The sequence below is a fragment of the Myxococcus sp. AS-1-15 genome (genome assembly GCF_020037055.1).
GTDB lineage: Bacteria > Myxococcota > Myxococcia > Myxococcales > Myxococcaceae > Myxococcus > Myxococcus fulvus.
The window spans coordinates 738121-852030 of record NZ_JAIQDF010000003.1 but is presented as its reverse complement, the minus strand read 5'-3'; the positions used below and the strand labels follow the sequence as shown (position 1 = coordinate 852030).

98 protein-coding genes and 1 pseudogene (1 of these 99 only partly in view) are annotated in these 113910 nt (G+C 71.0%); 56 read left to right on the top strand and 43 right to left on the bottom strand.

Annotation, left to right across the window (positions count from 1 at the left end; all coding sequences use genetic code 11):
- Positions 1-27 precede the first annotated feature (27 nt).
- Positions 28-882, top strand: a complete 855-nt coding sequence (locus tag K8625_RS13020) for a hypothetical protein (RefSeq protein ID WP_223749544.1) — start codon at positions 28-30, stop codon at positions 880-882.
- On the opposite strand, the gene K8625_RS13015 is transcribed toward K8625_RS13020, so the two are convergent.
- On the bottom strand, positions 873-2648 hold the full coding sequence (locus tag K8625_RS13015; protein WP_223749545.1) for a methyl-accepting chemotaxis protein: 1776 nt from the start codon (positions 2646-2648) through the stop codon (positions 873-875). The two genes, K8625_RS13020 and K8625_RS13015, sit on opposite strands and share 10 nt — an antisense overlap.
- A gap of 336 nt (positions 2649-2984) precedes the next feature.
- On the opposite strand from K8625_RS13015, the gene K8625_RS13010 reads away from it, so the two are divergent.
- Positions 2985-3176 (top strand): CsbD family protein, encoded by a 192-nt coding sequence (locus K8625_RS13010; RefSeq protein ID WP_223749546.1) that lies wholly within the window; start codon positions 2985-2987, stop codon positions 3174-3176.
- Between the two features lie 70 nt (positions 3177-3246).
- Here the strand turns inward: K8625_RS13010 and K8625_RS13005 are convergent, their stop codons facing one another.
- Positions 3247-3405, bottom strand: a complete 159-nt coding sequence (locus K8625_RS13005; protein ID WP_015353070.1) for a hypothetical protein — start codon at positions 3403-3405, stop codon at positions 3247-3249.
- Between the two features lie 592 nt (positions 3406-3997).
- Between K8625_RS13005 and K8625_RS13000 the strand changes: the two genes are divergently transcribed.
- Both K8625_RS13000 and K8625_RS12995 read left to right on the top strand, forming a co-directional pair.
- Positions 3998-4930 carry a universal stress protein gene (locus K8625_RS13000; RefSeq protein ID WP_223782887.1) on the top strand — a complete coding sequence of 311 codons (933 nt, stop codon included), beginning with the start codon at positions 3998-4000 and terminating at the stop codon, positions 4928-4930.
- 51 nt (positions 4931-4981) lie between these two features.
- Positions 4982-6844 carry an ABC transporter ATP-binding protein gene (locus tag K8625_RS12995; protein WP_223749548.1) on the top strand — a complete coding sequence of 621 codons (1863 nt, stop codon included), beginning with the start codon at positions 4982-4984 and terminating at the stop codon, positions 6842-6844.
- A 20-nt stretch (positions 6845-6864) separates the two neighbouring features.
- Here the strand turns inward: K8625_RS12995 and K8625_RS12990 are convergent, their stop codons facing one another.
- From K8625_RS12990 to K8625_RS12965, 6 genes are all read right to left on the bottom strand, one after another.
- Entirely contained in the window at positions 6865-7824 is a 960-nt protein-coding gene (locus tag K8625_RS12990; protein ID WP_223782886.1) for a Uma2 family endonuclease, read from the bottom strand.
- A 111-nt stretch (positions 7825-7935) separates the two neighbouring features.
- Entirely contained in the window at positions 7936-8175 is a 240-nt protein-coding gene (locus K8625_RS12985) for a hypothetical protein (protein ID WP_223782885.1), read from the bottom strand.
- Between the two features lie 13 nt (positions 8176-8188).
- Positions 8189-8767 carry a type 1 glutamine amidotransferase family protein gene (locus K8625_RS12980; RefSeq protein ID WP_223782884.1) on the bottom strand — a complete coding sequence of 193 codons (579 nt, stop codon included), beginning with the start codon at positions 8765-8767 and terminating at the stop codon, positions 8189-8191.
- Positions 8768-8888: 121 nt separating this feature from the next.
- The gene (locus K8625_RS12975) at positions 8889-10424 is read right to left on the bottom strand and encodes a right-handed parallel beta-helix repeat-containing protein (protein WP_223782883.1); all 1536 of its coding nucleotides are present in this window, start codon (positions 10422-10424) and stop codon (positions 8889-8891) included.
- Between the two features lie 243 nt (positions 10425-10667).
- Entirely contained in the window at positions 10668-11297 is a 630-nt protein-coding gene (locus tag K8625_RS12970; protein WP_223782882.1) for a HEAT repeat domain-containing protein, read from the bottom strand.
- Positions 11298-11351: 54 nt separating this feature from the next.
- Positions 11352-11696, bottom strand: a complete 345-nt coding sequence (locus K8625_RS12965; RefSeq protein WP_223782881.1) for a co-chaperone YbbN — start codon at positions 11694-11696, stop codon at positions 11352-11354.
- A gap of 328 nt (positions 11697-12024) precedes the next feature.
- On the opposite strand from K8625_RS12965, the gene K8625_RS12960 reads away from it, so the two are divergent.
- Complete coding sequence (locus K8625_RS12960; protein ID WP_223782880.1) at positions 12025-13626, top strand: SMI1/KNR4 family protein; 1602 nt, start codon at positions 12025-12027, stop codon at positions 13624-13626.
- A 202-nt stretch (positions 13627-13828) separates the two neighbouring features.
- On the opposite strand, the gene K8625_RS12955 is transcribed toward K8625_RS12960, so the two are convergent.
- The 3 genes from K8625_RS12955 to K8625_RS12945 form a co-directional block, all read right to left on the bottom strand.
- A complete protein-coding gene (locus K8625_RS12955) occupies positions 13829-14101 on the bottom strand; it encodes a hypothetical protein (protein ID WP_141330335.1) in 273 nt (90 codons plus the stop codon).
- A 108-nt stretch (positions 14102-14209) separates the two neighbouring features.
- The gene (locus K8625_RS12950; RefSeq protein ID WP_046716711.1) at positions 14210-14857 is read right to left on the bottom strand and encodes a vancomycin high temperature exclusion protein; all 648 of its coding nucleotides are present in this window, start codon (positions 14855-14857) and stop codon (positions 14210-14212) included.
- Positions 14858-14937: 80 nt separating this feature from the next.
- On the bottom strand, positions 14938-15363 hold the full coding sequence (locus K8625_RS12945; RefSeq protein ID WP_141330333.1) for a response regulator: 426 nt from the start codon (positions 15361-15363) through the stop codon (positions 14938-14940).
- Positions 15364-15593: 230 nt separating this feature from the next.
- Here K8625_RS12945 and atpG point away from each other — a divergent pair, with 230 nt between their 5' ends.
- The 5 genes from atpG to K8625_RS12920 all read left to right on the top strand — a co-directional run bounded on the left by atpG (position 15594) and on the right by K8625_RS12920 (position 20020).
- Complete coding sequence (gene atpG, locus K8625_RS12940) at positions 15594-16475, top strand: ATP synthase F1 subunit gamma (RefSeq protein ID WP_141330331.1); 882 nt, start codon at positions 15594-15596, stop codon at positions 16473-16475.
- A gap of 111 nt (positions 16476-16586) precedes the next feature.
- The gene (locus K8625_RS12935; RefSeq protein ID WP_223782879.1) at positions 16587-17381 is read left to right on the top strand and encodes a prohibitin family protein; all 795 of its coding nucleotides are present in this window, start codon (positions 16587-16589) and stop codon (positions 17379-17381) included.
- Between the two features lie 171 nt (positions 17382-17552).
- Positions 17553-18995, top strand: a complete 1443-nt coding sequence (gene atpD, locus K8625_RS12930; RefSeq protein WP_046716707.1) for a F0F1 ATP synthase subunit beta — start codon at positions 17553-17555, stop codon at positions 18993-18995.
- A gap of 31 nt (positions 18996-19026) precedes the next feature.
- Positions 19027-19590, top strand: a complete 564-nt coding sequence (locus K8625_RS12925) for a hypothetical protein (protein WP_141330325.1) — start codon at positions 19027-19029, stop codon at positions 19588-19590.
- A 22-nt stretch (positions 19591-19612) separates the two neighbouring features.
- Entirely contained in the window at positions 19613-20020 is a 408-nt protein-coding gene (locus K8625_RS12920) for a F0F1 ATP synthase subunit epsilon (RefSeq protein ID WP_141330323.1), read from the top strand.
- Between the two features lie 18 nt (positions 20021-20038).
- On the opposite strand, the gene K8625_RS12915 is transcribed toward K8625_RS12920, so the two are convergent.
- The gene (locus tag K8625_RS12915) at positions 20039-20716 is read right to left on the bottom strand and encodes a helix-turn-helix transcriptional regulator (RefSeq protein ID WP_223749556.1); all 678 of its coding nucleotides are present in this window, start codon (positions 20714-20716) and stop codon (positions 20039-20041) included.
- Between the two features lie 251 nt (positions 20717-20967).
- Here K8625_RS12915 and K8625_RS12910 point away from each other — a divergent pair, with 251 nt between their 5' ends.
- From K8625_RS12910 to K8625_RS12855, 12 genes are all read left to right on the top strand, one after another.
- Complete coding sequence (locus K8625_RS12910) at positions 20968-21570, top strand: flavin reductase (protein WP_223782878.1); 603 nt, start codon at positions 20968-20970, stop codon at positions 21568-21570.
- 138 nt (positions 21571-21708) lie between these two features.
- The gene (locus K8625_RS12905) at positions 21709-22092 is read left to right on the top strand and encodes a group 1 truncated hemoglobin (protein ID WP_223749558.1); all 384 of its coding nucleotides are present in this window, start codon (positions 21709-21711) and stop codon (positions 22090-22092) included.
- 19 nt (positions 22093-22111) lie between these two features.
- The gene (locus K8625_RS12900; RefSeq protein ID WP_223749559.1) at positions 22112-23083 is read left to right on the top strand and encodes a 2Fe-2S iron-sulfur cluster-binding protein; all 972 of its coding nucleotides are present in this window, start codon (positions 22112-22114) and stop codon (positions 23081-23083) included.
- A gap of 21 nt (positions 23084-23104) precedes the next feature.
- Complete coding sequence (locus K8625_RS12895) at positions 23105-23551, top strand: Rrf2 family transcriptional regulator (protein ID WP_223749560.1); 447 nt, start codon at positions 23105-23107, stop codon at positions 23549-23551.
- Positions 23548-23808 carry a hypothetical protein gene (locus tag K8625_RS12890; protein WP_046716700.1) on the top strand — a complete coding sequence of 87 codons (261 nt, stop codon included), beginning with the start codon at positions 23548-23550 and terminating at the stop codon, positions 23806-23808. The genes K8625_RS12895 and K8625_RS12890 overlap by 4 nt, the downstream gene beginning before the upstream one ends.
- Before the next feature lie 404 nt (positions 23809-24212).
- On the top strand, positions 24213-25241 hold the full coding sequence (locus K8625_RS12885; RefSeq protein WP_223749561.1) for an ADP-ribosylglycohydrolase family protein: 1029 nt from the start codon (positions 24213-24215) through the stop codon (positions 25239-25241).
- A 169-nt stretch (positions 25242-25410) separates the two neighbouring features.
- A complete protein-coding gene (locus K8625_RS12880; RefSeq protein WP_141330309.1) occupies positions 25411-25815 on the top strand; it encodes a phage holin family protein in 405 nt (134 codons plus the stop codon).
- Positions 25812-26321 carry a hypothetical protein gene (locus K8625_RS12875; RefSeq protein ID WP_223782877.1) on the top strand — a complete coding sequence of 170 codons (510 nt, stop codon included), beginning with the start codon at positions 25812-25814 and terminating at the stop codon, positions 26319-26321. The genes K8625_RS12880 and K8625_RS12875 overlap by 4 nt, the downstream gene beginning before the upstream one ends.
- A gap of 45 nt (positions 26322-26366) precedes the next feature.
- Positions 26367-27671 carry a cytochrome ubiquinol oxidase subunit I gene (locus K8625_RS12870; protein ID WP_223749564.1) on the top strand — a complete coding sequence of 435 codons (1305 nt, stop codon included), beginning with the start codon at positions 26367-26369 and terminating at the stop codon, positions 27669-27671.
- Positions 27661-28686 carry a cytochrome d ubiquinol oxidase subunit II gene (locus K8625_RS12865; RefSeq protein WP_223782876.1) on the top strand — a complete coding sequence of 342 codons (1026 nt, stop codon included), beginning with the start codon at positions 27661-27663 and terminating at the stop codon, positions 28684-28686. The genes K8625_RS12870 and K8625_RS12865 overlap by 11 nt, the downstream gene beginning before the upstream one ends.
- Positions 28687-28933: 247 nt before the next feature.
- Positions 28934-31726: a hypothetical protein gene (locus tag K8625_RS12860; protein ID WP_223782875.1), complete on the top strand. Its 2793-nt coding sequence runs from the start codon at positions 28934-28936 to the stop codon at positions 31724-31726.
- Positions 31727-31786: 60 nt separating this feature from the next.
- Positions 31787-32191 carry a DoxX family protein gene (locus K8625_RS12855; RefSeq protein ID WP_223749567.1) on the top strand — a complete coding sequence of 135 codons (405 nt, stop codon included), beginning with the start codon at positions 31787-31789 and terminating at the stop codon, positions 32189-32191.
- A 6-nt stretch (positions 32192-32197) separates the two neighbouring features.
- Here K8625_RS12855 and K8625_RS12850 read toward each other — a convergent pair whose 3' ends face one another.
- The 3 genes from K8625_RS12850 to K8625_RS12840 form a co-directional block, all read right to left on the bottom strand.
- Entirely contained in the window at positions 32198-32710 is a 513-nt protein-coding gene (locus K8625_RS12850) for a hypothetical protein (RefSeq protein ID WP_223749568.1), read from the bottom strand.
- 54 nt (positions 32711-32764) lie between these two features.
- Positions 32765-33535 (bottom strand): SDR family NAD(P)-dependent oxidoreductase, encoded by a 771-nt coding sequence (locus K8625_RS12845; protein ID WP_223782874.1) that lies wholly within the window; start codon positions 33533-33535, stop codon positions 32765-32767.
- Between the two features lie 81 nt (positions 33536-33616).
- Positions 33617-34591, bottom strand: a complete 975-nt coding sequence (locus K8625_RS12840; protein WP_223782873.1) for an alpha/beta fold hydrolase — start codon at positions 34589-34591, stop codon at positions 33617-33619.
- 112 nt (positions 34592-34703) lie between these two features.
- On the opposite strand from K8625_RS12840, the gene K8625_RS12835 reads away from it, so the two are divergent.
- Entirely contained in the window at positions 34704-35606 is a 903-nt protein-coding gene (locus tag K8625_RS12835) for a LysR family transcriptional regulator (RefSeq protein WP_223782872.1), read from the top strand.
- Positions 35607-35938: 332 nt separating this feature from the next.
- Here the strand turns inward: K8625_RS12835 and K8625_RS12830 are convergent, their stop codons facing one another.
- The 4 genes from K8625_RS12830 to K8625_RS12815 all read right to left on the bottom strand — a co-directional run bounded on the left by K8625_RS12830 (position 35939) and on the right by K8625_RS12815 (position 39771).
- Positions 35939-36406, bottom strand: a complete 468-nt coding sequence (locus tag K8625_RS12830) for a hypothetical protein (RefSeq protein ID WP_223782871.1) — start codon at positions 36404-36406, stop codon at positions 35939-35941.
- 85 nt (positions 36407-36491) lie between these two features.
- Positions 36492-38081: a glucose-6-phosphate isomerase gene (locus K8625_RS12825; RefSeq protein ID WP_223782870.1), complete on the bottom strand. Its 1590-nt coding sequence runs from the start codon at positions 38079-38081 to the stop codon at positions 36492-36494.
- Between the two features lie 87 nt (positions 38082-38168).
- A complete protein-coding gene (locus K8625_RS12820; RefSeq protein WP_141325707.1) occupies positions 38169-39074 on the bottom strand; it encodes a sterol desaturase family protein in 906 nt (301 codons plus the stop codon).
- 22 nt (positions 39075-39096) lie between these two features.
- Positions 39097-39771 (bottom strand): TetR/AcrR family transcriptional regulator, encoded by a 675-nt coding sequence (locus K8625_RS12815; protein ID WP_223782869.1) that lies wholly within the window; start codon positions 39769-39771, stop codon positions 39097-39099.
- A 354-nt stretch (positions 39772-40125) separates the two neighbouring features.
- Here K8625_RS12815 and K8625_RS44440 point away from each other — a divergent pair.
- A pseudogene (locus K8625_RS44440) lies at positions 40126-40578 on the top strand (M23 family metallopeptidase); the annotation flags it as partial.
- 183 nt (positions 40579-40761) lie between these two features.
- On the opposite strand, the gene K8625_RS12805 reads toward K8625_RS44440, so the two are convergent.
- On the bottom strand, positions 40762-42459 hold the full coding sequence (locus tag K8625_RS12805) for a GTPase (protein WP_223782868.1): 1698 nt from the start codon (positions 42457-42459) through the stop codon (positions 40762-40764).
- Between the two features lie 258 nt (positions 42460-42717).
- On the opposite strand from K8625_RS12805, the gene K8625_RS12800 reads away from it, so the two are divergent.
- Complete coding sequence (locus K8625_RS12800; protein WP_223749576.1) at positions 42718-43614, top strand: dimethylarginine dimethylaminohydrolase family protein; 897 nt, start codon at positions 42718-42720, stop codon at positions 43612-43614.
- Positions 43607-44404 carry a hypothetical protein gene (locus K8625_RS12795; protein ID WP_223782867.1) on the top strand — a complete coding sequence of 266 codons (798 nt, stop codon included), beginning with the start codon at positions 43607-43609 and terminating at the stop codon, positions 44402-44404. Before K8625_RS12800 ends, K8625_RS12795 begins: the two co-directional genes overlap by 8 nt.
- A 15-nt stretch (positions 44405-44419) precedes the next feature.
- Here the strand turns inward: K8625_RS12795 and K8625_RS12790 are convergent, their stop codons facing one another.
- Entirely contained in the window at positions 44420-45073 is a 654-nt protein-coding gene (locus tag K8625_RS12790; RefSeq protein ID WP_141325702.1) for an MBL fold metallo-hydrolase, read from the bottom strand.
- Positions 45074-45215: 142 nt separating this feature from the next.
- On the opposite strand from K8625_RS12790, the gene K8625_RS12785 reads away from it, so the two are divergent.
- The 5 genes from K8625_RS12785 to K8625_RS12755 all read left to right on the top strand — a co-directional run bounded on the left by K8625_RS12785 (position 45216) and on the right by K8625_RS12755 (position 55360).
- Positions 45216-47126, top strand: a complete 1911-nt coding sequence (locus K8625_RS12785; protein WP_223782866.1) for a lipase maturation factor family protein — start codon at positions 45216-45218, stop codon at positions 47124-47126.
- Positions 47127-47208: 82 nt separating this feature from the next.
- Positions 47209-51180 carry a serine/threonine-protein kinase gene (locus K8625_RS44170; protein WP_305070886.1) on the top strand — a complete coding sequence of 1324 codons (3972 nt, stop codon included), beginning with the start codon at positions 47209-47211 and terminating at the stop codon, positions 51178-51180.
- Between the two features lie 100 nt (positions 51181-51280).
- Positions 51281-52990, top strand: coding sequence for a HEAT repeat domain-containing protein (locus tag K8625_RS12765; RefSeq protein WP_223782865.1), 1710 nt, complete (start codon positions 51281-51283; stop codon positions 52988-52990).
- 27 nt (positions 52991-53017) lie between these two features.
- Positions 53018-54367 carry an HD-GYP domain-containing protein gene (locus tag K8625_RS12760; protein ID WP_223782864.1) on the top strand — a complete coding sequence of 450 codons (1350 nt, stop codon included), beginning with the start codon at positions 53018-53020 and terminating at the stop codon, positions 54365-54367.
- A 156-nt stretch (positions 54368-54523) separates the two neighbouring features.
- Positions 54524-55360 carry an Ig-like domain-containing protein gene (locus tag K8625_RS12755; protein ID WP_141325697.1) on the top strand — a complete coding sequence of 279 codons (837 nt, stop codon included), beginning with the start codon at positions 54524-54526 and terminating at the stop codon, positions 55358-55360.
- 63 nt (positions 55361-55423) lie between these two features.
- Here the strand turns inward: K8625_RS12755 and traB are convergent, their stop codons facing one another.
- The 4 genes from traB to K8625_RS12735 form a co-directional block, all read right to left on the bottom strand.
- Positions 55424-57043 (bottom strand): outer membrane exchange protein TraB, encoded by a 1620-nt coding sequence (traB, locus tag K8625_RS12750; RefSeq protein ID WP_223782863.1) that lies wholly within the window; start codon positions 57041-57043, stop codon positions 55424-55426.
- Positions 57040-59238, bottom strand: coding sequence for an outer membrane exchange protein TraA family protein (traA, locus tag K8625_RS12745; protein ID WP_223782862.1), 2199 nt, complete (start codon positions 59236-59238; stop codon positions 57040-57042). The genes traB and traA overlap by 4 nt, the downstream gene beginning before the upstream one ends.
- A 208-nt stretch (positions 59239-59446) precedes the next feature.
- Entirely contained in the window at positions 59447-60517 is a 1071-nt protein-coding gene (locus K8625_RS12740; RefSeq protein ID WP_223749584.1) for a hypothetical protein, read from the bottom strand.
- A gap of 126 nt (positions 60518-60643) precedes the next feature.
- A complete protein-coding gene (locus K8625_RS12735; protein ID WP_223782861.1) occupies positions 60644-62389 on the bottom strand; it encodes a GTPase in 1746 nt (581 codons plus the stop codon).
- Positions 62390-62504: 115 nt separating this feature from the next.
- On the opposite strand from K8625_RS12735, the gene K8625_RS12730 reads away from it, so the two are divergent.
- The gene (locus K8625_RS12730) at positions 62505-63875 is read left to right on the top strand and encodes a thioredoxin family protein (RefSeq protein WP_223782860.1); all 1371 of its coding nucleotides are present in this window, start codon (positions 62505-62507) and stop codon (positions 63873-63875) included.
- A gap of 10 nt (positions 63876-63885) precedes the next feature.
- Here K8625_RS12730 and K8625_RS12725 read toward each other — a convergent pair whose 3' ends face one another.
- The 3 genes from K8625_RS12725 to K8625_RS12715 form a co-directional block, all read right to left on the bottom strand.
- Positions 63886-65064, bottom strand: coding sequence for a metallophosphoesterase (locus K8625_RS12725; RefSeq protein WP_370641909.1), 1179 nt, complete (start codon positions 65062-65064; stop codon positions 63886-63888).
- A 34-nt stretch (positions 65065-65098) separates the two neighbouring features.
- Positions 65099-66223, bottom strand: coding sequence for a helix-turn-helix transcriptional regulator (locus K8625_RS12720; RefSeq protein ID WP_046716674.1), 1125 nt, complete (start codon positions 66221-66223; stop codon positions 65099-65101).
- Between the two features lie 469 nt (positions 66224-66692).
- Complete coding sequence (locus K8625_RS12715; RefSeq protein WP_223782858.1) at positions 66693-67097, bottom strand: hypothetical protein; 405 nt, start codon at positions 67095-67097, stop codon at positions 66693-66695.
- Between the two features lie 10 nt (positions 67098-67107).
- On the opposite strand from K8625_RS12715, the gene K8625_RS12710 reads away from it, so the two are divergent.
- The 3 genes from K8625_RS12710 (at position 67108) to K8625_RS12700 (ending at position 71566) form a co-directional block, all read left to right on the top strand.
- On the top strand, positions 67108-67539 hold the full coding sequence (locus tag K8625_RS12710) for a hypothetical protein (RefSeq protein ID WP_223749589.1): 432 nt from the start codon (positions 67108-67110) through the stop codon (positions 67537-67539).
- Positions 67536-70379 carry a DUF4105 domain-containing protein gene (locus tag K8625_RS12705; RefSeq protein WP_223782857.1) on the top strand — a complete coding sequence of 948 codons (2844 nt, stop codon included), beginning with the start codon at positions 67536-67538 and terminating at the stop codon, positions 70377-70379. The genes K8625_RS12710 and K8625_RS12705 overlap by 4 nt, the downstream gene beginning before the upstream one ends.
- Before the next feature lie 698 nt (positions 70380-71077).
- Positions 71078-71566 (top strand): hypothetical protein, encoded by a 489-nt coding sequence (locus tag K8625_RS12700; RefSeq protein WP_223749591.1) that lies wholly within the window; start codon positions 71078-71080, stop codon positions 71564-71566.
- Positions 71567-71598: 32 nt separating this feature from the next.
- Here the strand turns inward: K8625_RS12700 and K8625_RS12695 are convergent, their stop codons facing one another.
- Positions 71599-72267: a dienelactone hydrolase family protein gene (locus K8625_RS12695; protein ID WP_223782856.1), complete on the bottom strand. Its 669-nt coding sequence runs from the start codon at positions 72265-72267 to the stop codon at positions 71599-71601.
- A 93-nt stretch (positions 72268-72360) separates the two neighbouring features.
- Between K8625_RS12695 and K8625_RS12690 the strand changes: the two genes are divergently transcribed.
- Positions 72361-72867, top strand: coding sequence for a GreA/GreB family elongation factor (locus tag K8625_RS12690; protein WP_223782855.1), 507 nt, complete (start codon positions 72361-72363; stop codon positions 72865-72867).
- A gap of 9 nt (positions 72868-72876) precedes the next feature.
- On the opposite strand, the gene K8625_RS12685 is transcribed toward K8625_RS12690, so the two are convergent.
- Positions 72877-73593 carry a class I SAM-dependent methyltransferase gene (locus K8625_RS12685; protein ID WP_223782854.1) on the bottom strand — a complete coding sequence of 239 codons (717 nt, stop codon included), beginning with the start codon at positions 73591-73593 and terminating at the stop codon, positions 72877-72879.
- A gap of 90 nt (positions 73594-73683) precedes the next feature.
- On the opposite strand from K8625_RS12685, the gene K8625_RS12680 reads away from it, so the two are divergent.
- The 9 genes from K8625_RS12680 to K8625_RS12640 all read left to right on the top strand — a co-directional run bounded on the left by K8625_RS12680 (position 73684) and on the right by K8625_RS12640 (position 84819).
- Positions 73684-74790 carry a vWA domain-containing protein gene (locus K8625_RS12680; protein WP_223782853.1) on the top strand — a complete coding sequence of 369 codons (1107 nt, stop codon included), beginning with the start codon at positions 73684-73686 and terminating at the stop codon, positions 74788-74790.
- Positions 74787-76217 carry a choice-of-anchor D domain-containing protein gene (locus K8625_RS12675; RefSeq protein WP_223782852.1) on the top strand — a complete coding sequence of 477 codons (1431 nt, stop codon included), beginning with the start codon at positions 74787-74789 and terminating at the stop codon, positions 76215-76217. The genes K8625_RS12680 and K8625_RS12675 overlap by 4 nt, the downstream gene beginning before the upstream one ends.
- On the top strand, positions 76214-77674 hold the full coding sequence (locus K8625_RS12670; protein ID WP_223782851.1) for a hypothetical protein: 1461 nt from the start codon (positions 76214-76216) through the stop codon (positions 77672-77674). Before K8625_RS12675 ends, K8625_RS12670 begins: the two co-directional genes overlap by 4 nt.
- 161 nt (positions 77675-77835) lie before the next feature.
- A complete protein-coding gene (locus tag K8625_RS12665) occupies positions 77836-80751 on the top strand; it encodes an IPT/TIG domain-containing protein (protein ID WP_370641908.1) in 2916 nt (971 codons plus the stop codon).
- On the top strand, positions 80748-81800 hold the full coding sequence (locus tag K8625_RS12660; RefSeq protein ID WP_223782849.1) for a hypothetical protein: 1053 nt from the start codon (positions 80748-80750) through the stop codon (positions 81798-81800). The genes K8625_RS12665 and K8625_RS12660 overlap by 4 nt, the downstream gene beginning before the upstream one ends.
- 122 nt (positions 81801-81922) lie before the next feature.
- Entirely contained in the window at positions 81923-82411 is a 489-nt protein-coding gene (locus K8625_RS12655) for a hypothetical protein (protein ID WP_223782848.1), read from the top strand.
- A 105-nt stretch (positions 82412-82516) separates the two neighbouring features.
- A complete protein-coding gene (locus K8625_RS12650; RefSeq protein ID WP_223749600.1) occupies positions 82517-83242 on the top strand; it encodes an SDR family NAD(P)-dependent oxidoreductase in 726 nt (241 codons plus the stop codon).
- A complete protein-coding gene (locus K8625_RS12645) occupies positions 83239-84060 on the top strand; it encodes a dihydroneopterin aldolase (RefSeq protein ID WP_223782847.1) in 822 nt (273 codons plus the stop codon). The genes K8625_RS12650 and K8625_RS12645 overlap by 4 nt, the downstream gene beginning before the upstream one ends.
- A 15-nt stretch (positions 84061-84075) precedes the next feature.
- The gene (locus K8625_RS12640; RefSeq protein WP_223749602.1) at positions 84076-84819 is read left to right on the top strand and encodes a queuosine precursor transporter; all 744 of its coding nucleotides are present in this window, start codon (positions 84076-84078) and stop codon (positions 84817-84819) included.
- A 9-nt stretch (positions 84820-84828) separates the two neighbouring features.
- Here K8625_RS12640 and K8625_RS12635 read toward each other — a convergent pair whose 3' ends face one another.
- The 7 genes from K8625_RS12635 to K8625_RS12605 form a co-directional block, all read right to left on the bottom strand.
- Entirely contained in the window at positions 84829-86142 is a 1314-nt protein-coding gene (locus tag K8625_RS12635) for a PQQ-binding-like beta-propeller repeat protein (RefSeq protein WP_223782846.1), read from the bottom strand.
- 89 nt (positions 86143-86231) lie between these two features.
- Positions 86232-86999 carry an ATP-grasp domain-containing protein gene (locus K8625_RS12630; protein ID WP_223782845.1) on the bottom strand — a complete coding sequence of 256 codons (768 nt, stop codon included), beginning with the start codon at positions 86997-86999 and terminating at the stop codon, positions 86232-86234.
- Positions 87000-87007: 8 nt separating this feature from the next.
- A complete protein-coding gene (locus K8625_RS12625) occupies positions 87008-87916 on the bottom strand; it encodes an alpha/beta fold hydrolase (RefSeq protein ID WP_223749605.1) in 909 nt (302 codons plus the stop codon).
- Positions 87913-89037, bottom strand: coding sequence for an alpha/beta fold hydrolase (locus K8625_RS12620; protein ID WP_223782844.1), 1125 nt, complete (start codon positions 89035-89037; stop codon positions 87913-87915). Before K8625_RS12620 ends, K8625_RS12625 begins: the two co-directional genes overlap by 4 nt.
- Positions 89034-89447 (bottom strand): hypothetical protein, encoded by a 414-nt coding sequence (locus K8625_RS12615; protein WP_223782843.1) that lies wholly within the window; start codon positions 89445-89447, stop codon positions 89034-89036. Before K8625_RS12615 ends, K8625_RS12620 begins: the two co-directional genes overlap by 4 nt.
- Positions 89448-89487: 40 nt before the next feature.
- Positions 89488-90147 carry a Uma2 family endonuclease gene (locus K8625_RS12610; protein ID WP_370641906.1) on the bottom strand — a complete coding sequence of 220 codons (660 nt, stop codon included), beginning with the start codon at positions 90145-90147 and terminating at the stop codon, positions 89488-89490.
- 84 nt (positions 90148-90231) lie between these two features.
- The gene (locus K8625_RS12605) at positions 90232-90981 is read right to left on the bottom strand and encodes an SDR family oxidoreductase (protein WP_223749609.1); all 750 of its coding nucleotides are present in this window, start codon (positions 90979-90981) and stop codon (positions 90232-90234) included.
- 420 nt (positions 90982-91401) lie between these two features.
- On the opposite strand from K8625_RS12605, the gene K8625_RS12600 reads away from it, so the two are divergent.
- The 3 genes from K8625_RS12600 (at position 91402) to K8625_RS12590 (ending at position 97003) form a co-directional block, all read left to right on the top strand.
- A complete protein-coding gene (locus K8625_RS12600) occupies positions 91402-93060 on the top strand; it encodes a nitrous oxide reductase family maturation protein NosD (RefSeq protein ID WP_223749610.1) in 1659 nt (552 codons plus the stop codon).
- A gap of 168 nt (positions 93061-93228) precedes the next feature.
- The gene (locus tag K8625_RS12595) at positions 93229-95094 is read left to right on the top strand and encodes a PAS domain S-box protein (RefSeq protein WP_255653490.1); all 1866 of its coding nucleotides are present in this window, start codon (positions 93229-93231) and stop codon (positions 95092-95094) included.
- Between the two features lie 10 nt (positions 95095-95104).
- Entirely contained in the window at positions 95105-97003 is a 1899-nt protein-coding gene (locus K8625_RS12590; RefSeq protein WP_223749710.1) for an ATP-binding protein, read from the top strand.
- A 16-nt stretch (positions 97004-97019) separates the two neighbouring features.
- On the opposite strand, the gene K8625_RS12585 is transcribed toward K8625_RS12590, so the two are convergent.
- The 3 genes from K8625_RS12585 to K8625_RS12575 form a co-directional block, all read right to left on the bottom strand.
- Positions 97020-101912, bottom strand: coding sequence for a hypothetical protein (locus K8625_RS12585; protein WP_223782842.1), 4893 nt, complete (start codon positions 101910-101912; stop codon positions 97020-97022).
- Between the two features lie 214 nt (positions 101913-102126).
- The gene (locus tag K8625_RS12580; RefSeq protein WP_141331883.1) at positions 102127-103215 is read right to left on the bottom strand and encodes a bifunctional methionine sulfoxide reductase B/A protein; all 1089 of its coding nucleotides are present in this window, start codon (positions 103213-103215) and stop codon (positions 102127-102129) included.
- A 440-nt stretch (positions 103216-103655) separates the two neighbouring features.
- Entirely contained in the window at positions 103656-104534 is an 879-nt protein-coding gene (locus K8625_RS12575; protein WP_223749613.1) for a general secretion pathway protein GspE, read from the bottom strand.
- 323 nt (positions 104535-104857) lie between these two features.
- Between K8625_RS12575 and K8625_RS12570 the strand changes: the two genes are divergently transcribed.
- The 4 genes from K8625_RS12570 (at position 104858) to K8625_RS12555 (ending at position 107564) form a co-directional block, all read left to right on the top strand.
- Positions 104858-105598 (top strand): MotA/TolQ/ExbB proton channel family protein, encoded by a 741-nt coding sequence (locus K8625_RS12570; RefSeq protein ID WP_046716649.1) that lies wholly within the window; start codon positions 104858-104860, stop codon positions 105596-105598.
- 130 nt (positions 105599-105728) lie between these two features.
- Positions 105729-106217, top strand: coding sequence for a biopolymer transporter ExbD (locus tag K8625_RS12565; protein ID WP_046716648.1), 489 nt, complete (start codon positions 105729-105731; stop codon positions 106215-106217).
- A 24-nt stretch (positions 106218-106241) separates the two neighbouring features.
- Positions 106242-106820 carry a biopolymer transporter ExbD gene (locus tag K8625_RS12560; RefSeq protein WP_141327011.1) on the top strand — a complete coding sequence of 193 codons (579 nt, stop codon included), beginning with the start codon at positions 106242-106244 and terminating at the stop codon, positions 106818-106820.
- Between the two features lie 84 nt (positions 106821-106904).
- The gene (locus K8625_RS12555; protein WP_223782841.1) at positions 106905-107564 is read left to right on the top strand and encodes an HAD family hydrolase; all 660 of its coding nucleotides are present in this window, start codon (positions 106905-106907) and stop codon (positions 107562-107564) included.
- 10 nt (positions 107565-107574) lie between these two features.
- Here the strand turns inward: K8625_RS12555 and K8625_RS12550 are convergent, their stop codons facing one another.
- Positions 107575-108336 (bottom strand): helix-turn-helix transcriptional regulator, encoded by a 762-nt coding sequence (locus tag K8625_RS12550; RefSeq protein ID WP_223782840.1) that lies wholly within the window; start codon positions 108334-108336, stop codon positions 107575-107577.
- 145 nt (positions 108337-108481) lie between these two features.
- Here K8625_RS12550 and K8625_RS12545 point away from each other — a divergent pair, with 145 nt between their 5' ends.
- From K8625_RS12545 to K8625_RS12535, 3 genes are all read left to right on the top strand, one after another.
- Positions 108482-109084 carry a putative glycolipid-binding domain-containing protein gene (locus tag K8625_RS12545; protein ID WP_223782839.1) on the top strand — a complete coding sequence of 201 codons (603 nt, stop codon included), beginning with the start codon at positions 108482-108484 and terminating at the stop codon, positions 109082-109084.
- A 73-nt stretch (positions 109085-109157) separates the two neighbouring features.
- Positions 109158-109712 (top strand): hypothetical protein, encoded by a 555-nt coding sequence (locus tag K8625_RS12540; RefSeq protein ID WP_223782838.1) that lies wholly within the window; start codon positions 109158-109160, stop codon positions 109710-109712.
- A gap of 233 nt (positions 109713-109945) precedes the next feature.
- Positions 109946-110818 carry a hypothetical protein gene (locus K8625_RS12535; protein WP_223782837.1) on the top strand — a complete coding sequence of 291 codons (873 nt, stop codon included), beginning with the start codon at positions 109946-109948 and terminating at the stop codon, positions 110816-110818.
- Between the two features lie 64 nt (positions 110819-110882).
- Here the strand turns inward: K8625_RS12535 and K8625_RS12530 are convergent, their stop codons facing one another.
- The gene (locus K8625_RS12530; protein WP_046716643.1) at positions 110883-111104 is read right to left on the bottom strand and encodes a DUF5683 domain-containing protein; all 222 of its coding nucleotides are present in this window, start codon (positions 111102-111104) and stop codon (positions 110883-110885) included.
- A 193-nt stretch (positions 111105-111297) separates the two neighbouring features.
- On the opposite strand from K8625_RS12530, the gene K8625_RS12525 reads away from it, so the two are divergent.
- The gene (locus K8625_RS12525; protein WP_223782836.1) at positions 111298-113772 is read left to right on the top strand and encodes an MASE1 domain-containing protein; all 2475 of its coding nucleotides are present in this window, start codon (positions 111298-111300) and stop codon (positions 113770-113772) included.
- A 25-nt stretch (positions 113773-113797) separates the two neighbouring features.
- Here K8625_RS12525 and K8625_RS12520 read toward each other — a convergent pair whose 3' ends face one another.
- Positions 113798-113910, bottom strand: partial view of a discoidin domain-containing protein gene (locus K8625_RS12520; RefSeq protein WP_223782835.1) — the 3' portion only. It continues 2497 nt past the right edge of the window; the window shows 113 of its 2610 coding nt (coding positions 2498-2610); the start codon falls outside the window, past its right edge; the stop codon is at positions 113798-113800.

The following is a 113910-nucleotide window of genomic DNA, read 5'->3' as shown; positions in this document are numbered from 1 at the left end:
GGCCCCACGGATGCGAAGCTGTCTCCCATGCCGTTCTTCATCCCATTCGCGGTGGGAGGCCTGGTGCTGACGGCGCTGGGGCTCGGTGCGAAGAAGGTCTGGGACCAGGGCCGCGTCGTCGAGTCCCCCGCGCTCGCCCAGGCCCGTGAGCGACACGCCGCCGCGCTCGGCGCGCTCAAGTCCGCCCGGCTGCGCGTGCGCACGGGCCTCGCCTCCTACGGTGAGCGTCAGGCCCGTGCCCGAGCGGAGGTCGTCGAGCCCCTGCGAGGACTGCTCGCGCGACTGGAGCGCTGGGAGCACGCGAAGCGGGAGGACGTGCTCCCGCCCGAGGCCCTCGCGGCCCTGGAGGCGCTGCCCTCCGAGCCCGTCTCCCGCGCCGCGCGCCGGGCATGGCCCCTCTTGGGCGCGGGCGCGCCCGTGCCCCCCGGCTGGGAGCCCGTGCTCACGTGGATGGAGCGAGGCTGGCTGCAGGAGGACGCGGCCCCGGTGGTCGTCGATGGGGTCTCCCTGTTCGAGGCCGCGGCGCCATGGGCCTCGGCGAGCACCGTGGAGGACACCGACGAGGCCCGCGTGCGTCAGCTGGACGCCTGCGCGGCGACGCTCCGACAGGCCACGGAGTTCCTCGACGCCCTGCTCGGAAGGCTCACCTCGCTGGAGACCCGCGTGGGCGCGCTCCAGTCGAGGGCCGAGGTCCAGCTTGCGTACCTGGACGCGGCGAGCTTCGAGCAGGACGGCCCCGAGCCCCGCGAGCGCCTCGGCCGCCTGGGCCTGCTCGTGGGCCGGCTGGTGGTGCTGCTCCGCGCCCCGGTGCTGGGGCCCGACGGGCGACTCGAACCCGAGCCGCCCGTGTCCCCCGAGGAGGCCGCGCTCGCTCAGACGTAGCGCTGGGCCAGCTGCGACACCTGTCCGGTGGCGTGGGTGACGGCGACGGCCGCCTGCTGCGTGGTGTCCAGGTGGCGCAGCGTGTCCGTGGTCAGCTCATCCAGCTCGCGCACCGCGGCGAACAGCTGGTCCACGCCCTGGTGCTGCTGGGCCACGGCCTCGGCGATCTGCCGCACCGCGGACGCGGACTCGCGCGACAGCGTGGCCAATTCGCGCAGCCGCTCGCCGCTGGTGCGAAGCGGCGCCAGCGCCGTCTCCACCCCCGCCGCGCTCCGGTCCGTCATCTCCGTGGCCTGGGTGGCCGCCGAGGCCATCGTCTCCAACAGCCCGCGCACCTGGTTGGTCGCCTGGACGGACTGGTCCGCCAGCTCGCGCATCTGCCGCGCCACCACGCCGAAGCCCTTGCCGTGCTCACCCGCGCGCGTGGCCTCGATGGCCGCGTTGATGGCCAGCATGTGCGACTGGTCCGCCAGCGCCTTCACCACCTCCGACACGCGGCCGACCTCCCGCGCGCGCTGCTCCAGGTCCTGCATCTGCCCGTGCAGCCCGTCGGCGATGTCGCGGATGGACGCGAGGCCCTTCTCGGTGCCCTGCAGCGACTCCTCGCCCAGCCGGCCCACCGCGGCGGCGCGCTCGGCCACCTGGAGGATGCTGGTGGCGCGAGAGGCCGCCACGTGCGACGCCTGCTGGATCTCCTGCGCCGTGGCGCGCGCCTGGTGCAGCGCCGCCGCCTGCCGCGACAGCGTCTGGTTCTGCTGGTTGCTCGCCTCCGACAGCCGCGTGCCCGCCTGCGCCAGGTCCCCCGCAGACGTGCGCAGCGAGCGCGGCAGCTCCTGCAGCCGCTGGTACAGCTGCCATGTGGTCGCGGCCAGGTCGCCCAGCTCGTCCGTGGACACCCACCGCGGCGGCGCCGCGCGGCCCTCCACCAGCGCCTCCAGCGACGCGCCCACCGCGCGCGAGCCCTTGGCCAGCCGCCGCGCCGCCCACGCCGCCGTGAGGATGGAGCCCAGCGCCGCGTAGCCGCCGAACATGACGACCGGCAGCACCAGGTCCTTCTGCAGCGGCGCCACCGTGGCGCGCACCTGCGCCGCCGACGCGGCCTGGCCCTTCGACTCGATGTCCTTCGCCAGCGCCCCCAGCTCCCGCTCGATGCGCAGGTTCAGCGTCACGACGCTCGTCAGACACGTGACCAGCAGCGCGGAGACGACGGTGGCGGGCAGCAGCCACAGCTGTCGGGGCGCGAAGCCCTCTCCGGCGGGCCGCGCGCTGGGCGCCTTCTGGTAGGCGTCCAGCACCGTGGGCATCAGCACCTGCTCATAGAGCATGTACAGCAGCGGGCTGCTGAACAGCCCCGCGCTCATCGACACCGCCACGCCCACCGGCACCACCGACATCGGCCGGTCCAACAGGAACGCCACGCCCCCGTTGAACAGCACCCCGCCGATGAACCACGACACCATCGACTCGCCGAACGCCAGCTGCGACGGGATGCGGATCAACCGCTCCACCCGCAGCCGCCCTTGCGTCGCCATGGCCCGCTTCAGGAGCCACGGCAACACCACCATCGGCTGCGCCACCGCGCACAGCCCCAGCACCAGCGGCGTGATGACTCCCAGCAGGATGCGCGTCGCCTTCGGCCCCTCCAGTGACAGCAATTGCATGTCCACGTACAGGGCCGGGCAGAAGGCCACCGTCGTGATGAGGGAGCGCAACAGGTACATCCGCCGGAACAGCGCGCCAGGGGTCGGAAGCGGAGGAGTGGACATCGGGAAGCAGTGACTCCGGGGTGGCAGTGACTTCAGCGTGCGGGGCAGCGCGCCTTGCGTCAATGTCCCGTTTCAGCAGGGGGGAAGGATTCCAACCAGGGAGCGTCTCGGGCTCCCCCCATTCCACTGGGGCCACCGGACCTCCGCAAGTCCGTGGCCGCGCTTCGCTCGCCTGAATGTCTGGGTATTTTCCTTGAATTGCGGGACTGCTTCTGGAAGGGGCCGGCCCCCGCCACCCGAGCAGGCGAGCGGCCTGGCCCTCCTGCACGACTCCAGGGCCATGCCCACACTCACTCCACAACGGCTCTCACGAGCTCACAGCCACAGGAGAGTGACATGGGTGAGTTGATCGACAAGGCCAAGGGCAAGATCAAGGAGACCGTGGGCGCGGCCACCGGCGACCGTTCGCTGGAAGCGGAGGGCAAGGTCGACACGGCCAAGGGCCACGCCAAGGAGAAGCTGGAGGACGCCAAGCGCGCCGTCCGGGACGCGGTGGACGACGACAAGCCGCGCCGCGACGAGTTCTGATTCTCGGCGACGAGCAAACCAGCACACGGCCGGGTCGCGGGGAGGCTCTCCTCGCGGCCCGTCGCCGTGGCTAGCGCTTCACCTCGGGCGGACACGCCACCTCGAGGAACGTCGTGGTCTTCCCGCTGAGCATCACCCACAAGCAGCGCAGCACACAGCCCGCGCCGAACTCTCGGTAGATGAGACCCAGATTGGTGACCACCTCTCTTCCGGTGATGACGCCGCGCATTGGTCCTCCCCCTTCTTCAGCTTCCCGTCCGTCCCGCCACCACCCACCGCGCTGTCGTCGGAGCCCTTCTGCAAAGCTCCGGCCGCTTCCCGCGCGGCCCGCTGAAGACGCTCTGTTGCTCCGCGAACGTGCCAAGCGCGCCAATCTCCAGGCAGGAATGCGCGCGTGGAACTCCCGTGAGGGATACGGATGCGGCGCGCCTGGAGTTTTTTCAGGGGGACACCCCACGGTGTGAGGCGGCCGTCCGCCCCCACTCCGCACGGCCCCGCGGGACGGGAGTCGTGCTCCACCCTCACTCGAGGACGAGTCGTGTGACGCTGGCCGCCAGTCGTGTGACGTGGGCCGCCACACGCGAGGACCGAAGGGCTCCTCCGCCCGCTCGTGCACACGGCGTCCCCGGGGCGAGGGTGGCATCCCGGCGCGGCCGCCTGAATCTTCGAGGTGAGGGCCTCACGGGGCCTGGGCCGCGAGGCGCGGCGGACCGGCGGGCAACGGCTCGCGGACAGGTCCCTGTCGGGCGCATGGGATGGCGAATCACGCCCCCACGGCGCCGACGCTGGAGCAGCAAGGCCATTGAAAGGAGGGTCTCGTGATGAGGCAGCATGTGCTGACCCGTTTGGATATCCCGTTGCTGCAGCCGGGGACCTTCCGGGGTCCCAGGGGGCTGACACGCCTGGTGGTGGCGACGGACTTCTCGCTGCGCTCCGAGCTCGCCCTGGCCCGGGCGCTGCGGTTGCCCCTGGGCCTGGGCGCCACCTTCACGCTGCTGCACGCGGGGCCGGTGTTGGAGGGCTCGCCCGGAGGCGTGGTGCTGGGAGGCGGCTGTCTGCGCAAGGCCGTGCACGCGGCGTGTCGGAGGCTGCGCCACCGGTCGGACGTGACGGTGCGCGAGGAGCTGCGCCAGGGCGACACGCTGGACGCGGTCGCGGCGGTGGCGCGCGAGCAGGGCGCCCAGCTGGTGGTGCTGGGCGGCGAGCGGGTGCTGACGCCGGGCAGGTCGCTGGGAGAGGGCTCGATGGTGCGGCGCGCGCTGCGCCAGCTGGACACGTCGATGCTGGCGGTGCTGCCCCATCCGGCGAGGCCGTACGAGACTCCCCTGGTCGCGGTGGACTTCACGCGTGAGTCCCGGCGGGCGCTGGAGCTGACGATGCGGCTGTGTCCCCTGACGCCGGTGGCGGTGCTGCACGTGGTGGACACGCGCGAGGAGGAGGCGGCGCTGCGGGCCCGGGGCGCGCCGCCGGAGCGCTTCGTGATGCTGCGCCATGAGCGCGAGCTCGACGCGCGCCTGGAGCTCGCCCGCTTCCTGGCGCCGTACCGGGAGACGGGGTGCGAGCTGGAGGCCCGGCTGCGCTCCGGGGAGCCGGGCGAGGCGCTCCTGGCGCACGCGCTCGAGCTGGGCTCGGACCTGCTGGTGGTGGCGGGCCCGCGAGGGGCCGGGGACGAGGCGTCGCTGGTGGAGCGGGTGCTGGCGCAATCCTCGTGCGACGTGCTGGTGTCCCGGCACGAGCAGCCCGCGGTGGGGTGAGGGGCGGCTCTTTCGAGCGGATGTCGGGCGAGCACGTTATGAACGGGGGACGTGTCTCCCCGTCCACTCGAGTCCACCCTCCCCGCGAAGAGCTCCCTCAAGGAGCGGCTGAAGAGCGCCGGAAGCCTGTTCCGTCAGCTCCCCGGGACGTTCCGCATCTTCTGGCAGGCCAGCCCCCGGGGCGCCGTCGTGCTCGGGCTGTTGACGCTGGTGGCGGCGGTGTTGCCGGCGGCCATCGCCTGGGTGGGCAAGCTGATTGTGGACGCGGTGGTGGCGGCGGCGCAGGGCTCGGCCGAGGCGCACTCGCGCGTCTACGGGCTGGTGGGGTTGGAGTTCGCGCTGATGCTGGGCTCCGGGGTGGTGGAGCGCGGGCTGACGCTGACGCGGGAGCTCCTGCGCGCCAACCTGGGCAACCTGCTCAACGAGCGCATCCTCCAGAAGGCGCTGGAGCTGGAGCTGCGGCACTTCGAGGACTCGGAGACGTACGACAAGATGCAGAACGCCCGGCGCGAGGCGAGCAGCCGTCCGCTGTCGCTGGTGATGCAGGCGTTCTCCATCGTCCGCAACGCGATAACGCTCTCCACGTTCGCGGCGCTGTTGATTGCGCTGTCGCCGTGGAGCGTGGTGGTGCTGGTGGCGGCGTCGATTCCGGCGTTCATCGCGGAGGCGCGGCTGGCGATGGCGGGCTTCCGGCTGTACTCGTGGCGCGCGCCGGAGGGGCGCAAGCTCAACTACCTGGAGTGGATCCTCACGCGGGACAGCCACGTGAAGGAGGTGAAGCTCTTCGGGTTGGGGGACCTGGTGTTGGGGCGCTACCGGGACTTGTTCCGCAAGTTCTTCGCGGAGGACCGGGCGCTGGCCTTCAAGCGGATGGGGTGGGGGTTGGGGTTGGGGTTGTTGTCGCTGGCGGCGTTCTACGGCTGCTACCTGTTCGTCGCGGGGCGGGCGGCGGACGGGGCCATCAGCGTGGGTGACATGGTGTTGTACCTGGGGGTGTTCCGTCAGGGGCAGGCGGCGTTCCAGGGCATCCTGACGAGCGTGGGCTCCATGTACGAGGACGCGCTCTTCATGAGCAACCTCTTCATGTACCTGGAGATACCGACGGGCAGCGAGGTGGCGCGGGTGTCGCCGCCCAGGTCACCGCCCCGGGGGCGCACCAACGACATCGAGCTGCGCGACGTGTCCTTCCGCTATCCGGGGAAGGAGGCGTGGGCGTTGAGGCACGTGTCGTTGACGTTGCGGCCGGGGCAGAAGCTGGCGCTGGTGGGGGAGAACGGGGCGGGGAAGAGCACGTTGGTGAAGCTGCTGCTCCGGCTGTACGAGCCGACGGAGGGGGCCATTCTGTATGGGGGCGTGGACCTCCGGGACATGGACGTGGGGGATTTGCGCTCGCGCTTCGGGGCGGTGTTCCAGGACTTCGTGCGCTACCAGTTCAACGTGGCGGAGAACATCGGGTTGGGGCACGTGCCGGCGTTGGAGGACCGGGAGCGCATCGTGAAGGCGGCGCAACTGGGTGGGGCGAGCGGGGTCATCGAGGCGTTGCCGGGGCAGTACGACACGATGCTGGGCGGGTGGTTCGAGAAGGGGCAGGAGCTGTCGGCGGGGCAGTGGCAGAAGCTGGCGGTGGCGCGGGCGTTCATGCGGGACGACGCGGAGGTGCTGATTCTGGACGAGCCGACGGCGAGCATCGACGCGGAGGCGGAGCACGCGTTGTTCGAGCGGTTCCAGGCGTTGGCGGCGGACCGCATCGCCATCGTGATTTCGCACCGGTTCTCCACGGTGCGGATGGCGGACCAGATCGCGGTGCTGCACAACGGCGGCGTGGACGAGCTGGGCAGCCACGACGAGCTGATGGCGAAGGACGGCCGCTACGCGCACCTGTTCCGCCTGCAGGCGCGGGGCTATCAGGACTGAGACGCGCGGGCTCGCGAGGACTACTTGCGAGTCCCGCGGAGCTGTTCCAGCTCCGCGAGCGCCTCGGCCAGCCGCCGTTCGGCGTCCTCGCGCCGCTGGGTCTCCTCCTGTTGCAGGCGAGTGGCCTCCTCGCGTCGGCGGGTCTCCTCCTGTTGCAGGCGAGTGGCCTCCTCGCGCCGCTGGGTCTCCTCCTGTTGCAGGCGAGTGGCCTCCTCGCGCCGCCGGGTCTCCTCCTTGCGCCGCCGGGTCTCCTCCTCACGCCGCCGCATCTCCTCGGCGAGCTGATGCTCCAACTCGAGCCGGCTGGCCTCCACGCGCTCGACCATGTGCTCGAGGCGGGAAATCATCTCATGGGCTTCAGGCAGAGGCGCGCCGCCGAAGTAGAAGCGCAGTCTCTCGTCGTCTATCTGGAGGTCCAGACCGAGCACCTCGGAGCGATAGACCCCGTGCTGCGGAAGGATGGGCGTGTAGCTGCGACGCCCTGCCTCGAGCCGCCAGCCGTTGAGTCGCAGGCGGCCCCGGTCGAAGACGAAGTACTCGCGGATGCCCAGGCGCGCATATCGCTCCACGTTGCGTTCGAGGTCCTTGCGTCGCTCGCCCGCGACCATGACCTCCAGCGCCAGGTCCACGCCCTTCTTCTCCGTGCTCACCATCCAGCGCATGCGCGCGCGGTGCTCCACGTCCAGGACGGCGATGACGTCCGGGGCGAACATGTTCTCCCCGGGGTAGTACACGGGCAGCTCGCAGGCCAGGTACACCTTGCGGCCGACGCGCGAGAAGAAGCCGCCGAGCACCTCGCGAGCCCGGACCTTGGCCTCGTAGTGCGGGTCTCCTTCCGGAGGATGGGCCTCGGAGACGGGGAACTCGGACGGGAGGCTGTCGACGATTCGCGCCTGCTCCTCGGGCGTCAGCTGGTCCCAGACCTCCTGTGGTGGAGCACGTGGGTCATCCGGGTCGACGTGGTAGGGGGTGTGGGCCATGGCGCTGTCCGGAGAGTAGGTCGCCAGGAGGCACGGGCCAAGGGCCGTCGGGGCGCTTCGTCGACTGCGTGGAAGACGGGCTCCACGCACCTTCCCTCCCCGATGTGCCGTCTAGCGTTCGGGCTTTCCCCGCGAATCGTGGCGCGTCAGCAGCAGGCCCAGCACGTAGAGAATCCCACACGAGACGAGGGGCATCGCGAGCGCGCCGCCCACGAAGCCGCCGAAGCCCCGCATGACGCCGCCGAGGACTCCGTCGACGCCCCACCAGGGCTCGGCGCGCACGCCCAGGATGGCGCCCGTGAGGCCGCCCAGGGCGCCGGTGGCGAGCAGCAAGGGCTCGATGATGGTCATGGCGGAGTGCTCCTCAAGGGGTCTGGTGCTCGCGAGCGAAGAACGCGCGGAAGTCCACCATCGCCTGGCCCGCGTCGGGGTGCAGCGCGCCGAGCACCTCGGTGGCGAACGTGGTGGGCGCCGCTCCGGACGCCGTGATGATGCGCCCGTCCCTCACCGCCTGCGGCACGTCGCGATAGTGCGCGGCGCCCTGGTAGCCCGGGGCATGCTTCTGGAGGAACTCCAGGTCGTTGCTCGTGTGCGCGCGCCCCTCGAGCAGCCCCGCGCGAGCCAGCGCCAGCGTTGCGCCGCAGATGCCCGCGACGACGAGCCCCGCCTCCACCGCGCGGCGCAGCAGGGGCGTCAGGTCCGGACTCTGAGGCGTCATCCAGGTGCTGGAGCCAATCAGCACCAGCGCGTCCGCCTTCTCCGGGGAGAAGTCCTCGACCGCGCCATCCACCTGGATGGTCATGCCCCCGATGGACGGCACGGGACGGCCTCCCGGTGACCACCAGGAGACCTGGTCACGGAAGTCATCCCGCGCTCCCGCGGCCAGCAGCGCCGGCTCCCAGTCCGCGAAAGGGGGAATCACCACGAATGCGATGCGCGCCACCAGCGTGCTCCGGGTTGGAGGAGCACCCGAGATTAGGCAAAGCGGACGGGAAGCTGAAGCCTCCCGCCACGCAAGGCCTGCGGCGGGCGTGGGCCCTCTCCATCAGCGCGGCCTGGGCTGACTACTCACCCGAGGTCGACGTGACGCCCTCGTCGTCCGTCATCCCCTTGGGACGGGAGCCGGGGATGATGCGCTCCGAAAACTGGTCCAGGTAGAGCGGCGCGAGCACCGCGCGCCAGCGGGCGTGGCTTCCTTCCCAGAGCTCGTCGGTGATGGTGAAGACGCCCGAGGCGCCCTCGTAGCGATTGAGGTCCATGCCCAGGCCGGGCCGGTACGCCCTGGCGCCCAGACGCACGAACAGCCGCATGTCCCGCAGGGTGTTCTTGTAGACCAGCAGCCCCGGCACGGCGTTGGGCGGGTCGGCGGCCAGGCGCAGCCCGGCGTCGAACGTCCGCTCGACGATGTTCCCCAGCAGCGTCACGCCCCTCGCCTTGACGATGCGGATGCCCTGGCCGTTGTTGCGCTTCGCATAGTCATAGATGTCGTGCACGTGGTTGCCTTCAATCTGCACGTTCACGGGCATGTCGATGACGTTGTTGCCGCCGATGGAGATGCCCCGGCCCGCGTTCCAGATTTCGTTGTAGAGGATTTGGACGTTCGTCGCGTCCTCGTGCACCAACACACCCTCCGCGGCGGAGGTGTTCGCCTGCCAGGGGTACTTCGCGAGGTTGGGGAAGTTGTAGATCTTGTTCTCGTGCAGGAGCAGGTCGTCGCACGCCTTGACGTCGACCCCGTTCTCTCCGGTGTCATGCAAGCGATTGCGCTCGACGAGGATGACGGCGGGCCTGCCGCCGTTGGGCTGACACTGCACCGCGTCCCCGGAGACGTCGTGGATGTCGTTCTCCACGATGAACACGTTCCGCGTCACGCCGCGAATCGCCACGCCGTGCGAGTCGGTGTTCTGCTTGGAGAAGTCGTAGATTTCATTGTCGTCGATGAGCACGAAGTCCGCGTAGCTGGTGATGACACCGCCGCCGGCGCGGCCCCCGTGCAGCTTGGAGTCGAGGACCTGTGAGCACCGGGTGTTGTTCTCGAAGAGCACGGCGAACGAGGGGCGCTCCTGCACGTCCACCTCGAAGAACTGGACGACCCAGTAGGGCTGACTGACCTGGACCAGGCTGCCCACGTTCGTGGCGGCCGGGAGGATGCGGGGCTGGCCCGACTGCTCCCCGCGCAGGACGATGGGCGCGGTGGCGGTGCCGGGGCGCGCTCCCTTCGCCGCGGTGATGGCGACCTGTTCGTTGTAGTCGCCCTGTCGCACCAGGATGATGTTGCCCGGGCGGGCCGCCTTCACCGCGGCCATGATGGTGCTGTAGGGGTTCAGGTCGGAGCCGAGCGGCTTGGACGGGTCCCTCGGGCCGCTCTTCGACACATAGAGCGTTGGGCCCTGCGCGACCGACGCGGCCGGGCAGTTGTCGTAGAAGAGGGCCTCCGTGAACGCCGGGGACTGCCTCGCGGTCCGGGTCTCCAGCCCGTCCACCGGCGCGGCTGCTTCCGGCGCCTCCTGGTGTCCCTCTCCGCAGGCCATGGCCCCCGCCCACAGCGACAGCAGACAAGCGATATGCGTGAGCCTTCGCCCCAGTCGATGCTTCGTCATTGCGCACTGCCCCCCTGATTGGACCGCCAACCGCGAGGTTCCATGTTCGTAACGGGCGCGCGTCGCATCAACCACGCTGCCCCGAAGGGTGGGAACCTCCCGTGCTCCATGTTCCCTGGCACGGGTCCACTCGGTGGAGGACGTGGGCCGGAGGCTGCGAGAGGCGCGGCGAGGCGTCAGGCCGTCCCGCTGTCGGTGGAGGCGTTCGGGAGGTGGCGACGCCTCGTACGGGGAGACGGTGCGTCAGGGGGCGGCGCGGCCACGTTGGTGCACGGGGATACGGTCTGGGTACTCCCGTGACTCGATCTGGGCAATCGCGTCGAGCGCTTCCTCGCTGACGTACCACCAGCCGGGATTCACCCGCTCATCCTCCTGGGCCACCCTGCGCAGCGCGGGGAGGGCGGGGCGGTGGCGGAAGGCACCGAGCGCGAAGCAGGCCCAGAAGCGCAGCTCCGCGGAGGGGTGCTCCAGCAGCTCGACGAGGATGCCCAGCACGCGCTCACGCAGGGCCGGCGCCATCGTGCGCTGGGAGCCGAGGGCCTCGATGGCCTGGCCTCGCACGTCCATGCTCTCGGAGGTGTCCTCGACGGACTGGAGCAGCGCGTCGATGATGGAGGGCTTGCCATCGCCGAGGCTGCACAACAGCCACGCGGAGACCTCGCGCGCCCGGACGTCGTCGGCGGTCCGCAGCAGCCGGGCCACATGCTCGGCCGCGACGTCGTCGCCGACCTTCATGAGCGCCATGGAGGCCTCCCAGCGCGCATCGGCGTCACCTGTCGCGAGTCGTCCGAGCAGCTCCGCCAGCTCCACGGAGGGAGGCGGGAGCGGGTGGACCTGGGGCGCGTGACGAGGCTTCCTGGGCGTCTTCTTCATGGCGCCACCCTATGCGATTCCCCCGGGTGGCACCGTGAAAGGGTGGGGGCCTCGTCACGCGGCGGGCAGGTTCTCGCGGACGACGCCGAGCCAGTACTCCTTCCCGTAGTACTGGCTCATCTTCCCGATGAGCTTCCCGTCGCGGAACAGCAGGAAGGTGGGGATGCCGTAGAGCCCGAAGCGGTGGGCCAGGGACTCGTGCTGATAGGCGTTCACCTTCACCACGCGCATCCTCGCGCCCTCCAGTTCGGAGAGGAGCTCAGGCTCGGCGGCCGCGTAGATTTCACAGTTCGGGCAGCCGTCGCCCCAGAAGTCCACGACGACGAGCTCGCCCTGGGGTTGCATGACGAGCTGGTCGAAGTTCTCCGCCGTTCCCTCGTAGCTGACCGGATGTGCCATGCCCCATGGGTAACGGTCCGCCCGTCGGCCTTCAAGCCGGGTGGGGCCCCGAGGGGATGGCTTCCCGGGGGAGGGAGGGCGTCCCAGGGGCCGCGGAAGCACTGGGGGAGGCGAGGGTCCCGGGCTGGTGGAGGGGCCGGCTTGCGAGGGAGTGGAAGGAGGCAGCCCGGGTTGGCGGTTGTCGTGATAGGTCCCGGGATGGGCCTGCCGGGCGTCAGCCGGGGGGCTGGAGCATTCGTGTGCGGGGCGTCAAAAGCTTCAGGTGCGCACTGCGCTGAGGGGCACAGCCGCCGTAAGGTGGCGGCATCGGACGTGTCGTGGAGGGGTCATGCACGAGTGGTTGGAGGCACTGCGGAAGTCAGCGAAGGCCGCGTCATCGGGTGTGTCCGCGGATGAGGTCCGGCGGGCGGAGACGGAGTGTGGCGTCCCCTTTCCCGAGGACCTCGGCCATCTGTACCTGACCTTCGACGGAGGCGAGCTCCACGGCGACGTGAGTCTCTTCCCGCTGCATGGGCCCGAGGGCTCCGTGAGCGTGTTGGAGAAGACGCGGCTGAAGCTGGTGGGCTTGCCGGCCGCGGGCGTGTGGCGCATCGGGATGAAGGGGCCGCACCGGCACCTGTTCTCCGCGCGCAAGTCGGCGATGGTGGAGCAGGGGGACGGGGGCGGGCCGCTGCCGGGCTGGGTGGACGCGCTGGGTGCGGAGGATTGGCTCTACGGCACCTGGGACAGCGAGAAGCGGGAGATGCGGCTGTACCGCTCGCTCAAGGACATGCTCGACGTGCTGGTGCCTCCCGCGGAGGTCGAGAGCTTCGGTGAGCGCACCTTCGCGCGGGCGATGAACGCCGTGCTGCAGGAGGCGCTCTCGGGCATGTCTGGCGAGGAGGAGTCCGAGGAGGAGCAGGCCGAGGAATCGTCCACCGAGGAGGAAGAGGACACGGGCGCGCAGCGCGAGCTCGCGTACGAGTACGACGAGGATGTGTCGCGGGGCCGCAGGGGTGGGGCGCAGGACGAGTCCGGAGGCTTCGGCCGTTTCGGGGCGAAGTCCGGGGGCGGGAAGAAGCCGGCCTTGAGGTCCTCGGTGACGCAGGCCGAGCTGTTCGTGCGACCGACGATGCAGGAGGCGCTGCGCAAGGAACTGGGGCCCGAGACGGCCAAGAAGCCCGCGGTGAAGTCCAAGGCCAGCAAGCCCGTGGCGACGATTGCCGAGACGGTGAAGGACGCGGTCGCGAAGCCCGTGGCGCAGGTCGCGGAGGCGGTGAAGGACGCGGTCTCGAAGCCCGCGAAGGCGACGAAGACCGCTGTCACGAAGCTTGTCGACGCGGCCGCCACGGCGACGACGAAGACCGTCGCGAAGGCTGTGGAGGTGACGCAGCCCAAGGCGAAGCCCGCCGCCCAGCCCGTGACGGAGACGCCCGCGGTGCTTCCCGCGACGAAGAGTCCCACCGCGAAGTCCGCGACGAAGAGTCTCGCGACGGCGAAGCCTGGGGCGGTGAAGTCCGCGACTCAGCCGTCCGTAGCGAAGACACCCGCGCCGGCGAAGTCTGCCGCAACGAAGCCCGCGGTGGCCAAGTCCACCACGAAGCAGGCTGCGGCGAAGAAGTCCGCTACGACGGCGAAGTCCACCACGATGCAGGCTGCGGCGAAGAAGTCCGCAGGGGCGAAGCCCACCACGAAGCAGGTCGCGGCGAAGAAGTCCGCGGGGGCGAAGCCCGTCGGGAAACAGCCCGCGGCCAAGAAGTCCGCTGGGAAGCTCGCGAGCAAGAAGGTCGCGGCTTCCAAGCCCGCGAAGGCGAAGCCCGCTGCCTCGAAGTCGTCCGCCGCGAAGAAGTCCACGGGCACGAAGCCCGCCAGGAAGTCGGCACCCTCGAAGGCAGCCGCCAGGAAGTCCTCGGCGAAGGGAGCCGTGAAGAAGCCGAAGTCGAAGCGCTGACCCCGTTCGCATCAGCGCGGTCCCATCCCCCGAGATGGGACCGCGTTCGAGCACGGACGTATTCGCGTATCCATCGTCCGTCGGGACCACGCCTCGCGCAGCCGCGAGCCCCACCTCCGAGAAGCGGGCCCCGCGCGCAGGGACCGCGTCAGCGCACGGATGCATCCGCGCATCCGACGTCGGCAACCGCGCGGGCGCGAACCTAGCCCTCCGGGAGCTGGTCCCTGCGCGCCGGGCGCAGACGCTCCTCGGGCTGCGCCGTCAGCTCCACCTCCTCCGGCTCCTCGTCACCGCGCCGGAACTCGTGAATCTGGTCCGGCAGGATGTCGCGGAAGTCAGGCTCCTCCTCCAGCGGAGGGGTCGCCGCCAGGTCCTGGTCGGAGATGTTGATCTCCTCCTCGCCGGTGTCCTGGTTCACATGACGTCGCGAGGTGGCCTCGCCCACGTCCTCCGAGCCGAGCTTCTTGAATCGCATGGTGTCTCCTCGCGAAAGCGGGGTGGGCCGGCCGCCGTGTCTCAACAATGAGAACCCACGCGCCCCACCGCAATTCGCGCCGGCCGGCCGCCTGCCGGGCTCGTCCGCCTAGCCCTTGGGGACCGCCGCGCGGCCCGAGGGGTAGACGGGCTCTACCTCGAGCAGCACCATCCCCAGCGCCAGCACCCGCGACAGCGTCTCGCGCACCGTGTAGCGCCAGGGCGTCGAGCGCCCCTCGTCCGCGGGCACACCCCACGCATCGATGCCCACCGAGTTCGCGATGAACAGCGCCCGGGGCAGATGGAAGCGCTGCGTGACGAGCAGCGCCTGCTTCGCGCCGAACACGCCCCGCGCCCGCAGGCAGCTGTCGTACGTGGACAACCCCGCCTCGTCCCCCAGCACCAGCTCCGCCGGCATGCCGCGCTCCAGCAGGTAGCGGCGCATGGCCCGCGTCTCATGATGGAACGGCTTCACCTCATCGCCGCTCACCAGCACCGAGCCCACCTTGCCCTCGCGCCACAGCGCCATCGCCATGTCCAGCCGCTGCGCGAGCACCGGCGACGGCACCGCCCCCGGCGCCAGCCCCGCGCCGAACACCAGCGCCACGGGCGCGTCGGGCGCGTCCGCCAGGCTCACGATGCGCTCCTCGTAGCTCACCCGCACCCAGTGCGAGAGGACGAGCAGGCTCACCGCGCCCACGAGCAGGAGGAAGAGGGCCCTGCGCGCCCAGACACCGCTCGCTCGGGTTGGCTTCATGGACCCAGGGGTGACACCGCACCCGGCGCCATTGTGTTACGGCCCGCCGCCCTCGAAAAGCCCTGTGTGGGCCCGGCGCGTCACGCGGGCGCGTCCGCCTGGGGAGCAGCCTGCCCCGGCAACAACCGCTGGAGCGTCTCCAGCAACTGCCGCGGGTCCACCGGCTTCGACAGGATGGCGGAAACCCCCTGGCTGGCCGCGTACACCGCCCTGTCCCGGGGACTCATCTCCGCCGTCTCCGCCGACAGGATGACCACGGGCACCTTCGCGAGCGCCGCGTCGCTCCTGCGCGCCGTCAGCACCCGGTGCCCGTCCATCACCGGCAACCCCATGTCCAACAGGATGAGCGAGGGCCGGGGCGTGCCCGACAGGAGCGCGAGCGCCTCCCTCCCGTGGTCCGCCACCAGCACCCGGTACCCCTGGAGCTCCAGGTACCCCTGGAGCGCCTCACGGATGTCCAGGTCATCCTCCACGATGAGCAGCGGTCCGGTGTCGGCAGGCCCCATGACAGGAAGGTAGGGCCTGGGGGCACACCCGCGAGTCCTCGGGGGCGCAGGTCGCCCGGTCGCCCCTCGTGGGAGGCCCCTGGGAGGCCCTGGCTCCCGTGTCCGGAAAGCCCCGGGAGGACTGCCGTTGACCGGCTCCCGCCCCGCTTATATAGGGGGCCCCGCCGTCAGACTGCCCTGCTCCCACCCCGGCGCACCCGGCAGAACGTCCCACAGGAGTTCCCCGTCCCATGGCGTCCCTTCGCGACATCCGCAAGCGCATCCGCTCGGTGAAGAACACGCGGCAGATCACCAAGGCCATGAAGATGGTCTCCGCCGCGAAGCTGCGCAAGGCACAGGACGCCATCCTCGCCGCGCGTCCGTACGCGTCGATGCTGGACCAGATCATCTCCGACCTGGCCGCGCGCTCCGGGGACAACGACCTCAGCCACCCGCTGCTGGCCGCCCGGCCCGTCAAGCGCGTGGAGCTGGTGACGCTCACGTCGGACCGCGGCCTCGCCGGCGGCTTCAACTCCAACGTCACCCGCCGCGCCAACCGGTTCCTCTACGAGAACGCGGGCCTGGAGCGCATCCAGCTCTCCACGGTGGGCCGCAAGGGCAACGACTTCTTCCGCAATCGCAACCAGAACATCCGCAAGGACTTCGGTGGCCTGTACCAGCGGCTGAACTACCGCGCCGCCGCGGACGTGGCCGAGGAGCTGGTCGCCAGCTTCCTCAACGGCGAAGTGGACGCGGTGCACATCGTCTACAACGAGTTCATCAGCGCCATTAACCAGAAGGTCGTCGTCACCCAGCTCTTGCCCCTGCAGACGCTCGGCGCCGGCGCCGCGCCCTCCGAGGGCGCCGCGGCCATGGTGGACTTCAAGTACGAGCCGGACCGTCAGGCCGTGCTGGACCGCCTGGTGCCCCAGGCCGTCAACATCAAGCTCTACCGCGCGCTCCTGGAGAGCGTGGCCAGCGAGCACGGCGCCCGCATGAGCGCCATGGAGAACGCCACCTCCAACGCCTCCGACATGATTTCCAGCCTGACGCTCACCTACAACCGCACCCGTCAGGCGGTCATCACCAAGGAGCTCATGGAGATCGTCTCCGGCGCCGAGGCGCTCAAGTAGTCCCGAGCGCCACCCCGTCGCACCCCGGGCCCGCCCCCACTTTTGGGAGCGGGCCCTTCGTGTTTAAGGGCCGCTTCGGGCCCGTCCAGGGCCCTCGGGAGGGGTCCCTGCGTGAAGCGACTGTGGGTGGTGCTGGGAGCGCTGTTCTTGGGTGGCTGTGGCTTCGACACGGTGGCCAGCGGCCACGGGGGCATCGGCTTCGACTCGTTCGGCAGCGGCACCCAGCGCGAGCCTTACGGTGAAGGCCTGCACGTGATGCGGCCGGGCAAGTCGCTCATCACGTATGACCTGCGCGTCCAGGAGATGAAGGACGAGCTCAACGTGCTGTCCAACAACGGCCTGGACCTGAAGGTGGACTCCAGCGTGCGCTACCGCGTGGACCCGCTGAAGCTGTTCGAGCTGCACACGCAGACGGGCCCCCGCTACGCGGACATCCTCATCGCCCCCATCGTCCGCTCGGAGGCGCGCAAGGTGTTCGGCCGCTACGCGCCCGAGGAGATCTACTCGACCAGGCGCGAGCAGATCGAAAAGGAGATCTACGACGAGGTGACGCGCGCCCTCGCGGGCAAGCACGTCGTCGTGGAGGCCATCCTGGTGCGCGACGTGTCCCTGCCCGCGTCCATCCGCGAGGCCATCGCCGACAAGCTGGCCGAGGAGCAGCGCAGCCAGAAGATGCGCTTCACCCTGGACAAGGAGCGCCAGGAGGCCGAGCGCCGGCAGATCGAAGCCGAGGGCATCGCCAAGTACCAGACCATCGTCCGCCAGGGCCTCACCGAGGAGTACCTGCGCTTCAAGGGCATCGAGGCCACCGAGAAGCTGGCCCAGAGCCCCAACGCCAAGGTGGTGGTCGTGGGCGGCGGCTCGAGGGGCAACCTGCCGCTGGTCTACCAGGTGGACGGGAAATAGCCCGGTTGGCGTCCGGGGCGTGGATCCGCTAAGCGGGACTTACCGGTCAGGACCCCGGGAGGCTTGATTCTGCGGGAGGCCCCCGGTAAAGGGGCACCGCCCTCATATCCGGGCGGAATTTTGATGACGGGCACGGCGCCGGTCGCCCCCCGCACGAGGCAGACGACACCCATGAGCGCTCAAGTTCCTACGGCAGGCAAAATCATCCAGGTTCTCGGCCCCGTGGTCGACGTCGAGTTCCCGCCCGGCGGCCTCCCGGAAGTCTACGTCGCCCTGAAGGTGACGAACGCGAACCTCAGCAACGAGGCGGACAACCTGGTCCTCGAGGTCGCCCAGCACCTCGGTGAGAACACCGTCCGCACCATCGCCATGGACTCCACCGAGGGTCTGGCCCGCGGCACCCCCGTGAAGAACACGGGCGCCCCCATCCAGGTGCCGGTCGGCAAGGCCACCCTGGGCCGCATCCTGAACGTCACCGGCGACCCGGTGGACGAGATGGGCCCCGTGAAGTCGCAGGAGTACTGGCCCATCCACCGCGCGCCCCCTCCGTTCACGGAGCAGGACGTGCGCGTGCAGATGTTCGAGACGGGCATCAAGGTCATCGACCTGCTCGCCCCCTACACCCGCGGCGGCAAGATCGGCCTGTTCGGCGGCGCCGGCGTCGGCAAGACGGTGCTCCTGCAGGAGCTCATCCGCAACGTGGCCATCGAGCGCGGCGGCTTCTCCGTGTTCGCCGGCGTCGGTGAGCGCACCCGCGAGGGCAACGACCTGTACCACGAGATGCAGGACACGGGCGTCATCAAGACCGACAACCTGGAGGCCAGCCAGGCCGTCCTCGTGTACGGCCAGATGAACGAGCCGCCTGGTGCCCGCGCCCGCGTCGCGCTCTCCGCGCTGACCATGGCCGAGTACTTCCGCGACGTGGAGGGCCGTGACGTGCTCCTCTTCGTGGACAACATCTTCCGCTTCACCCAGGCCGGCTCGGAAGTGTCCGCCCTCCTGGGCCGCATCCCCAGCGCCGTGGGTTACCAGCCCACGCTCGCCACGGAGATGGGCGGCCTGCAGGAGCGCATCACCTCCACCACCAAGGGCTCGATCACCTCCGTGCAGGCCATCTACGTGCCCGCCGACGACCTCACGGACCCGGCCCCCGCCACCGCGTTCGCCCACCTGGACGCGACCACGGTGCTCAACCGCTCCATCGCCGAGCTCGCCATCTTCCCCGCCGTGGACCCGCTCGACTCCACCAGCCGCATCCTGGACCCGGGCATCATCGGCCAGGAGCACTACGCGGTGGCCCGCAAGGTCCAGGGCATCCTGCAGCGTTACAAGGAGCTCCAGGACATCATCGCCATCCTCGGCATGGACGAGCTCTCCGAGGACGACAAGCTGGTCGTGGCGCGCGCCCGCAAGATTCAGCGCTTCCTGTCGCAGCCCTTCTTCGTGGCCCAGGTCTTCACCGGCAAGGAAGGCCGCTACGTGAAGCTCCAGGACACCATCCAGGGCTTCAAGGAGATTGCCGAGGGCAAGCACGACGACATCCCCGAGAGCGCCTTCTACATGGCGGGCGCCATCAACGAGGTCGTCGAGAACGCGCGCAAGCTGGCGGCGTAGACTCGCTGTCCCACCCTCCACCGAGGTGACCATGCGTCACGCGGCGCTCGCCCTGTTCCTCTGTGTCCTGTCGCTCCCCGCCCTGGCGGAGGAGCGCAAGGGACGCGCCCGGGTGAGCGCCAACGGGCTGTACAGCGTGCGCATGGTGGACGTGGGGCCTGGCAGGTGCCGGCTGGAGGTGACGAAGGAGAGCGGACCCGTCTGGCAGCTGGAGCAGTGCCTGGGGACGGTGGACGACTTCTACTTCGTCTCCAACGACGGTGAGCGGGTCTGGGTGTTGTGGCCCCTGGTGGAGAAGGGGAAGGCCCGGCCCGCGCCGAAGACGAAGAAGGGCAAGAAGCCCAAGGGGCCGCCGGACTGGGCCACGGAGGTGCTGGTGGCGGGGCAGTACGGCCGCGACGGACAGCGCATCCTGGAGCGGCGACTGACGGACCTGGTCCCCGCGAAGCAGCTCTCCGAGGTGCGGCACATGACGCACCACCTGAAGTGGCTGGAGGGCACGCTCGGCATCCCTGGCAAGGGGCCTCGGCTGACGGACGCCGGGGTGGTCGAGTTCGAGCCGGTGGGTGGGACCACCCGGCAGCTCAATTTCTGAAGTGGGTAGTGCGAGGAGCGTCATGGCCAAGCTGACTGTGGAGATTGTCACCCCCGAGAAGCGCATCCTGTCGGTGCAGGCCGACGAGGCCATCGTGCCCGGAGGCAAGGGCCTGTTTGGCGTGCGGCCGGGGCACACCCCCTTCCTGTCGCTGATGGAGCCGGGCGCGCTGACGCTGGTGGATGGCGGCAAGCGCGACGCGTACTTCGTCGCGGGCGGCTTCGTGGAGGTCGCCAACGACAAGGTGCTCGTGCTGGCCGACGCCGCCGAGCACGTGTCCGGCATCGACGTGGAGGGCGCGCGCAAGCGCCTGGGTGAGGCGCAGGACCGGCTGAAGGGCCTGTCCTCCGAGGACGCCCGCTACGAGCTGGAGCAGGCCACGGTGCGCCGCGAGGCGGCCCGCATCGGCGCCGCGGGCGCTCGCGCCTGAGTCGGTGTCCTGGCCGCTTCAGGGCCAGGACAACCCCAGCTCCCGGTCGAATCCCCGCCGGCCCTCGACGGTGAGCCGCACTCCGCGGCCCTCGGGCCGGCGCGCAATCCAGCGCCGCGCGAACAGGCGCTCCGCCAGCGCGGCGCCCAGCGCTCCGCCGATGTGAGCGCGTCGCTCGCTCCAGTCCAGACAGCGCCGCGCGAAGGCGCGCCTGCCTTGTGACAGCGCGTCCACGTCCACGCCCCACCTGGTGATGAAGCGCGCGCCCTCGGGTGTCAGCGCGTAGCTGTCGTCGCCTGTCTCCAGGAGGCCGCGGCGCTCCAGTCCGTCCGCCAGCGCGACGCCGAGCGTGCCCGCCAGGTGGTCGTAGCAGGTCCGCGCGAAGCGCAGGGGCTCGGGGACTCGCACGGTGCCCTGGCGCGTGGGGACGAGCAGGCTGAGTGCTTCGAGGGCGCGGGCGACGTCGGGCGTGGCGAGCCGGTAGTAGCGGTGGCGGCCTTGAACCTCGACGCGGACGAGGCCGCCCTCGAGCAGCTTCGCGAGGTGGCCGCTCGCGGTTTGCGGCGAGACGCGGGCCTCCTGCGCGAGCTCTCCGGCGGTGCGCGCGGGCCCTTCGAGCAGGCGCGACAGCATGCCCGCGCGGGCCGGGTCTCCGATGAGCGAGGCGGTGAGGGCGAGGTCGAGCGGGTGGGGCATGGCGGGAGTCTGTGCTGTGCGGACGCGAGGACGTTTCGGCGTGCACCGAAGTATCTCGGTTGGCGGATGAATGCAGAAGCGAAGCAACCCGTTCGGTATGCGTTTGTCGAGCTGGCGAGCCACCTCGGGGCATCGACTGGGCTTGAGAGAGCTGCTGCATCCCACGTTGCACACGGTTCGGCGCGCACCGAAGCATCGGCACGTCCGCGCGCACTACTCACGCGGGCATGACCGACACGCCGCGACACCGTGTGATTGCGCCTCGCATCCTCTACTTCGGCACCCCCGTGGCCCTCTTGAGCACGCTCCAGGAGGACGGCTCGCCCAACCTCACGCCGCTGTCCTCCGCATGGGCCCTCGACGACAGGCTGGTGCTCGGCCTGGGGATGCTGGGCCAGGGGCTGGAGAACCTGCGCCGCACGCGTGAGGCGGTGGTGAACCTGCCCTCGGCCTCACTGTGGCCCCAGGTCGAGCGCCTCGCGCCCACCACGGGCCGCTTCCCCGTGCCCGACACCAAGCGCGCGATGGGCTACCGACACGAGCCTCGCAAGTTCGAGCACGCGGGCCTCACGCCGCTCCCCTCGGACACCGTCTCACCCCCACGCGTGGCCGAGTGTCCGCTGCAACTGGAGGCCGTCTTGTTGGCAGCGCACATGGCCACCCCCACGCCGGAGTCCTCCTCCGACTTCGTCATCGCCGAGCTGCGCGTCACCCGCGTCCACGCGCACGAGCACGTCACCGTGCCCGACACCCACCACGTCGATGTCACGCAGTGGCAACCGCTGCTCTATGTCTTCCGTCACTACGTGGGCACCGGGCCCGGCCTCGGGCGCAATTTTCGCGCGGAGACGTGACGCGCGCGCAATCGTTGCGCCGCGGCGTCGGCGGATTCCCTCGATTCGCTTGTCTTGTCTTTCCAAATTGACGCCTGACTTGAATCGATGCATTTGAAATGCATCTTTAAGCCCGGTCGGGCGGAAGGAGCAGACGCGATGAGCACGGCGGCGCAGGAGAAGAGCGTTTACGAGCAGATTGGCGGAGAGCCGGCGATGGCGGCGGCGGTGGACGTGTTCTACCGGAAGGTGCTGGCGGACGACCGCATCAGCCACTTCTTCGAGGACGTGGACATGGAGCGCCAGTCGGCCAGGCAGAAGGCCTTCCTGACGATGGTGACGGGAGGCCCGTCGACCTACTCGGGCAAGGACATGCGCGCGGGCCACGCGCACCTGGTGAAGCGCGGGCTGAACGACGTGCACTTCGACGCGGTGGTGGAGCACCTGAGCGCGACGCTCCGGGAGCTGGGCGTGCCCGAGCCGCTGGTGGCGCGCGTGCTGGCCATCGCGGGCGGCGCTCGCGCCGACGTGCTCAACCGCTGACGGGAATGAGAGGCTCGCCATGGCCACGGTGAAGCACGAGTCGCGGTGGTATCCGCTGGAGCCCGAGGAGAGCGTGCTGGACGGGCTCCTGCGACAGGGCGTCGCCGTGCCCCATGCGTGTCGGGCCGGCGCCTGTCAGTCCTGCCTCATGCGCGCGACGGCGGGCGACGTCCCGGAGGCCGCGCGCGTGGGCCTGAAGGACACGCTGCGCGCGCAGGGCTACTTCCTCGCCTGCATGTGCCGCCCCTCGGCGGACACCGCGCTGGAGGTCTCCGGCGCGGACGCGCTGCGAGTCCCCGCGCGCATCGCCTCATTGGACCTGTTGTCCCAAAGCGTCCTGCGCGTACGGCTGTCCACGGACGCTCCGCTGGACTACCGCGCGGGCCAGTACGTGTCGCTGCTGCGGGCGGACGGCCTGGCCCGCAGCTACTCGCTGGCGAGCCTCCCTCGCGAGGGCCTGCTGGAATTGCACGTCCGCCTGGTGGCGGGCGGCGAGATGAGCGGCTGGCTCGCTCGCGAGGCGCGCGTCGGTGACGCCGTGGCCGTGCAGGGCCCCGCGGGCAGCTGCTTCTACGTCGACGGCCGCCCCGAGCAGTCGCTGATTCTCGCGGGCGCGGGGACGGGGCTCGCGCCGCTGTACGGCATCGCGCGCGACGCGCTGGAGGCGGGACACCAGGGCCCCATCTGGCTGTTCCACGGCGCGCGCACCCCCGAGGGCCTCTACCTGACGCGCGAGCTGCGCGAGCTGGCCGAGCAACACGCGGGTTTCCACTATCGACCGAGCGTGCTGACGGGCGGCTCCCGGGACGTGGCCGAGGGAGCGCTCGACGCCGTCATCCGCGCCGAGTGCCCCAAGCCGGTGGGCTTCCGCGCGTGGCTCTGCGGCGACGCCGATTTGGTGTTATCCCTGCGCAAGAAGCTCTTCCTCTCCGGGCTTGCGCTCAAGGACCTCCACGCGGACGTCTTCCTGCCGAGCACACCCAGGGCGTAAGGCCGTCGGAGCCCGCTGACCGTGCACCTCACCCTCCACGCCGACTACTCGCTGCGCGTCCTGCTCTACCTCGCCGCCCGCCCCGGAAGGCTCGCCTCCACGCAGGAGCTGGCGGACGCGTACGGCATCTCCAAGCACCACCTGGTGCGCGTGGTGCAGACGCTCGCGGGCGAGGGCTTTGTGGAGGTCAAGGCGGGGCGCTCGGGCGGCGTGACGCTGGCGAAGGCGACGAAGGACATCCGCGTGGGCCGCGTGCTGCGCGCGGCCGAGCCGGACTTCGAGCTGGTGGAGTGCTTCAACCGCGAGCGCAACACCTGCCCCATCGCACCCGCCTGTGGGCTGAAGGGCGTGCTCGCGGAGGCACGTGAGGCCTTCCTCGCGGTGCTGGACCGGTACACACTGGCGGACCTGGTGGGCCGCTCCCGCAAGGACCTGGCCGACCTGTTCCTCCCGGTGATGGCGCCATGACCTCCGCTCCCCTCGAGTTGTTCCACCGCATCGCCGACCCGCCCTCCGCCGTGGCGCGCCGCTACATCGTCGACCACGCGCTGGAGGACCGCGTCATCTTCCGCAACCTCGTGTACGCCGAGGCGGAGCTGGACTGGACGCTGCACGGCGGCCACGCCACGCCCGCGCTCTGGGACGGCAAGCAGCTGCACCAGGGCGCCGAGGCCGTGGTGGCCCGGCTCCAGGCCGTCGTCAACCTGGGCCGCGACGACGCGTGACGCGTGACGGCGCGTGTGCCGACTTGCGCGCGCCGCTGCCACCTCCCCACTCCTCGTGCGCCATGCGCTCCGTGCGAGTCGCCGCGCTCAAGCTTCGGGAGTTGGACACGTGTACAGGTGTGCCTGGGCGCCCGGGTGCTCGGACTTGCCGCGCGCGTGCTGGTTGCGGTAGTCAGCCCACCCCGCGCACGCGTCGGCGGATGGGCTCGAACCAGGAAGGGTGGACGGTGATGATGGCGTGCGGCCTGGAGTGTGACGTCGGAATCGCTCGTGTGGCGAACGCGAGTGTGCTCCTCCCGCGCGAGTCAAGCCCCCACGCACGTCAATCCACCACGAGCTTCGCGCGTTTCGCGCGCTTCTCGCTGTCCGTCCAGCCCTGAGCCTCGGTTAATCTCCTCGACTCCATGCCGCTGACTCCCTCCGAGCGCCAGGACAGGTTCCATGCGGCGTTCGTGGGGCTCGCCATCGGAGATGCGCTCGGCTTCCCGCTGCGCGGCATCCCGCCCGCGAGCCTCGCGCGGCTGCCCGGGCTGGCGGAGGACTTCGCGCCCAGGCCTCGCGGCAAGTTCGCCAAGGGCCAGTTCAGCGACGACACGCAGCTCTTGCTCGCCTCCGCGGAGAGCGTCATCCGCGAGGGCCGCGTGGACGGCCGCAGCGCGGCGGCGCACCTGGCGTGGCTGTGGCAGGAGGGCATCATCCTCCAGCCGCCGCGCAGCCTGGCCGAGTCGCTCCAGCGGCTCTCCAGCGGCGTGCCGTGGATGAGCGCGGGCGCGCCCCTGGGCACGCTGTGCCCGTCGGTGCTCAGCCGCGCGCTGGTGGTGGGGCTCTTCGAGAGCGGCCAGCGCGCGAAGCTGCCGCATGACGCGGGCGTGCTCACCGTCATCACCCACAAGGACCCCGTCTGTGCCGCCGCCGCCGCCGCCTTCGCGCAGGCCGCCGCGCTGGGCATGGAGGAGGAGCCGCTGACGCCCACCGCCTTCTGCGAGCAGCTGTCGCTGGCGGCGGCCGTGCACGACAAGGGCCTGGCCGAGGAGGTGCGCCACCTGCCCCGCCTGCTCACGTGGGACACCACGCGCGCCCTGTCGCAGCTTCGCAAGGTGGGCGTGCCCCCCAGCGAGCTCAAGGGCGTGGACGGGCTGCCCGCGCACGTGGTGCCGGTGCTCTTGACGGCGCTGTACGCCACCCTGCGCGTGCCCCACGACTTCCGCGAGGCGGTGGCGCTGGTGCTGCGTTGTGGCGGCGAGGCGGACGTGGCGGCGGCGCTGACGGGCGCGCTGGTGGGCGCCCACCTGGGCACCCGCGCCATCCCCGCGCGCCTGCGCAAGGCCGTGCTGTACGTGGACAACCTGGTGGACACCGCGGACCGACTGTTCCGTGCCCATCAGGTGCGCGAGACGCTGGCCACGGCGCTGGCCCACCAGCGTCGGCGCTGAGGGGGGCCCCCAAGGCGAGCGGGCAGGCGGGCTCCACGCCCCACTCCCGGACGGGCTTCTCGCGCTCGTCCGCCCTGCCCACCTTGTCCGGAGGAGTGGGGTCAGGTGCGGCCGAGCGAACGAGCGAGCACCCGGGAGTCCCCCTCCGCGAGCGCGGGAGAAGGACGTCGTGGACCTCGAATCCGAACGCCTGGAGCGCAGCCAGCTGGAGTCACTCTCCACGGCCGAGCTCATCCGGCACGCTCTGGCGGAGACGCGCCTGCTGGTGCGCGCCGAGGTGCTGCACGCCAAGAAGGAGCTGCGCGACGAGCTGAAGGCCGCGCGCACCGCGGGCATCTTGATGGGCGCGGGCGCCGTGCTGGCGCTCACGTCGCTGGCGGTGCTCTTCGTGGCGCTGGGGCTGGCGCTGCCCCTGGGCGCGGCGCTGGGCGTGCTGCTGGTGGGCGTGGTGCTGCTCGCCGTCGCCGGCGGGATGCTCTTCATGGGCACCAGGCGCCTGCCGAAGAAGCCGCTGGCGCACACCCAGGAGCGCCTGAAGCTCGACTACCAGCTCACGCGGGAGACGCTGCAATGAACGACAACGGCCGGAGCGGCAACGAGCTGGCGGAGCGTCAGCAGCACGTCGACCATCGCATCACCCGTGGCATGGATGACCGCAAGCAGGTGGAGCAGACCGCGGACCGCATCCGCGACGAGCTCCTGCTGACGCTCGAGGAGCTGGACCGGCGCCGAGGGCGGATGCTCGACGTGCGCTACCAGGTGCAGCAGCACTCCAGCGCGCTCGTCGCCGCGGGCGCCGTGGCCATGGTGCTGGTGGGCTCGGGCGTGGGCCTGGCCCTCTACCGCGCGCGCCGCCGCGACGAAATCCTGCGCAAGAAGCGCCGCAAGGCCCTGCAGCGCGCCTGGGAGAACCCGGACCAGGTCGCCTCCAGCGCGAAGGAGCGCCCCATCGGCGTGGAGCTGGGACGCAAGCTGGTCCTCATCTTCGCCACCGCGCTGGCCACCGCCGTCGCCAAGAACTCCGTGCAGACGCTCGTGCCTGCTCGCCAGCCTCCGAGCCCCGCTTCGTTGCCTGAGTAGAATCTCTAAATGCGCCGGAAATACATATAACGCATTCTGATGTGCATGACGGACCTGCTCTATGCGCGGGCGCAGATGGGGCTGTCGCTCGGCTTTCACATCGTCTTCGCGGCGGCGGGCGTGGCGTTGCCGGTGCTCATGGTGTTGAGCGACTGGAAGGCGCGGCGCACCGGTGACGCGGACTACGTGAAGCTGAGCCAGAAGCTGGCGAAGGGGACGGCCATCCTCTTCGCGGTGGGCGCGGTGAGCGGGACGATGTTGTCCTTCGAATTGGGCCTGCTGTGGCCGGAGTTCATGGGCCGCTACGGCGAGGTGATTGGCCTGCCCTTCAGCCTGGAGGGCGTGGCCTTCTTCACCGAGGCCATCTTCCTGGGCATCTACCTGTACGGCCGCCAGCGGGTGTCGCCGAACCTCCACCTGTTCTCCGGCGTCATGGTGGCCTTGAGCGGCGCGGCGAGCGCGTTCTTCGTCACGCTGGTCAACGTCTTCATGAACGACCCGTCGGGCTTCGTGGCCACGCCCGACGGTCCCACGAACATCCAGCCGCTGGTGGCGATGTTCAGTCCGGGCTGGCCGTACCAGACGGCGCACGTGCTGCTGTCCTGCTATCAGGCGAGCGCGTTCGCCATGGCGGGCATCCACGCGTTCGTGCTGCTGCGCCATCCAGGCGCGGCGTTCCATCGCAAGGCGCTGTCGGTGGCGCTGCCGCTCGCGTGTGTCACCGCGCTGCTCCAGCCGCTGGTGGGGGACCTGTCCGCCAAGCACGTCGCGAAGGCGCAGCCGGTGAAGCTCGCGGCGATGGAGGGGCACTTCGAGACGGAGCGCGGCGCGCCGCTGCGCCTGGGCGGCGTGGAGGTCCCCAAGGCCCTGTCCATCCTGGCCTTTGGAGATCCACACGCGGAGGTGAAGGGGCTCAACGAGTTCCCGAAGGACACGTGGCCCCCGGTGGCCAAGGTGCACGGGGCCTTCCAGGTGATGGTGGGCACGGGCTCGCTGATGGCGCTGCTCGCGCTGGTGACGCTCGTGCACCGGTGGCGAAAGAAGGCGTGGCCCTCGGGGCGGAAGATGATGCGGGCGTGGCTCGTGTCGGGGCCGCTGGGGTTGGTGGCGCTGGAGGCGGGGTGGCTCGTCACCGAGTGGGGACGGCAGCCCTGGATTGTCCGCGGGGTCATGCGCACCGCGGAGGCGGTGACCCCCGTGCCGCATCTGGCCGCGCCGTTCTGGACCTTCACCGCCGTGTATCTGTTCCTCGGCGTGGTGGTGGTGTCGCTGCTCCTGAGCCAGGTGGCGGGCACGCTGCCGGGGCGCGAGGAGAAGCACGACGAGGGAGGCGAGGCCCATGTCCACTGACGTCCTGCTCGGCTTCCTGATGGCGGGGACCTTCGTCCTCTACGCGCTCTTCGGCGGCGCGGACTTCGGCGGCGGTGTGTGGGACTTGCTGGCCTTCGGGCCGCGCAAGGCGGAGCAGCGCGCGCTCATTGCCCGGGCGATGGGCCCGGTGTGGGAGGTGAACCACGTCTGGCTCATCGTCGGGCTGGTGCTGCTGTTCGCGGGCTTCCCGCGCGCCTTCGCCGCGCTGAGCGTGGCGCTGCATGTCCCGCTGACGCTGCTGTTGCTCGGCATCGTGTTCCGGGGCGCGGCGTTCACCTTCCGCACCTATGACACGCGAGGGGACGCGGCCCAGCGCAGGTGGGGGCTCGTCTTCAGCGGGGCGAGCGTCGTGGCGCCGCTGCTGCTCGGCATGTGCGTGGGCGCGGTGGTGAGCGGCTCCATCCGCGTGGAGGGGCGCGTGGTGGTGAGCGGCTTCTTCGCCTCGTGGCTGTCGCCCTTCGCGTGGGCGGTGGGCGTGCTCGCCCTGTCCCTCTTCGCCTTCCTGGCGGCGGTGTACCTGACGCACGAGTCCTCCACGCCAGGGCTGCGCGAGGACTTCCGTGCGCGCGCGCTCGGCGCGGGCGTGGCCGTCTTCGTGGCGGCGGTGCTCGTGCTGGTGCTGGCGCGCGACGGTGCGCCCCGGGTCTGGGAGGGGCTGTCCCGCTCACCCTTCGCGCTGGCGCTGCACGCGGCCACGGGCGTGTCGGCGGCGGCCGCCTTCGCGCTCCTGTGGACGCGGCGCTTCGCGTGGGCACGGCTGGCGGCGGCGCTCCAGGCGGGGCTCATCGTCCTGGGCTGGGCCGCGTCCCAGTATCCCTACCTGGTGGTGCCGGACATCACCCTGCGGGCCGCGGCGGCGAGCCCTGGCACCTTGAAGCTGCTGCTCGTCGCCATCGGCGTGGGCGCGCTCATCGTCATCCCCTCCGTCGTCCTCCTCTTCCGGGTCTTCCGCCCCCGACCCGAGGGCATGTCCGCTCCACACCTCCAGGGGTGAGACAGAAAAATCCCGTCTCGTTGGAGTGTCCGAGTGGGAGGTCCGCGCCGGGTGTCTGTCTTTGCTCGGCGTGAATGACGCCCCGCATCCTTTTCCAGGCCGCTCGAATCTTTGGCTCCCGAGGTGAAACATCTCGTGAGGGCGGATGTGGTTTTTGTGTTTTCTCACGCAAGGAGTTGCAACCGCGGCGTTGATGAATGCATGACAGAAAGAAGCACCGCTTCTTCCTGACGTGGAGGTCGCCGATATGGGTGTCGTCCGTCGCGCGGTCGTGTCGCTGTGCTTCGTCGCGCTCCTGCTCCCGGGGATGTCTCACGCGAGTGAGTCCTTCGTGAATTGGGAGACCCCCCATGTGCACCCGCTGGATTTGACTCCTGACGGTAGATTGCTGTTGGCGGTGAACACGGCGGACAACCGGCTGCTGGTGTTCGACACGACGTCGCGCAAGGGATTGGCGCTGTTGGCGTCCATCCCCGTGGGATTGGACCCGGTGTCGGTGCGGGCCAGGAGCAACACCGAGGCCTGGGTGGTGAACCACGTCTCGGACAGCGTCAGCATCGTCGACCTGCGACGCGCCACCGTGACGGCCACCGTGCACACCGATGACGAGCCCGCGGACGTCGTCTTCGCCGGCCGCCCCGAGCGCGCCTTCATCACCTGCTCCCAGGTGAACCGGGTGCTGGTGGTGGACCCGCGCCGCCCCGACGCGACGCCCCACCGCCTCACCCTGAAGGGCGAGGACCCGCGCGCGCTCGCGGTGAGCCCCGACGGCCGCTTCGTCTACGCCGCCATCTTCGAGTCCGGCAACGGCACCACCATCCTCGGCGGCGGCTCGCTGATTCCGGACGCGTACCCGCCCAACGCGGTGAGCGACGCGCGCGGCCCCTACGGTGGCGTGAATCCTCCGCCCAACGCGGGCACCTCGTTCGTCCCCGCGCGAAACCCCTCCAACCCGCCGCCTCCGCCCGTGGGCCTCATCGTGCGCAAGAACGGGCGCGGCCAGTGGTTCGACGACAACCGGGGTGACTGGACGGACCTGGTGAGCGGCGTGAATGCCTCCGCGTCCGGCCGCCTCCAGGGCTGGGACCTGCCGGACCGCGACCTGGCCATCATCGACACGGCGTCGCTCGACGTCACCTACGCCACGCGGCTGATGAACCTGAACATGGCGCTGGCGGTGCACCCGTCCGGCACCGTCACCGTGGTGGGCACGGACGCGCGCAACGAGGTGCGCTTCGAGCCGAACGTCAACGGCCGCTTCCTGCGCGTGCTGATGGCGACGGTGGACCCGCGCCGGCCGTCCTCCTCCACGGTGAAGGACCTCAACCCGCACCTCGACTACGCCACGCCCACGGTGCCTCAGTCGGTGCGCGACCTCTCCATCGGAGACCCGCGCGGCGTGGTGTGGAACGCGCGCGGCACGCGGGCCTTCGTGACGGGGCTGGGCTCCAACAACGTGGTGGCGGTGGGGCAGGGCGGCTCTCGGCTGGGACAGGTGGAGGTGGGCGAGGGCCCCACGGGCATCGTCCTCGACGCGGGGCGCGAGCGGCTCTACGTGCTCAACCACTTCGGCGCGAGCATCTCCGTGCTCAACGCGGACCGGCTGGAGGAGCTGTCGCGCGTGGCCTTCTTCGACCCGTCGCCGAAGGCCATCAAGGTGGGCCGCAAGCACCTCTACGACACGCACAAGACGTCGGGCCTGGGGCACGTGTCCTGCGCGTCGTGCCACGTGGACGGGCGCATGGACCGGCTCGCGTGGGATTTGGGCGACCCGAGCGGGACGGTGAAGGCGCTGGACGGCCAGAACCTGGGCATGGGCCTGCCGCTGCCGCCCTTCGAGGCGTGGCACCCGATGAAGGGCCCCATGACGACGCAGACGCTCCAGGACATCATCGGCAAGGAGCCGCTGCACTGGCGCGGAGACCGCGCGAGCCTGGAGGAGTTCAACCCCGCCTTCGAGGGCCTGCAGGGCGACGACACCCAGCTCACCCCGCGCGAGATGAGCGAGCTGCGCTCCTTCCTCGCCACGCTCACCTTCCCGCCCAACCCGTTCCGCAACCTGGACAACTCGCTGCCGCGTGACTTGCCGCTGCCGGGCCACTACACGACGGGCCGCTTCGCGCCCGTGGGCACGCCGCTGCCCAACGGAGACGCGACGCGGGGGCTGGCGCTGTTCCGTCCGCCGCGCCTCCTGGCCCAGGGGCTCTTCGCGTGCAACACCTGCCACACCTTCCCGTCGGGGCTCGCGGTGAGCATGCAGTGGAACGGCGCCATGTGGATGCCGCTGCCGAAGGGCGCGATGGGCGAGTCCCACCACGCGCTCGTGTCCACCGACGGCAGCACCAACGTCACGCTCAAGGTGCCGCAGCTGCGCAACCTCTATGAGAAGGTCGGCATGGAGCTGACGCAGAAGGAGAGCCTGGCCGGCTTCGCCTTCATCCACGACGGCAGCGTGGACTCGCTGTCGCGCTTCATCACCGAGCCGACCTTCAACCCGGAGAGCGACCAGGAGGTGGCGGACCTCACCGCGCTCCTGTTGTCCTTCGCGGGCTCGGAGCTGCCGCGCGGCTCGGCCACGGACATGTTCCTGCCGCCGGGGCCCGACTCCAAGGACTCCCACGCGGCGGTGGGGCAGCAGGTGACGCTGTCCTCGGCGACGCCCGCCCAGTTCGTGCGCGTGCTCCAGTTCATGTCCCTGGCCGAGCAGGGCAAGGTGGGGCTGGTGGCCAAGGGCGTGCGCCAGGGTGAGCCGCGCGGCTTCACCTACGAGGGCAACGGCGTCTTCCAGTCGGACCGCGCCTCCGAGAAGGTGGGCGCGTATCTGCTGCTGGCGGGAATCCGCCCCGGCGCGGAGCTGACCTACACCGTGGTGCCCGCGGGCTCCGAGCGGCGCATCGGCGTGGACCAGGACGAGGATGGGATGCTCGACCGGGACGAGCTGGACCGGGGGCGCAGGCCGGACCGGCCGTACGACGGCCGGCACCTCGTGGAGGCCGAGGGGGCGGGTCAGGTTGGCCCGGTTGCGACCGCGGATTTGTAACCCGTATCGTCGCGCGCGGGGGGCTGCGAGTCAGCCCATGTGCTCCTTGGAGGCGTGTGCATGAAGCTGAAAGTCGCGTACTGGGTCGTCACCGCGCTGGTCTCGCTGTCCGCCGCGGGCTCCGCCTTCATGTACCTCACCGACGCGCCGCCGATGGTGGCCGCCTTCGAGCACCTGGGCTACCCGGCCTACTTCCGGACCATGCTCGGCATCGCCAAGGTGCTGGGCGTGCTGGCGCTGTGGGCTCCGCTGCCGCGCACGCTGCGGGAGTGGGCCTACGCCGGCTTCGCCATCGACTTCGTGGCGGCGGCGGTGTCTCACACGGCCATGGGGGACCCGGCGGGCAAGTCCGCCGTTCCCGTCGCCATGTTCGTGCTGCTCATCACCTCGCACCAGCTCTGGCACCGCGTGTCGTCGGGTGCCGGCGTGGAGTCGGTGGCGCAGGTGCGGGCTGCCGGGGCCTGACGTCGCTCAGGGCGTCTGGGGCCAGGCGACGCGGGGCTCCTCGTCGCCCTTGGCCACCAGCACGCTCACGTCGTCCGCGAGGTCCTCCGAGTCGAGGGCCTCCAGCACGGTGTACACGCCGGCCTTCTCGTCCATCACCAGGCAGTACACGCGCAGGTGGCCTTCGCGCAGCTCGCCGCCCTCCACCTCGCCGTTGCCCGTCCAGCCGAGCGCGTCGGTGAGCAGCTCCTCCACCGCGACGCGCTTCTCCACGTCGTGGCCGGTGCCCTTGCCCTCGATGGGGTACTGGACGATGAGCGTGGACAGGCTGTCGGGCTCCACCTCGTCGTAGCCCTCCTCGATGAGCGGGCCGGCCACGTCGGCGATGGCGAAGTCGGGGTCCTCTTCCGGAGGCAGCGGCGCGTCCTTCTGCTCGCCCACCTCGCCGACGAAGCCCCAGTGCGTGGTGAGCACGCCCTCATGGACCCACGCCTCCCAGTAACGGAGGCGGTCGCCTTCCTTCTTGTAAAGCTTCAGCAATGTAAGACCCCAGGGGAGGGCCCTGCATAGCATGACGCTGGGGGTCCGCCGCGTTCAGAAGGCGCGGCCCTGTCCGCCGTCCACCGGAAGCGTGGCGCCCGTCACCCACCGGGCGCGCTCCGAGCAGAGGAAGACGACCACGTCCGCCACCTCCTCGGGGGTGCCGAAGCGGCCCCAGGGCAGCTCGTTGCGCACCATCCGTGCGACCTTCTCCGGGTCCGCCTTCTGGCGTTTGTCCCAGCTTCCGCCCGGGAAGAGGATGGAGCCGGGGGCCACGCCGTTGACGCGGATGTGGTGGCGCGCCAGGTCCACGGCCATCTCCTTGGTGAGCGCCGTCAGGCCCGCCTTGGCCGTGGTGTAGGGGGCGCTGGTGGCGTACTCGCGGCCGTAGATGGAGTTGATGTGGATGATGCAGCCGCCGCTGTTGGCGCGCATGACCTCCACGGCGGCCTGGCTGCACCACACCGCGGACAGGAGGTTGCCGTGGAGCACGGTGGACCACTGCTCGGCGGTGGCCATGTCGAACGCGCCCGCGCCGCCGCTGCCGCCCACGTTGTTGACCAGGATGTCCAGCGAGCCGAACGCCTCCACCGCCGCGTCCACCGCCGCCTTCGCGCCCTCCTTCGTGGACACGTCCGCGACGACGGTGGTGATGCTCGCGCCCGAGGAGCGCAGCTCCTTCGCGGTGGCCTCCAGGGCGTCCGCGCCGCGAGCGCTCAGGCACACCCGAGCGCCCTCCTTGGCGAGCGTCGCCGCGATGGCTCGACCGATTCCCCGGCTGCTCCCCGTCACGAGGGCCGCCTTGCCTTTGAGCTCCAGGTTCATGGGCCCGCGTTCTACTTCAGGGCACATGGGGGGAATGGGACGGAGTGTGGGGGTTGCACGACATTCGACGGCCGGGTCCGGTTACCGGGGGTTCACCGGCCGGGGCGTGAGGGCCTGGATGGCGAGCCACTCCACGGCCTCCTCCCAGAGAGAGGCGCGGGAGCCCTCGCGGAAGAAGCCGAAGTGGCCGATGGGGTGGCCCGCCTGCTTGGGCGTCACCCGGCGGTGGTCGACGAGTGCGTCCGCGTAGAAGCCCAGCAGGTGCTCCACGGCATCCTTCGAGGCGATGGGGTCGTCGGAGAAGCTGTAGGCCCGCACGGGCAGGTAGAGCGACGCGTAGGACTCGCGGCGGGGCTCGCCGCCCTCGCTGAGGAGGTAGTTGGGGTCCAGGCACCAGCGGGCCCACTGGCGGGCCACGCCCGCGGGCAGGTCCTCCACGGTGCCGGCCCAGCCGGGCAGCCTGCCGAAGGCGCGGGTGAGGGCGGGCGTCAGCACGCGCCAGTTGAGGGCCATGCGCAGCCGCTGGGGGAAGAGCTTGTAGTAGCCGGAGCCGGCGGCGATGGTGAGCAGCGCGGAGACCTCGCTTGCGTTCTCGGCGAGGCCGAGCAGCTGGCCTCCCACGCTGTGGCCCACGAGCAGGAGCCGGCGGCCGGGGAAGCGCTCGCGCACGGCGGCGATGGCGCCCGCGAGGTCCTGGCGTCCCCAGTCCTCCAGGGTGGCCTCGAAGCCCTCGAGCTTCTCGGGGCGGGAGCCGCCGATGCCGCGGTAGTCGAAGGTGATGGTGGGGAAGCCGCGCCGGGCGAGGAAGGCGGCGAAGCGCGCGTAGTAGCGCTGGCGGGCGCCGGTCGCGCTGCTGATGAGCACCACCGCGCCCACCTCCGCGCCCTCGTGGGGGAAGAGGGTGGCGGACAGCGGGTAGCCGTCCAGGGCCTGGAGGCGGAAGGGGACTCCGGTGCCCGGGCCGGTGTCCGCCACCGTCAGTCGCTCCTCCTGGGGGAGGCCGCGCACCGCGGGGCCCGCGTCCTGTTCCAGCATCGGCGCATGAGCCATGGACATGGTGTTCTCCTGTGTTTCAGGCGGGGCCTGCTTGGGTGCCGCCGCTTCGTCCTGCCCGAGATAGCGCTGGAAGTGCTGCGGGAATGCAGGGCTTTGCTGCACCATTGCAGGCATGGATATGCGATGGGACGACCTGCGCTACCTGCTCTCCGTGGCGCGCCAGGGCTCGCTCGCCGGGGCGGCGCGGGAGCTGCGCGTCGATGCGACCACGGTGGGGCGCAGGCTGACGGCGCTGGAGAAGGCGCTCGGGACGCGGCTGGTGCTGCGGGGCTCGCGCACGCTGGGGCTCACCGAGGACGCAGAGGCGGTGGTGGCGCGTGCGAGGGAGATGGAGGACTCGCTGCGCTCGCTGCATGACGCCGTGTCGGCGGAGGCGAGGGTGGAGGGGTCGGTGCGCATCGCGGCGACGGAGCACCTGGCGCAGGCGTTGTTCGCCGCGCACCTGGGCGTGCTGCATGCGCGCCATCCGGGGTTGAACGTCGAGCTGTTGGTGGGGACGGAGCTGGTGGACCTCCAGCGGGGGGACGCGGACATGGCGCTGCGGTTGGTGCCGCCGCGAGGGGACGCGCTGGTGGTGCGCAAGGTGGGCGAGATGGCGTTCTCGATGTACGCGTCTCGAGGCTACCTGCGGCGACACGGCGCGCCCCGGCCCGGGGACTTCAAGGGACACACGGTGCTCGTGTACCGGACGGGGCTGACCTCGGGCGAGGAGTCCGAGGAGCTCAAGCGGGTGACGGCGGGAGGGCGTCGGTTGCTGCAGAGCAACAGCACGTCGGCGCTGCGCGAGGCCGCGGCGGCGGGGCTGGGCGTGGCGTTGCTGCCGTGCCTCACGGGTGGGCGCGATGTGCGGCTGACGCGCGTGGGCGCGGAGGTGCTGGCCAAGCGGCCGTTGTGGCTGACGTTCCACAAGGATTTGCAGCGGAGCCTGCGCGTGCGGGCCACGGCGGACTGGGTGGCGGAGGTGTGCCGGCGCGAGAAGGCGGGCCTGTCCGGCACGGAGTCGCGCGGGCGCTGAGCGACGAGGTCAGGAGCGTGGCTTGTTCGGAGCATCATCGTGCGGACGCGCCGAGTCATGAGACGCGGAGCGCACGCTGCCAGGGCATGTAGCGGAGCTCCACTCGCGAGGGACAGTGATGTGCGGAGGCTCAGTGCGCGAGCGAGCGGCCCCGTCCCGAGGGCGCGGTATCGAGTCCTCGTTCGCGCCACTTGTGGGCACGGCGAATGGCAGGGTGCCCCCATGCATCCGCTGGGAGCAGGTGACACCCTCTGCTCGCGGTCGAGCGCTGACTCACCGGACCTCTTCGTCGAGGAGGCTCGACGACTGTGGGGGTCGGCTGACGAGCCTGCCTAGACCGCGAGGAGCCGTGAGACCTTCAGCAGCATGGCGGGGATGAGGTCAGTCCACATGCATGCCGCGAGATAGCTCCCCGCGGCGCCCAGGTAGCAGAGGCTCTGCGAGGTCGCGTTGTCCTTGTCGCGCTGAACGGCGCTGAGCCCGGCCGGGAGCGCTGCGCCGAAGCCGACGACGTACCACAACAGCCACCACGCCTCGGGGCGAGACTCCAGCGATGCCTTGACGGCTCCCGCGAGAATCAACCCTTGGACCGAGCAGAGGATGAACAACACGCTGGTGATGACGACATTCTCCGTCCGCCTCGCGGCCTCGGAGGTGGCGGCGTCACCGTCATGCCCGCGCGCGGCCTTCCGCGAACGAGCCGAGGCCGCCAGCGCGAAGGCGACGAAGCACAGCCCCACCGCATAGGAGTAGAGGACGTCGAACAGGTACGCCTTGAGGGTGAACCAGAGAAACGACATGGGTCTCCGCCAAGGGTTTCGTGAGGAGACGTCAGAGTCTCTGGGCCCGGTGCTCGAGGTCACCGGGCCTGCTCCACCACGAGGCTCACTTCACGTGGAAGCGGGCCTCCGAGGGGCTCGCGCCGCCCGAGCGCTGCACGCCGCGCCCGGGGTTCGCGGCCAGGTGCTGGAGCACCTTGAACACCGTCTCCACCTCATCCGGCTGGCCGATGTCCGCCGCGAGCTGCTCCGCCGAGCGCGCCTCCGCCTTGGCCTCCTTCAGCCGCGCCGTGAGCTTCTTCTGGATGTCCAGCACGCTGGTCGCGGCCTTCTTGCCCGCCTCGACGCCCGGCTGGTGGTACGCGTTGATGTGCACCAGGCTCGCGTACAGGCCCACCGCGCGCTCGTAGAGCGCGATGAGCGCCCCCACCGTGCGCGCGCTCACGTCCGGCACCGTCAGGGTGATGGACTCGCGGCCCTTCTCGTACAGCGCGCGGCGCGTGCCCAGGAAGAAGCCCAGCAGGTAGTCGCCGCTGGTGATGCCGCCCTCCACCTCCATCGACTCACCGTCCCGGTCCTTGAGGACCTCGATGAACGTGGCGAAGAAGTTCGGCACCCCCTCGCGCAGCTGCTGCACGTACGCATGCTGGTCCGTGGACCCCTTGTTCCCGTAGACGGCGATGCCCTGGTTCACCACCTTGCCGTCCAGGTCCTTCTCCTTGCCCAGCGACTCCATCACCAGCTGCTGGAGGTAGCGCGACATCAGGAGCAGGCGGTCCTTGTACGGCAGGATGACCATGTCCTTCACGCCGCGCCCGTCGCCCGCGTGGAACCACATCAGCGCGAGCAGCGCCGCCGGGTTCTTCAGCGCGTCGCGCTGCCGCGTCGCCACGTCCATCTCCCGCGCGCCCGCGAGCATCCCGTCGATGTCCAACCCCTGCAGCCGCGCCGGCAACAGGCCCACCGCCGACATCACCGACGTGCGCCCGCCAACCCAGTCCCACATCGGGAACATGCGCAACCAGCCCTGCTTCCTCGCGTGCTGGTCCAGCTCACTGCCCGCGCCCGTGACGGCCACCGCGTGCTTGCTGAAGTCGAGCCCCTGCGCCTGATAGCCACGCTCGGCCTCCAGCATGCCGTTGCGCGTCTCCTTGGTGCCGCCCGACTTGCTGATGACCACCGTCAGCGTCTCGGCGAGCTTGCTGCCCAGCTGCCCCAGCACCCGGTCCATCCCGTCCGGGTCCGTGTTGTCGAAGAACGACACCTGCATCTGGTCGTCCCGCGACGTCAGCGCGTCCGCCACCAGCTGCGGCCCGAGCGCCGAGCCGCCGATGCCCACCAGCAGCAGGTGCGTGAAGCGCGCCGCCTTCTGCGGCTTGAGCTTCCCCTCGTGCACGTCCCGCGAGAAGGCGTGCACCGCGGCCACCGTGTCGGTGATGTCCTTCGACAGCGCGGGCTCCGGGGCCAGCTCCGGCGCGCGCAGCCAGTAGTGCCCCACGCGGCGGTTCTCGTCCGGGTTCGCGATGGCGCCCTTCTCCAGCGCCTCCATCTGGCTGAAGGCCTCCTCCAGCCGAGGCCGCATCCGCTCCAGGAAGTCCGCCGCGAACCCCATGCGCGAGACGTCGAGGGAGAACCCCAGCGACGGGACGACGCTCAGATAACGCTGGTACCGCTCCCACAGCTCACGCTCGGTCATGGCTCCTCCTGGGGGCTCGCGCGAAGAAAAAGTGCCAGGTGGCTTAGCGCCTCCGAGCGGCCGTGGGAAGCCGAATGGGCCCCGGCCTCAGGCCGAGGGGCTCACTGTCTCCGGTTCCGAACTCGGCGGACCTTGTCGCGGCGTGGAGGAGTCCGCTGGCTTCCATGCGGGGTTGCGGAAGATGTAGCTCAGCCGCTGCCGCAGCGAGCCTCGCTTTGCCGCGTCCTTCGCGATGGAGGCGAACTCGTGGAACGCGATGCGCACCGGGTTGAACGTCTTCAGGTTCTTGGTGAGGCCGTAGACGGGCTTCTCACCCTCCGGCTCGAAGGTGCCGAACAGCCGGTCCCAGATGATGAGGATGCCCGCGTAGTTCTTGTCGAGGTAGCGCGGGTTGGCCGCGTGGTGCACGCGGTGGTGCGACGGCGTGTTGAGCACCCACTCGAGCGGCCGCGGCAGCCGGCCGATGGCCTCCGTGTGAATCCAGTACTGGTACAAGAGGCTCACTGACTGCTGGACGACAATCATCACCGGCGAGAAGCCCAGCAGCGCCAGCGGCGCCCAGAACACCCAGCTCGTCGGAGGCGTCCACGTCTGCCGCAGCGCCGTCGTCAGGTTGTAGTGCTGGCTGGAGTGGTGCACCACGTGTGATGCCCAGAAGAAGCGGCTCTCGTGGTGGACGCGGTGGAACCAGTAGTAGCAGAGGTCGTCCGCGAAGAAGAGGAGCACCCACGCGAGCACGCCCGTGCCCATGCGCAGCGGCGTCAGCTGGTACAGCGCCAGGTAGCCCGCGAAGGCCACGCCCTTCCACACCACGTTGATGAACACGTTGCCCAGCCCCATGGAGAGGCTTGCGAGCGAGTCCTTCCACGTGTGCCCCACCATGGCGGCGTTCTCCTCGCGCAGCTTCTTCACCCAGAAGAACTCGGCCACCACCGTCAGGATGAACACGGGAATGGCGGGTGCGATGAGGTCGGGGATGTGCGTGGCGTCCATGGGACACCTCCTTCAATGAAGCTCAGGACCTGGGGCGTGGGCGCGCTCGTTGCGGTGTCGGAGGAGAGAAGGCGCTGCGCATGAAGCGGGTGAGGGCATCCAGCATGCCGCGGTGGGCCGGGTCGTTCGGACGGGCACTGCCGCCCACGGCCGCGCCCTGCACGGCGTCCAGCGCCAGCTCCACCACCGCGTGGAACTCCGGAGACGAGGACGCCACGTCGGGGAACAGCTCGCGCGCCACCCGGTGCATGTTCTCGCGGTGGGGACCGTCCACGGCGGCGAGCGCCACGCGCAGCTCCGCGTCCGTGCGCGCCGCCACGTACAGCTCGATGGCCGCCTGCAGCTCCGGTCGCTGGTACGCCGCCCACAACATGTCCACCGCCGAGGCGATGCGGTCCTTGCCCGAGGGCCGCGCGCCCACGCCGGCGAGGTAGTCCTGGATGAGTCGGGGGAAGAGGTGCTCCACCGCCGCGGCGAGCAGTTCCTCCTTCGTGTCGAAGTGCGTGAAGAGGGCGCCCTGGGAGACGCCCGCTCGCTTCGCCACCTCCACCGTCGTCAGCCGGGCGTGCCCCAGCTCCACCAACGTCTCGATGGTCGCGTCCAGCAGCTTGCGCCGCGTCGTCTCGCGCCGCTCCTGCTGCGTGCGCCGCACGGGGCGCGCCGCCTTGCGATCCGGGGTGGGGGTCTTGGGGGCCATCGTCACGCCAAGCATAACGCCGGACTTAATGAGTGACCAGTCACTAAGTTCGTGAGCCCTGGGCGGGCGCGTGCGAGAGGGTGATCCACGCGGCCACTCCCGCCGAGACGGTGAGACATGCGCCGACCTTTGTCGCAAGCGTGCCCTGCTCGAGGCTTTTCGCGGCGGGACCTCGGGCGGGCGAGCAGACAGGTGCACGTCCGCCATGGCGCGATTCGTCCTCGGAGGAAGTGGGTCATGGCCCAGCGGCCGGGCAGGCGAGCCCGAGAGGCCCTGGTGATAGTCCTCGCGGGTTCGAGATAATTCGTCTGGGAAATACCCCAGGCACTTGTCTCCGTTGTCCGCCGGCCCGATATGAACCTTTCCTCCGCTCTCCTTGTCGGCTCCCTCCTGGCGTCCGCGCCAGCGGCTTCCAACTCGATGGCCTCTCCGGCGGCAGACCTGCCGGAAGTGGGCGTCCCGTTTGCCTGTGGCCGCATCCACACGGTGAGCCAGGGACACGACACGGGCAGTCACCAGCACAACGACACGTTCGCCTGGGACTTCCGCATGCCGGACGGCACGCCCATCGTCGCGGCGCGTGACGGGGTCGTGCGGCTGGCCCGCGGTGACAGCACGAAGGGTGGCTGCGACGAGAAGTTCGCGCCCTACGCCAACTACGTCGTCATCTCGCACGGTGACGGGCTGGAGACGCAGTACCTCCACTTCAGCGCGGTGGTGGTGAAGCCCGGCGAGAGCGTGAAGGAGGGGCAGCTCATCGGCTTCTCCGGCTCCACCGGCTGGGCGTGCGGCGCGCACCTGCACTTCAAGGTGGCGCGCGAGGTGGGCAAGGGTTGGAACAACCCGTCCGTGCCCGCGCGCATCGCTGGCTACGGGGACCCGGTGCGCGACACGCGCGTGGCCGCGCCCATCTGCCGCGAGTCCGGTCGCGACACGCTCATGGCCACGACGGACGGCACGCACACGCCGGGCCAGCCCGTGGTGTCCATGTCACCGGAGCGCGAGGATTCGCCGCGCGGCCTCCCGCCCGGGGCGAAGGCCATCATCGACGGCCTCTCCCAGCCGCCGGCCCAGGGTGGCCAGGGTCTCGACGAAGCGCGCGCGCCCGCCCGAGCCCGCACGGCGAGCGGCCCCAGCGAGACTCGCTGAGGCCAGCAGCGCGCCCGCTCCGGCGAGCAGCGCGAAGAGGGCTCCCGCGTTGACGAAGTAGTCCAACGGCAACAGGGGGCCCTCCACGTAGGCCCGCACCACGCGGTAGCCCACGTGTCCGAGCAGCACCAGCAAGGGCAGGTTGATGAGTGGCAGCACCAGCCATCGCGCGGTGCGCCACCATCCCGCCACCGCCTCCCCCACGCCCGTGGTGACGGTGTAGCGCCACGCGGACGCCCGCGCCGCGCGCACCTCGTCGAGCAGCACGTCCAGCTCCGGCACGCCGAGCACCGAGGGCTCCAGGCCTCCGGCCCGCGCGATGCTGCGCGCCTCCGCCAGCGCGGTGCGCGCCGCGGACTCCACGCCAAAGTCATCCTCGAAGGGCTCCACCACGGTGCTCTCCGCGGCGCGTGCGCGCGTGTGGCCTCGCACCACGTCCACCACGGTGGAGGCCGCCGCCACCGCGAGCCCCGCGGGCAGGCTCGCGCGTCCCACCAGCGCCGCCGCGCCCAGTCCGCTCGCGCCCCACAGGGACAGTCGGAGGCCCCACGCCGCGGGCCCCCAGAAGCGTCCACCGGCCTGTCGTCGCACCTCCGCGGCCAGGTGGCCATGCGCGAGCTTGAGGCGTGAGTCGAAGTCCTCGCGCAGGCCCTCGGAGGCCTTCTCCATCCCGGAGCCCAGGGCCGTGCGCGTGCGTCCGAGCAGGGTTTCCGTCTCCTCGAGCGCGGCCTTCACGCGCGAGGACACCTCCTCCAGCGCGCCCATCGCGTTGCCGCGTCGCACGCGCGCGGCGATGGCCTGGGTGGCGAGGCCCCGGAGGTGGAAGAGGAGCGGGCCGAACTCGCCGGACACGTCGCGGCCGTCCTTCGCCGCCTGCGCGCTGATGGCGAACACGGGGACGTCCTGGGGCGAAAGGCCGTACTGCTCCGAGGCGACGCGGCGCACCTGGGCCTTGAGCGTCTCGCGCGACTCGGCGGACAGCTCGTCGGCGAAGTTGAGGATGAACACGAGCGCGCGGCGGCGGGCGAACTCGGTGAGGAACTGGACCTGGGTGGCCTCCGCCACGCTGCCCCGGTGCATCACCACCAGCGCCACGTCCGCGCGCTCCAGCGCCGCGCGCGCGACGTCGCGATGCGTGGTGGCCACGCTGTTGAGGTCGGGTGTGTCGATGAACACCTGTCCGCCCCAGAGCGCCTGGGGGCCGGGCAGGTAGCGGGTGACGCGGGCGCCGGACTGGGCCAGCGAGTCGGCCGCGGCGCCCTCGGGGGCGAACACGGTGGCGACGGTGCTGGTGGGGCGGTCCACGCCCTCGCGCGAGAGGGGCTGGCCCGCGAGCGCGTTGAGGAGGGTGGACTTGCCGGCGCCGGTGGCGCCCACGAGCGCCACGGCGAGCGGGGCGTCCCGGTTCGCCACGCCGCGCGCGTAGTCGTCCACGAGCCGCTCCAAGCGCGCCGCATGCGGCTGGAGGGCTGGCAGTTCCAGGGCGGTCCGCAAGAGGGACCGGAGGGCTTCGGGCTCGGGCAGGCTCGTCTCGTCCACGGGGAGGGACAGCCTGTCCTGCCCGTGTCCCGGGGGCCAGCGCGAATGTCGTCGGACGTGCGCCAGCGTTCAGTGCGCGCCGGTGGCCTTGTGCACGGCGGTGCCGGAGCGGGGCGCTCTCTCGGAGGGAGGGTCCGCCCTGGCCGCTTCCCGAGACCAGCACGAATGTCGCCGGGCCTGCGCCTGCGTTCGGTGTGCGCCGGTGGCCTTGTGCGTGGCGGTGCAGGAGCCGGGCGCTCTCGGGTAGAACCAGGGGGCATGGAACTCTTCCTCATGTCGCCGCCGGGACGTGGCTGGGCACTGCGAGGACGCAACAACTTCCGCAGCCGCGAGGCGCCGCAGGTGGACGCGCGCAAGGCCCGCCGCGAGTGGCTGGCCCTGGCGCGAGCCATCGAGGCCCGCGGCGGCACGGTGGTGGCGCTGACCTCGCCGTCGGAGCTGCTCACGGGCATGCCCTACGCGGCGGAGTGTGGACAGGTGGTGGCGCGCGAGGGACGTGCACCCTGGTTCGTGTTGCCCCGGATGATGAGCGAGCACCGGCGCGCGGAGCGTGAGCACTGGGCCTCGCTGGCCAGGCGCATGGGCTTCGAGGTGGTGGACCCGGGCGTGGGCATCTGGGAGGCGCACGGAGATGTGGCGCACTTCGACGGTGTCACGCTCCTGTTCTGGGGCGGACGCACGACGCTCGAAGGGCTGGAGGCCGCGGCGCGCTGGTTCCCAGGGGAGGTGGTGCGCGTGCAGGTCCGCGAGCCCGCGTTCCACGGCAACATGGCGTTGCTGCCGCTGCCCGCGGTGGACCGGATGCTGGTGTGCCCGGAGGTCATCGCGCCCGAGTCATTCGCCCGATTGCGTGAGCGCTTCGGTGACGCGCGGCTGCTCGTGGTGACGGAGGACGAGATTCGTCGCTACGCCACGAATGGACTGCCGCTGGGGCGGGAGCTGCTCGCGCCCTCGGTGGTGCCCGGGTCGGTGCGTGCCCGACTGGAGGCGCTGGGGATGCGGGTGGTGTCGCTCGACATGGGGGAGCTCTGCGAGAAGGGCGGTGGCTCCTCGCGCTGTCTCGTGTCGCGAGCGGTGGTGGAGGATGGGGCGGTGAGCATTCCGGACGAGGCCCGCCTGGCGGCCGTGGCGAGGGACATCGAAGCCGATGCGTGACACCGAGGCCTTGACGCGACAGGCGGAGGCCTTCTTCTCCGCGCACCCGGGCGTATCGCTCCTGGCGCTGGGCGCGGGTGAGCACGCCGAGTCGATGGACCTGTCTCCGTTGGGATTGCCGGCGACGTACCTGCCAGCGGAGCGCAACCTGTCGCTGGCGGCGCAGTACCTCGCGCTGAATCAGTTCGCGTTCGGGGGCATCGGCGTGCCGCGCTGGGTGCTGTCGGACCTGTACCTGATGCCGGGAGCGATTGGACTGCTGCGCTGTCCGGCGAGGATGCTGAAGCTGGAGGCGCGCGCGCATCTGGGGCTGGAGGACGAGGACCCGGCCATCGGCGCGGCGTACTACGCGGCGCCCTCGGTGACGCCGGGGCTGTTCATCGGCGTGTCGCTGTTGAGCTTCCTGCCGGGGACGGGCGCGGGCGCGTGGGTGAAGACGCTGACGTTGAGCATGTTGCGCGCGAAGCGGCTGCGCGGCGTGGCCCAGTGGGACAACCCGAGCGTCCGCGTCCACTCACGACTGGGGCCGTTGCGGCTGGTGGGCCGGGTCCCCGGAGGACACGAGTACGGGGAGCGGACGTTCGTCTACGAGACGGACCTGTCCGACGGCGCGCGCGTGGCGGAGGCGATGGCGCGTCGGCTGTCGCTGCCGCACTCGCGTCGAATCGCCGTCACGGACCTGGCGGAGCTGAGTGTGCTGCTCGACCGCGCCGAGGCGGGCGAGCAGCTCTACCTGGTGCCTCCGGGGGTTCAAGACGGCCATGTCCTGGTGAGCGAGGACGTGACCTGAGTGACTCCGCCGTGCTCACGGTGAGGGCGCGGCGGGGGCGTCCATGTCCTCCTGGAGTGCTCGGCGTAGCGCGCTCGCGCCGTCCTTCAGGATGGGCTCGCCGTGCGCGAAGCAGAGGACGTCCACGGTGAGGTGGTCGAGGATGCGCTGGACGCTCTGCCGTGTGCGCAGGGGTTCATCCTGGTACTCGCTGGGGACGAACTCGGGCGTGCCCTGGCTGTCGTGGGTCAGCAAATCCGAGATGAAGGCGACACCGCGAGGATGCTTCTGCATCCACAGCGTGAACATGGCCACGGCGGGTCCAGGCGTGTGGAAGGGGAGCAGTCCGCCCGGCAGCGTGTCTCCGGCCACGTAGATGAAGTCGGGCTTGTCCTCCAGCCCGTACGCGTTCTCCGGGGCCCACACCGGCGCGCCGAACGCCTTCCGGAAGCGCCACGCGGAGCGCTGATGGTTCCCCGCCGTCAGGATGATGGCGGTGACATCGCCGAGCTCGCGCAGCTTCGCCTCGTCGATGGGCAGCGGGTCGATGAGGATGACGGAGCCATCCACGTCCACCACGGCGTAGGCATCGCTGCGCGTGCCGCCGATGCGGTTGTCGGTCACGGTCCAGTGGTGGATGCCCGGCACCAGCTCGACCAGTCGCTTCGCCTTCCCCTTCGGCTCACTCATTCGGTGAAGCTAGGCACCCCCCGGCGATGTCCAGGGGGCACCAGGTCTTCCCGCTCGCCCGCCCGCCACCCCGCCCCTGGAGCGACCACCGTCGGAACCCGGGTGACGGGCCTCACTCCCTGGCCGCGCCCATGCTTCGTTCATGGTGGGTTCACACACGCTCGAGCAGGGTCCCTCGCTGCTCCTGTACGACGCGGACTGTGGCTTCTGCCGCCGTTGGGTGGCGCGGTGGAAGCAGCGCAGCGACGGGGGCGTCCGTTTCCTGCCGGGGCGGAGCTGGCTGCTCCTGCTGCTCGGCATTCCCCGGCGGAACATGCGCCGCGCCACCCAACTGGTGGAGCCCTCGGGACGGGTGACGCAGGGTGCGGAGGCGGTCTTCCGCGCGCTCGCCCGCTCGCCGCGCTGGCTGACACGCGGCATGGCGAAGCTGGGGTTGCTGCCCGGCGTGCTGGGCGTGTCCCAGGCCGTGTACGGCGTCATCGCGCGCAATCGCCGCGCGGCCTCGCGGGTGGACCGCTGGCTCTTCGGGCGCACGGTGGTTCCCCGGGACGGACGCCAGGTGCGCTGGCTCTTCCTGCGACTGGCGGGAGGCGTGTTCCTCATCGCGTTCACCTCGCTGCGGCCGCAGGTGCTGGGGCTGTTCGGGGCTCGCGGCATCCGTCCCGTGAAGGACCTCGTCGAGTCGGACCTGCGCGAGCAACCGGCGCTCGAGCGCTGGAGACGGCTTCCCACCGTGTTCTGGTTCGACGCCTCCGACGCCGCGTTGCTGCGAGGCTGCCGGGTGGGGCAGCTGCTCTCGCTGGCCGTCATCTTCAATGTCGCGCCTCGGAGCGCGCTCGCGCTGCTGTGGGGCCTGTATCTCTCGTACGCGGCGGTGGGGCGTGAGTTCCTCTCGTTCCAGTGGGATGTCCTGCTGCTGGAGATGGGCCTGCTGTCCGCGCTCACCGCGCCCTCGGGGTTGAGGCCGGGGCTGGGGCGCGCCTCGCCCACGTCGCTGGAGGTGTTCCTCTTCCGGCTGCTCGTGTTCCGGCTCTACTTCGGCTCGGGGCTGAGCAAGTGGCAGTCCGGGGACAGGACCTGGCGTGAGCTGACGGCGTGTCGGCACTACTACGAGACCGCGCCCCTGCCCACGCGGGGTGGATGGTCCGCGCATCATCTGCCCGTGAGCCTGCAGCGTGCGTCGACGGCGGCGGTGCTCGCGCTGGAGGTGGCGCTGCCGCCGCTCGTGTTCGCGCCGCGTCGGCCGAGGCAGCTCGCGTTCGGCGCGTTCTCCGCGCTCCAGCTCGCCATCATGGCCACGGGCAACTACGGCTTCTTCAACGTGCAATCGCTGGTGCTCGGCCTGTGGCTCCTGGACGACGTGAGCCTGAGGCGGATGCTCCCCTTCCTGCGCGAGCCTCCGCCCCCGTCGAGGCGCGGCGCGGGCTGGGGCAAGGTCCTGAGCGCGGGGCTCTTCGGTCCGTTGCTGGTGCTCGGCGCGGCGGACATCCTCCTGCGGTTCGAGCGGAGCGCGCGTCTGCCAGAGCGGGTCCAGCGTTCGCTGTCGTGGCTGCACGGGTGCGCGCGTCCGCTGCGCTCGGTGAATCGCTATGGGCTCTTCAGCGTGATGACGGTGGAGCGGCCTGAAATCATCGTCGAGGGCTCTCGCGACGGCGAGCACTGGGAGCCTTATGGCTTCCGCTACAAAGTGGACGACGTCACCCGGCCGCCCGTGCAGGTGGCGCCGCATCAACCCCGGCTCGACTGGCAGATGTGGTTCGCCGCGCTGAGCGCGCCGCCCAGTTGGTTCATCATGTTCCTGGCGCGACTGCTGGAGGGCTCGCCCGAGGTGTTGTCCCTGCTCGCGCGCAACCCCTTCCCGGACGCGCCGCCCCGCCAGGTGCGCGCGGTGCTGTACGACTACCGCATGACGGACGTGGAGGAGCGTCGGCGCACGGGTGCGTGGTGGACGCGTGAGCGGCGGGGGCTGTACCTCCAACCGCTGGCCCTCGCGCCAGGAGGTCCCTCGCTGGGGGGGGGCCCTCGCCTGCGCTGGTTGGCGCCGGGCGAGTGAACGCCACTGGGTAACAGATGCCCCAGCGGCCGAGGATAGGAACTGGCGGGCTTCCGCGCGGGGTGGCTAGCGTGTCCTGGCGATGTCCACCTCGAGCAGCCCTGTCCCTCTCGTCTTCGGCCGGTACGCGGTGCTCAACCGGCTCGCGGTGGGCGGCATGGGCGAAATCTTCCTGGCGCGACAGGTGGGCGTCAGCGGCTTCGAGCGCCCCGTCATCTTGAAGAGCCTGCTGCCGGACCTGCTGGAGCAGGAGGGCTCGCTGGAGATGTTCCTCGACGAGGCGCGGGTGGCCGGGCGCCTCAACCATCCCAACGTCGTCCACGTGTTCGAGGTCGGCGAGTGGGAGGGCACCTTCTACATCGCCATGGAGTACATCGAGGGCGAGAACCTCGGACGGCTGGCCCGCGCGGCCTCGCGCTCCGGGGCGGCGCTGAGCCCGGGCGTCTGTGCGCGCATCATCCGCGACGCCGCGCTCGGGTTGGACCATGCGCACCAGGCCGTGGATGCCCAGGGCGTGTCACTGGACCTGGTCCACCGTGACATCAGTCCGCAGAACATCATGGTGCGACTGGACGGCGTGACGAAGGTGGTGGACTTCGGCGTGGCCAAGGCGAGCAATCGCTCCACGCGCACGCGCACCGGCATCCTCAAGGGCAAGCTGCGGTACATGTCACCCGAGCAGGTGCGCAACCATCCGCTCGACGGGCGCAGCGACCAGTACGCGCTGGGCGTCGTGCTGTGGGAGCTGGTGACGCACCGTCCGCTGGTGGAGACGGACAACGCTCCCGAGGCGATGCGGCGCATCGCGCTGACGCCCGCGCTCAAGCCGTCGATGCTCGTCGACGGTGTCTCCCCGCTGCTCGACAGCATCATCCTGCGCATGCTGGCCAAGCCGCGTGAGCAGCGCTTCGAGCGCTGCGGCGACGTGGCCCGGGCGCTCCAGCAGTACCTGGATGAGACGCCGCGCGGACCCGAGGACGACGTCGCCCAGACGGCCGAGCGGCTGGTGGGCGAGATGGTCCGCGCGCGGATGCGCGAGTCCAGCGTGGGCCTGGGAAGCCTGCTGCCGCGCGTCTCCGAGTCCAGCGTGACGTGCCCTCGATGTGGACAGTCCACGCGGGGCAGCAGTCGCTTCTGTCCGCACTGTGGCAGCGCCATGGCGGCCATCTCCGGGGGCGTGTCCGGCTCACCGGAGGCGAAGGCACCGCTCGCCACGGCCGAGCCGCCCGCTCCCGGGGGAGATGCCGCGGGCGCGACGCGGACGAGAAGCCTTCGTCCCGAAGGCGCGCGCTCGCAGGACGTCTCGGTGGTCTCCGACGGACAGCTCATCGACCTGGAGGCGCCGCCGACGGAGCTTCACGGCCCTGCCACGGTGACGACGGCCGCGTCCGTGCCGCTGGCGGAGGACGGCCCCGCGGCGACGGTGAGGATGCGGGGGCGCGAGGCCGGCTCCCTCAAGCGCAAGCTGGTCATCGTCACGGTGGCGCTGGAGGGCGCCGAGGCGCTGCGCAAGGCGCTGGGGCCCGAGGAGGGGATGGAGGCCGTGGGCCAGCTGATGGACCTGGCCGCGGCCATCGCCGAGCGACACGAGGCGGAGGTGGTGCAGCTCACCGAGTCGCGCTGGAGCCTGGCGTTCGGCCTGCCCGTGTCGCGTCGGGATGACCCGGCGCGCGCGGTCCGCTGCGTGCTGGAGCTGCTGCGCGCGGTGGAGGCCTCGGGCGTGTCTCCCGCGCCGACGCTGCGCGCGGGCCTGGAGTTCGACGCCGTGCTGGTGAGCGGAGGCGGTGGCCGCGCGCCGTGGCGCGTGACGGGCGTGGGACTGGAGCACTCCGCCGCGCTCGCGCAGGCGGCGGCCCCGGGAGAGGTGCTGGTGGGCTCCGCCGCGAAGGGCTTGCTGGAGGAGGGCGTCCGCTTCGGACCGGAGCGGAGCCTGGCCTCGGGGAGCGCCTGGCGCGTGGAGGGCCTGGGCGGCGTGATGCGTGGCACGCCCTTCGTGGGCCGTGAGGACGCGCTGGTCGCCGCGCGACGGGTGGTGGACGCGCTGAAGGCGGGGCAGGGGAGCGCCCGGCTCTTCTCGGGGGCGGCGGGCATGGGCAAGAGCCGGCTGCTCGAGGCCGTGGCGGAGCAGGCCGCACGCGAGCCGGGGCCGCGGGTGGTGAGGACCAGCGCGGAGGACCTGCGCGGCGCGGGGGCGATGGGGTTGATGCGCTCGGTGCTCACCGGCCTCGCGCGCATGCTGGGCCCCGTGCCCGAGGGGGCGCCGCTCCAGCCGCTCGCCCTGTTGGGCCTGTCCTCGCAGGAGGTCGCCGCGCTCTGGCGACGGTTGTCCCAGGGCGGACCCTCGGGCCAGCTCCAGGCCGCCGATGCCGCGCTGACGGAGACGCTGCTGCGCGCGGCACGTGTCGGCGGGCTGTTGCTGCTCGTGGATGACGTGCACCACGCGGACGTGGCCTCGCTGGAGCTGTTGGTGGCGCTGGTGAGCGCGCCCGGCTCCCGCGTCGCCTTGATGGCCACGACGGCGCCGGAGGCGTTGCCCGTCGCCATCACGTCGCTTCCCCTCTCGGTGCTGGGAGGCATGCCCAGGCCGGAGCTGCGGACCCTGCTCGCCTCGGCCTTCGGTGCGCCCCCGAGCGCCGAGGTGGAGACGCTCGTCTTCGAGCGTTCGAGCGGCAACCCCTCCTTCGCGCTGGAGCTGATGCGGGCCCTCGTCGAGCGCGGCGCCGTGCAGCGGCTGGGCGGCGCCCTGCAGGCCACCCAGCCGCTGGGCGAGGCGGTGTTGCCCGACAGCCTCGGCCTCGCGCTGGGCGCGCGTCTGGACCTGCTGCCGCCGCCGCTGCAACGCTTCCTGTCCCGCGCGGCCGTCGAGGGGGCCGTCTTCTCCGCCGCGCTCGTGCGCGCCTCGCTGTCGGACGAAGTCGTGGAAGCGGACGTGCCCGAGCTGCTGGTGGTGGATGGGTGGCTCACGGAGGTGAAGGAGCGGCCCGGCTGTCTGCGCTTCACGCAGGAGCTGGCCCGCCAGGCCTTGCTGGAGCGGCTGCCCGTGAGCGCGCTGCGCCGCGCGCACCAGGCGCTGGCGGAGGCGCTGGGCAAGGACGCCTTCGCCGCCGAGCCCGCGCGCGAGGTCCGCGTGGCCGACCACCTGCTCGTCGCGGGCGCACCCGGAGCCTCCGCGGCCTGTGAGCGCGCGGGGGAGCGGCTCTCCGCGCGAGGGGAGTGGCGGGCGGCCTTCGACTACTTCCGACGCGCCATGGGCGACTCCCCTGGCGCCACGCCCGCGGCGCGGCTCTGGCAGTGGGGCATGCTGACGCGCGCGTGCACCTGTCTGACGCAGGTGGACCCCGCCTCCGTGGCGTCCATCGCGGAGCCGTGGCTGGGGAGGCTGCCCGACACCGAGGCGCCCGCCGCCCGCGCGGAGCTGGTGCGCCGCATCGCCGCCGCGGAGCTGAAGCTGGGGCAGGTGGCCGCCGCGGAGGCCCGACTGCTGGCGATTCGCGAGGCCGCCGCCACCGAGTTGGAGGTGGAGGCGTGGGTCCTGGGCGAGCACTCCCGGGCCCGCGAGGCGCGGGGGGACATCACGGGCGCGGTGGAGCTCGTCACCCGGGCCTTCCAGCGGATGGGCGGCAAGCCCGCCCGGGCGCCGGACTTCTACTGGGAGCACCTCAACCTGCTGGGGCGCCTGCAGCTGCGCCTCCAGCAGGCGGAGAAGGCCCGTGTCAGCTTCACCCACGCCGCCGAGCAGGCGCGCGCCACGGGCAGCCTCGTGGGTCAGGCGCGTGCGCTCTCCAACCTCGCGGGTCTGCGGGTCCTCGCCGGAGAACATGCGGCGGCCCTCACGGAACTGGAGCGCGCCCTCTCCCTCGCGGAGCAGGCGGGGGATTCACAGGAGGCGGCCCGAATCCACTACAACGCGGGCCGGTTGCTGGGCGCGGGCGGCCAGCTCGCCGAGGCGCGGGAGCGATTGGAGCGCGCGCGGGAGCGCTCCCGAATCGCGGGCTGGCGCGAGGGGGAGGCCCTGGCCACGCAGGCCCTGGGCGCTCTCGCTCCCCGACCCTGAACGGTCCACCCCACAATCCCTGGCAGGTTTCTGGCTTTGGTGCGGTTCATTGAATTCAATGAATTGCTAGACCATGCCCATGCCCGCCTCTCGAAGTCCGATGGCCGTCCCGACGCCCGGTGGCGCGCCCGTGCTCACCGCGGAGGAAGCCGCGACGGAGGTGGGGCACGCGCTGAACAAGGTGCTGGGCGCGTACCGCTTCTATGCGGAGGGCCACGCCGCGCTGGCGGAGGTCCAGCAGCGGCTGGTCGAGTGTGTGAGCCGCTACCACGCGGTGACGGGGGAGGCGGTGGTGCTGCACATCCGCTCCTCGGCGTTGCTGTTGGGGGACGTGGTGCTGGTGGAGTCGGCGTCGGCGAAGGACTCCGTGACGCGGCCGCTCTTCCTGGAGGGCGTGCAGGAGGTGCTGTGGCAGCCGGGTGTGGAGGCGGAGGAGCTGGGGGCGTTCCTGGCCATGTGGCACCGCGCGCTGCAGCGCACGCTGCCGCCGGAGTACGACTTCTACACGTGGTTCTGGGAGCGGGGGTTCGAGGACATCGAGCTCGTCGTCGCGGAGGTGCCCGCCTCGGCCGAGACGGGCGAGTCGGCGCAGACGGAGGCGCAGCTCGCCGAGCGTGAGGAGCAGCTGTTCGCGGACCTCACGCGGCGCCAGTCCTCGGGTTCGGGCCGGCGTCGCCCGGTGGGGCACGACGAGTGGCTCGCGCGCCTGGAGGCGGAGGTGCTGGCCCCCGTCAGCGCGCAGGACCTGGTGCGCTCGGGGGCGCCGGCGTTCGAGGGCGCCAGCGACGCGGAGGTGGCGGAGCTGCGCGCCCTGCTGGAGCGCGAGCGCGGCGGCGTGGGCGTGCATGAGCGGAGCGTGTGGATGGTGTGGGGCCTGCTCGCGGTGTGCCGCGAGGAGGAGCGCGCGGCGCTGCTGGGCTGGATGGAGGAGCTCCTGTCGGGGTTCGTCTCCCATGGCCGGTGGGCGGAGCTGTCGCAGGTGGTGCAGGGCATGACGCGGGATGCGCGCGCGTCCGGGGCCCGCGCGCCGGACCTGTACGCCGTCACGCGGCTTTTCTTCCTGGAGGCGCCTCGCTTCGCGCTCGCCCAGGCCACGGCCCAGCCAGGGGTGCTGCTGCGCGTGCTGGAGCTGTTGAGCGCGCTGCCTCGCGACGCGCTCCAGGGCGCCACGGACCTCTTGTTCGAGCTGCCGTCTCCGGAGGCGCGCGGCGCGCTGGCGAAGCTGCTCGTGCGCCGGGGTGTGTCGTTGGGCGTGCTGGTGACGCGCGCCGCGTCGCTGGGGGAGCGGGACCTGGACTGGCTGCAGTTCCTGCGCGAGGCGGGCCCCGAGGCCCAGCCGCTGACGGCGGCCTTGCTCTCGCACCCCAGGCCCCGGGTGCGCGCGGCGCTGCTGTCGCGGCTCAATCCCCGGGATATCGAGCCGCAGCGCTCGGCGCTCCTGCGGCTGCTGGCGGACCCGGAGGCGGAGGTTCGCGGCGCGGCGCTCGTGTTGCTGGTGCGGCACGGGGTGGAGGCGGCGGTGGGGCCGCTGGTGTCGCGCCTGGAGGTGAAGCTGGAGGCGCGTGAGCGGATGGCGGTGCTGCGCGCGCTCGCGGACCTGGGCGGGCCCCTGGCGGGCGCGGCGCTGCGCACGGCCTTCGAGCGGGAGCAGGACGTGGAGCTCAAGGCGCACTGCGCGCGGTGCATCGGCGTGCTCGGAGACCCCAGGGCCCGGCCGCTCCTGGAGGCCGTGGCGAGCAAGCTCTTCGCGCCGCGCGTCCTCAAGCAGGCCTGTCGTGAGGCGCTGGCGCAGCTGGCTCCGGTGGGCTGAGGCGCCTGGGGCGCCAGGTGGGGAACCATGGAGACGGAGTCGAATCGGGACGACGCGGCGCGGGTGGGCCCCAGGTTGATGGGGTTGGTGGTGCGCTGCCTGAACACGGTGTCCCTGCACGACGTGGACAACGCGGGCGTGAAGGAGGGGCTCGAGGAGCTGGGCGCGCTGCTGGACGCGGAGCTGCGAGGGCAGAAGTCGGTGGAGCTGCAGTGCGTGGGCGGCATCCCCTTCCTCAACGGCGCGCGGATGAAGCTGGGCGAGGAGCACCTCGAGATGGCCGTCTCGCTGCGGCGCTACCTGGAGCACCTTCAAGTGCAGGAGATCTCCTTCGGCGCGGGGCTGCGCCGTGAGCACCTGCGCGCCTTCCTGCTCGCGTTCCAGAAGCACCGGCGCGCCCAGAAGCCCCAGGCCATCCTCAACGAGAAGCTGGGCCCCATCCGCCTGCGCGAGGTGCTGTCCTCCCACAACGTGCTCACGCCGCGCGAGGTGATGCTGCGCTACTACGCGCGGCTGATCGTCCTCCTCAAGCACGTCATCACCAGCCAGTCGCCGGTGCGCGTGGAGCGCTTCCGGCGCGTGCTGTTGCGGCTGGCCGAGGCCTCGGTGGGTCACGAGGCGCTCCTGGTGGGCCTGACGCGCTTCCGGCGCACGGACGTGGACGGGGGTCAGCACGGCGCGGCGGTGGCGGTGCTCTCGCTGTTGATGGCGCGGCGGATGGGGATGTCGCGCGCGCAGCAGCTCGACCTGGCCCTGAGCGGCCTGTTCCATGACCTGGGGCGGGGTGCGTCGACGCTGCCTCCCGAGCAGGAGTTCGACCGGGCCTCGCACGAGCTGCTGGCGCGGCGCGGGCCGCTGAAGACGGCGCTGCGGTTGTTGCAGCGCCCGCTGGACGCGGGCCGGCTGGAGCGCGTGGTGGCCGCGCACGACTGCCTCCAGCCGGCGTGGAGCGGCCCGGTGCAGCGCCCGGTGGGACTGGCGGGGCGGCTGTTGGCGGTGCCGTGTGCCTTCGACCTGCTGACCTTCCCGGCGCCTCCGCATCCAGGGCTGGCGCCTGACACGGCCCTGCGGCTCATCACCCACCGGGCCGGGACGCGGTTCGATGCGCGCGTGGTGCGCCTGTTCACCTCGGTGGCGGGCTTCTATCCGGTGGGGACGCTGGTGCGCCTCTCGGGCGGGCAGCTCGGCGTGGTGATGGATGTCCCCTCGGACGCGGCCCAGGCGGCCAGGCCCCGCGTGCGGGTCATCCAGGGCGCGGGCCGCACGAAGGCGGACTACGTGGTCGACCTCGCGGAGCCCGGCCAACGGCTGAACATCGTCGCGTCCCTGGACTCCACCGAGAGTGACTTCAACGTCCCGCACTTCCTCTTCGCCTGAGGGCCGCGGAGCCGCTGGGGGCGGGAGGATACCGCCTGTCTGGACGGACGCTCCCGCGCGACGGGGGCCGGAAGCTGTTCGTGGGTATCACCGGAGCCGGCGAGCGTGGTTAAGATGGGCGCTGCTCCCGCCCTCGCTACCGTTGTCGACGCCGCCGTGAAGACGCCGCGCATTCCTTTTCGTTCCGTCCTCCTCGTTGTGCTCCTCGGGCTCCTGAGTGCTTGCGGTCCGACGCCCGGGTCCCTGACCTTCCAGCCGCTGGAGTCCCAGTTCCTGCGCACGCCCGGGCAGAGCGTGAAGCTGGACTACGTCGTCCTCGACACGGAGGGCGAACGCATGCGCGAGCCGAAGCTGCGCTGGACCAGCTCCGCGACGGACGTGGCCCTGGTCCAGGACGGCGTGATGACGGTGCGCAAGTCCGGCAAGACGGTCATCGGCGTGACGGGCGGCAAGGTGCGCGAGGCCCTCAACCTGGACCTGGTCATCCTCAACTCGCTCGACGTGCGCGCTCCGGGCGCGGACTTCCTGGAGGTGGGGCGCACCATCAAGCTGCGCGTGGTGGCTCGCAACGAGCAGGGCGCGTCGCTCCAGAACGTCACGCCGGAGTTCCGCTCGTCCGACGAGTCGGTGGCGAGGGTGGAGGACGGGCAGGTCGTCGCGGTGAAGCCCGGCTCGGCCACGGTGAGCGCGAGCCTGGGACACCTGGCGCGGCACATCGCGGTGCAGGTGGTGCCGGCGGACTTCGCGAGGCTCGGGCTGAACCTGACGCATCACCAGTTCCAGCGGCGCGGGCAGTCGGTGTTGCTGCTCGCGCGGGCCTTCAACCGCAACGGCGTGGTGCTCGACAGCGTGCCGCTGGAGTGGTTCACCTCGGATGCGTCCGTGGTGTCGGTGTCCAAGGATGGCCGCGTGACGGCCGTGGGCCCTGGGCGCGCCGTCGTCTCGGTGGTCGCCGGTCGTCGCCGCTCCGCCGCGGAGTTCGTCGTCCCCTGAGACTGTCGCGGGCGGGCACGGGGAGCGGACTCCCACGTGCCCGCGAGCGGCGACGGCTCGGGCCTACCGCTTCGGCGCGGGAGGCTTGGGGCCCGGCTGCTTCTGCCGGGGGCGCTTGCCCTTCTTGTCCAGGTCATCCGGGCAGGGCGGACGGGGGCCGTCGCTCGGCGGCTGGATGGTGAACTCGACGCGGCGGTTGAGCGCCATGCCCTCCTCGGTCGCGTTGTCGGACAGCGGGCGGCTGCGCCCGAAGCCCTGCGAGCACACGCGCTCGGCCGCCACGCCCGTCTCCACGAGGAAGCGCATCACGCTGGCCGCGCGACGACGTGACAGGTCCAGGTTGTACGCGTCGCTCGCGCGAGCATCCGTGTGGCCTTCCACCAGCACGCGGTCCATCTCCGGGTTCTCGTTCATCACCCGGGCGACCTCCTCGAGGATGGGGAACGACTCCGAGAGGATGACGTCCTGGTCGGTGGCGAAGTTCACCTGCTCCAGGATGACAATCTTGTTCTTCTCCCGGCGGGCCAGGGGGCACCCGTGTCGTCCGCGGCCACCCGCGGGCTCGTCCGGGCACTGGTCGAGGCGGTCCACCACGCCGTCGCTGTCGCGGTCCGTGTCCGGACAGCCGGCGTTCTCCACCGGGCCGGGCACGTCCGGGCACTTGTCGCCCGCCCCAATCACGGAGTCCCCATCCGGGTCGACCGGCGGCGGGGGCGGAGGCGGCGGCTCGGGCGGCTCCTTGAAGCGCTCCAGCGCCTCCCACTCGCGCGTCTTCGCCGGAATCCAGATGATGGACGTGAAGAAGCTCAGCGTGGGCGAGGCCAGCGAGCACCCGCAGCCCGCGCCACCGCCGAAGGTGAACGTCACGCCGGTGGAGCTGTACCAGCGCAGGCCGATGAGCAGCTCCGCGGGAATCTGCCGCTCCGCGCCGGGGGCCTTCTTCAGGGCCACCGCGCCGTTCACGGCGCCGAGCGCGGTGATTCCGCTGCCGCGCAGGATGGGGACCTCGGCGCCCAGGCCGAAGGGCGCCATGTCCCCGAGCGCCACGCCGTCGAAGACGCGGTCCGGCCGCTTCCAGAAGCCGCCGTTGAGCGCCAGGAGGATGCCGTTGCCGAAGCGGTAGTCGAGCACGAGGCCCGGTGCCCACGTCAGCTCGCCATCCCCCGCGAACGCGTCCTGCGCGCCCGTGGGGAAGCTCACGTTGAGCGTCATCGCGGCGCCCCAGCCCTTGCCCTCGGCGGGGCGGCGCATGCCGGGGATGGCCACCTTGCCGGTGAGGCGCAGGTCGCCGAGCACGAAGCTCTCCACGCTGCCCTCGGTGCCGATGACCTCCAGGTTCTGTCCGCCCTGCGCGAGGATGAGCGGCAGGTCCACGCCGAACTCGCCCCAGTCGAACAGGCCCACCATGGCCATGACGTCCAGTTGGAGGCGGTTGCCGACGAGGCTGATCTTCTCGAGGTCTCCGCCCTCGGGGACGAGGGTGAGGGGGTTGAGCGAGTAGCTGAAGTAGGGCCCCGCGGCCACGGACAGGTGCGACAGCGGACGGGACTGGGTGACGACGACCAGGTCCTGGGGCGCGGCCGACGGGCGGAACAGTTGGACGTCGAAGCGGGCGTCCGGTTGGGCGGAGGCGATGCTGGCCCCTCCCAGCGCCAGGAGGAGGGGCAGATGGAAGGGTTTCATCGGACGCGGCGGTGGGAGCGCAGGAGCAGCAGGCCCGCGGCGAGCAGGAAGAGGATGGTGGCGCTGCCGGCCGGGGTGGCGTCCTCGGTGGTGCCGCAGCAGAAGGCGCCGCCCTGAGGGTCGGTGCCGGGCTTGCGACGGCCGCGCTCGCACTGCTGGGTCTTCGCAGAGCAGTGCTGGACGCCGAGGCAGTCGTTGCTGTCTTCGCAGGACTCGGAGCAGGTCTTGTTCGCGGTGTCGCACGTCCCGCCGCAGGGGCAGTGGGCGTCGGCGAAGCACTCCACGCAGGCGGCGCCGTCGCAGACGAGGCCCGCGTCGCACGTCACCGCGCAGGCGCCGGCGTTCTCGCAGGTGCGGGTGGTGGGGTTGCACTGGCCGCTGCCGCAGTCGTCATTGTTGCGGCAGCCCACGCAGGCGCTGTTCTGGACCGAGCCGTCGGAGAGACAGAAGGGTGCGTCCACGTCGCAGGCCTCGCAGCGCGAGCCGCAGTGTCGGTCGGTCGTGCAGGAGCTGCATTCACCGCTGAGGCAGAACAGGCCGTCGCCGCACTCGAGGTCGGTGCGGCACTGGACGCAGACCTGGCCGTCGAGACAGAAGGGGCGCTCGCCGGGGCACTTGGCGCAGGCGGGACCGCAGGCCTCGGCGGTGTTGCACTCGGGGATGGCGGCGACGCAGGTGCCGTTGAGCGGGTCGCACTTCTGGCCCTCGGCGCACTGGTCGTCGGTGGTGCACTCCACGCACGAGGGCGAGGCGCCGGGCGTCAGGGCCGCGCACTGGGTGCCGTTGGGGCAGCAGTTGCAGGAGTTGCCGGCGCAGGCGTCGTTGGTGGCGCAGGGGCCGCACTGGTGATTGCCGCAGACCTCTCCGCGAGGGCACTGCGAGTCATTGTTGCACTCGCGGCACTCGTGGATGTCGGTCGCGCAGACCTGACCGTTGGGGCAGTGGGCGTCCTCGGTGCAGGGCACGCAGGTGGCGGTGGGCTCGTCGCAGACGGTGCTCCCCGGGCAGTCGCTGTCGTCGTTGCAGCCGGAGCACTGGTTGGTCGCGAGGTCACAGCGGCCGGTGTTCGGGCAGTCCTCGTCGCCGTTGCATCCGCGGCACGTGTTGTCGGTCAGGTCACAGCGGCCGTTCGGGCACTGTGAGTCCTCCGTGCAAGCCACGCACTGGGTGATGCCGTTGAGGTTGGCGCAGTAGGGGGATGAGGGGCCACAGCGGGTGCAGGACGCGCCGCAGAAGAGGGCGGAGTCGCAGGGGGCGCAGAGCGCGGCGCTGTTGCAGTAGTAGGAGGTGCCGCAGGTGCTGTTGCCCTGGGAGTTCGCGTCAGCGCGGTTGCACTGCTCACAGCGATTGGGGGAGCCGGCGTAAGCGGGGAGGCCGTTCTCCGTCTGGAAGAACTGCGCGGGCTGGAGCAACTGGAAGCCCGAGGTGTAGAGATTGATGATGGGAGTCTGGTTCGCGGCGCGCTCAAAGTCTGTGAAGGCGCTCGTGTTCACGGACATCTCGAGTGCAGCGTGTTCTCCGACCTGCGCGTAGAGGAGCTCTACCGCGTAGAGGCCTGCAGTGGCGAAGGAGACGGAGTTCGTGGTTCGCCAGGTGGGAAAGCCAAGCTGCGGAGGGCGATTGATGACTGTGTAGGATTGCGAGCGGTCGTAGATGACCAAGCTGACCGCGTCGTCCGAGTAGAACCCGAAATGCAGAGGCCGGCCCGCGAGTGCGTCGGTGATATTCAGATAACCGCGAAACCGCGAGACGAAGGGCGTGGTGTCGTCAGAGTCATTGATGATGTTGAAACTGCACCCGCCAATCGAACACCCCGGCAAGGTGACTTGCCCCTCGAAGTCGCCATAGCTCAGCGTTCGACCGTCGTTGAGGTTGTTGGACAGGTCGAACGGCGTGCGGAGCACGGTGGTGACGCGGGTCTGCCGGTTGGTGGCGTCCTCGAAGTACCCGTTGATGACGTCGAGGTACGTGCCTCGGGTCTGCGGAAACTCGCCGAGGGCACGGGTCCACACATTGGACGCGACACACAGGCCCTGTCCGTTCTCGTTCAGTGCGGGGACGATGGGCGGCCCGGAGACGACGACGTCAGGTAGCTTCTGGCCCCAGGCAGGGGAAGCCAGGAGGCACACCGATAGGACGGCGAGCGCGAGCCGCTCGATACTGAACAAGGGGGATTTCAAGGCGGGGGCCAGCATGCTGGAACCCTCTGACAAACTCAAATCCCCGGACACACGGGCCATCAAGCGAGGATGTGACGTGGCAGGTCAGGTGTTCCCAAGATGACCTGAGCCTCAACTCCGGCGCGGATGTGTCAGATAACCGGAAGAGTTGGAAAGTCCCGCCTCCTCGCGTGTGCGCACGAGTCCTACGCGGCGCGGACCTCCCCGCTCCGTCCCGGAGACGTCACGCCCGACGGCAGGCCACATCCCCATCCTGCGAGCGGATGAACGCGGCGGTCAGCTCGGTGCCCACGGCCGCGCCCAGGACCTCATAGGTGCGTCGCCGCGCGCCCCCCACCACGGAGGGCTCATGTGCGAGTGACTCCGGGTGTCGCACGAAGATGTTGTACCCCACGATGCAACCATCGGCGCGCAGCACCGTGATTCCATCCGTGGCCATCATCCCGCGCAGCAACTGCCCCGTGGCACGCACCGCCGTCGCCGCCGAGAACGTGGCGTCCACGTGGTAGCGGTCCAGCAACGCCACCACGTCCAGCGGCCGAGGCAGGATGATGCCATCCACGAACAGCGTGGAGCCCGCGCGCTCGCGAGGCAGCACCGCCACCAGCGTCCCATGGGACGTCTGCATCACCTCGAACAACACCCGTCGGAAGAACCCCCGCGCTCGCTCGCGACTGGCGCTCGCCACGCCCTGGGTGATGGCGTCCGCCAGCTCGTCGAGAATCACCGGCGGCGACGCCGACTCCACACGCGCTCCGGACAGGTACACGTGCCGGCACAGCCCACCGCCGGCGCGCAGCTCCAGCATGTTGTCCGCCAGCTGGAGCACGCCGACGACCCCCGCCTGCGCCTCTTCGACGCGGCGCAGCCGCTCCAGCGGTGACTCCGCGAGCGGGAACGGGTCCGTGCGGAACACGCCGTACGCGAACCCCTCCGGCACCCGCAGCAGGTACAGCGCCCACCACCGTCCCTGTCCCAGCTGCGCGCACTGCTTCAGCGCCCGCTGGATGGTGGCGCGCGTGCGCGGCCCGATGCCGATGGCGAGGGGGTCATGCCCGCCCAGGAGCGTGAGCATCCGCGCCAGGTCATCCCCCACGAAGGCCATGGGGAACAGCGGGGCGCCCTCCTCGCGGTAGCGCGAGAGCGTGACGATGAGCTCGCCGATGGAGTCCGCCGTCTGCGCGCACGTCATCCCGGCTTCGTCCAGGAACGTGCCGACGGCGTCGGTCAGCAGGTGGCGGAAGGAGAGGACCGGAGGTGGGGAGCCCGGTGCGTCGGGGTCCGAGCCATTCATGACGCGCGCAGCATGACGCATTGTCGCCGCACACGCACGGGCGGAATATCGCCCGTCCTGTCCGTCCGTCCCACCCCTTCCTCAGCGTCTCGGTTTCTCCCAGACGAAGAGGACGACGGCTCGGTCTCACGCCAGCTCGGCCCGGGTCGCCTCCAGGCGCGTCGCGGTGTGGTGCCACGCCTCCGCCAGCCCGTCGAGGTGCCCGAGCACGCCCGAGAAGAACCGCGCCTCCAGCGCCCGGGCCAGCGTGGCGCCGTGCGCGTCCGCCCACTTGCGGGTGACGCGGGCACGCACCTGCGCGCCCAGGAGGTCCACGAAGCGCTCCATCAGCGGCGTGGACAGGAGCGTCCCCGCCCACACCACCGCGTCATGCCCGAAGCCCCCGGTGGCCACCGTCACCACCGCCGCCGCGCCCGATGGCACCGAGTACACCAGCGTCGTCATCGCCTGGAGCAGCTCCTCGCGCATGCCTCCCTGCAGCTCGGCCGCCACCAGGTCGCGGCAGTACGCGTACAGCGTGGCGCGGTCCGCCGCGTGGGCATGCAAGGCCTCGAAGCCCAGCGGCTCCTCCAGCTTCGTCAGCGTCACCGGCCCGAAGGCCTCCGCCAGCAGCGCGCGCGTCGCCGGGTCCCCGCGCCACGCGGCGACCTCCGGCGCGAAGGCATCCACCAGCCGCCGCACTCCATCCGTCAACGTCGCGTCCACCGTGCGCGTCGGCGTCTCGGCCCCCTCGGGCTCCGGCCCCGTGAAGGACTGCCGCACCTTGCGGCTCACGTACGTCAGCGCCGTGGCCAGCCCCCGGAACGGCAGCCGCACCCACTTGTGGAACTGACTGCGCGCATCCAGCTCGTCGCGGAACGCATCGATGAGCACGTCCGCGGGCACCGCCTTCAGGGCCGCCGCGGCGCCCACGCCCTCGAGCTCGTGACGCAGCCGTTGCCGCAACCGCTCCGGCTCGCTCGCCGCGCGCCCCGCCGCGAGCGCCACCGCCCCCATCTCCGCGCGCGCATCCGCGAGCGACGCCTCCAGCGCCCGGGCCTTCAACTCCCGCGCGTGCTCGGCCTCACCCAACAGGGAGCCCAGCGCGGGCTTCCCATCCAGCGGCACCGTCGCCAGGGGACGCAGGCCTGCCTCCACCTCCGGCTGGTGCGGCGCCAGGTAGCGCGCGAGCGGCGGATGGCCGACATCCGAGGCCAGCTTGTCCAGGTGCCCGCGCGCCACCTCCTCGCGAGAGGCCTCGTTGTAGACGAGCAGGTACGGCCGCCCATGGCCGACCGCCGCGCGCAGGAAGTCCACCAGCGCGGCGTTCTGGTACGTCTGCCGGCTCACCACGAACACGAGCACGTCCACCGTGACGAGCAGCGCCTCGGCGCGCTCGCGGTTCTCCCGGTACACGCTGTCGAAGTCCGGCGTGTCCATGACGAGCAGCCCGCGCGGCACATCCTCGGCCAGCACCAGGTACAGCCGCCCGGAGGGCCCCGGCTGGTCCACCGGCGCCGACTCGCCCGACGCGACCGGCACCGTGTCGTAGCGGCGGGTGAGGAAGTCCTTCAGCGCGCCCGTCCAGGTCTCCGGGTGGGCCGCCGCCAGACACTGCTTCGTCAGGCCTCCCTCGGGCCTCGCGGGCGACAGCGACGCGCCCACCAACGCGTTGAACAGCGTGGACTTGCCGACATTGTTGGGGCCGGCGATGGCCACCAGCAGCAGGGGCGCGTCCGCCGAGCCGAGGCGGGGCAGCAAATCCCGCCGCAGCCGCTCCGCCAGCCGGCGGGCCAGGTCCGCGTCGGAGGGGTCCGGGAACCGCTCGGCGGCAGGGAGGGCGTCCAGGGCGGACGCGAGCGCGTCACGCAGGGTGTAGGGGTCTCGCGTCATCGGAGGTCCGCGCACACCAGAGCATGCGAACGGGCAGGTGCCCAGATGCTTGCGCGGTGGATGTCAGTTTCGGAGCAGGCGCGAGCGGCGCCATCCCGGGTGTAGGGTTCGCGCCATGCGCACCCTTGTCGCCAGCCTGCTGCTCTGGGGGCTCGTCGGCTGCACCGCCGCGAACACGAACACGCCCGTGTCCACGGAAGCGGCGCACGCCGGAGCTCCCCTGCCGTTCATCGAGGATGACTACGCCCGAGCCCTCGCGGAAGCGAAGGCGAAGGGGGTTCCCCTCTTCGTCGACGTCTGGGCGCCGTGGTGCCACACCTGTCGCTCCATGAAGGCGTACGTCCTGTCGGACAAGTCGCTGGCGCGCCACGCCGACCGCTTCGTCTGGCTGGAGGTGAACACCGACCTGACCCAGAACGCGGCGTTCCAGGAGAAGTTCCCCATCGAGTTCTGGCCCACGCTGTACGTCATCGACCCGCGCGCGGAGAAGCCGCTCCTGCGCTTCGCGGGCAGCGCCACCGTGTCGCAGCTGGAGAAGCTCTTCGAGGACGGCGAGCGCGCCTACAAGGGCGGCGTCACCGGCGCGGAGGCGCTGCTGGCGCGCGGTGACGCGCTCCATGCCGAGGGCCGCTCCGCCGAAGCGATAGAGACCCTGACGGAGGCCCTGGCCGAGGCGCCCGCCGACTGGTCCCGCCGGGGGCGCGCCCTGGAGTCGCTCATGACGGCGATGTACGGCGCGATGCAGGTGGAGCCGTGCGCGAAGAAGGCGCTCGAGCTGCTTCCGGGCACGCCCCGCTCGCTGTCGTGGGCCAACGCCGCGATGTTCGGCCTGATGTGCGCGGTGTCCATGCCCGAGGACGCGGCCGGGGTGAAGGAGCTGCGAAGCGCGCTGGAGGCCAAGGTGGTGGACGCCATGGGGGCTCCCGTCATCGAGATGTCCGGTGATGACCGCTCGGGGCTGTACGAGGCGCGCCTCATGGCGCGCGAGGTGGCCAAGGACGAGGCCGGCAAGAAGGTCCTCGCCGAGGAGTGGCTGGCCTTCCTGGAGGCCGAGGCCGCCAAGGCCCCCAACCCCGAGGCCCGCGCCGTCTTCGACGCGCACCGCATGGGCGCGGCCATGAAGCTGGGCACGCCCGAGCGCGCCATCCCCGCGCTGGAGCAGAGCGAGAAGGACCTGCCCCAGGACTACAACCCGCCCGCGCGCCTGGCCACGCTGTACCGGACCGTGGGACGGCTGGACGACGCGCTCGCCGCGAGTGACCGCGCGCTGGCCCGGGTGCAGGGCTCGCGTCGGCTCAGCGTGATGTCCGGCCGGGTCGACATCCTCATCGCGCGCAAGGACACCGCCTCCGCGGTGAAGACGCTGGAGGAGGCCCTCGCCTTCGCCAAGACGCTGCCCGCCGTGCAGACGTCGCCGCGCATGGTGAAGAACCTGGAGAAGAAGCTCGCCGGTCTCCAGGCCGAGGCCCAGCCCGCGCCCAAGTAGCCCGCGGGGTTCAGCGCGCCGTCGTCCGAGCGGCGGCGGCGCGCGTGTCCAGGTCGAACAGCTCGTAGGACTCGACGGGGCAGTGGCTCATGCCTCCGTCGACGAAGACCAGCGCCGCCTGGGTGTCTCGCGGTGGCGGCGGCGCGCCGTGGGCGCAGTCCACCCGGGTCCCGTCCGTCACCAGGTTTCGCACCACGCCGTCGCGCGGCGTCAGGTTCGTGACGCCCATCAGCTCCAGCACCCGCTTGTCGCGCGTGTGGCCCACCACCTGGGTGAGCCCCCTGGGCAGTCGCCTCGGGTCGAAGCGCCGGCGCGGCGTCTGTCGGGTGCGCTCGGCGTCGTCGGGCTTCAGGCTGGGGCGCTGGTAGAAGATGCCCGTGCCCTCGCCCCGCGCGGCGTCGCCCGGCTGGTGCAGGTGGGGCACCTCCAGCGGTCCGCCCTTCCACCGCGCCACCGCGTCATCCACCGCGCCGTTGAGCGCGCGCGCCACCGCGTCCGCGTCCGCGTGCTGCTCGGGGGCGAGCCCCACCAGGTCCAGGTCCTCCCGCGTCACGCCCGCGTGGAGCACGACGAGCCCGGGGCCCGCGGCGTGGGCGGTCCGGAAGCGCCGCGCGCGCAGGAGGAACTCCACCCACGTGCGCTGCGGCTCACGGAAGTTGCCGAAGTCGCGCGCCACCAGCTCCGCGGTGGGCACCTGGGGCCAGCGCTTCAAGAAGGCCTGCTCACCCGCCTCGTCCGTGTGGCCCTTCTGGTAGACGCAGTCCGCCTCCGCCTGCGCGGTGGCGAAGCTCGCCGCGTCGAAGCCCGCGAGCTCGCCCACGCGGCCCAGGTCATGATTGCCGAGCAGCAGGGTGACCTGGTCCGCCGGGTGCGCGGAGAGCCACGCCACCAGGGCCAGCGCGCTGTCCGCGGCGCGCTGACGCTCCTCGGGCGGACCCCAGTCGAAGTGGTCCCCCACGGAGACGAGCTGGACGTCGGGCAGGAGCCAGCCCTCCGCGCTCAACAGCCCGTGGTGGTCGAGGATGCCCAGCACCTTGTCGAAGTCCGCCTGCGGGTCCCCCATCACGAGGCGGCGACGCCGGGGGACGCCCTCGGGCGGGGCGGAGAAGGGGCCCGAGTCCAGCGCGTGTCGGGCGCGGGCGCGGGCGGCCCGGAGGCGGAGGGCTGCGGAGTCGTTCACTCCGCCCATTGTAGACGCGCGGGCCCCGCGGGCGCGCGCGTCATCAGGACGTCTGGAAGAAGCGCGCGATGAGGGCCGAGCGGCTCTCCACGTGGGCCTTGGCGAGCAGGTGCGTGACGTGGACCTCGACGGTGCGCTCGGCGCAGCCCAGCCGGCCGGCGATGGACTTGTTCGTCTCGCCCTGGACGATGTGCGTGAGCACCTCCGACTCGCGCGCGGTGAGCGACCAGCGCGCGGCCAGGGCCTGCACCCGCGCCGCGGCGCTCGAGGCCGTGCCCGTGTCGATGGCCAGGTAGTGCGGAGGCAGCCCGGGAGTACGCAGCGGCGTGAGCGTCAGCGGGCCCGAACAGGGCACCCCCTGCGCGCCCCGGCGCAGCTGCTCCATCAGCTCCGGCTCTCCTCGGTCCAACCACACGCGGCCCGCGCTGTTGGCGTGCACCACGCGGCCGCTGCGGCTGACCACCCAGGCGGCGCGCCCCAGGGCCTCCATCGCCACCTCCAGCGCGGTGGACATCAGCCCCGACTCGCGCAGCCGCGTCTCCATCGTCAGCCGCCGCTGCAGCGCGGGCGTCAGCGCCTGGAGCACCCGCTGCTCGCGCTCGGTGAAGGGCTCCTCGCGCATCAATCCCATCCAGCCCAGCAGCGCGGGGCCCTCGCACACCAGCGTGCGCAAAAAGGCCATGCGCTCCATCCCGAGCTGGCGATACACCGCCCCGGAGCGCACGTTGACTCGGTCCCTCTGCGCCTCCAGCTCCGCCTCGCTCAATCCCAGACGCCGCCCCACCTCATACGCGGGCAGGTCATGCAAGGGCATCTGCCGCGCCTCGGACTCCTGGAGCGAGCGGAAGTGCAGCGCCCGGTTGCGCTGGGCGGGCGCGGGACGTGCGGGGTCGTACCAGCCCCAAAGACTCTCCCGGTCCGACAGGAAGGTCTCCAGCGCGTCGAAGACCGCCTCCGTCGGCTGCGGGAAACCCGAGCTGTGGGAGTAGCTGACGTGGTAGCGGTCAGGTCCCACATCCACGCCGTAGGCCACCGCGCGCTCCGCCTTGAGCGTGTCGCGCAATGCCTCCAGGACCATGGGCAGGGACTCAGACCCCGGCTCCGCCTCGACGAGCAGGGCCTCCAGGTCCGCCAGGATACGCTGTTCCTCGGAATTCAAACGAATCAAGGTATCCTGAGTATACGATGCCAATGAGTGGCTCCCACTATCCCACCCGGACGTGGAAGTTGTGAGCTGTTGAGCATTGAGCTGCGACATGCCCTGGAGTCTGAGATGTCCGGGTGGAATCCGACATCAGGGGTTCCCCGGATGGTATTCCCATTGCGCTCGAAGAGACAATGAGGGGCAGGCCCACCGGGGGGGAGGGCCTTTCGCGGTAGGTTTCATGTGAGCGCGCGCCGGGGTCGAAAGTCGATGCCCGGCGCGTTGCCCTTGAACCCCGCACCTCCCCGCCGCGTAGCGCCCGACGCACCTCCTGGGATGCCCGCTTCGCGCCTGGAGCCTGTCCTGGCCTCCCAAGGCCGCGAAACATCATGTGTTCCAGGCTCGGCACGTCACTGGCTAATTGATTCATGGAAATGAATTCCTTCCGTGAAATTGCACGGTGTCTCGTCATGCTTTCACGTCGAACGAATGCTCATTCACCAGGGAGGGTGTCTGGAATGACGACCAGGAGCTCGGCGCGTGCGTTGGGAATGGCGGTGTTGCTGGCGGTGACGGGGTGCAGGACACCCGGGGCGATGGGCCATGGCGGGATGAGCGCGTCGGAGGGCTCGTCGGATGGCTCGGGCTCCGGCTCGGGCTCGGGGGACTCGTCGAACGGGTCCGGTGACTCGTCGAATGGTTCGGGCGACTCGTCGAACGGGTCTGGGGACTCGTCGAACGAGTCGGGGGACTCGAGCGAGCGGACCTCGCACAGCTCGGAGGAGGGCGGCTCCAGCGAGTCGCGCTCCAGCGACCGCAGCGAGACGGGGACGAGCGAATCGGAGAGCGGCGGGGAGGGGAAGGAGTCGCGCTCGGAGACGAGCAACAGTGACAACAAGGATGGGCGCGTGGTGTCGGCGACGACGGTGGCGGCCACGGTGATTGGGCTGGGCGTGGTCATCTGGCGCGTCGTGGCGGCAGCGGAGCGACGCAAGGGGCCTCCTCCCGAGGAGGTGGGGCGCGCGGCGCAGGTGTATCTGCAGTCGAGGACGCACCAGCTGCGCGAGGACCTGGCGCTGGGCGCGGGGCCCACGGTGGAGGACCTGGCGGCGGCGGCGAGCATCCGTCGGGAGAACCTGCCGACGTTCGGCCGGCTCCTGCGCGCGAACCGGCGGGAGCTGCTGGCGATGGCGGACACGCGGACGCTCACGGCCGAGCGCGCGCTGGCGTGGCTGGCGCGGGTGGGGGAGCTGGCGCGAACGGACCCGAGGCTCGATGAGGACCGACGCGCGTTCCTCGCGGTGCATGGGGAGGAGGTGGCCGCGGAGGTGGCGCGGTGAGCCGCGGCGTGGTGTGGCTCGTGGTGCTCCTCGCGCTGCCCGTGTGGGCGCGAGCGGCGGGGGTGGTGCGCGAGGGGGACTCGGAGCCGGGAGCCTCCCCGAACGAGGACTCGCTGGCGGCCCGTGTCCACGCCCTGTCCCGCGCGGGACTGGTGCTGCGAGACGCCGCGGCACGCGACGCCGTGCTCGTGCGTGAGGTGGAGCAGGGACTCCAGTCCCTGCCCCCCGCGATGAGGCGCTTCCCGGGCGGCCCGCTGGAGCTGGTGCTCCACGCCGAGTCCTCGCCGTTGGGCCTGGGAGACGGAACGCAGACTCGCCCCGACTGGTCCGAAGGCCACGCGCGCTTCCATCTCTACCGGTACGCACCGTCGAAGGACCGTCGCGCCACGCTGCGCCTCTCCCGGCTGACGGACGAGGACGCCGAGCGGCTGTGGCGACGTCGCGCGGTGGTGCACGCGGTGACGCAGCGGTGGGAGGACGTCTTCGCCTGGAGTCGAGAGACACGGTGGCGCCGGTTGTCCGGCTGGATGAAGCCCTTCGAGCGTCCCCTGGTCTGGAAGGAGCAAGCACGCCTGCACTACGCGGGCGCCTTCAGTCGCGAGCGAGGTCAGCACAGCGCGGCCCTGGACCTGGTGACGTTCGCCGAGGAGCTGTTCGTCCCGGTGGAGTCCCTGCGCGAGGACGCGCTGTCCGTGGACGAGCAGGTGCGCTGCCAGGAGTTCTCCAAGACGCGCGCGCTGACGGAGTTGCTGGAGTCCTCGGGCCTGGGCGCCTGGCCCGTGCGCGCACCCTGTCCCGCCTTCGATGCCTGGGCCGAGCGCGACCTGCTCTCCCACCTCGAGGTGCTCATGGTCGCCGCCACGGGACGACAGCCCGAGTCCCTCTTCGGACATCTCCTCCTGCGCCCGGTGTGGCGCGAGGGCGCCCAGGTGCGCGGCCCCTCCTTCGAGCGTGTGGTGCAGCTCGTGGCCCTCACGGGCATGGAGCCCAAGGGCCTGGGCTACGTGGTGAAGGGGATGACGGGGAGTTACGACACCGTCTTCCTCACCGGCACGCTGGGCGACCTCGCGCACGAGTCGCTCGAGCTCGAGCAGCGCACCATCCGCCGCTTCCGCCTGCGCCTGACGCACGGTGAGGAGACGCGGATGCTCGAGCGCATCTGGGAACTCGAGCGGCGCGGGTACATGGGCTACTACTTCTTCACCGACAACTGCGCGAGCGCGCTGCTCTTCCTGCTCAACGGCGTCCTGGAGAATGACCGTCAGGTGCGCCCGCCCGGACTCATGTGGGTCCTGCCCTCGGCGACGCTGGATGTGCTCGCGAGGCTGGAGGTGCTCGGCAAGGCAGGGCCCGCGGGCCCGCTGCTGGAGCTCGTCCCGGACGCCTTCGAGTCCACGGGAGAGCGCGCCGCGCGAGCGGACAAGACGCGCCGCGAGGCCCTGGAGTCGCTCTCCGGACACGTGGACGCGCGACCCTTGTCACGCCTCCTGTCCCTCCACGCGCAACTGCAATCCCGGGAGCCCGAGGTCCGAGGCGAAGCCTACGCCGCGCTGCCGCGAGTCGTGACGGCGGTGCTCGACACCGCGACCCCCTCCGCGCGCGCCACCGTGCGCCAGACACTCCACGCCTACGTGGCCCACGCGGTGAGGGTCGAGCGCGCGGCGGTGGACCGCATGGACGGCGAGCGGCTGCGAATCGAACGCCAGCGATTGCTGGCCCTGAAGACGCCCGTGGCCGGCTCGGCCGAGGCGGGGATTCGCGAGCGCCAGCGGGTCTTCGAGCGAGAGGACGCGCTCCAGCGCAAGCTCGCGGTGCTGGACCGCACGGCGCTGCTCCAGCAGGCCCTGGCCACCGCGCCCCGTCGTCCACCGACGCCCGAGGAGCTGAAGGTCCTGGTCCGCGCCGAGCGCACCGAGGCCACCTTCATCCTCGCCACCGACGCACAGGGCGCACTCAACGACGGCGTGTTCGCGGACGTGGACGCGGTCGCCTTCCTCGGTGAGGACCGTCGCCGCAAGGTGGCGGACGAGACGCGCTGGGCGGCCTCGGCGCTGCGCGAGTCGGGCGCGGCGCGCACGGTGGTGAGCGTGGGCGTTGGCTTCCCCGACACGGGCGCCGTGCGTCCCCTGGTCAGCGTGCGCACCGCGGGCCTCGCGGAGGCGCTGGGCGATGCGCGCCAGCACGGCTTCCAGGCGAGCAGCGAGCTGCGCGTCCTCGACGGCGAGCTCTCGCTGGAGCCGCGCTGGGGACCGCCGCGCGTGGTGTCCACGGACATGACGCTGGTGGGCTACCGCACCTTGCAACGAGAGCCGCTCGCGCTGCGTGGCTCCGCGTGGGACTCGCTGGGCTGGGGCGCGGAGGCGCGCGTCGCCACGGACACGGCGCGCGCGGAGCCCTACCGCGCCACCGTGCAGGCGGAGGCGCTGGTGGTCATCGACGAGGCCGCGCGCTTCTCGCGCTTCACGGCGGTGGGCGTGGGCGGGCTCGCGAGGATGCACTGGAGCCAGACCTCCCTCGCGCCCGCGGCGGGACCTCGCTTCTCGCTGACCCACCGCACGGGGCTGCCGGGCTCCGGCGCCAACGCGGTGCGCCTGGAGGCCGCCTACGCACCCACCTGGCGCCTGGGCGACGCGCGCCTCACGCACGAGGCGGGCGCATGGCTCCAGGTGGAGCTGTGGCTGGGGCGCGCGGGGCCCTTCGGCGTGCTGCTCACTCCTCGCGCACAGGCCCGGTGGGAGGGCTCACTCGCTCCACCGTCACGTCGGGATTCACCCGCACCGTCGACGTGGTGGTCCGGTATGTCGGACCGTCGGCTGCTAGTCGGGTTGGAGCTGCGCTGAGGTCCTCGGTGAACAGGGGGCGGCTGGCCGCGCCCGTCACGGCGCCGATGAACGTGCCGATGACATGCAGCGCTATCCAGCCTCCGAAGCCCAGCCCGGAGAAGATGCGCAGCGAGTTGTTGCCGGCGAAGAACGACAGCCCCGCGAGGATGGCGGGCACGGCGATGGAGCTCACCACCGCCGCAGCCAGCGCGCGCTTCAAGGTGCGCGCATGGAAGCCGCCGAACACGCCGCCGATGAGCCCGTTGAAGAGCGGCACGAAGAAGACGACGAGGCTGGTGAGGACCATCGTCACCACGCTCACGTCGAAGCGGTTGTGCTTGAGGTGGATGCCATCGGGCTTCATCCCGATGCCCGGCGGCAGCTCCGCGTAGGAGAACTCCCGGTGTACGTCGTGCACATAGGGCGGAGGCGAGGTGTCCTTGTCGGTGCGGACCATCTCCATGGGGTACGAGCCTTTCGCGGCGGGCGCGGTGCACCCGGCTCCCGTTCAGGTGGGGCTGGCGGCGGGCATCGGGAAGGGCCGCTGACTCCACCGGAGGGCGGGCCGGCTGGGTGGCCCCAGGCTCCTTCCGGGGAACAAACCCGGGAAAACCGCTTCCGTGCCCCGAGGGGCGGACGTGGTGGGGCTTGGCGGCCCGCCGTCTGCGGCTATGCTGCCGCGCCCGGTAGTCCCCTCACGTCCGTACGGAATTCCCATGAGCCTTCGTCGAGCCCTGCTGACCGTCGTCCTCTCCTCCACCGCCCTCCTGTCCGCCTGTGCCCTGCGCCCGACCTACCGGGAGCTGGTGGCGCCGAACGCCGCCGAAGTCACCGCGGGCCAGACGGTGGCGCTGCGCGTGGTGGACGGCGCCGGCAAGCCCGTGCAGGGCGCCAAGGTGCGCGCGGGCGAGCGCCGCACGCGCATGAACCTGGTCAGCGACGCGGACGGCCTGGTGACGCTGGAGACGAACGCCGACCTGCTGAAGGAGAACCCGCTGGTGGAGGTGGTGCTCCCCAAGGGCGTGTCGCAGTACCGCCTGCAGCTCGTTCCCTCGGGTCAGTCCCCCGCGGAGCTCGCGCCCCAGGCCCCCGCCGCCCCGGAGCAGGCGCCCGGCACCGAGGCCCCGGAGGCCCAGCCGACGACGCCCGCCTCGCCGGAGACCGCGCCCCAGGCTCCCGCCACGCCGGCGACCCCCGGCACCTGAGCCGGGAGTCGTGAGCCCCCTTCGCGCGAGGCTCAGCCGAGCTTCGCGCGGAGGAAGTCCACCGTCCGGGTCCACGCCCGCCGTGCATTGTCCGGCGAGTAGACCTCCGGACGGGTGTCGTTGAAGAAGGCGTGGTTCGCGTCGTAGCGGTGGAGCTCCGCCGGCACGTTCGCCTTCTTCAGCTTCGCCTCCAGCGCGTCCACCCGGTCCGGCGTGCACCAGTCATCCTGCGTCGCGAAGTGCCCGAGGATGGGCGCGCGGATGCGGGTGACGTCCACGCTGTCCGGCGGAATCCCGTAGAAGGGCACCACGGCGTCGAGCCCCGCGTCGTTCGCTCCCGCCAGCAGCGTCAGCGCGCCGCCCATGCAGAAGCCCAGGACGGCGACCTTCGTGCCGGCGCCGCCACGCTGGCGCAGCGCCTCCGTGGCGTCCTTGAGGGCCTGGCTGGCCTTGCCCCAGTCCATCTGGGACAGGAGCTTGTCGGCCTCCTGCGCGTCCTTCGTCGTGCGGCCGCCGTACAAATCGGCGGCGAAGACGGTGAAGCCCTCCTTCGAGAGCCGGTCGGCGATGCCTCGGATGTGCTCGTTGAGGCCCCACCACTCGTGGACGAGGACCACCGCGCCCTTCGCTGGAGTGGCTTCACTCAGATAGCCCGCCAGTTCCTGGCCCTGCTTGCCCGTCAGCCTTGCCTGCCCTGCCATGCGTGCACCCCTTGAGTGATGGACGAGGCGGCGTAGCTTAGTCTCACGGGCGCGAGGTGCCCGGGTCCGAAGTGGACTGTGTCGGAGGTCGGAATGTCGAAGGCGTTCACGAAGGAGGACTCGGGCGGGGACGAGGTGTTGGTGCCGCCGCGGCCGAAGTCCTCCTCGGGCGACAAGCGCTACATCACGCCGGAGGGCTATCGCGCCCTGCAGGAGGAGTTGGCGGCCACGCAGGGGCCGGACTCCGGGGCCGAGGGGCTGACGCCGCTGGAGGCGGGAGTCCGGCGCCAGGAGCGCGAGCGCCGCGCGCGTCACCTCGCCGCCACGCTGGAGGAGGTGCGCGTGGTGGAGCCGGAGGCGGCGCAGGAGGGCCGTGTCTTCTTCGGCGCGTGGGTGGAGCTGGAGGACGAGGACGGCGAGCGCACGCGCTATCGCATCGTCGGCCTGGACGAAGCGGACGTGAAGTCGGGCCGGCTCAGCGTGGAGTCTCCGCTGGCGCGGGCACTGCTCGGCAAGGAAGTGGGAGATGCCGTGGTGGTGGAGCGGCCTCGCGGGGCGGTGGAGTACACCGTGGTGTCCGTGGAGTACGCGTCACATTGAGGCGCGGCGTCAGCGCTTCGTCGCGATGACGGTGGCCAGGGGCGTGAAGGGCTCGGGGAGGATGCCGTCGCGGACCTCGACGCTGAAGCCCTGTGCCTCCAGCAGCGCGCGGGCGCGCGGCACCAGGAACGTCAGGTAGTACATGACGAAGGGCGGCTTCCACAGGGCGTTGCGCACGCGCATGGCGGCGTTGAAGCTCCGGGCCACCCAGTAACCGGGGCGCAGCTTCGACGGTGGATGGCCGGTGACGAAGAGGAACCGCCCCCCGGGACGCAGGGCCTGGTGGATGCGCTGAATCAGCCGGGGCTCATCGGCTTCGAGGATGTGGCCGAAGGCGCCGAAGCACGTGGCCACGTCGAACGCGGCGTCGAAGGTCATCTCCAGCGCGTCACCCCGGATGAACTCGAGGGCGGCGGTGCCCGGTGCGCCGGAGAGCCTGCGGTCGGCTTCCTCGAGCATGCCCTGGCTCACGTCGATGCCGGTGACCCGCTCGCGGGCCAGCGGGCGCAGGTGGCGCATGGCGGCGCCGGTTCCACAGCACACGTCCAGCGCGGTGCCGACGGAGCCCGAGGGGCCCAGGGCTTCGATGGCGGCGCGGAGCACGGGGTCCGGTGTGCGGAAGGGCGTGTAGTCGAACTTGGGGGCGAGCAGGTCGTAGCCTTGCTCGACGGAGGAGAGGGCCTGCTCGGCCAGCTCGAGGATGGTGGGCCCCTGACGGTGGAACATGGTGCCCGGGGATGTAGCGCACCCGGGGCCCGGTCAGGGCGGGTTCTCGGCGGAGATGTGCACCATGAACGCTCGGGGTAGGCTGGGCGGATGCGCCGTGTCGCCGTCGTCGCCTTCCTGGCGCTCCTCTTCGTCGACTGTCGGGATGAGCGATTGGTGCCGTCGCTCCCGCCGGGCTTCCACGTCGATACGCACGCGCAGCGCTCGGCGTCGGCGGTGGATGTGTTGTGGGTGGTGGATGATTCGGCCTCCATGGCGCCTCGCCAGGAGTCGCTCGCGCGCAACTTCCAGGCGTTCATCTCGCTCTTTCGCGAAGGGCGCATCGACTACCGCATGGGCGTGGCGACCACGGACACCTTCGCGCGTCCCGGGGAGCTGGTGGGCACGCCGCGGATTCTGCGTCCGGACACGCCGGGGCTGGAGCAGGCCTTCGCGGACAGCGTGCGAGTGGGGACGGGAGGGAGCGCGTACGAGACGGGGCTGGAGGCCGCGCGTCAGGTGCTGGAGCGGCTGGCGCGCGAGAACGCGCCGGTGCTGGAGGCGCGAGCGGCCTGCGTGTCGAGCTGCGCCACGGATGCGTGTCGGGAGGCGTGTCGCGCGACACATGCGGTGGAGTTCCTGCGTCCGGACGCGTGGCTGTATCTGGCGTTCGTGACGGACGAGGACGACCGCTCGCCGCACGACGTGCGCATGTACTGGCGGGAGTTCTCGCGAGCCAAGGGGCTGGGCAATGACGGGACGGTGGTGGCGTCGGCCATCATCGGGGATGTGCCCTCGAATGGCTGTGGCGCGGAGCCGGGGACGCGGTACGCGGAGCTCGTGTCCTGGATGGGCGGAGCGCTGGGGAGCATCTGCGACGAGGACTTCGCCGAGACGCTGCGCACGCTGGCGACGAGCGCGGTGGGGCTGAGGCGCTCGTTCGCGCTCGCGCGTGTACCTCGGGAGGACTCGCTGAGGGTCCGTGTTCGCCACGCCTGTGGGACGCCGGAGTCCTCTCTGAGGGCCTGTGTGTCGGTGGACCGCGCGGCTTGCGAGGGGCGGTCGGCGGAGGCGCTCGAGGTGGTGTGCGTCCCCGAGGCGGGAGGCGAGCACGGGTGGGTGTACCAACCCGAGCGTGGGACGGTGTTCTTCGCGGGGGACTCGGTGCCGGGGTTGGGGTCGCGGGTGGAGTTGGAGTACGTGGAGGAGGGGTCGTGAGGCGCGGGTGGCTCGTGTGCTGGCTGTTGGTGGCGGCCTGTGGGAGGGACGCGCCGCCGTCCTCGGTGGTGCCGCGCTGGGTGGCGCCCGCGTCCACACTGGATTTCGGTGCCGTGCCCGCGCTGAACGAACGCACGGTGTCCCTGCCGTTGGTGAACGTGGGACGCGCGTCGCTGCGAGTGGTGAGCGCGGTGGTGAAGGAGGACGGCAGCCCGTTCCGAATCATCTCCGTTCCCGAGGAGGTGCCCGCGCAGGCAGAGACCTCACTGGTGCTGGCCTTCGTGCCGCCGCGTGAGTCGAGCTACACGGCGACGCTGGTGCTGCGCACGGACGACCCCATTCAAGAGGACGTCGAGGTGTCGCTGCGAGGAGAGGGGCGCACGGCCGCGGCGCTGGAGTTGGAGCCCGCGTTGCTCGACTTCGGGCGGGTCGCCGAGGGACATGTCGTGGTGCGGCCGGTGAGGCTTCGCTCGCGAGGGAGCGCGCCGCTCGTGCTGGAGTCACTGACGCTCGAAGCGCCTGCGTCTCCTGTGTTCCAGCTCGTGGGCTCCACGCGGACGCCCGCGGTGCTGGACCTCGCGAGTGAGGTCGAGGTGTCGGTGCAATACGCGGTGCCGTCCGGTGTCGCCGCCGAGGACGTGAGTGGAGCCCTGGTGCTGCGGACCACGGACCCGGACCAGCGCGAGGCGCGAATGCAGCTGCGAGGCAGCGTGAATCTCGCGCCGGTGCCCGTGGTGAGCGCTCCGGGCGAGAGCGTGCCGGGAGGCGAAGTGGTGCTGGAGGGCACGGCCTCGATGGACCCGGATGGAGACGGTCCGCTCACGTACGCCTGGGAGCTGGTCTCGCTGCCCGTGGGCGCGCGTGCGCAGGTGTTGTCCCCAGGGGCGTCCAGCAGCGTGTTGCGCTTGGACCCGGTGGTGTCGGGTGAGTACGAGGTGGCGCTCACGGTGACGGATGCGGCGGGCGCGCGCAGCCTGCAACCCACGCGTGCGCGAGTCGTGGCGGTTCCCGCCCAACAACTGTGGGTGGACGTGACGTGGAGCCACGCGGAGACGGACCTGGACCTGCACGTGCTGCGAGGCGTGGACGCGGTGCTGGGGTCCGTCGATGACTGTCACTACGCGAACCCGCGTCCCGACTGGGGCGCACCCGGATTCGCTGAGGACCCGGAGCTGTTGAGGGATCGGCTGACGGGCTTCGGTCCGGAGGTCTTCGGCTACGAGCGCCCCGTGTCAGGCCCGTACCGGGTCGCGGTGGTGCTCTCGCGCGAGAACGGCGCCGTGGACCCGCGCAGTGAGGCCACGGTGCGGGTGTATGACCGGGGCGTGCTGAAGGGCGAGTTCCGTCGCACCCTGTCGCGCCAGGGCGAGGTGTGGACGGTGGCGGACGTGCAGTGGCCCTCGGGTGTCGTCACGGAGGCGCCGTGAGGACGGGGTGGTGGCTGTTGGGGCTGTGCTGGCTCTTCGCCTGTTCCTCCACGGAGAAGATGCCACCGGGGCCGGAGGTGGACCCCGGCCCGAAGACCTGTGCACGGCGCGAGGACTGTGATGGAGGGCAGGTCTGCACGCTCGCCGAAGTGTGTGGCGCCTGTGAGTCGAGCGGTCAGTGTCGGCTCCGTGAGCGCTGCGAGGCCGGAGCCTGTGTCGCGCGCGAGGGCTGGGGCGAGGCGTGCGTGGCGCACGCGGGCTGCGGCTTGGGACAGTGGTGTCGCCAGGGACTGTGCCGGGCGAGGGCCGACGTGGTGCTGTGCCCGATGGGTACACGTGAGGAGTGTCCGACAGGTGAGCGGTGCAACGCGGGCACGCTCGTGTGCGAGGAGGACCTCGGGTGCATCGAGGACTCGGACTGCGGCGCCGAGGAGCGCTGCAATCCGGGCCTGCATGCCTGTGTGCCACGCTGCACCGAGGCCACCGCGTCGGCGGTCTGCGCGGAAGGGGAGCACTGCTCAAACGAGCGCTGTGTGCGGTGCGAGGAGGACTCGGACTGCGCGGTGGGCTTCACCTGTGACGCCGCGGGCCGCTGCACGGTGACGCCGAGGTGCTACTCGGACCGAGACTGCACGGTGCCCCACGTGTGTCACCTGGCGAGTGGGCAGTGCCTGCCGAGCCTGCCGCCCTGCTCCTCGGACGACGACTGTGAGTCAGACCGACGCTGTGACCTCGGAAGCAGGGCCTGCATTCCCAGGAGCTGCCAGCCGGACGTGCTGGAGCCCAATGACACCGTGGCCACGGCCCATCCCGTGAGCGCGAGTCGCCATGTGCGGCTCACCCTGTGCCCAGGTGACGTGGACCACTATTCGCTCACGTTGGAGCGGGGTGACCAGCTCGGTGTGAATGTGGAGGCGGAGGTGTTCGCGGAGCCGGTGTTCTCCTCGTCCCTCCAGGATGCGAGTGGAAGGGTGCTGGCGACGGGGCGCTTCCGGTTGTCGCATGTCGTCGCGGAGCGAGGCCTGTACACGGTTCGCATCGCCTCCCGGGACGCGGTGCCGAGAGCCTACGACGTGGGCTTCTTCCTCTCGCGGGGAACACCTTGCGACGATGACGACCACGAGCCGAACGACACGGTCGAGACGGCCACGGCGTTGCCGGAGGACCTGAGGCTGGACGGGATGCTCTGTCCCGGGGATGCGGACCACCTGCGGTTCTCGGTGCCGCCCTCACGTGGCGCACGGGTGTCACTGTCGGGCTACACGGCGGACCGCGGGCTGCTGCGCCTGTGTGTCCTGAAGGGTGGCACCGAGCTGGGGTGCTCAATCGACACGACGGGTGCCACGGTGGAGCTGCCCGCGTCGGCGGTGCAGGGCCAGTCGCTCACGGCCAGGGTCACTGGTGATGATGCGCGCACGACGAACGGCTACACGCTCCAGGCGGAGTGGCTCCCATGAGGACCACGTCATCGCGGGTGTTCATCCTCCTCGCCACGTTGCTCGCGGCATGTGGTGGCTCCCCACGCCCCCCAGGGATTCCGCCAGACGCAGGGAGCGTTCCTGATGCGGGAGCGCAAGACGCGGGGACCCACGCCGATGCGGGCGCACCGAGCGCGCCGGTGATTCAGTCCGCGCTGCCCGCGCGAGGTGGGCGGGGCGGCGGGACCTGGGTGACGCTGAAGGGCCGAGGCTTCGTCGAGGGCGTGGCCCGTACCGCACCCGAAGCAGCAGCGCGCACGACGCTGCGAGTCGGCTCGAATCCCGTCCGTGACTTCCAGCTCATCGACGACTCCACCCTCGACCTGCGCACGCCTCCTGGAGTGGCAGGCACAGTGGACCTCACGCTCCAGAACCCGAACGGCACGGAAGTCTGTGAGTCCTGCTTCACCTACGTCGAGAGCTTCGACGTCCGCGCGCTCTCGGAGGACACGGGGGCGCTCTCCGGAGGAGAGACCGTGTCGCTGCTCGGCGAGGGCTTCCCCGAGGGGCCAGGGCTCCAGGTCCTCTTCGGTGACATGGCGAGTCCCTCGGTCACGCGAGTCTCCTCGTCGGAGCTCTGTGTCCTCGTCCCCAGGGGACGCTTGGCTGGTTCCGTGGACGTGCGAGTCCAGGGCCACGGTGTCGGTGACGTGCTCCGACGCGCGTATCGCTACCTCGAGGACACGCGCGTCACCCAGGTCTCACCGCTCACGGGCCCAAGAGAGGGAGGCACTGTCACCGTCATCACGGGCCAGGGCTTCGAGGGAGCGACTCAAGTCCTCCTCGGAGACACACCCGCCACCGGGCTACGGGTGGAGTCCTCCACGCGAATCGTGGTGACCACTCCACCCGCACCGTCCATCGGAGTCGTGCCCATCCGCATCGTCACGCCGAGAGGCACCTGGACCGTGCGCCAGGGCTTCGCCTACGTGGACGACTCCCCGAGTGCACCGCTCGCCCTGCATGGAGTCTTCCCGAGAGTCGGAGCCCGGGACGATGGCACCGTGACGCTGATGGGGACCTCGCTCGATGCGCCCGACCTGTCCGTCACCTTCGATGCCGTCCAGGCGCAGCTCGTGAGTGCCACCGCGACGACCGCCACGGTCCGGGTCCCTCCCCGGGAGACGCTCCCGCGCACGGTCTCCGTGAGTGTCCAATCCGGCGCCATGAGCGCGAGCCTCACCCAGGGCTACACCTTCCGTCTCGCGCTCGACCAGGTGACGCCGGACCATGGGCCCGCGACAGGCGGAACCCAGGCTCGACTCACAGGAACCGCACTGCCTCCTGACGCCGTGGTGCACGTCGGCGCACTCTCCGCGCCACAAGTCACGGAGTCGAGCGAGACGGAGCTGCGCTTCCTCACACCACCAGGAGGCGCGGGGCCGCACTCGCTCCATGTCTCCTCCGCGAGCGACCCGGAGAACGAAGCGCTGCTTCCAGCGTCCTTCACCTACGAAGCCGCGCTCACCCTGTCCCAGGTCGAGCCCTCCCGTGGTGCCGTCGCTGGGGGCGCCCGGGTCACGGTGAGAGGCGCGGGCTTCGTCGACGGAACGTCCGTCACGTTCGGAGGAGAACCCGCCACCGACGTGCTCATCCACGACGCGCACACGCTGACCTGTCGCATCCCGGCCTCACGAATCCAGGGACCCGTGGAGGTCGCCGTCGTCCATGGCTCACAGCGCTCGGCGCTCCCCGAGTCCTTCCACTACTTCGACCCACGAGGCCCCGGAGGTCTCTCCGGCGAGCCCCTGATGGGCACGTTGAACGTCACGGTGCTCGACACGTCATCGGGGAGCTATGGCCAACCCGTCTCGGGAGCCACGGTGCTGCTGGGCCCGGACCCCACGCCCCTCCTCCATGGCGGCACGGACGCGCGAGGACAGCTCACGCTCTCGGACCCACGCATCGCGGGCGCGCAGGTCATCACGGTCTTCAAGCCGGGCCACGACGCGGTGACGGTGGCGGGCATCCGCTCGGAGAACCTGACGGTGTACCTGCGCCGTCTCGACCGTGAGGGCAACCCCGGCAATCCGCCCGTGCCCGCGACCGCGCGCGTCTCCGGCCGCGTGCGAGGCTTCAAGCCCCCGCGACCTCTTGGCGCCAATGAGGTGCTCGAGGCGCGAGTCTTCGTGGCCCAATCCAGCCCCGCGTCGGGTCCACCGTTCACGGGAACGGGCGACCGTCGCGCGGAGACCTGGCGAATCCGCGAGGACGGAGGCTCCTTCCTCGTCCTGGCCCAGCCCGGGCTGCGCGCCGTGTACGCGGTGCTGGGGGTGCTCAGGGACGGCGTGGACTTCGAGCCCTATCTGCTCGGCATCCGCCGAGGTGTCGCGGCCTCGGGGACGCGGGCGGCGGAGAACCAGGATGTCATCTTCGACATGCACCTGGATGTCACCGCACCGCTCACCGTGGAGGGCCCACTCGTCATCGCGGGAGGCGAGGCACGGCATCAGGTCTACGCCTGGTTGGACCTGGGCGCGGAGGGCCTCGTGCCCCATCCCCACAACTGGGGCACGGGCACGCGCCTCTACACGAGCATCGAAGGACCCGGACCGCGCCTCGCTTTCCCACAACTTCCCCACGTGGACGGCGCGAACCTGCTCTTCCTCGACCTGCTGCGAGGAGCCACCGCGTATCCCCAGAGCCTGCTGTACCACCGTCAGCCGGGAGCCCTGAACGGAGGCGTGACACTCGCGCCGATGTTGCCACTGCCTGTCTTCACCCAGCCGGGTGCTCGCTTCGAGGGCACGGTGTCTTGGACGCCCACGGCCTCCACCGCCACGCCCGAGGTGCAGTTGCTCACCCTGCTCGCGCCCGGAACGGAGGGCGGCGTCCGCTGGACGGCCGTGCTCCCGGGAGGGCAGACGCAGGTGACGCTCCCCGGACCCGCGCTCGCGGCACTCCGCGCAGAACTGCCCGAAGGCGCGCGACTGCGAGCCGACCTCTCCCTCGCGCGAGTCCCCCGCTTCGAGTACTCGCAATGGACCCATGACGCGTTGTCCACGGCGACCTGGACGGCGTATGTCCTCGGGCGCTCGGAGGTCTTCGACCCGTGATGCGCCGTTGGACGTGGCTCGCCGTGCCCCTGTTGCTCCTCCTCGCCGCGTGTCCGAGTGACTCCTCCGTGGACTCGGAGGGCTGTCGGGTGGACGCGGACTGTGGCTCGCCCGCGGAGGCGTGCAACCCCGCGGGCTTCTGCCAGGACCGCGCCGGCTGTGAGTCGAATGCCGACTGCGCCGACGAGTCGCTCTTCTGCGACACGAGCACCGGCACCTGTCTGACGCGAGGGCGCTGCGCCACGGATGTGCACTGCCCGTTGGGCGAAGTCTGCGACGTGTCGCGGACCACCTGTGTCACGGGCTGCCGCTCCTCCGGAGACTGTCCAGGCACCGCCTGTCGCTGCCAGGACGCGCCATGCCTCTGTGACGCCACCACGCCCGAGGGCCGCGCGGCCTGTGCGCTCGGTGTCTGCGACGCGGGCTTCTGCGCGGACGCGAGCGACTGTGCCTTCGGCGAGCGCTGCGGTGCCGCGACATGCTTCAGCGACTTCGACCCCGTGCGCCGTCCCTACTGCGCGAGCTGCACGTACGGCGGCGGTCTCCAGGTCTGTGGCCGTGGCGCCAACTTCTGTCTGCGGGAGACCGCGAGCCCCGGCACCGCCTTCTGCGGCGCGGACTGCTCGGAGGGACAGGGCTGTCCCCACGGCTACCAGTGCGCGGACGTGGTGGTCGTCGCCAGCCGTGCGCGCTGCCGCTCGGATGCGGAGTGCGCGCCCTCGCCGTCGCTGCCGTGCCGCGAGGATTCACACTGCGGACGCGGCGGTCAGTGCGTGAAGACCCAGGGCCAGGAAGAGGGTGCCTGCGCCGGGCGCTGCTCCATCGCGGAGGGCGACGTGGAGGGCTTCTGCACCTGCCAGCAGGACACCGACTGCGTGCAGGACGCGTGCAGCCAGGGCACGTGCACGGTGAGCCGTCGCGCGTGTGGCAGCGACGTCGACTGTCGCCCCATCCGCTGCGTGGACCACCAGGGCGCGGGGGGCTGCCTCGTGGGCCGCAACTGCGCGCCCGAGGAGGGCCTCACCTGCGCCGAGGTCGCTCCTCGCTGACGCCTCCGTGGAGTCCATGTCCTACATCGGCCCCCTGTGTCCGAAGAGGGCGGAACTCCTGGTGTTTGAATGTTCCTGGGGGTGCCCCGTCAGAAGGTGCAACACGACGGAGGATGGACGACATGGCTTTCAAGACTGCTCTCGCGACCCTGGCTCTCGGCACCCTGTTCTTCGGTTCCTCGACGGCCCTCGCGGCCGACAGCAGCATGCGCGACTGGGCCACGCAGCAGGCCCGCCGCAACGATGACCGCCGCCACGACGACCGCCATGACGACCGCGGTCCCCGTCCCGACCGCTACGAGGCCCACGTCCACAACGGCCACTGCCACCACGCTCCGGCGCCGCGTCCGCCGCCGCGCTCGCAGGGCCGCTACGAGATGCAGACGGTGAGCCGCTGGGTCGAGGGTCGCTACGACCAAGTGTGGGTGCCGGAAGTCTGCCAGGAGCGCGGCAACCGCCGTCACCGCGTCACCCGCTGCACCGGTGGCTACTACGAGAACCAGTGGGTGCCGGGCCGTTACGTGCAGACCACGGAGTGGGTGTGGGTGTCCTACGACCGTGGCGGTGACTGGCGCTCCAACCGCGTGCACCCGGCCAGCTACGTCCGGTAGCACTCGCTGAAAGACCTCCAAGGGGACGAGGGGCGGTGCCGGGATACGGGGGTATCCGGCATCGCCCTTCGACTTTTCAGCGGGGCCTGTTAGTCAGTGCGCCGCATGGGGACGGCCTTCATCACCGGAGCAGGAATCCGCATCGGTCAAGCGGTGGCGAGGGCGCTGGCCCATGCCGGATATGACGTCGCGCTGCACGCGAACCGCTCGCTGGAGCCGCTGAGCTCGCTGGCGGACGAGCTGCGCGCCCTGGGCCGCCGGGTCACCGTGCACGCCGCCGACCTCAGCCGCCCCGAGGCGGTGGATGCCCTGGGCGCGAGCGTGCGCGAGGCCTGGCCCGCGCTCGACGTCGTCGTCCACAACGCGGGCCTCTACGAGCGTGTGCCCTTCGAGGACATCTCGCGCGAGCAGTACCGCACCATGCTCGGCGTCAACCTGGACGCGCCCTTCTTCCTCACGCAGGCGCTGTTGCCCTCGCTGCTCGCGGGGAAGGACCCCGTGGTGGTCCACATCTGCGACATCGCGGGCGAGCGGCCGGAGAGCCACTTCGCGCACTACTCGGTGAGCAAGGCGGGCCTGCTGATGTTGACGCGCGCGCTGGCGGTGGAGCTGGCCCCGCGCGTGCGGGTCAACGCCGTATCGCCCGGCGTGGCCGCCTTCCCGGAGAGCTTCGACGCCGTCGCGCGCGAGCAGATTCTGCGCCGCATCCCCATGGGGCGCGAGGGCAGCGTGGAGGACGTGGCGCGCGCCGTCGTCTTCCTCGCGAAGGACGCCCCCTACATCACCGGGCAGGTCATCGCCGTCGACGGGGGCAGGAGCGTGATGCTGTGAGCGCCGAGCTGGCCTTCCATCCTCCCGTGGTGCGCGACAGCCAGGGGCACTCGCTGGATGTCATCGAGCTGCGCGGCCTCACGGTGGACTGCATCGTGGGCGTGTACAACCGCGAGCGCGTGCTGGCCCAGCCGCTGCGGTTGGACGTGGCCCTGTTCCTGGACACGCGCAACGCCGCCACGGGCGGACGGCTCGCGCACACCGTCAACTACGGGCGACTGGCGGGCGAGCTGCGCTTCCTGTTGGAGGCGTGTCGGTTCGAGCTGCTGGAGTCCGCCGTGGAGGCGGTGAGCCGCTACCTGCTCGTGCCGCCCACCCAGGATGTGCCGCGCGCGCAGGTGCAGGCGGCCACGGTGCGAGTCATCAAGCCCCTGGCGCTCGGTGGGCGCGCGCTGCCATCGCTCCAGGTGCACCGCACGGCCGAGCAGATGAGCTACGCCTCCGAGGAGCGCTCCTTCGGTCACCTGGACGTCATCCACGAGGGAGCGGGTTACGGCGTGCACCGTCTTCGCGTGAAGCCTGGTGGCAGTCTCCCGGCGAGCGAGGATGCGGCGGTGGAGGCGAGCGACCTGGTGCTGGGGCCGGAGCTCCTGATGCAGGGCCACCCCGTGGCGCGAGGCATGGCGTTCCATGATGCCCCGTCCCTGGCGCATCGTTACGACAACCCCTCGACGCAGGAGCAGACGGTGCTGCGGGTGTCTCGGCCCCGCGTCGTGACGTCCGAGGCGCCCCGGGTGCACGAGGCCCTCGGCGGGACTTCCTATTACCCTCTCGACGAGCCCGCGGCGCCGGGCCTGGCCGCCGACACGCTGCCCTGAGGACGACGCGACACCATGCAGCTCGACAGACGGATGCAGCTCTTCGTGGTGCTGGCGGCGGTGTTCGTCACGGCGCTGGTGGTGGGAGACCTCATCGCCGTGAAGCTGTTCGAGGTGCACCTGGGCGGCGTGGTGGCGGTGATGTCCATCGGCATCCTGCCCTTCCCGGTGACGTTCCTGCTGACGGACATCCTCAACGAGTTCTACGGCAAGAGGACGGCCCGCTTCGTCACGTGGGTGGGCTTCTTCATGGCCATCTTCGCCTTCGCGGTGATTGCCATCGCGGTGCAGGTGCCCATCGCGCCGCTGACGCGCGCGCCGGACTACCAGGGCACGGTGGAGAGCGCGTTCAACAACGTCTTCGACGGCTCGCAGCGCATCCTCGTCGCGTCGATGGCGGCCTATCTGGTGGGCCAGTTCACGGACATCGCCCTGTTCAACCTGCTCAAGCGCGTCACGAAGAACCGGCTCCTGTGGCTGCGCGCCACGGGCTCCACGCTGGTGTCGCAGCTCATCGACACCGTGGTGATGCAGTTCGTCGCGTGGACGGGCGTGCTGCCCACGAAGGTCATCGTGGGCATCGTGCTCTCGTCCTACGTCGTGAAGGTGCTCGTGGCGGTGGGCCTGACGCCGTTCATCTACCTGGGCCACTCGCTGGTGGAGCGCAAGCTGGGCATCAAGCCCCTGGTATTGGGCGCGGACGGTGAGCCCGAGCCTGCCGCGGACCTCGCAGCCCCCGCGCAGTCGCGCGCCGCCTGAGGCGGGGGCTCACGGCACCAGGCGCTGGAGGAAGGTGTCGGTGTCGTCGGCGGTGAAGGGCTCCTGGGCGCCGAAGGCCCGCGTGCCGGTGAACGAGCCCGCGCTCGCGAGGTCGCCTCCTGGCAGGAAGGTGATGTCCCGCAGCTGGAGCCCCGGCGCGCAGGGCTCGGTGACATAGGGGGCTCTCCACGACAGCGCTCCCCGGGCGCTGAGTCGCGCCAGCTCCGAGCCGCAGCCATGACGGAAGAGCACCGCCGTGCCGCCCTTCACATCCGACGTGAGCCGCGCGCCGCTGGCCTCCGCCGACGCCGTGCCCATCAGCGCGTGTCCCCACAGGGGGCGTCCCGCCGCATCCGCCGCGAGGATGAACGCGGCGCGCGGACAGCCCCGCGCATCACAGGTGGGCGAGAGCACGGAGCCACCCCAGTGCAGGGTGCCCGCGAAGTCGCCGGTGAAGCGCAGCCCGCCGTCCGCGGCGAAGGCGACGTGCGTGAAGTTCGGTGCGTCGGGGCCCACCTCCAGCTCCCAGTACACCTCGCCGACGGGTGACAGCCGGGCGATGAAGCCGATGCTCTCGAAGGGCGCCAGGGGCCGCTGGCCCACGAGCACCGCGCCGCCATCCGGGTCCAACGCCACGGCGGACGCCGAGGACATCGCGGGGAGCTCCTGGGACCACCGGACGGTGCCTCGCGCGTCGTAGCGCGTGACCAGCCGGCCGTGCGCCACCACCACTTCACCCTCGATGTCCGGCGTCAGCGCCTTGAGCGTGCCCGTCGAGCGGGCCCACTGCGGCGAGCCGTCCGCGGCCAGCTTCGCCACGAAGTGGCTGTCGGCGATGAGCGTCTCGCCCAGTCGCAGCCGTCCCTCCACCTTGCCGGCGATGAAGAGCTCCGCCGTGGAGGCGATGCCCAACAGCTGCGCGTGCGCGATGGCGGGGCCTCCCTCGGAGGAGGGCTCGGCCGTGAAGGTCCGCGTCCAGAGCACCTGCCCCGCGCCATCGTGATGCGACAGCACGAGCGACGTGCCGTTCGCCTCCACCGATGTGGGACCGGAGGTGCCCGTGGCCCGCGAGGTGCCCAGGAGCACCAGGCCGCCGAGCCCATCCGAGGCCAGGGCCACGACCTCCTGCTGTCCGGGGAGCCGCGAGTGGACGGTCCACCGCGCGTCACCGGGCTCGAGCTTCGGAGGCTCGGGAGGCTGCGGAGGAGGTTCCTCCTCGCGCGGAGGAGGCTCGATGGCGGCGTCGCTCCCACCACAGCCGAGCACGGTCCACATGCCCAGCATCAGCCCCGCCGTGCTTGCCCGCCACCGTCCCATGTTCATTCCCCGTGAATCCGCTCGTCCTCCGGCCGGTGGCCAAGCTGGGGCCCGATGCTCCCGGAGGCAAGGTGGGCGTTGGGGACTGAACGAAGTCAGGGCAGGGAGGCGCGCGAGCGGGTCAGCTCGCGCCAGCGCGCGAGGGTCAGCGCCGTGTAGGGCCCGCTCTCCAGGCCATAGGCGCCCAGCGAGAAGCCGTCATTCCACTCCACGAGGGCGGTCTCCCCCGAGGAGAGCACGCCGAAGTCCACGGCGTAGCCCGCGGTGGCCTCCCCGGAGGTCTCCAGCAGACGAAGGGCCTCGCGCACGCGCTCCTCGTCGAGCGCGACGGTGGGGTCCCCCGCGTAGTGACGGATGCCCACGGATGTGCCCTGCGCCACGAAGACGCGGTACTCGGTGCGCCACTGCACCACGTCCGAGCAGAGGAGCGGCGTGGCCCGAGACGCCCTCTCGAGGAAGAGCAAATCGTCGGCGCTCTGGAAGACGTGCCCCGTGAAGCGCTTCCTGCGTCCCTGGGGCTTGGCGAACACAGGGGGACTGGAGACATCGAGCACCCTCGCGGTGAGCTCGCCCACCGTGCTGCTCCACAACCGGCGGTGGAGGAAGGGCGTGAGGCAGGAGGGATAGTCCCGGGTAGGGGGCGGCTCGATTCCGAGCTGCTTCAAGGCGCCCAGGACCGTGGGCACATAGCCCGCGACGAGCGTGTCCGGGGTCAGTGGGAGCTGTCGCCGCTCCAGGCGCTTGGCGGTGAAGCACTCCGTGGGGATGCCCAGCGCGCGCAGGCCCTCGAGCAGCAGGCGCATCTCCGGCTGCATCCGCCCGTGCGACTCCTCCTCGATGAAGGCCCGCGTCAGTCCGTGCATGCGGTGCCTCAGCCTCCCGCGCGCGCGAGCGGCGTGAGGATGTCGCGCCAGTGCGAGTAGAGGGAGAAGTGCCCTCCGCCCGGCAGGAAGTGGGGCACGGCGGTGGGGATGCGCGAGGCGAGATAGCGCCCCATCTGCGGCGGCACGATGCTGTCGCCGTCCCAGTACCAGAGGTCCACGTCGCGGCGAATCTCCTCGAGCGGGAAGTCCCACGGCGACGCGAGGATGTGGGCCTCACGGCGGATGCCCGCGACACCTTTGCGCGTGGCCTCGCGTCGCCAGCCCTGCACCTGCGCGGCGATGAGCGGGTCGGACAGCACGCGACGGTCATCCGGAGAGGCGTGGGCCATCACCGCGGCGAGCGCGCGGTCGGGGTTCGCGCGCACCTGTCGGTCATGCATCGCGAGCAGCGGGTGCAGCACCCACTCGGGCCAGGCGGCCATGGCGTAGGCGTTGCGGTAGTCGCGATTGACGCCCTCCATGCCCCCGGGGCGCTTGAGCGGCGAGGCGCCGGAGACGATGGCCGCGCGGAGGATGCGGTCGTCCAGGTGCCACGTGGAGACCGCGGCGTAGGGGCCACCCGCGGATACGCCGAAGAGGGAGAAGCGCCCGATGCCCAGCGCGTTGGCGAGCTGCTCCAGGTCGCTCGGGAAGTCGAGCAGCGTGCGGCCGGGTTGATGGTCGGACAGGCCGTAGCCGGGGCGGTCCGGCGTGATGAGGCGCACGCCGAGCCCGTGGGTGATGCGGTCATCCGGGTGGCGCATGTAGCGCGAGCCCGGATTGCCGTGGATGAAGAAGACGGGGACGCCGTCCAGGTCGCCCGACTCCACGTAGGCGAGCCGTCGCCCGTCCTTGAGTCGCAGGGAGCCTTCGCGCACCTGCACGCCGGAGGTCCTGTTCGAGAACGCGGTGTTCATGACTCCATCGCTTTCGAGCGAGCGCCAATCCATTCGGCGATGGAGGGCCACACGTGGGTGGAGCCCTTGCTGGATGCGGACAGGCCGATGTGGCCGACGGGGTAGCGCCGCGTCTCGGCGTCCTTCGTGCCCACCAGCTTCACCAGGGGCTCGCTCATGGCGGGGAAGGCGATGGTGTCCTGCTCGGCGATGACGTTGAGCACGGAGGCCTGGATGCGTCCCAGGTCGATGTTCTCTCCGCCGACCTTCATGCGTCCCTGGTGGAAGAGGTTCTGCTGGTAGCAGTCCTTGATGTACTGGCGATAGACCTCGCCGGGGAAGGGCACGGGGTCGGCGCCCCAGCGCTCCATCGCGAGGAACGTGGTGACGAAGTCGGGGTCGTCGATGCGGCGGCACACCTCCAGCCAGCGGGTGACGCGCTGCACGGGCGCCACCATGAGGAAGCCGCTCTCCAGCACGGGCGTGGGCACGTTGCCGTAGGCGTCCACCAGCGAGTCCACGTCGAAGTGGTTGGCGGAGGTCCACAGTGTGTAGACGCCGCCCTTGCTGAAGTCCACGGGCGTGGCCTGCGCCACCAGGTTGCGGATGCCCTCGGGATACAGCGACGTGTACGCGAGCGCGAGCGTGCCGCCCATGCAGTAGCCGTAGAGCGTCAAATCCCGGCTCTTGCTGACCCGGAGCGTCCAGCGCACGGCGGTCTGGATGAGCCCGCCGAGCAGGTCGGACCAGGTGAGGCGCTCCTCTTCCTGGCCGGGCACGCCCCAGTCGATGGCGTAGACGTCGAAGCCCTCGTGGGTGAGGTGCTCGATGAGGCTGCGGCCCGGCAGGAAGTCGAGGATGTACCAGCGGTTGATGAGCGAATAGACGAAGAGGATGGGCGTGCGGTGGCGTCGGCGGGGCGCGGCGTAGCGGAGCAGCCGCATGCTGCCGCGCGTGTACACCACGGTGTGGGGCGTGGCGCTGACGGGCGGCTCACGGACGCCGGACGCGCGCTCGATGAAGGGCTTGAGGTACGGGTACGGGTTGAAGGGGCGGGCCTTGAGCGCGTGGGCGACGGCGCGGGTGAGCTGGAGCTGGCCCGTGACGAAGGAGCGCAGGCGCTGGGGCGAGGAGGCGGTCATGGCGCGTCACCGGGCTTCTTCGCGGTGTCGGAGGCGGCCTCTTGTTTGTGGAGCAGGTCCACGACGACCTCCAGCTGGGAGCCGAGGGCCTCGACCTGGTCGTTCACGCGGCGGAGCTGGTCGCGGAGGTTCTCGACCTCGGACGTGGTGGGCAGGCGCAGGGTGCGCAGCGCGCCCTCGACGAAGCTGTTGCGGCGGATGCGGGCGTTGAGGCCCTGGCGCATCACGGTGCCGCTGGCGCGCAGATAGGTGGGGCTCTCGGCGACGCGAGAGAGGGCGCGGGTGAGGCCCTGTTCGGCGCGGGTGAACACCTTGCCCGTGCGTGTCTCCGGCTGGGTGAGGTGGCCCAGGAGCTTCAGGCTCCGGGCGAGGAGTCCCCGAGGAGGAGGCGGACGTTCCGAGTCGCTCATGGCCTTGAGGCTAGCCCAAGGGTGCGCGGGAGCGCAGGGGTCAGCGCTCGAAAAGTGAACCGAGATTCATGTTTTGAGCGGCGAAGGGCTCGGCCCGGATGTTCTCGGCGCCGGTGTGCGTGGCGCAGGGCGTCCAACGCCCGGCCTCCAGCCGGTAGACCTCCAGTTGCTGCTGGCGTGGGTCCAACAGCCACAGGTGCTTCACGCCCGCGCGGGCATACAGGTTCATCTTCGCGCCCCGGTCCCGGGAAGCGGTCGAAGGGGAGAGGACCTCACACACCCAATCGGGAGCGGTCGTCATCCCCACGACCAGCGGGAGCTCTGGCATGCGCTCGTGTCGCCACGCGGCCAGGTCCGGCACGAGCACGTTCGGCCCCAGATGCAGCTCGGGCTCGGGCAGGAAGACCCAGCCCCCGGGGCCTCGCCTGCGGAGCCCCTGCTCGAACGGACTCAGCACGATTGCCAGCCGGATTGCCGCACGTCCATGGGGAGGCAGCGGACGCGGACTGACGTGCAGCTCACCGTCGATGATCTCTCCCACTACATGCTCGGGAAGCTCTTCGAGCGCCTTGTAGAGGCTCCTGTCGATGGGCGACTCGTCACTCATGTCGCCCCCAGGATGAGACTCCACCACCACCCGTGCAACCCGACCCCTGACCTCGTGCTGGATGTCCTCGTTCATCCGTTCAGCATGAATCATACCTCTGACATCCTCAATCAGCCTGAGGACTCATTGGGTATGAGACCCGGAGAGCACGAAAACTCCGGGCTGGCCCCAGTCCGCTCAGCCCTGACGCTTCACCGCGAGCGGCCCGAAGGCCTGCGCCACGGGCATCAGCGACATGACGTTGATGTTCACGTGGGCGGGCCGCGTCGCCACCCAGTGCACCGTGTCCGCGATGTCCTCGGGCGTCAGCGGCTGCGTGTTGGCGTACACCGACGCGGCGCGGGCGTCGTCACCGCGGAAGCGGACGTTGGAGAACTCCGTGCCGCCCACGAGCCCCGGCTCGATGTCCGTCACTCGCACCGCCGTGCCCAGCAGGTCCGCGCGCAGGTTCAGGCTGAACTGCTGCACGAACGCCTTGGTGGCCCCGTAGATGTTGCCACCCGGATACGGATAGTCCGCGGCCACCGAGCCCATGTTCACGATGTGCCCCCGGTTGCGCGCCACCATCCCGGGCAGCACCGCGTGCGTGCAGTACATGAGCCCCTTCACGTTCGTGTCGACCATCACCTCCCAGTCCTCGAGCTTCGCCGACTGCGCGGGCTCCAACCCCAACGCCAGCCCCGCGTTGTTCACCAACACGTCCACCTCGGCGAACCCGGCGGGCAGCCCGTCGACCACCCGCTTCACCGCCTCGCGGTCCGTCACGTCGAGCGTCACCGGCAACAGCCGTTCCCCCAGCTCCGCGCGCACCTTCTCCAACAGCTCCGTGCGGCGTCCGGTGGCGATGACCCGCGCGCCCTCCTGGATGAAGCGTCGCGCGATGGCCAGGCCGAACCCGGCCGTGGCTCCCGTAACCAGCACGTTCATGACGTCTCCTTCGGATGTGTTGCCCGCGCGCTAGATGGCACGGCCCACCGGCCCGCGCACGGGGAAAGGCCCCACTCCACGGCTCGTCAGGGCCGGCTTCACGACGCGCCCCCGCTCGCACGCTCCCGCCCGGAGCGGGCTTCTCCCAGAGTGAAGCCTGCGCTCCCGCCCCGGGAATGAATCCGCCTTCATCCGCACACCTGCCGAAATAGCGAGGCGAATCCGAGGCCGTCCGAACATCAGCACGGCTTCTTCGTGCTCCACGCAACCGCCTGGAATCGCGTTTCTCGCCTTCTTCCCCTCCGGCCTGGCGAGCCTGGCTTGCCGTTGCCTCGGGGAATGAACAGGGCGCGAGCCCCGATTGGCGGCCGTCCCCGCGAGCGCCCCACACGCCGCGACCCACACAAGGAGTCCGACCGGATGCGCCAACGCTTACCGCTGATGACGGCTTGCTGCTCCGTGGCCCTGCTTGCCCTCCTCGCCTGCAACGGCAAGAGCGAGCTGACGCAGAACACGGGCTCGAGGCCGTCTCCGGACGGCACACCCTCGACGGGCACCGGGAACCCACCCGCGCCCACCACTCCCACGACGCCGACGAACCCCACCCCCGAACCCTCCTCGCCCGACCCCGAGGAGCCCTCCGAACCCACCCCCACCCCCCAAGAGCCCACGCCGGAGCCAGAGCCGCAGCCGCCCCCCGAGCCGCCGAAGCCCAGCTACACGCGCATCCTCTGGGTGGCGCCCTCCGGCAGCGACAGCGCCTCCGGCACCGAGAACGCGCCCCTGCGCACCGTGACGCGCGCCCTGACGCTCATCGCGCCGGGCGAGGCCATCTATCTGAAGACGGGCAACTACGCCGAGCGCCTCAAGCTGGAGGAGCGAGGAGGCTCGGAGGCGAAGCGGCTCACCGTGAAGGCGGCGCCGGGCCACGCGCCCGTGGTGAAGCCCAGCGGTGAGTCCGCGCTGGTGGACGTGCGCGGCGCGTACTGGAACGTGGAGGGGCTCACGCTGGACGCGGCGGGCAGCTCCACCTTCGCCGTGCTGTGGCGGGGCAGCGCCGCGCACCACGGCGTGCTGCGCGACTGCGTGGCGAAGAACGGCACCGCGGGCGCGGGGCTCAACGTGTCGGAGAAGGCCCACGACATCCTCATCGAGGGCAACACCATCTCCAACTTCAGCCGCGGCAGCAGCGACAGCCACGGCGTCATCGTCCAGACGACGTCCAAGAACGTCGTGGTGCGCGGCAATGACATCCACCACAACTCGGGCGACGCCGTGCAGTGCATCGGCCCCGAGGGCGGCGCCACCGTGTCCGGCACCCCGTTCGACAACCTGCTCGTGGAGGACAACGAGCTGCACGAGAACCGGGAGAACGGCGTGGACGTGAAGACGTGCACCCGCGTCACCCTGCGCAACAACATCATCTGGGGTCACAAGGCCACGTCGTCCTCGCGCGGCGAGGGCATCGTCATCCACCTGTCCGCGTCCGACGTGACGGTGGAGGACAACGTGCTCTACGGCAACGGGCGCGCCATCAACGTCGGCGGCAACCGGGTGAACGGGCCGCCCGCGCGCATCGTCATCCGCCGCAACCTCATCCGCGACGGCCTGGGCGGCGGCGAGGACGGCGGCGGCATCCGTGTGGACACCACCCACGACGTCAAGGTGCAGCACAACACGGTGTGGAACATGCCGGGGCCGTGCCTCACCTTCGGCCACGGCGACACCGGGCCGAGCGCCAGCCTGGACGTGCGCAACAACGTGTTCGCGGGCTGCGCGGTGAATGTGCGCGCGGGCTCGGGGCGCTCGGGCGCGGTGATGGACGGCAACCTCTTCTTCCGCACGTCGGGGGCGGCCGTGTTCAACGTGGATGGCTCGGACACGGGGCTTGCGGACTGGCGCTCTCGCACGGGGCTGGACAAGCGCTCGTTGGAGAAGACCCCGGCCTTCGTCAACATCGACACCGGGGACTTCCGTCTGGGAGCGAACTCGGCGGGTCGCAACGCGGGTCTGGGGTTGGGATTGACCTTCTGTGGCACGGCCCCCGACCTGGGGGCATTCGAGTCGGACTGCCCCTGAGGCATCGGGGCGTGTAGAGTGGGCACCGTCCCCCCTACCGCCCCGACCCTCCACGTGCCGTCTCCGTTGGAATTCGCTCTTGGCATCACGCTGGTGCCTCCGGCCTCGCCCGCGCGGGAGCTCCTGGCCGCGTCCGCCGCGCGCGCCGGCCTGCGCGTGGTGGATGGCATGGAGGGCGCCGCCCTGGTGCTGGTGGACCTCACCGCGCTGGGCGGTGGCCCGGACCTCCAGGCCCTGCTCGACTCACCGCGCGCCTCGCACGTCACCCTGGTGGCCCTGGTGGAGCCCACCGAGCGGGGCTTCGCCGCCGCCGAGCCGCTGCGCCCCGCGGACGTGCTCACGGTGCCGGTGGCCGCGCACGAGCTCATCTTCCGCCTCCAGCGCGCCGCCGGACGACACCTGGAGCGCGAGGCCCAGGAGCGCGGTCAGGAGGACTTGTCGCTCCTGTTGGAGCTGACGGCCGACTACGCCGAGACGTCGGACGTGGAGGCGCTCCTGCACGGCGTCACCCGGCGTCTGGCGGAGAAGCTGGACATCGCGCGCGCCACGCTGGTGATGCTCGGCCGCAACGCGGACGAGGGCGTCATCGTCGCGGCGAGCGATGACCCGGCGCTCAAGGATTTGCGCATCGAGCTGTCGCGCTACCCGGAGATTCGCGAGGTGGTGCGCACCGGTCGCCCGGTGGTGATGGAGGAGGCGCCCACGCATCCGCTGCTCGGCGACGTGGAGCGGCGCGCGGTGGCGGCCCGGGGCATCCACGCCATCGCCGCGCTGCCCCTGCCCATCCGAGGCGAGGTGCGGGGCGTGCTGCTGCTGCGCGCGGCGGGACGGCGGCGGACGTTCACGCCTCGCGAAATCGACTTCCTCACCACGGTGGCGCACGCCACGGCGGTGGCACTGCGCAACGCGTCGGTGCTCCAGCTGGTGCGCGGGCAGACGGAGGCGGAGAAGACGGCGCGCCTGGCGGCCGAGGAGCAGGCGGCGTCCTTCAAGCCCTACCAGCTCTTCTTCGCGCACGTCAGCGAGGGTGTGGCCATCCTCGACGACAAGGCGAGCGTGCTGTCGCTCAACCCCTCCGGCGCGGCGATGCTGGACTATCCGGCGCCCGAGGCCCGGGGGCGGCACCTGCACCAGGTGACGCAGCCGGTGGACGACGGCGTGCTGATGGAGCTGGTGACGGCGGCGTCGCGCGGCGAGGCGCGCTCGGGCGTGGACGTGGAGGTGTGCACGGCCACGGGGCGCAAGCTGACGCTGTCGATGTCGGCGGCGCCGCTGCGAGACGAGGACGCGGCCACCATCCTGTCGTTCCGCGACGTCACCGACGCGCGGCGGCTGGAGGACGAGCTGCGCCAGACGAAGGACTTCCTGGAGCGGCTCATCGACTCGTCGGTGGACGCCATCATCGCCGCGGACCTGAAGGGGCGCATCATCCTCTTCAACAAGGGCGCGGAGGCGCTGTGCGGCTACACCGCGCAGGAGGCGATGGCGAACCTCACCGTGGAGCAGCTCTATCCGCCCGGCGTGGCGCGGCGAATCATGGCCACGCTCAGGGGGGCGGAGCACGGCGGCAAGGGCCGCATGTCGCTGACGCGCGAGGACCTGGTGCACCGCACCGGTGAGCGGGTGCCGGTGAACATGACGGCGTCCATCGTGTACGAGGGCGGGCGCGAGGCGTTCAGCGTCGGCATCTTCACGGACATGCGCGACCGGATGAAGCTGGAGCGCAAGCTGTCCGACGCGGAGACGCGGCTGGAGGAGAGCGAGAAGAGCGCCGTCATCGTCGCGCTCGCCGGCACCGCGGCGCACGAGCTCAATCAGCCGCTGACCTCGGTCATGGGGTACGCGGAGCTGCTCAAGCGCAAGCTGAAGGAAGAAGACTTCGCCTGGAAGCCGGTGGACATCATCTACCGCGAGGCGGAGCGCATGGCGGAGATCGTCCGGAAGATTGGGAAGATCACCCGCTACGAGACCAAGGCCTACATGGGGGAGCAGCAGATTCTCGACCTGGACAAGGCGACCTCCCATGAAGACTGAGACCCGCGCCATGCGCATCCCCAGCGGCCCAGGGCCCGAGTCCTTCCAGGCGTTCTTCGAGGCGCTCGACGCGCCCGTGGCGCTGTGTGACCCCACGCTGCGGCTCTTGGCGGTCAACGAGGCCTTCCACCGCTTCTGCGCGGACCACCAGGTCACGGTGGAGGACGTCGCGCGCACGCTGTCGTCGGTGGGCGTGCCGGTAGACAACTCGAGCTGCGACGTGGAGCTGCCGTTCGCCGGGAAGCCGGGCGCGGTGGTGACGCTGTCCAGGCGGGGGGACGTGGTCGCCGTGCGGGCGAGGAACGACCCGGAGCTGGCGCGCAACCGGCTGGTGGTGGCGGAGCGGGCGCTGCTCGAGCAGGCGCGCACGGAGGGCGTGCTGCTGGACCTGGGCCGCAGCGTGGCGGAGGCGGGAGGCGAGGAGGAGCTGGTGGCCGCGGTGGCGCGCGGGGTGAAGGAGCTGTTCCCCGGGCGCTCGTTCTGCATCCGAATCACCGACTCGCGCACGGGCGGGCTGACGTCGCTCTACGCGGAGGGCCGGCTGAAGGAGGGCGCGCACGAGCCGCTGGTGTTGCTGCAGCGCGCGGTGGAGAAGCTGAACCTGGGGCGCGCGGCGCTGCCGCCGGGGCGGGTGACGGTGCTGGGCGAGGTGCCGCTGCTCTTCGTCGGGAGCACGCACGGCGTGAGCGCGCCGCTGGTGGCGAGCGGGCAGCTCTTCGGCGCCATCAACATGGAGTACCCGGAGGGACTGGACGCGGACGTCCAGCACGACGAGCGCGTGCTGTTGCAGCTGGCCAGCCAGGTGGCGGTGGCGGTGAAGAACGCGAAGCTCATCGACGAGCTGACGTTCGTGCGCAAGTACCTGGAGGACCTGCTGGAGAAGGCGAACGCGCTCATCCTCGTCGCCAACCGGGACAAGCAGGTGGTGGTGTTCAACCAGGCGCTGAGCGCGCTCACGGGCTTCCGGAAGGAAGACGTGCTGGGCAAGGACATCTTCTGGCTGGTGCCGGAGAGCGAGCACCTGCGCTTGTCGCAGGTCATCGCGGCGGCGATTCGCGGCGAGTCGGTGAACAGCTTCGAGACGCGGCTGTTGTCACGCGAGGGCCACGAGGTGCGGGTGTCCTTCGCCACGTCGTCGATGCTGGCGCACCACGGCGAGGTGGAGGGGGTCATCGCCATCGGCCAGGACATCACGGTGGTGAAGGAGTTGGAGAAGCGCATCATCCACGCGGAGAAGCTCGCGTCGATTGGACAGCTCGCGGCCAGCGTGGTGCATGAAATCAACAACCCGATGACGGCGGTGGCCACGTACGCGGATGCGCTGTTGCAGCGCTCGCGGACGACACCAGGGGCGAACCCGGCGGACCAGGAGAAGCTGCGGAAGATCCTGGAGAGCAGCCATCGCATCCTGCGCTTCACGCGCGATTTGGTCAGCTATGCGCGGCCGGCGCAGGACCGGCCGGAGCGGGTGCAGCTCAACGCCGTGGTGGACATGGCGGTGGGCTTCTGTGAGCACGTGGTGGGGCAGGCGCGGGTGAGCGTGCACCGGGAGTACTCGGAGCTGCCGCCGCTGTCGGCGGTGCGGGCGAACCTGGTGCAGGTGTTCGTCAACCTCATCACCAACGCGTGTCACGCGATGCCGCCGGGCGGCTCGGTGATGCTCTCGACGCGGCGCGAAGGTCAGGAGGCGGTGGTGTCGGTGCGCGACACGGGCACGGGCATCGACCCGAAGCACCTGCAGCGCATCTTCGAGCCCTTCTTCACGACGAAGCCGGAAGGGAAGGGCACGGGGCTGGGGTTGTCCATCTGCCAGGGCATCGTGGAGAACCACGGTGGCCGGCTCACGGTGGAGAGCACCGTGGGCGCGGGCACGACGTTCTCGGTGCGACTGCCGCTGCCCGTGGAGTGACAGCGGCCGCCTTTGCTCAGTCCCAGCCGCGCAGCTCCACGCGGACCTTGCGCACCAGCAGCTCCCACTCCTGACGCTTCATCGTCGTCAGGATGCGACCGCCGATGAGCGTGAGGCCCGCGAGTGTCATCACCAGGAAGCCGATGCGATGGTCCCTCAGGCCCGCGTCGAGCAGGTTCGCCACCACGTCCAGCGTGAGGAACAGCGTGCCCAGCGCCAGGTACGCGCGAATCTGCAGCGCCATGCCCACCACGACGCCCAACAGGCACACGCCTCCGAAGACGAGCGCATACGTCCCGTCCGGCGACTGGCCCACGCTCATCGCCAGCTTCGACGCGGCCGGCACGTACAGGAGCATCCCGCCCAGGATGCGCACCGTGTTGCGCGCCGCGTGCGGCAGGCTCTCCGTGAAGAGCTGCCCCAGCATCAGCAGCAACAACCCCAGCGGCGCCAGGTAGATCTCCAGCCCCTCCAGTCCGAAGGCCAGCGCCGCGATGAGCAGCGCCAGGTTGCACGCCGCCGCCGCGAAGGCACCGAACATCCGACTGCGCTCCACCGCCCCCAGCGCCGCGTACAACAGGCCCGAGCCTCCCGCGAGCAGCGCCGCCTCCCGCGTCGCCTCTCCCGGCAACACCATCGCCATGCCGATGGGCAAGAGCGCCGCGAACCTGCGCGTCGCCGCCTCCACCGGCTTCACCCCCGCGCGCCGCGCCATCACCGTCACGCCCACCAACACGAAGCCCAGCGCCAGCGCGAAGAGCGCGTCGTGCTCGGCCCGAAGCCCGGAGGCGTACAGCGCCCGCACCATCGCGTACACGCCCACCACCGCGAGCTGCACGAAGTAAACGTGCCGCCCCGTGTGCTCCACCCAGGCGCAGTGCAGCGCCACCAGCACCGACAGGCCGATGGCCGCGATGGCCAGCCTCAGCGCCTCGTCGGACGGCTGCCCCACCACGGCGAAGAGCGTGAGCATCAGCCCGCTCGTCACCAGCCACCCGTCGCGCCCCCACGTCATCCCGCCCGCGATGTCCAGCCGCCGCGTCCGCGCCCACCGCTGCGCCGCCTGCATCGCCGCCACCGCTCCCGCGGCCGCGAGCGCCAGCGCCGCGCCATGCACCGAGAACAGGTCGTCATAGCGAAGCCAGGGGCCCGACAGGCTCGCGCGGATGGTGAAGAACGTCATCACCGAGGCCACCACCGTGGCCCCCATCATCCCCGTCGCCATCGCCGCGACGAGTGACGCGAACGAACCCTTCCAGCGGAGCGCAGCCACCATCACCGCCGCCGAGGACAGCGCCAGCGTCACCGCGAAGGCCGGTGACACCATCCACGTCCCCCCCAGGCCGATGAGCACCTCTCCCAGGAGGTTGAGCGCCGCGAACGTCGGCGACGTGTCACCGTTCACCGCCAGCGCGTACAGCCCACCGGCCGCCAGGTAGACCATCATGGCCTGCTGGATGCGGACTCGTGCCGGTCCCTCGGGCATCCCACGCCGCGCCACCACCCACGGCCCCACCGTCACCACGAGCAGCCCCACCAGCGCGAGCACCGGACCCGGCCAGGCCTCGAGGATGGGCACGCGATGCGCCGCGGCGTGCACCAGCAAGAGGACGCTCACTCCCAGGACGCCGCGCCCCTTCGTCCGTGCCCCGCCGACGAACAGCACCACGCCCGTGGCGAAGACCAGCCCCGCCGCCGTCAGCCCGGGCTGGAAGAGCGCCGCCAGACTGACGAGCACCACCGTGGTGACCGCGCGACGGTGCAGCAGGTGCCGGAAGGACTCGGGCAGCCCACGAATCGAGGCCGCGGCGTAGACGAGCCCCACGGCCGCGATACCCACGAACGCGCGCTGCCACAGCAGGAACAGCGTGTCCCCGGGCGAAAGCCACGCGCCTTCCTGGAGCCAGTGGTAGCCCTCCGCGCCCGCTCGCACCCACTGTCCATCCGGTGGCGCCAGCGACACGAGCGACGGCCCCAGCAGCGACTGCCGTGCCGCCCAGAGCGCAGCCCCTGGAATCCCCAGGTACAGCCCCACGTTCGCCAGCGGCACCGAGCGGAACGAGCGCGCGAGCAACAACATCAGCATCGCCGCGCCCAGCACCATCAGCGGCGGGATGATGCCCAGCGCGCGAGACGGGTCCGGCAGGCCGACGAGCACCGCGCCCTTGAGCAGGACGAACACCAGCGCCAGCACGCCCGCGTGGGGCACCAGATGGTAGTGCGGCCCGTGAGAGGGCTTCTCCAGTCGCGCCGCCACCCACGGCCCGAAGCGCCGCGTCGCCAGCGCAATACCCCACAGCGCGATTCCGACGAGCGGATGGCGCATCGCCACGATGTCCGGAGGCAACGGACGACCCGCGCGGTTGATGATGGCCGTCAGCGCGATGAAGCCACCCATCGCCGCCAGCGCCACCACCGTGCCGCGCAGCTGCCAGTCCACGAACCCACGCGACACGAAGGCCAGCAGCGCCACCGCGGCGAGCATCCCTCCCGCGAGCAGGCACAGCGCGCGCTCCGCGTCGGAGGGCAGCGTCAGCCAGTGGGCCAACGTGAGGGTCGCGATGATGGCCTGGGCCAGCGCCACCGTCGCGAAGCCGTCCGTGTAGAGCGACAGCCCTCGCGCTCCCAGGGGGAGGGGGACCAGGTCGAACACCTTCCGTCCCCAGAAGCCGCGCACGGGCGGCGTCCCGTCGGTCACCACGGGCACGCGAGGACGCAGGGCCGCGAAGACGGCGAAGCCGAACGCCACGGACGCGGCGACGAGCGCCGCCCGCGCCGACTGGAAGTCCCACGTGGTCCCCAGCACCTGCGACACGACGAGCGAGACACCCAGCGCCGCCAGGAGGGTGACCAGCCGGGTTTCATCCCGCCGCGCTCGCAGGAGCAACCACGCGGACGCCCACGCCGTGGGCAGCGCGAGCCACGCCGTGCCAGGCAGTCCCGAGAGCAGCTCGGGGACCACCGGCGAGACGGCGACGGACAGCACCACGCCCGCCGAGGCCAGCACCATCGAGAGGTCATCCAGCGGCAACAACGCGTCGCGCGGAGCCGCCGGCTTCGCCCACGCGAGCTGCACGTGCCCCACGACGCCGTAAAGCGTGGCCAGCAGCGCGAAGACCGCCAGTCGGCTCCACTCTCCCGTCAGCTCCGGGGTTCCATCCACGAAGGCCAGCGCGCCGAAGAGCGCGGCCAGGCCTCCCAGGTAATGCAGTGCGCGCCAGCGCCAGCCGCCCGTGACATGCGCGACCAGGGCGATGCACAGCCCCGTCAGGACGCGCGGCCACGGCGTGCTCTCGCCCTCGAAGCGCGCTACCAGCGGCATCGACGCCACCGTGGCGACCAGGCTCCACGTCAGCAGCTTGATGCTCAGCATCGCCGCCGCGAACCTGCGTGAAGCGAACATCAACCCGGACGCGGCCACGGCGCCGCCGAACACCCACCAGCCCGCATCCGTGGGCGCCACGACACGCGCCACCAGCACACCCGCCAGCAGCGTGGCCATGACCGCGGGATGGACCAGGGCCCGACGTCGCGACTCGAGCAGGAAGAAGACTCCCGCGGCCACCACGGGCGCGAGCGCCGATGCGGCGGCGACCTGAACATCATCTCCGGCGCCCAGGGTGAACGCACCCAGCGCGCCCGCGAGCGCCCCGGCGGACAGCACCGCGTGTGCCACCGTCTCGACCACCGCGCTCAGTCGCGGATGCGTCCCGCGCGCGAACTCCGTGGTCGCGGCCAGCGCGAGCACCGTGGCGAGCCCCTGCGTCCAGAGCGTCATGCCCGCGAACAGCGCGCCGCCCGGCTCCATCGCGTCGAAGCCCGAGGGCGCGCTCGCCACGGCGAACACCGCCAGCCAGAGCGCGCCATAGAGCGCGGCGCAGGCGGACACCAGCACCGTGCTCGCGTCCTTCGCGGCCCGCCCTCGCCACAGCGTGGCACCCAGGGCCACCACACCCACCGACGCGCAGAGCACACGCGCCCACGGCGCATCGTCGAGCCCCATCAACGGCAGTCCCGCGAGCAGCGACGGGAACAGGGCCAGCGCGAGCGCCGACGCGGACGTCCCGTACAGCAACCGGCCCGCGGAGCGCAGCGGCACCAGTCCAATGGCCGTGACTCCGAGCGCCACGGGAATGCCCACCGTCAGCGACAGGCCCACGAGCGAGGACATCGCGATGAAGGCCACGGGCAGCAGCGCGAGCCCGATGCCCGACAGCACGCGGCCCACGGGCAACGAGCGGCGTGACAGGAACACCCCCAGCCCGATGAAGGCCGCGTGGTAGCCCCACAGCGCGCCCGTCACGAGGAGCTGCCGGGGCACGCCGCCCAACGCCTGCCAGGCCTCGCGCACGCCCATGAGCGAGCCGCCCAGCACCAGCACCGCGCCGAGGAACCACCAGATGAAATCATTGAGCCGGGCCGAGCTCGCGGGCTCCGCATCCAGCGCTACCATCGCCTCCAGCCCGCCGCCCAGCGCTCCAGAGGCATCCCGCGCGAAGAGCGACTGTCCCGAGCCCAGCGCGGAGCCCAGGTCGTCCTCGCTCGCGTCGCGGTCCCCGTGCTTGCGGCGAGCGGCCTGCTCACGCTCCTCCTTCGCCGCGTTGTCCAACGAGCGCGCGAGCGCTCCGGCCCATCCCCACGTCCAACCCTCCGCGCCTCGCACCGACGCGGCGACACCGTCCGCCCAGGCCTCCACGCGCGCGGCGGGGTCCAGCGGCGGCGCGACGGGCTCGACGGGGACGACTTCCGGCGCGGTGACGACCGCGGGCTCGGCGATGACCGGCGTCAGCGTTCCTTCGAGCCGCAGCGCGGTCGACTCATCGATGAGCGCGCCGTCGCGCCAGGACGCGATGTGTCGCCACAGCGTCGTCTTGACGAGGGCCTCGAAGTGCGGCTCGGTGACGGGCACGAGGGCGTTGCCACATTCCTGGCATGACTCCCCCGATGCCCCGTCGCGAAGTCGCGCGCAGACTGGGCAGATCATCCACCCAGCATAGCCGCACTCACACCCACCTCGCTGCGCCTGCTCGGCGGGTCATGAAACATCCAGCCTGAGTCGCGAAGTGCTCTCACGCTTTCCCCATCTCTGGGGCGTACGAGCGGCCTCGAGGGCGCGGGGTTTCTCAGTCCCTCATGTAATGGCAGGTGTATCCGCCTGGATTCTTCACCAGGTAGTCCTGGTGGTAGGCCTCGGCGGGGGTGAACTCACCGGCGCGGACGATTTGCGTGACGACGGGGCGCTTCCACTTCCCGGAGGCATCGACGCGGGCCTTCACGGCCTCGGCCACCTGCCACTGCCTGTCGGAGAGCACGAAGAGGGCGGAGCGGTACTGCGTGCCCACGTCATTGCCCTGGCGGTTGAGCGTCGTCGGGTCGTGCATGCGGAAGAACCACTGCTCCAGCAGCGTCTCGTAGCTGAGCACCTTGGGGTCGAACACCACGCGCACCGACTCGGCGTGTCCCGTCCTGCCCGTGCTCACGTCTTGATACGTGGGCCGCTCCAGCGAGCCCCCCGTGTAGCCGACGTCCGTCTGGAGCACGCCCGGAATCTTGCGCAGCAGGTCCTCCATTCCCCAGAAGCAGCCACCCGCGAGCAGCGCCGTCTCGGTGACACCGGACGCGGCCAGCGCCTTGCCCACGTCGACCTTCGGCGCCGCGGCGCTCGTGGGCTTGCGACCGAACAGCGCGAGCCACTCGCCGTACCCCTGCTTCTCCAAATCGTTCACGGACACGAAGCGCAGCGACGCGGAGTTGATGCAGTAGCGCTGCCCCGAGGGGCGCGGGCCGTCATCGAACAGGTGTCCCAGGTGCGAGTCGCCGGCCTTCGAGCGGACCTCGACGCGCACCATGCCCAGGCTCTCGTCGCGCTTCTCGACGACGCGGGCGGTGTCCACGGGCTTGGTGAAGCTGGGCCAGCCCGTGCCCGAGTCGAACTTGTCGCGCGAGGAGAACAGCGGCTCTCCGGTGACGACGTCGACGTAGAGCCCCTCTTCGTGGTGGTTCCAGTACGCGTTGCGGAACGGTGGCTCGGTCGCCGACTCCTGCGTCACCTGGTACGCGACAGGGGAGAGCGTGCGGCGCAGCTCCGCGTCCGAGGGCTTCTCGTAGCGGCGGGTGTCCTTCGCCACCGCGAGCGTCCCCGACTCGAGCGCGCCGCCTCCCGAGGCCGCGCCGCTCGCCTGGGTGCACGCCGCGAACACCGCGAACGCCATGCATAACCACAGGCTCCGCGAGGCGCTTGCTGAAGCGCGACGCGAGGTGACGACGAAGGTGGACGACATGGCGCAGACCTCTTCCGGTGACGCCGCGACGCGCGGGGGTTCTGTTCTCTTACGCGCGGGCCCCGAAGTCGGTTTCAGCCGCGGTGACACTTGTGTCGCGGGCGCCCCGGATAGCCGGCGGACGACCGAGCCCGCCGCGCCACGCATGCCCGCGAAAGACACGTCGCCAATCCTGCAGGAGTCGAGGGAGGACCGGCCGTGGCGCCGCGCTTCGAGGCTCACGTGATACCGCGGTCGTTTCGAGCCCGCCGCGCTCCCCGACACGCACGTCGCCCTCGATGCGGGATGTCGGCGTCTTGAGGGCAGTCCCGCGAGGCGCGGATGAGCGCTGTCGCGACGCCCGCGCCAGCACCCCGGAACGACGACGAGGCTCAGCCTTCCTGCGGCTTGTCCTCGTCGTCCAGCTCGCGGCTGAACTCCTCGTTCGTGAGCAGGCCCTTGCGCGCCATGATGCGCATCAGCGCCCAGAACTTCCGCTCCAGCTCCTCGACGCGGTCCGGGTCCTCGCGCGCCTGGCCGAACAGATAGTCCAGATCATCGAGCACGCCGCCGCCCGAGGCGGGCTTGGGCTTCGCCGCGGACTGCTCGCGCTTCTGCTTGCGCTGCTCCTCCCGCGTGCGGATCAACTCGGCCAGCGACGTGCGCTGGGTCGTCTCACCCGGAGGAAGCTCCTCGCCGACGATGACCTCCTCGTCATCCTCCTCGGGCGTGACCGGCGCGGGCTTCGCGGGCACCGCCGGACGCGGACGCGCCGCGGGGGCGGGCCGGGGCGGGGCCGCCGCCGCCGTGCCGCTCGCGGTCGCCACCGGCACCTTGTGGTAGTAGCGCAGGATGGCGCCACGCACGGCCGACAGCGCCGCCACGCGCACGCTGACCTTCAGTCCCGTGGTGAACTCAATCTCCTCCACCGCCGGCACGTTGAGTGGATCACTCATCGCGACCACGAGCTGACGGCGCCCGCCCACGCTCTCCAACGCGATGGGGAACAGGTCGTGCTGCTCGCAGAACCTGGCGCGCAGCATGTGCACCGCCGCCCACTCCGGAGTCACCGCCGCCAGGTCCACCTGCGGCATCCCCAGGGCCTGGCTCAGCGCCCCCGCGAGCGTCGCCTCGGTGATCGCCCCCTGCGCGATGAGTGTGGCTCCCAACCGCTGGCCCGATTTCCGATGGGCCGAAAGCCCCGCCTCGAGCTGCGCGACGCTGATCGCCCGCTGCTCCAGGAGCAGCTCGCCAATGCGCTTCCTCGCCATGGCGCCGGCATTACCACGCGGCCCCCAGGCGCCCAAGCGCCCGCAGACACAACCGCTCGTTCTTGGGAAGCCCCCGGAAATGGCCCGCATTGCTGCCTGGAGTCCATGCTGGCAAGGGGTACTCCAGCGCAAAATTCCTGTGAGATTTCAGCACTTAACGCCGGGCCCCCTGCCTTGACACCCCAGACAGCCATTCCTAAAGTCGGCACCACCGTTTTCAACATCCATTCCTGCCGCCCAATCACTGGGGCGCACGCCCGGGGGGGCGACAGGTTCTGGAAGGTCCGGAGCGCCGGGCCGAGCCGCCGTGGAGGCAAGACGCGATGAACCTGGGGTTTTTGACGAATCTGGCCGTGCTCGCCAACGCGGGGGGCCCCGAGCGGGGCTTCTTCGAAGAGATTGCCAAGCGCTGGGAGGCCGGTCAGTGGGGTATGTACCCCATCGCCGCGTGTCTCGTGGTGGCGCTGTCCATCATGGTCGAGCGCACCATCGTGCTGTTCGGCAAGGCCTCCATCAACAAGGAAGCCTTCCTGCGCGGCCTCAAGAAGCACATCTACGCGGGTGACCTGGACAAGGCCATCAACTACGTGGCGGGGCAGAAGTCCACGCCGCTGACCAGCGTCATCAAGGCCGGTCTGATGAACGTCCCGAAGGGCCAGGACGAAGTGCAGGCGGCGCTCGACGAGGCCACCCTGCGCGAGACGCCCCGCCTGGAGGCCCGCTCCGGCTACCTCGCGATGCTCGGCAACGCGGCGATGCTCGCCGGTCTGCTCGGCACCGTGTCGGGTCTCATCTCCTGCTTCGAGGCCGTGGCCAACGTGAACCCGGCCGACAAGGCGACCATTCTCGCCAACGGCATCTCCGAGGCCATGAACTGCACGGGCTTCGGGCTGGTGACGGCGATTCCCTGCCTCATCGCCTTCTCCGTGCTGATGGGCCGCACCCAGTCGCTGGTCAACGACATCAACGAGACCAGCGTCTCCGTGCTCAACCTCATCGTGGCGAACAAGGACAAGTTCAAGAACCTGAACGTCCCCGCCGCTCGGGACCACCACGACGACTGAGTCGGGCGCCCCGCTTCGGGGAACCCGCGACCCGGGCGCGCTGTCCTGTCCCCATGAGTGGGGACATACGGCGCGCCCCTTTCAGTCTCTTGCCGCGCCTCACCGCGCGGGGCCTTAGGAGGAGAACGCCATGGCCGGCGGAATGGACACAGGTCAAGGTGGCAAGGGCGGCAAGAAGCCGCTCGATACCGCCATCAACCTGACCGCTTTCATCGATCTGATGGCAGTGACCATCAGCTTCCTCATCATGACGGCCGTCTGGACCCAGATCGGTCGTCTCCAGGTGTCCCAGGCGGGAGGTCCCTCCACGGAGGAGGAGCCGCCCCCGACGGAGACCAAGACGGTTCAGTTGACGCTGCTCATCACCCCGACGGAGCTTCGGCTGTCGGCGGACCAGAGCACGTTCGACCCCATCCCCCTCACCAAGGACGGCAAGGGGAAGACGGACCTGTCCAAGCTGGTGGCGCGCTTCAAGGAGTTGAAGGCGCAGCTGCCGGACCAGACGGCCATCACCCTTCAGCCCGAGGACAAGGTCCGCTACGAGGACCTGGTCCGCATCATCGACGAGTGCATCGGCTCTGGGTTGCCCCAGGTGTCGGTGTCCGCGGCGATGGGCTAGCCGAGCACGGAGCCACACCCAGTCATGGCCATCAAGGTTCCAGGCAAGCGGTACGGCAAGCGCCTCCAGCACTCCAAGGTGTTCGGACACGGCGCGCACGGCAAGCGCAGCGGCTACGCCGACCTGCTCATCACGCCGCTGGTCGACATGTTCGTCATCATCGTGCTCTTCCTCATCGCGAACTTCTCCGCGACGGGTGAGGTGCTGATGATGACCAAGGACATCCAGCTGCCCGAGGCGGTCAACGTCGCCGAGGTGGAGATGCACCCCGTCGTCATGGTCTCCGGCGACCAGGTCAGCGTCTCCGGCACCATCGTCGGGCGCGTGGAGGACTTCTCCAAGGACGAGTACCTCAACATCCCCGCGCTGGAGGAGAAGCTGCGGGACATGAAGAAGCAGTTCGAGGACCTGCACGCGATGGCGAACGACGACGCCAACACGTTCAAGGGCGACATCAACATCCAGGCGCACAAGGACGTGGAGTACGCCATCATCAAGCGGGTGATGTTCAGCTGCGCCACGGCGGGCTACAACAACATCAACTTCGCGGTGATGACGGTGGCGCCCTCGGACGGTGGTGCCACCGCGGCGGCCACGCACTAGCGACGCGCATCCTCGAGCGGTCTGCTCGAACGCCCTGGCCCACCGTGGCCGGGGCGTTTTCGTTTTGTCTGGAGACCTCATCCCATGCAGCTTCGTGCCGTCTTCTTCGACCTCGATGGGACCCTGGTGGACTCGCTGGGCGACATCGCCGACGCGATGAACCATGCGCTCGCGCACCATGGCCTGCCCACGCATCCGGAGGCCGACTACCGCCGCTTCGTCGGCGAGGGGGTGAGGGAGCTGGCGCGCCGGGCGGTGCCCGCGGGCCGCGAGGACCAGGCGGCGCCGGTGCTGGAGACGTATCGGGCGTACTACGACGAGCACCTCTTCGACCGGACCGCGGCCTACCCGGGCATCCCCGCGATGCTGGACGCGCTCGCGCGGGACGGCGTGGTGATGGGCGTGCTGAGCAACAAGTCGGACAGCTTCGTGAAGCGGCTGGTGGAGCGGCTGTTGCCGGGGCTCCCCTTCGCCCGGGTGTATGGCGAGCGGCCCGGCATCCCGCGCAAGCCGGACCCGACGGCGGTGCTGGGGATGGCGACGGAGCTGGGGGTCGAGGCGGGCGTGTGCGGCTTCGTGGGGGACACGGCGGTGGACATGCTGACGGCGCGCGCGGCGGGGATGTACGGCGTGGGCGTCACGTGGGGCTTCCGCGACGTGGCGGAGCTGCACGGCAATGGCGCGCGCGCGGTGGCGACCACGGCGGAGGAGCTGCTCGCGGCGCTTCGCTCGGCCCGGGGCTGACGTCACGCGTTCAGACGGACCGGGTCCTCCTCGCGGCGCCCGGTGTCTGTCCGTAGCGACGGCGGAAGGCGTTGCCCAGGTGGCCCTGGTTGGCGAAGCCCGCCTCCAGCGCCACGTCCGCGAGCGGCAGCCGGGTGTCCAGCAGGAGGGCGAGCGCGTGTCGCAGCCGCACCTCCTGGAGGTGCTGGTGGATGCCGGTCCCCGTCACCTTGCGGAAGACGCGGCAGGCGTGGAACGGGGAGACGCCCGCGCTCGCGGCCAGGGTCTCGACGGAGACCCACGTGTCGAAGTGAAGCGCGGCCTCGTGTGCGATGGCGTGGGCGATGTCGCGCTCGCGCGGGCTCACGGTGGTGGAGCCTCGCTCGCCGGGCGTGAGGATGAGGCCCAGGGCCTCCTCCACCTGGACGCGCTCCACGGGGTCCTCGCGGAGGAGGGACTGGAGGCGCACATAGGCCTCGGCGCTCACGGCGAGCGTCGACGCGTCCGGGTGCGACCAGCGACGCAGCCACGCTCCTCTCACGGACAGGCAGGCGTCGCCGCCGCCATGGGGATGGCGGATTTCACAGGGCCGCTGGGGACCGAGCCTCAGTCCGACGCCAGGGGACACCACGGCCCGCGTCCGCGAATCGCGGTACTGGAAGCGCCCGTGCAGCGCGAGGACGAGCCGCTCGCTGTCCACGCCTTCCTCCCGGGGCCTGGGGCTGTCGTGTCCGTCGCAGGTGACGCGGGCGAGCTGGAGGTCCGGCGCGCTGTACAGGAGCGAGGCGTGCATGCGCGGCATGTCGTGAACATGGCGCGTCGCCCGAGGCGCGGGCAAGCGGTCCGGTGCGCGTGTGCTCGCGAACAGTGGGAGCAAGGATGTGTAAGACGGCGCCGCCGCTGTTCCCTAGGGTGGTCTCTCTTCCACGGGCTACCCCATGACCTACCTGGACCTTCTCTCGAAGTCCTCGCGCCGCTGCGTCCGTGCCTGGCAATGGACGCGCGAAGACGAGCCCTGCGGCGAATACGCGGAGCTGCACGAGCTCGCTGATGGCTGGGCCCTGGCGGGCTCGGTGGTGCTCTCACGGGAGGGGACGCCCTTCCTCGCGGAGTACTCCGTGGAGAGCGACTCACGGTGGCGGACGCGACAGGTCCACGTCGCGCTGCGAGGGGCGGGTGTCTCGCGGACGCTGGACCTGCGCGTGGATGATGGGCTGCGCTGGTGGCGAGGTCGCGAGGAGGTGGTCCAGTTCGCGGGCTGCACGGATGTGGACCTGGCCTTCTCTCCGTCGACGAACACGCTGCCCATCCGCAGGCTGTCGCTGGAGGTGGGGCAGGGCAGCGACGTGACGGCGGCGTGGGTGCGCATGCCGGACCTGTCGCTCGAGAAGCTGCCGCAGCGCTACACGCGCCTGTCCCCCACGCGCTATCGCTACGAGAGCGGCGGTGGCCGCTTCACCTCGGAGGTGGAGACGGATGAGCTCGGACTGGTGACGCGCTATCCGCCCGCGTGGGTGCGCGTGTCCTCCGCTTCGCGCTGAGTCCATCCCGGACAACGCAGTGCCATTCACAGGGGCGCCGAGCGACTTCGGTGCCTGATGGGAGACGTGCATCATGATGTCGAAGCCCGAGTCACCGCTCTCGCAGCGTGCGCTGGAGCTGCTGCGCGCGGACGGACCCTTGCCCGCGCTGGCGGATTCCCTCGCCTTGTTCGGCCGCTTCATCGGCGCCTGGGACGTGGACGTCGCGTTCTTCGACGCCGCCGGGAGGCAGACCTACCGCCAGCCCGGCGAGTGGTCCTTCTCGTGGGTCCTGGACGGACGCGTCATCCAGGACGTGCTCATCTATCCGAACCCCGAGGGGCTCGATGCGTCCGCGGGAGCGAGGCGCATCGGCACATCGCTGCGGCACTTCATCCCGGAGCAGGGCACCTGGCGTGTCGTGTGGATGGGCGCCACCGCGGGGTACCTCGTCTCGCTCGTTGGTCGCCCCGTCGGCGATGAAATCCACATCGAGGGGAAGGATATGGACGGCAAGCCGCTGCGCTGGATGTTCACCGCCGTCACCGACGGCGCGTTCCTCTGGCGGGGCTTCATGTCGGACGACGGTGGTGCCACCTATCGGCTCACGCAGGAGATGCACGCGCGCCGCCGCGTCCATCGCACCTGAGTCGCAGGGGGCGCCTCACGGCGGGTGGCTTTCGCGGCCCCTCCCCACCCTTTACGATGGGGCCGTGAGGTGCATCGCTTGATGGAGCAGGGCCACGTGCCTGGGGTGAGGGGGCTGGCGGAGCATCGTCTCGGACGCAGGTCCGCGTGGACCGTTGGACGAGGCGTGCTCGCGAGGGTCCGATGCGCCGCGAAGCCGCAGTGCACGAGCCGTCATCTCCGGGAGGGGGTGACGTGAGCACCGCGACGAAGACGGAGGGCGCGCGAGCCGAGGCCACCGAACAGAGCGCCGCTCCCTCCGGCGAAGTGGCGGCGCCATTGAACGAGCTGGTCGCCGTGCAAGCGCCGCCCGGCGACGCTCCGACAGCGACGGCTCCCAAGAGCCCACGTCGAAGCGCGGTGAGCGCGGCCCTCTCGAACCTGTGGCCCGTGCTGCGCGTGACGTTCTCGCTCCTCGGCTCGGGGCTGTGGGGCGCGCTCAAGGGGTTCTTCATCTTCGGTTGCGTCGGCCTCGCGCTGGCCCTCGCCTTCGTGCTGGCGCCGCTCTGGCTCGGGAGCGCGCGAGGGCCTCCCTGGCTGGATATGCTGAGCCTGGTGCTCATGCCCCTGTCGCTCGCGGTGACGGGCGGCTACGCGATGATGCTCCGTGGCGGCGCCTCCCGGCTCGGCGAGGAGGCGGAGAAGCGCGGCTGGCTGGGCTACCTCTACGCGGTCATCAAGCCCGCGGCGCGGCAGCTCGCCGGGCGCCTGCGGAGCAAGGGCACGCTCAGCCGCAAGGAGCTGCTCCGAGCCGTCAAGGAGTCGGTGGCCGAGCGCGCGAGCGGGCCCTCGGCGCCGTCCACCGTCGCCTCGCGACTGGGTGGGCTGGAGCGCTTCTTCATGGAGCAGTCCTACCGGGTGCTGGGCGCCATCGCCGTGCGCGCGGTGGTCGCCTCGCCGGATGGCGCCACGGCGGTGCGGGAGCTGGAGTCGCTGGCCATCGAGCGGCTGCAGGTCGCGCTCGTGGAGCGGCTGGAGGACCTGTTCCTCGTGCAGCAGGTTCTGGCGCTCGGCGTGGGGCTGCTCGTCGGTGCGATTCCGCTGTTCATCCTGCTGCTGCTGTCCTGACGAAAAGAAACGCGGGTCGGCCCTCCCCCTGGACCGACCCGCGCGAGCCCGCATCTCACGCCGTTCAGACGACGGTGACGCGGTACTTCTCCTTGTCCTCCGCGCGGTTGTAGGCCGTGGCCGCGGCGATGATGTGGCACACCCAGCCGAGACATCCGCCGGTGCCAATCCAGAAGCCGGGGGTGATGATGAGCCAGAAGACACCGCGCAGGATGTCCCCGTTGTAGATCTGCCCGACGCCTGGGATGAGGAAGGACAACAGGGCTGCGATTCCGGGACGCGACATCGTCTTGGTACCTCCTTGTTCTTCCCTACGCGCGCCGGCCGGAGCCATTGCATCCGGAGGGGCATCCCACCTATCGGCTCCTGGACGCTTGGCTGCCCTGCGCGGCGAGGGGAAGGTGCAATACCGTTCCCAGCCCGCTACCATGGTCCCACTTTGTGAACCCGTCGGGTCGGCGGACGGGCTTTCCGGGGGGATGGTCATCGTCGGGCTGCTTCGAGCCAGCGCGCGCGCGCTTCGCGGGCGGCATCTCGTCGAGATGCTGGTCCTGGCCGGCGTGTACCTCGCCGTCGCTCGGCTGGGCCTCTCCCTGGCCACCGTGGGTGGAAATGTCAGCCCCGTGTGGCCCCCCACCGGTGTCGCGCTGGCCGCACTGGTGCTGCGTGGACCCGTGCTGTGGCCGGGCGTCTTCCTGGGCGCATGTCTGGCGACCCTGTCGACGGGAGCGCCCCCGGCGGTGGTGCTGGGCGTGGCCACGGGCAACACGCTGGCGATGGTGCTCGGCGCGCTCCTGACGCGGCGGCTGCGCATGGACGCGGACCTGTCACGCATCCGCGACGTGGTCGTCCTGTGTGTGGGCGCGGGCGCGGTGTGCACCGGGGTCAGCTCGCTCGTCGGGCCGCTGTGCCTGTTCTGGGGCGGCGTGCTGCCGTGGGAGCAGATGGGCCACGCCGTCTGGGTGTGGTGGGTGGGGGACATGATGGGCGTGCTCGTGGTGGCGCCGCCGCTGCTCGTGCTCAGCCGCCCCGCATGGCCCGCCCGCCTGGGCGAGGCGCTGGCGCTCTCCGGGCTCACGACGGTGCTGGGCGTGGGCATCTTCCTCTTCCGGAACTCGCAGCCGGGGCTCGCGCACGCGGCCAGCTTCCTCTTGTTCCCCATCTCCGCGCTGGCGGCGCTGCGCTTCGGACCGCGCGGCGCGGCGCTGGCGACGCTGGCCATCTCGGCGGTGGCCATCGTCGGCACGGTGCGCGGACAGGGGCCGTTCTCCTCGGGCAACGTGGCGCAGGACCTGCTCGTGCTCCAGCTCTTCATCGTCATCAACGCGGTGACGGGCCAGCTCCTGGCGGCGGCGAGCGAGGAGCGGCGGCGCGCGGTGGAGCGGCTGCAACTGCTCGCCACCACGGTGCGCGGCGTGCACGAGGGCGTCTTCATCGCGGAGGTGGTGGGGCCCGGCCGGCTGCGCACCGTCTTCGCCAACGAGGCGCTGAGCATGCTCCTGGGCCGGCCTCCCGAGGAGATGGTGGACCAGGACCCGTGCCTGCTCTACGGCGACCAGGACCCCCGGCTCACGCAGCGCGTGCACTCGGCGCTCCAGGCGGGCGAGTCCCTCTGCGTCGAGGTGACGGTGCCGCGCAGGGATGGCCGCATCGTGTCCACGGAGGTGCTGTTATCGCCGGTGCGCGCGACGGGCGGGGACGTGTCCCACTTCGTGGCCACCCATCGCGACATCACCGCGACCAAGGAGCTGCAGGCGCGGCTGGTGGCGGCCGAGCGCGTGGCCGCGGTGGGGACGCTCGCGGCGGGCGTGGGGCATGAAATCAACAACCCGCTGGCCTACCTGGTGCTGAACCTGGAGTCCGCCTCTCGCGCGCTGTCGGAGAACGGGATGATGGCGATGCGGGACGTGCAGGCCAGCGTGCGCGGCGCGCTGGAGGGCGCCGAGCGCATCCGCCTCATCGTCCGCGACCTCCAGGTGTTCAGCCGGCAGGGGGACCAGGAGCGCTCGCTGGTGGACCTCAACGCGCTGGTGCCTCCGGCGGTGCGCATCATCAGCCATGCGCTGCGCCACCGCGCGCGGCTGGTGGAGGAGTTCGGCCCGGTGCCCAAGGTGCTGGGCAGCGAGGCGCGACTGGGACAGGTGCTGCTCAACCTGCTGGTCAACGCGATGCAGGCGGTGCCCGAGGGCAACCCGAGCCTCCACGAGGTGCGCGTGCGCACCAGCACGGACGTGACGGGCCGGGCCCGCGTGGACGTGGTGGACACGGGCGTGGGCATCGCCCCGCAGGTGATGTCGCGCATCTTCGAGCCCTTCTTCACCACCAAGCCCTCCGGAGAGGGGACCGGGCTGGGGCTCGCCATCTGCCAGCAGATCGTCCGCACGCACGGGGGCGACCTGGAGGTGCGCAGCGAGGAGGGCAAGGGCAGCGTCTTCACCATGTACCTGCCGGCGGCGCCGGTGCAGGTGGAGGTGCCGCCGCGCCCGGTGCCCCGGAGCAAGGTGCCCATGCCCTCGACGGGAAGGCGGGGACGGGTGCTGGTGGTGGACGACGAGCCCCGGCTGGCGCAGTCGATGCGGCTGCTGCTGGAGCCCTACCACGACGTCGTCACGGCGACGCGCGGCCAGGATGCGCTCGCGCTGGTGGCGGCGGGGAACCGCTTCGACGTCATCCTGTGTGATTTGCAGATGCCGGAGATCGACGGCGCGGCGCTCTTCCGGCGCCTGGGGGTGATGGCGCCGGAGTTGATTGAGCGCGTGGTGTTCATCTCCGGCGGGGCCTACACCGCGGAGACGCGCGGCTTCATCGAGACGGTGCAGAACCTGGTGCTGGAGAAGCCCGTCCGGCCCGAGGTGCTGATGGCGTCGGTGGACGCCGCGCTGGCCGCGCTCGACTCGCGAGACGAGGACGAGCGCGAGCCGGTGGTGGCCCGCGCGGGCGGCGCTCGTCACTGAGGACGGCGCCACCCGGCGGAGTGTGTCACGGCTGACGGGTGCTGATGCGCTGCTGGAAGAGCCAGGTCCAGAGCGCCGGGTCCGCGAAGGCGTTCTGCCACACGGTGTTGGAGTGCCCCACGCCCGGGTAGGTGGTGA

Coding starts and splice junctions, on each gene's coding strand:
- K8625_RS12915 (WP_223749556.1), bottom strand. CDS start 20,716: ATGCCCCACCCGCTCGACCTCGCCCTCACCGCCTCGCTCATCGGAGAC.
- K8625_RS12760 (WP_223782864.1), top strand. CDS start 53,018: ATGGAGACGGAGTCGAATCGGGACGACGCGGCGCGGGTGGGCCCCAGG.
- K8625_RS12615 (WP_223782843.1), bottom strand. CDS start 89,447: ATGAGCGACTCGGAACGTCCGCCTCCTCCTCGGGGACTCCTCGCCCGG.
- K8625_RS12560 (WP_141327011.1), top strand. CDS start 106,242: ATGGCCATCAAGGTTCCAGGCAAGCGGTACGGCAAGCGCCTCCAGCAC.
- K8625_RS12655 (WP_223782848.1), top strand. CDS start 81,923: ATGGCTTTCAAGACTGCTCTCGCGACCCTGGCTCTCGGCACCCTGTTC.
- K8625_RS12635 (WP_223782846.1), bottom strand. CDS start 86,142: ATGAACATGGGACGGTGGCGGGCAAGCACGGCGGGGCTGATGCTGGGC.
- atpG (WP_141330331.1), top strand. CDS start 15,594: ATGGCGTCCCTTCGCGACATCCGCAAGCGCATCCGCTCGGTGAAGAAC.
- K8625_RS12905 (WP_223749558.1), top strand. CDS start 21,709: ATGAGCACGGCGGCGCAGGAGAAGAGCGTTTACGAGCAGATTGGCGGA.
- K8625_RS12695 (WP_223782856.1), bottom strand. CDS start 72,267: ATGGCAGGGCAGGCAAGGCTGACGGGCAAGCAGGGCCAGGAACTGGCG.
- K8625_RS12870 (WP_223749564.1), top strand. CDS start 26,367: ATGACGGACCTGCTCTATGCGCGGGCGCAGATGGGGCTGTCGCTCGGC.
- K8625_RS13020 (WP_223749544.1), top strand. CDS start 28: ATGCCGTTCTTCATCCCATTCGCGGTGGGAGGCCTGGTGCTGACGGCG.
- K8625_RS12610 (WP_370641906.1), bottom strand. CDS start 90,147: ATGATTCATGCTGAACGGATGAACGAGGACATCCAGCACGAGGTCAGG.
- K8625_RS12790 (WP_141325702.1), bottom strand. CDS start 45,073: ATGAGTGAGCCGAAGGGGAAGGCGAAGCGACTGGTCGAGCTGGTGCCG.
- K8625_RS12890 (WP_046716700.1), top strand. CDS start 23,548: ATGACCTCCGCTCCCCTCGAGTTGTTCCACCGCATCGCCGACCCGCCC.
- K8625_RS12700 (WP_223749591.1), top strand. CDS start 71,078: ATGAGCCTTCGTCGAGCCCTGCTGACCGTCGTCCTCTCCTCCACCGCC.
- K8625_RS13005 (WP_015353070.1), bottom strand. CDS start 3,405: ATGCGCGGCGTCATCACCGGAAGAGAGGTGGTCACCAATCTGGGTCTC.
- traB (WP_223782863.1), bottom strand. CDS start 57,043: ATGAAACCCTTCCATCTGCCCCTCCTCCTGGCGCTGGGAGGGGCCAGC.
- K8625_RS12595 (WP_255653490.1), top strand. CDS start 93,229: ATGGAGGGCGCCGCCCTGGTGCTGGTGGACCTCACCGCGCTGGGCGGT.
- K8625_RS12630 (WP_223782845.1), bottom strand. CDS start 86,999: ATGCACGGACTGACGCGGGCCTTCATCGAGGAGGAGTCGCACGGGCGG.
- K8625_RS12625 (WP_223749605.1), bottom strand. CDS start 87,916: ATGAACACCGCGTTCTCGAACAGGACCTCCGGCGTGCAGGTGCGCGAA.
- K8625_RS12685 (WP_223782854.1), bottom strand. CDS start 73,593: ATGTTCCACCGTCAGGGGCCCACCATCCTCGAGCTGGCCGAGCAGGCC.
- K8625_RS12540 (WP_223782838.1), top strand. CDS start 109,158: ATGATGTCGAAGCCCGAGTCACCGCTCTCGCAGCGTGCGCTGGAGCTG.
- K8625_RS12690 (WP_223782855.1), top strand. CDS start 72,361: ATGTCGAAGGCGTTCACGAAGGAGGACTCGGGCGGGGACGAGGTGTTG.
- K8625_RS12820 (WP_141325707.1), bottom strand. CDS start 39,074: ATGGACGCCACGCACATCCCCGACCTCATCGCACCCGCCATTCCCGTG.
- K8625_RS12785 (WP_223782866.1), top strand. CDS start 45,216: ATGGTGGGTTCACACACGCTCGAGCAGGGTCCCTCGCTGCTCCTGTAC.
- K8625_RS12740 (WP_223749584.1), bottom strand. CDS start 60,517: ATGAATGGCTCGGACCCCGACGCACCGGGCTCCCCACCTCCGGTCCTC.
- traA (WP_223782862.1), bottom strand. CDS start 59,238: ATGCTGGCCCCCGCCTTGAAATCCCCCTTGTTCAGTATCGAGCGGCTC.
- K8625_RS12795 (WP_223782867.1), top strand. CDS start 43,607: ATGCGTGACACCGAGGCCTTGACGCGACAGGCGGAGGCCTTCTTCTCC.
- K8625_RS12605 (WP_223749609.1), bottom strand. CDS start 90,981: ATGAACGTGCTGGTTACGGGAGCCACGGCCGGGTTCGGCCTGGCCATC.
- K8625_RS12845 (WP_223782874.1), bottom strand. CDS start 33,535: ATGAACCTGGAGCTCAAAGGCAAGGCGGCCCTCGTGACGGGGAGCAGC.
- K8625_RS12580 (WP_141331883.1), bottom strand. CDS start 103,215: ATGGCGTTCGCGGTGTTCGCGGCGTGCACCCAGGCGAGCGGCGCGGCC.
- K8625_RS12620 (WP_223782844.1), bottom strand. CDS start 89,037: ATGACCGCCTCCTCGCCCCAGCGCCTGCGCTCCTTCGTCACGGGCCAG.
- K8625_RS13015 (WP_223749545.1), bottom strand. CDS start 2,648: ATGTCCACTCCTCCGCTTCCGACCCCTGGCGCGCTGTTCCGGCGGATG.
- K8625_RS12945 (WP_141330333.1), bottom strand. CDS start 15,363: ATGGGGCCTGCCGACACCGGACCGCTGCTCATCGTGGAGGATGACCTG.
- K8625_RS12735 (WP_223782861.1), bottom strand. CDS start 62,389: ATGACGCGAGACCCCTACACCCTGCGTGACGCGCTCGCGTCCGCCCTG.
- K8625_RS12650 (WP_223749600.1), top strand. CDS start 82,517: ATGGGGACGGCCTTCATCACCGGAGCAGGAATCCGCATCGGTCAAGCG.
- K8625_RS12530 (WP_046716643.1), bottom strand. CDS start 111,104: ATGTCGCGTCCCGGAATCGCAGCCCTGTTGTCCTTCCTCATCCCAGGC.
- K8625_RS12815 (WP_223782869.1), bottom strand. CDS start 39,771: ATGGCCCCCAAGACCCCCACCCCGGATCGCAAGGCGGCGCGCCCCGTG.
- K8625_RS12860 (WP_223782875.1), top strand. CDS start 28,934: ATGGGTGTCGTCCGTCGCGCGGTCGTGTCGCTGTGCTTCGTCGCGCTC.
- K8625_RS12925 (WP_141330325.1), top strand. CDS start 19,027: ATGCGTCACGCGGCGCTCGCCCTGTTCCTCTGTGTCCTGTCGCTCCCC.
- K8625_RS12765 (WP_223782865.1), top strand. CDS start 51,281: ATGGCCGTCCCGACGCCCGGTGGCGCGCCCGTGCTCACCGCGGAGGAA.
- K8625_RS12640 (WP_223749602.1), top strand. CDS start 84,076: ATGCAGCTCGACAGACGGATGCAGCTCTTCGTGGTGCTGGCGGCGGTG.
- K8625_RS12680 (WP_223782853.1), top strand. CDS start 73,684: ATGCGCCGTGTCGCCGTCGTCGCCTTCCTGGCGCTCCTCTTCGTCGAC.
- K8625_RS12590 (WP_223749710.1), top strand. CDS start 95,105: ATGCGCATCCCCAGCGGCCCAGGGCCCGAGTCCTTCCAGGCGTTCTTC.
- K8625_RS12985 (WP_223782885.1), bottom strand. CDS start 8,175: ATGACCATCATCGAGCCCTTGCTGCTCGCCACCGGCGCCCTGGGCGGC.
- K8625_RS12990 (WP_223782886.1), bottom strand. CDS start 7,824: ATGGCCCACACCCCCTACCACGTCGACCCGGATGACCCACGTGCTCCA.
- K8625_RS12600 (WP_223749610.1), top strand. CDS start 91,402: ATGCGCCAACGCTTACCGCTGATGACGGCTTGCTGCTCCGTGGCCCTG.
- K8625_RS12730 (WP_223782860.1), top strand. CDS start 62,505: ATGCGCACCCTTGTCGCCAGCCTGCTGCTCTGGGGGCTCGTCGGCTGC.
- K8625_RS12840 (WP_223782873.1), bottom strand. CDS start 34,591: ATGTCCATGGCTCATGCGCCGATGCTGGAACAGGACGCGGGCCCCGCG.
- K8625_RS12875 (WP_223782877.1), top strand. CDS start 25,812: ATGAACGACAACGGCCGGAGCGGCAACGAGCTGGCGGAGCGTCAGCAG.
- K8625_RS12955 (WP_141330335.1), bottom strand. CDS start 14,101: ATGCGATTCAAGAAGCTCGGCTCGGAGGACGTGGGCGAGGCCACCTCG.
- K8625_RS12825 (WP_223782870.1), bottom strand. CDS start 38,081: ATGACCGAGCGTGAGCTGTGGGAGCGGTACCAGCGTTATCTGAGCGTC.
- K8625_RS12950 (WP_046716711.1), bottom strand. CDS start 14,857: ATGAAGCCAACCCGAGCGAGCGGTGTCTGGGCGCGCAGGGCCCTCTTC.
- atpD (WP_046716707.1), top strand. CDS start 17,553: ATGAGCGCTCAAGTTCCTACGGCAGGCAAAATCATCCAGGTTCTCGGC.
- K8625_RS12920 (WP_141330323.1), top strand. CDS start 19,613: ATGGCCAAGCTGACTGTGGAGATTGTCACCCCCGAGAAGCGCATCCTG.
- K8625_RS13000 (WP_223782887.1), top strand. CDS start 3,998: ATGAGGCAGCATGTGCTGACCCGTTTGGATATCCCGTTGCTGCAGCCG.
- K8625_RS12835 (WP_223782872.1), top strand. CDS start 34,704: ATGGATATGCGATGGGACGACCTGCGCTACCTGCTCTCCGTGGCGCGC.
- K8625_RS13010 (WP_223749546.1), top strand. CDS start 2,985: ATGGGTGAGTTGATCGACAAGGCCAAGGGCAAGATCAAGGAGACCGTG.
- K8625_RS12900 (WP_223749559.1), top strand. CDS start 22,112: ATGGCCACGGTGAAGCACGAGTCGCGGTGGTATCCGCTGGAGCCCGAG.
- K8625_RS12550 (WP_223782840.1), bottom strand. CDS start 108,336: ATGCACGCCTCGCTCCTGTACAGCGCGCCGGACCTCCAGCTCGCCCGC.
- K8625_RS12960 (WP_223782880.1), top strand. CDS start 12,025: ATGCACGAGTGGTTGGAGGCACTGCGGAAGTCAGCGAAGGCCGCGTCA.
- K8625_RS12965 (WP_223782881.1), bottom strand. CDS start 11,696: ATGGCACATCCGGTCAGCTACGAGGGAACGGCGGAGAACTTCGACCAG.
- K8625_RS12525 (WP_223782836.1), top strand. CDS start 111,298: ATGGTCATCGTCGGGCTGCTTCGAGCCAGCGCGCGCGCGCTTCGCGGG.
- K8625_RS12545 (WP_223782839.1), top strand. CDS start 108,482: ATGACCTACCTGGACCTTCTCTCGAAGTCCTCGCGCCGCTGCGTCCGT.
- K8625_RS12800 (WP_223749576.1), top strand. CDS start 42,718: ATGGAACTCTTCCTCATGTCGCCGCCGGGACGTGGCTGGGCACTGCGA.
- K8625_RS12725 (WP_370641909.1), bottom strand. CDS start 65,064: ATGGGCGGAGTGAACGACTCCGCAGCCCTCCGCCTCCGGGCCGCCCGC.
- K8625_RS12855 (WP_223749567.1), top strand. CDS start 31,787: ATGAAGCTGAAAGTCGCGTACTGGGTCGTCACCGCGCTGGTCTCGCTG.
- K8625_RS12865 (WP_223782876.1), top strand. CDS start 27,661: ATGTCCACTGACGTCCTGCTCGGCTTCCTGATGGCGGGGACCTTCGTC.
- K8625_RS12575 (WP_223749613.1), bottom strand. CDS start 104,534: ATGGCGAGGAAGCGCATTGGCGAGCTGCTCCTGGAGCAGCGGGCGATC.
- K8625_RS12570 (WP_046716649.1), top strand. CDS start 104,858: ATGAACCTGGGGTTTTTGACGAATCTGGCCGTGCTCGCCAACGCGGGG.
- K8625_RS12885 (WP_223749561.1), top strand. CDS start 24,213: ATGCCGCTGACTCCCTCCGAGCGCCAGGACAGGTTCCATGCGGCGTTC.
- K8625_RS12565 (WP_046716648.1), top strand. CDS start 105,729: ATGGCCGGCGGAATGGACACAGGTCAAGGTGGCAAGGGCGGCAAGAAG.
- K8625_RS12555 (WP_223782841.1), top strand. CDS start 106,905: ATGCAGCTTCGTGCCGTCTTCTTCGACCTCGATGGGACCCTGGTGGAC.
- K8625_RS12830 (WP_223782871.1), bottom strand. CDS start 36,406: ATGTCGTTTCTCTGGTTCACCCTCAAGGCGTACCTGTTCGACGTCCTC.
- K8625_RS44170 (WP_305070886.1), top strand. CDS start 47,209: ATGTCCACCTCGAGCAGCCCTGTCCCTCTCGTCTTCGGCCGGTACGCG.
- K8625_RS12975 (WP_223782883.1), bottom strand. CDS start 10,424: ATGACGAAGCATCGACTGGGGCGAAGGCTCACGCATATCGCTTGTCTG.
- K8625_RS12970 (WP_223782882.1), bottom strand. CDS start 11,297: ATGAAGAAGACGCCCAGGAAGCCTCGTCACGCGCCCCAGGTCCACCCG.